This window comes from Kitasatospora sp. NPDC038210 (assembly GCF_055600605.1).
Genome location: NZ_JBVJYK010000005.1, coordinates 55,477 through 168,580, shown reverse-complemented (window position 1 = coordinate 168,580; position 113,104 = coordinate 55,477). Strand labels below are relative to the sequence as shown.

The window sequence follows — 113,104 nt, the reverse complement described above, 5'->3', positions numbered from 1 at the left end:
CGCCCTTGAAGAAGGCGGCGGTCAGCCGGCCCTTGAGGCCCGGGGTGTTGAAGTACTCGGCCTTCGCGATGAAGGTGACCCGGCGCTTGATCAGCGCGGGGAAGAAGAACGAGTCCGAGAAGGACAGGTGGTTGCTCGCGATGATCGCCGCACCCTCGGTGGGGATGTTCTCCTCACCCTCGATCCACGGCCGGAAGAAGATCCGAAGCAGTGGCGCGACGATCATCTTCATCAGTCGGTAGAACAACCCGGGCCTCCTGTTATGCGGACCGGTCGATCCTAATGCCCCGCGACCCCCCGCTGTGCCCGGCCCCGCCGAAGTGGCCTGCGCCCGGCCTCCGGCGGGGGTGTACGACCCGGCGCGGGGCGTGGGACGATGCGGATTCCAGCAGCTTCCCGTCCAGCGTCCCTCCCCCAGCGCCACCCGCCCGCGAAGGAGTCCGCCATGTCGTTGCTGCCCGGTGCCGAACCGTACCGCCACCACGGCGGACCGGTGGGGGTCCTGCTCTGCCACGGCTTCACCGGGTCGCCGCAGTCGCTGCGACCGTGGGCCGAGGAGCTGGCCGCGGCCGGGTTCACCGTCTCGCTGCCGCTGCTGCCCGGCCACGGCACCCGCTGGCAGGACATGCAGCTCACCCGCTGGGAGGACTGGTACGCCGAGGTCGAGCGCGAGCTGCTGACGCTGGCCGACGAGTGCGAGCGGGTCTTCGTCTTCGGGCTGTCGATGGGCGGGGCGCTGTCGCTGCGGCTCGCCGCGCTGCACGGTCCGACCGTGTCCGGCCTGGTGCTGGTCAACCCGTCGGTGCGCTCGGACACCCCCGCGAGTGTGCTGCTTCCGGTACTGCGCCACCTGGTGCCGAGCCTGGCCGGGATCGCCGACGACATCGCCAAGGACGGCGTGACCGAGTTCGGCTACGACCGGACCCCGCTGCACGCCGCCTGGTCGCTGAGCCGGCTGTGGCAGGAGGTCCAGCGCCGGCTGCCGGAGGTGACCCAGCCGGTGCTGCTCTTCCACAGCCCGCAGGACCACGTGGTCTCTCCGGCCAACTCGGAACTGGTGCTGGCCCGGATATCCTCGACCGACGTGACGGAGCGGCTGTGCCAACGCAGCTTCCACGTCGCGACGCTGGACCACGACGCGGCGGAAATATTCGCGGCCAGCCAGGACTTCATCCGACGGCTGGCCCCCGCGCACGCGGCGGGCGCAACCCGGGTCGAATCGGATGATCACCATGGCTGAAGGGCCGGAAGTGCACGAGAGCAGCACGGCGGGCGGCGGGGACGAGGCTCCCCGCGAGGACGGCGCGACGAAGGACGGCGGCACGAGGGACAGCGGCGCGAGGGACGGTGCCACCGACGACGGCGGCACCGACGACGGCGCCCTGGGCGGTGCGTCGGCGGAGCGCACCGGCGCGGACGGGGCCGTGACGCCCGCGTCCACGTCCGCAGCCGCAGCCGCAGCCGGGAAGGACGCCGATGCGGACGCCGCGGGGGCGGAGGCCCCCGCCGAGCCCCGGCCGCGCCGTGCGCCCGAGCGCAGCCAGGCCGAGCAGGACGAGATCTTCGCCGCCCTGATCGCCCAGTTCGACGACCCGGTCGACCTCAACAACCCCGACTGGCCCGAGGTCGAGAACCTCCGCGCGCAGAACGAGCTCAAGGGCGGCTACAAGGATGGCAGCGCCGGCCGGGAGGACCTGTCCGACCTCGCCCCGCAGCCCCGCCCCCGCTCCGGCCGACCGGTGATGCCGGCCTCCGGCGCCGGCCCGCGCGACTTCGAGCTGGACGAGGAGACCGACGAGGACCACTACGTCCCGCCGGAGCCCCCGCCGCTGCCCGCCGCCGACGTGACCGCCAAGTTCGCCTGGCTCGCCGTGCTCGGCGGCCCCGCCCTGCTGCTGGTCGACGCGGTGGTCTGGCGCGAGATCGCCGGCTGGCCCGCCTGGGTCGGGATCACCTCCTTCCTCGGCGGCTTCGTCACCCTGGTGGCCCGGATGCGGGACCGCGACGAGGACGAGCCGGAGGATCCGGACCACGGCGCGGTCGTCTAGCGTCCGTCGGCCGCCCTCTCCCGGCCGGAGGATCAAGGGCGGGGGGGTTCGGCCCGCGGGCCGGGGGTCCGTCGACGGACCCTCAGCCCTCGGGGAGTTCGAGCAGCGCGAGCACCGGCAGGTGGTCGGTCGCGGCCCGCAGGTCGGCTTCGGTGACACCGGGCAGTCCGTGCGGCACCCCGCAGCCCAGGACGGTGATCCCCGGCGTGGCGAAGACGCCGTCGATCCGCTGGTAGGGACGCTCGGGTACCGAGGTGTACTCCCCGCCCCAGGGCGCGGTCGGGTACCCGTCCTGCAGCCGCGAGGCCAGCAGCTGCCAGCCCGGCCCGTCCGGGTGCTCGTTGAAGTCCCCTGCCACGACGCCGTGTTCAGCGATACCGAGCTGGTCGAGCAGCAGCTCGAACTGCCCGTACCGCTCCTCGGCGTCGAGGCTCAGGTGGCAGCTGGTCAGGGTGAACGGCGCCGCGCCGGGCAGCCGCAGCAGCGCGGTGGCGAAGCCCCGGGCGTGCAGGCCGCGGGTCTTGGGCAGCAGCCGGTCGTGCACGCCGAGCACCTCCGCCGCGCCTGGTCGGCCGAGCAGCAGCGGCCCGGCGGCGGTGCGGCCGCCGCCGGCCAGGACGACCGTCCCGGTGCTGCGGGCCAGCCCGGCCGCCTGGCCCCCGGGGCGCCAGTAGCGCGGTGACTCCTGGATGCAGACCAGGTCCGGTGCGCAGGCCCGGACCACCCGGGCCAGCGCCCGCCGGTCGTCCCGCAGCGAGCGGACGTTGTAGCTGAGCAGGCGCAGCCGCCGCGGGCCGCCCGGCGGCAACGGTCCGGCCGTCGCGGCGCTCGCCTCGGTCGTGGTCGCGGCGGTCGTGGTCGCGGCGGTCATGGCCCTCCCTGTACGTCGTCACCGGGTGCGTCGTCACCGGCTCCGACCGTACGCGGCGGGGGCCGGACGTGCGACGGCGGCGGCGCGTCCGGGATCGGTCGGGGCCCGGTCGCACCGCCGCCGGCGGGCTGGGAGGGGCGGGGTGCGCCCCGGGGAGGGTGAAAAGGGGGAAGCGGCTACGCGGGAATGCGGGCGAGGTCCGCCGCGCCGACGATGCCGGCGGCGGAACCCATCGAGGCCAGCACGACCTCGGCACGCGGGCGGTGCACGCCGCCGGTCAGGTAGTGCTCGAAGGCCTTGGCGACCGGGTCGAGCAGCAGGCGGCCGGAGTCGGAGACACCACCGCCGAGCACGAAGACGCCCGGGTCGAACAGCGCGGCGAGGTCGGCCATGCCGCGGCCCAGCCAGTCGGCCAGCTCGGCGTAGCACTCCAGGGCGAGCGGGTCGCCGTCCTCGGCCGCCTCGGTGATGTGGATGCCGCGGATGGTCTCGGCGACGCCGTCGTTGAGCTCCAGCATCCGTCGGCCGCGCGCCGGGTCGGCCGCCGCCTTCTCCCGGCCGTAGCGGCGCAGCGCCCGGCCGGAGCCGTACTGTTCCCAGCAGCCCTTGCCGCCGCAGCCGCACTGCAGGCCGTCCGGGACCATGTTGAGGTGGCCGATCTCGCCGGCCACGCCGAAGCGGCCGCGGTGCAGCCGGCCGTCCAGGACGATGCCGCCGCCGATGCCGGTGCCGACGGTGATCAGCACCATGTCCTGGTGGTCGACGGCCGCACCGAAGCGGAACTCGGCCCAGGCGGCGCAGTTGGCGTCGTTCTCGACCACCGTGTCGAGACCGGTGAGCTCCTCGATGCGGCCGCGCAGCGGCTCGTTCTCCCAGTCGATGTTGGGCGCGAAGATCACCGTGGAGCGGTTGCTGTCGACGAAGCCGGGGGCGCCGACGCCGACCGCGGCGACGTCGGGGTGCTGCTCCTTGAGCTCGCGCACGGCCTGCGCGATGGCATCGACCGCCCACTGCGGGTCGGCCGGGGTGGGCACCCTGGTCCGGGCCAGGATCGCGCCCGCCTCGTCGACCACGCCTGCCGCGATCTTGGTCCCGCCGACATCGACGCCGATGGTCAGAGCCATGTGTCCCTCAGCTATTCACTCGTTCCCGCTGGACGGAACGGTACCGCCCAAGTCCGCTCCCGTACACAGCCTCGCATACATTATTCGAAGACAATTCTGGGGCAACCGGGCCGCGACTCTTCAAAAGTCGTATCTAGGGTCCGCCTTCGTGACGCATGAGAGCAACGCGATCACCCTCCGGAAGTTACGGTTTCACTGCTTGGCGGACGGTGCGTCAGTCCCGTCAGGCCCGCCGGGCCCGTCGAGGTCGATCTTCTCGGCGGCCGCGCCACGGCCGGCGGTCCAGCGGTTCTCGTGCCCGACCACGGCGGCACGGTAGGCGGCCAGCAGCTCGGCGCCCGCGGCGGCGATCCCGGAGCCGGCGGCGGCGAGGTGGCCGTAGACCTCCGGCTGCTGGGTGCGCAGGCGGTCGGCGAGGCCGGAGAGGGTGATCAGGGTGGTGGCGCTGGTCTCCTGGGCCTTCTCCCCGAGCGCGGTGGCGAACCGGCGCACCTCGTCCACCAGCGGGCCGAGCTCCGGCCCGAACGGGTGGGCCTGACCGTCGGCCTGCGGCCCGGACCGCCCGTCGCCCGCCCCGGCGCCTCCGCCCGCGGGCTCGGCGTGCTCGGCGTGCTCACGGGCCGACCCGGCGCGGTCGCCGACGGACCCGGCGCGGTCGCCGACGGACCCGGTGCGGTCGCCGACGGGCTCGGTGCGGTCGTCGGTGCTGGTCATCGCGGGCGCCTCCTCAGCCGTGGCCGCACCCCGCGGCCCTCCGGCCCGACGCTACCCGACCGGCCGTACGCCCCGGAAAGGCCGCACGGCCCGTCAGCCCTGCGGCCAGAGCGCGGGGTCGGGTGCGAACCGCACCGAGAGCACGCCGTCCAGCAGCCCGGCTCCGGCCACCGTGCAGCGGCGCAGCGCGGAGGGCAGGGCGAGCACCCGGCGGTGCGCGCCGAGGCCGACCACCAGGTCGTCGCCCCGGCGGACCAGGTCCAGAGCGGCCCGGTCGGCGCCGGGCAGGTCGAGGTGCCAGACCAGCAGGCCGTCCGCGGCGAGCCGGTCCTCGACGGTCCAGGGCGCCGGGTCGAGCCGCTCGGGTCCGGGGCCGTCCCCGTACAGGCGGTCGGCGACGGCCTCCAGGGTGGCGTCGGCCAGATCGGTGACCAGGACGGGGGCGTCGGTACCGGCGGCGAGCCCGGCCAGCTCCTCCTGCCGGCGGCGGGCCAGCGCGGCGAGCCAGGGGTCGGGTGAGGAGACGGCGGCCTCGGGCAGGGCGCCGTGCACGACCACGGCGTCCGGCCGGTGCCCGTGCAGCGCGAGCCCGGCCCGGATCCGGCGCAGTTCCTCGTACGGGTGTCCGTCGGCCGGGACGACCAGGCGGACGCTGGTACCGGGGTCGGTGATCGCGGCGCGGGACTCGGCGAGCGCCGCGGCGGCCTTGCCGCGCCCCTCGTACAGCCACTCGGCCGGCATCGGGACCCCGGCCAGTCCGGCCAGCAGCGGTCGCAGCGCCCGGGCGGCCTGCCGCTGCTCGGGGACGAGCCGGTCCAGGTAGCGCGCCAGCTGCTCGGGCAGGGCGAGGGTGGCGATCAGCTCGGCGGGCGGCGGGGCGAGCACCACCAGGACGTCCTGGTCGGCGGCGGGCAGGGCACGCAGCAGGGCGAGCCGGGCGATGCCGGGGAGGGCGGTGAGTTCCTCGGGGTCGAGCTGTTCGGCGCCGAGCAGGTCGAGGGCGGGCTTGAGCCGGCCGGTGAGCTCACCGACGGCGTAGCGGAAGGCGGCCTGCTCGTCGATCCGGGAGACGGCCAGGCCCGGCGCGCATTCGAGCGGTTCGGGCTCCAGCCGGGTGCCGAGGACGGAGTCCAGCGCGCGGTGCGGGTCGTCGGCCGCCAGCAGCCAGGTGCGGTGGCCGCGCCGGGCGGCGTGCAGGGCGGTGGCGGCGGCCACCGCGGGCGCGCCCGCGTCGCCGCTGACCAGGATGGTGCGTGTCGCCGTCATGCCGTCGGCCCCCGTTCCGCGGTGTCAGCCCTCGGAGGGCGTCGTGCCGGAGGTGTCCCCGACGCGCTTCTTCAGTCCGGCCAGGGCGCGGTCGATGATGACCTTCTCGGCCTTGCGCTTGATCATGCCCAGCATCGGGATCTTGACGTCCACGGCGAGCTGGTAGGTCACCTCGGTGCGGTTCCCGGCCAGCGGGGCGAGGGTGTAGGAGCCGTCCAGCGAGCGGAGCATCTGGCTGCGGACGAGGGTCCAGCTCACCTCGCGGTCGCCGTCCCAGGTGTAGGCGAGGACGTGCTCGTCGCGGATCGCGCCGGCGTCGAGCAGCAGCCGGACCTGGCTGGCGCGGCCGCCCTCGCCGGTCTCCAGCACCTCGATCTCCTTGACCTCGCCGGTCCAGGCCGGGTAGGCGGCGAAGTCGGCGATCACGGCCATGACCGTGGCCGGGGTCGCGTCGATGGTGATGCTCGACCTGGTGTGCTCCGCCATGGAATGGCCCTCCGCGTCGTCCCTCTGCCTGCCGGTCCGTCCGGGACGCGCTCGGCCCGGTCCGCCCGGAGCAGGCTATCGCGACCGGGGATCCCCTCGGCCGCGCGGGCGGTGCCCTGCGGGCGGCGGCGGGGCATGCTACCGGCCGGTCACCGCAGGGCTACCGTAGGGTGCCATTCGAACGACCCGGTCACGGCCTGGTCGGACCCGGCCGGGTGTGACACTTCGAACACCGGGCCCGACCCCCCTGGTCGAAGCTGCCTACCGGGCAGTAACGTCCTGCCGTCCCGCAGCGTCGCGAACGAGGAGCAGTCTTGCTCGACTTCAGCCTTCCGGCCCTCTACCAGGTACCGAGCGGCGGTAACCTCTCCGACCTCGTGCACCAGAACGCCGAGCGGCACCCGGACGTCGCGGTCCTCAGCCGCAAGGTGGACGGCCAGTGGCAGGAGTTGACCGCCGCCCAGTTCCTGGTCGAGGTGCACGCCGCCGCGAAGGGCCTGATCGCCGCCGGCATCCGCCCGGGTGACCGCGTGGGCATCATGTCCCGGACCCGGTACGAGTGGACGCTGCTGGACTTCGCGATCTGGTCGGCCGGTGCCATCACCGTGCCGGTGTACGAGACCTCCTCCGCCGAGCAGGTGGAGTGGATCCTCGGCGACTCCGGCGCGGTCGCCGTGCTCACCGAGACCGACCATCACCACGCGGTGGTCGAAGAGGTCCGCGACCGCCTCCCGGAGCTGAAGCACACCTGGCAGATCGAGCGGGGCGCGATCGCCGCGCTGGCCGAGGCCGGTCGCGAGGTCTCCGACGGGACCGTCGCCGAGTACCGCTCGACCGCCACCTCCGACTCGATCGCGACCATCGTCTACACCTCGGGCACCACCGGCCGCCCGAAGGGCTGTCAGCTGACGCACGGCAACTTCATGGCCGAGTGCGGCAACGTCGTCGAGCGCCTGGCCCCGCTGTTCACCACCGGCGAGAGCTCCGTCCTGCTCTTCCTGCCGCTGGCCCACGTGCTCGGCCGGATCGCCGAGATCTGCCCGGCGATGGCCCCGATGAAGCTCGGACACGTCTCCGACATCAAGGACGTCACCGCCGAGCTGGCCGCCTTCAGGCCGACCCTGATCCTGGGCGTGCCCAGAGTCTTCGAGAAGGTCTACAACACCGCCCGCGCCAAGGCCCAGGCCGACGGCAAGGGCAAGATCTTCGACAAGGCCGCCGAGACCGCGATCGCCTACAGCCGGGCGCTGGACGCCGGCGGCGCGGGCCTGGTCCTGCGGCTCAAGCACGCGGTCTTCGACAAGCTGGTCTACAGCAAGCTGCGCGCCGCCCTCGGCGGCCGGGCCACCCACGCCATCTCCGGCGGCGCCCCGCTCGGCGAGCGCCTCGGCCACTTCTACCGCGGCATCGGCTTCACCGTCCTGGAGGGCTACGGCCTGACGGAGACCTGCGCGGCCACCACCTTCAACCCGTGGGACAAGCCGAAGATCGGTACGGTCGGCCAGCCGGTGCCCGGCGCCTCGGTCAGGATCGCCGAGGACGGCGAGGTGTTCTTCAAGGGCCCGCACGTCTTCACCGGCTACTGGAACAACCCGCAGGCCACCGCCGACACCCTCAAGGACGGCTGGATCGCCACCGGCGACATCGGCTCGCTGGACTCGGAGGGCTACCTGACCATCACCGGCCGCAAGAAGGAGATCATCGTCACGGCCGGCGGCAAGAACGTCGCCCCCGCCGTGATCGAGGACCGGATCCGGGCCCACGCCCTGGTCGGCGAGGTCATGGTGGTCGGCGACCGGAAGCCCTTCATCGCCTGCCTGATCACCATCGACCAGGACTTCTTCCCGAAGTGGAAGGAGCTCAACGGCAAGCCCGCCGACGCCACCGCCGCCGACCTCGCCCAGGACCCCGAGCTGCTGGCCGCCCTGCAGGCCGCGGTGGACGACGGCAACGCGGCGGTCTCGCACGCCGAGGCGGTCAAGAAGTTCTGCGTGCTGGACACCGAGTTCTCCGAGGAGAGCGGCTACCTGACGCCCTCGCTGAAGCTGAAGCGCAACGTCGTCCTGAAGGACTTCGCGGCCGACATCGAGGCCATCTACCGGAAGTGACCGGGTACCACGACGGGCCCCGCCTCCCTCCGGGAGAGGCGGGGCCCGTCTTCGTGTCAGGCCGCCAGCAGCGAGGTCAGCCGCCCGGCCAGCAGGTCCCAGCGCCAGGAGCGCTCCACCCACCGCCGCCCGGCCTCGCCCATCCGCCGGCGCAGCTCCTCGTCACGCAGCAGCCGCACGATCCGCTCGGCCGACGCCGAGGCCGAGCCGCCCGGGACGACGTACCCGGTCTCGCCCTCCAGCACCGCGTCCGGGGCGCCCCCGGAGTCCCCCGCGACGACCGGCAGGCCGGTCGCCGAGGCCTCCAGGTAGACGATGCCCAGGCCCTCGACGTCCAGCCCCCCGCGCCGGGTCCGGCAGGGCATCGCGAAGACGTCCCCGGCCCCGTAGTGGGCGGGCAGCTCCTCCCACGGCACCGAGCCGGTGAAGCGCACCGAGTCACGGACGCCCGTGGCGTCGGCCAGCTTCTCCAGGTCCGCCCGGTACGGGCCGCCGCCGACGATCAGCAGCACCGCGTCCGGCACGTCGGCCAGGATCTGCGGCATCGCCTCGATCAGGGTGTCCTGGCCCTTGCGCGGCACCAGCCGGGAGACGCAGACCACGACCGGCCGGTCCGCCAGCCCGAGCCGGCGGCGGACCTCGGCACCCCCGGAGCCCGGGTGGAAGGTGGACTCGTCCACGCCCGGCGGCAACTGCACCATCCGGGCCGCGGCCTGCGGCCCGACGGCGGCGGCGATCCGGGAGCGGGTGTACTCGCCCAGGTGGGTCAGCACGTCGGTGCCCGCGCCGATCCGGCGCAGCAGCTGCCGGGAGACCGGCAGCTGGGCCCAGGCGGCCTCGTGGCCGTGCGTCATGCCGAGCAGCCGTCCGGCCCCGGCCCGGCGCAGCGTGGGCGCCATCAGGCCGAGCGGGGCGGCGGCGCCGAACCAGACCGAGTCGCACCGCTCGGCGCGCAGGATCTCGGCGGCCCGCCGGGTGACCCGGGGTGTGGGAACCATCACCTTCGTCCGGTCCCGGATCACCGGGAACGGCTGCTCGGCGTCGAAGCGCCGCACCTCGCTGCCGTCGCGCCAGGTCGAGGCGTAGACCACGATGCTTCCTGCGGGCTGACGGACGGCCATGTTGTGCACGAAGGCCTGGATGCCCCCCGGTCGGGGCGGGAAGTCATTGGTGACGATCAAGGTTCTGTGCATCAGGCCACGGCTCGCTCGGTCGGGGGGTGCTCGGTGTACCGCTGGGTGATCCGTACGATAGGTCAACACCATGACCCGCCGGGAACGGAACCGCGCACGGCAACCGTTTGACCCCCGGGTCAGTCCTAGTACCTAGGCCGCTGTGCGACGCGGCCCGGGCGTCCGTCAGTACGACGCCTCCGGTGAGGACGTCCGAGACGAACGAGGGAGCGCAGTGGAATTGGCCCCGGCCACCGAGCCCGGTTCTTCGCGCGGCCGCCTCGGCCGCCCGCTCGGGGCGCTGGCCGCGCTCGGCGCGACCTGGGTGGCCACCCGCACCCTGCTGGTGCTGCTGATCACCGGCGTGCTGAAGTCGCCCGGCGGCGACGTCACCGCCGACGTGTGGATGATCTACCACGCCTGGTACGGCGTGCTGCAGACCGGCACCTTCCCGTTCGACGACGTGACCTGGCAGTACCCGCCGGGCGCCGCCCTGGTGATCCTGCTGCCGGGTCTGCTGCCCTGGTCGTACCTGGTCTCGTTCTGGGTGATCTGCGGGATCGCCGACGCCGCCGCGGCCGCACTGCTGATCCGCACCGGCCTGCGCCGGGGCCGGGCGCTGACCGGCGCCTGGATGTGGGTGGTGGGGGTCCCGCTGCTCGGCCCGATGATCTACAACCGCTTCGACATGATCGTCACCGCGGTCGCCCTGGCCGGCCTGCTGGCGCTGATCCGTCGTCCGGCGGTCGGCGGGCTGCTGCTGGGCCTGGGCGGCATCGTGAAGGTCTGGCCGCTGCTCGGCCTGATCGGCACCCCCTCCGGCCGCCGGACCCGCCGTTCCTGGACGCTGGCGGGGGCCACCGCCGTCTCGATCGGCTTCCTGCTCGCGGCCGGCATGAACGGTGCCTTCGACTTCCTGGCCTTCCAGAAGGACCGCGGCATCGAGGTCGAGTCGGTCGGCGCGCTGCCGCTGCACTTCGCCCGGATCGCCGGGGGCTGGGACGGCCGGGTCACCATGAACTACGGCTCCCCCGAGATGCTCGGGCCGTGGGTCGGCGTGATCAGCAAGGTCATGATGGCCGGCACCGTGCTGGGCTTCCTCTGGCTGCTGCTGTGGCGCTTCACCTCCAAGCGCCGCAACGCGGCCACCATGTACGACGCGGCGCTGTGCGCGCTGCTGGTCTTCGTGGTGACCAGCCGGGTGATCAGCCCGCAGTACCTGGTCTGGCTGGTCGGCGTCGCGGCGGTCTGCCTGACGGTGCGCGGCACCAGCCAGCGGCCGGTGGCGCTGCTGATCCTGCTCGCCTGCCCGCTGACGCTGGTCGAGTTCCCGACGATGTTCACCCAGATCCTCGCCAGCGACCCGGGCGCCATCACGGTGCTGGCGCTGCGCAACCTGCTGCTGCTGGCCGCCACCGTGCTCTCCTGCGTCCGGCTCTGGCGCTCCACCCGGGGCGAGGCGCCGCTGCCCGCGACCGTGGTGCTGGACCGCGAGCCGGCCGCGCTGCCGGCCGCCGGCTACCCGGTGCGCCCGGGCATCGCGTACGAGCAGGACCTGCTGGACGGCATCGACCACTTGGGCACGCCGGCCGAGCCGCGGCGCTGACGCTGCTGCGGCCCGCCGGCCTCAGTCCTTCAGCGCCGCCACCTCGTCCAGCCAGAGCCGGGTGAACCCGGCCAGGCCCACGCCCAGTTCGGCGCGCATCAGCCGGTCCGTACGGCGCTCGCGGTCCTCGCCCTGCCCGTCGTCCGCGCCGACCGCCCGGTAGAAGGCGACCAGCCGCTGCGGCCCGCTGCGGCGGGCGATCAGCTCGCAGGCGAGCCAGGACTGCTCGTAGGCCTGGGCGATGCCGGCGGCGCCGGCGGCGAAGTCCTGGTCGGCGGGCAGTTCGGCGGGCAGCCTCCCGGCGGCGACGTCCCGGGCCAGTTCGGGGGCGATCTGCTGCGGGCTGCGGCCGCTGTCGCGGTAGGCGGTCCAGTCGGCGACGCCCTCGGAGAGCCACATCGGAGTCCAGGCCCGGGTGTCGGCCCTGGTCGCGACATGCGTGGCCTCGTGCGTGACGACCACCTGGCGGCCGAAGCCGCTGAGCCGGCCGTACGCCTCGGGGTTGACCAGCACCCGGTCCGCCGGGGTGTCCCGGGGTGCGCCGGGGGCGGCCACGGTGACCGCCGCCATGTCCGCCCAGCCGGCCGGGTCGCCCTCCAGCAGCCGGGCGAACTGCTCCTCGGTGGCGGGCAGTTCGAGCAGCAGCCGGCCGGGCCAGGCGTCGCCCCAGACCTCCTCGACGGCGGGCACCGCGCGGTCGCCCACCACGACCAGCCCGGCCGGGTCGGGGCCGTCGGCCGAAGCGAGCACCAGGCTGTGCGTGCCCGGCGCCGGCCGGACGGCGCCGAGGTCCCAGAGCGCCGGCGGCCCGTCGGCGCTCTCCTCGCGCTCGACCCGCCAGCCGTCCGCGGCCGCGGCCAGTTCGATCCGGCGCGGGTACACCACGGGGTGGTCGTCGTACCCGGCGATCCGCACGGCCAGGTCGGCCGCGGCGGTCAGCCGGTCGGGCCCGCCGCCCGCGGCGAGCACCAGGTTGCGGTACGCCGCCTCGGCCACCGGCAGCCCCGACCGGGCCTCCAGCGTGCGCGCCCGTTCCGCCAGCACCGCCGCCACCGCGGCGCGCCGGTCGGCGACCGCCCCGACCGGTGCCGCCGCCGGGGCGAGCGGCGGCAGCGACAGCTGGGCCAGCCCGCCGACCGCGAGCAGCAGCGCACCCCGCCGGGACAGCGCGCGGCGGGGTATGTGCGCCGGACCGGGTCCGGCGGGGTGCGAAGGGGACGCGCTCAGAGCCGGACCACCCCCGAGACAGGCATGGCGTTGACGCTCTCGTAGCGGACCTTGGCGCCCGGGTAGGGGGCGTGCACGATCACGCCGCCGCCGGCGTACATGCCGACGTGGTGCATGTCCCGGTAGAAGATCACCAGGTCTCCCGGTCGCGCCTCGGAAAGGTCGATCCGCCGGCCGGCGTACGCCTGGGCCTGCGAGGTGCGCGGCAGGGTCACTCCGGCCTGCCGCCAGCTGTAGTACATCAGACCGGAGCAGTCGAACGCGCGGGGCCCGGTGGCCCCGTAGACGTACGGCGAGCCGATCATGCGCACCGCGGCGGCCAGCGCGGCCGCCCCGCGCTCGGAGGCGGGCGGGGCGGTGCCGAGGTCCAGCCGGTCGGTGCCGCGGGTGGCGCGCTGCTCGGCGTCCCGGGCGTCCTGGGCGGTCATCCTGGCCCGCTCGGCGGCGTCGAGGCCGTTGAGCAGCTTCTGCGCCCTGGCCAGCCGCTGCTGGATCTGCTGCTTGCCGTCGGCGAGCGAGCGGCGGGCCTGGTCGAGCTCGGCGAGCTTTCCGGTGGCCTCCGTCCGCCGCTGGTCGAGCCGGCGCTGGCGGGTGACCAGCTCGTGCAGCGTCTCCTGCTGCCGCTGCGACGCCTGGCCCATGGTGCGGGCGCGGGCGAGGTAGCCCTCCGGGTCGGGGGACAGCATCAGCTGGGCGGTCTGGGTCATCCCGCCGCCGCGGTACTCGGCCCCGGCGACGGTCGCCAGGTCGCCGCGCAGCTCGTTGAGCTGGTCCTGGGCGACGGCGATCTCGCCCTGCAGGATCGTGGTCTCCCCCTGGAGCCGGCGCTGGGCCTCCTGTGCGGCGTTGTACTGCTCGGACGCCTGCTCGGCCTCGTCGTAGAGCTGCTCGACCTGCGCCTGGACGTCCTTGCGGTCGGCCGGGTCCGGGCTGCCGGGGGCGGCGTGGGCGCCGCCGCCGGTCGCCACGCCCAGCGCGGTGGTGGCGGCCGCCGTCAGCACCAGTGCACGGGCGAGCAGTTGGGAACGGCGGTGCACGGGCACGGCAGCGGCTCCAATCCTGCGGCGCGGCCCCGCGGCCGCCCGTGGCGGGCGGCCGTCGAGCGGGAGTCCGGTGGCAGACGTTAGCGAGTCCGGGCAAGCGAGTCCAAACCCCTACGGACCCGAATATTTGACCCTCAATCGGACATCAGCCCGAGCAGCCGCCAACGCCGCAGGCCCGGCCTTCCGTGGTGGAAGACCGGGCCTGGGAGGAGCCGAACGGGATCAGACCCGCACGATGCCGCTCAGCGGCATGTTGGTGACGGCCTCGTAGCGGACCGAAGCACCCGGCTTGGGGGCGTGCAGCACCTGGCCGTTGCCGGCGTAGATGCCGACGTGGTGGGCGTCCCCGTAGAAGATCAGCAGGTCGCCGGGCTGGGCCTGGGACAGGTCGGTGCCGATCCGGGTGCCGGCGTGGGCCTGCTCCTGCGAGGTGCGCGGCAGCGACACGCCGACCTGGTTGAACGCCCAGACCATCAGGCCGGAGCAGTCGAAGGAGCTCGGGCCGGTGGCGCCCCACACGTACGGGCTGCCGACCTTGGAGGCGGCGGCGGAGAGCGCGGCGGCACCGCGCGAGCTGCCCGGGGCGGGGAGCTTGCCGGCCGGCGTGGAGGACGGCGCGGAGAGGTCGGTGCGGCTGTTGTCGCGCGAGGCGCGGTCGGCGTTCTGCTGCGCCTTCGCGGCGGCGTCGGCCTGGGCCTTGGCGTCGGCGGCGGCCTTCTCCTCGGCCGCGCGCAGCGCCTGGCGCTCCTGCTCGGTCAGGGTGTTGAGCAGGTCCTGGGCGGCCTTCAGCTTGGCCTGGACCTCGTCCTTGGAGGCCTTCAGCTGCTGGGTGGTCGACTCCAGCTCGGCGAGCTTGCCCTGGGCCTCGGTGCGGTCCTGGTCGAGCTTGCGCTGCTGCTCCTGGAGCTGCTTCAGCTGGTTCTTCTGGGTGTCACCGGCCTGGTTCAGCGCACCGGCCTGGTTGAGGAAGTTGTCCGGGCTGGACGAGAACATCAGCTGGACGGTCGGGGATATGCCGCCGTTGCGGTACTGCTCCCCGGCGATCTCGGCGAGTCCGCCCTGCAGCTCGGTCACCTGGGCCTGCTGACGGGCCACCTGGTCCTGCAGGCCGGCGACCTGCTTCTCCAGGGTCTGCTGCTTCTCCTGGGCGGCGTTGTACTGCTCGGTCGCCACCTCGGCCTGCTCGTTGAGCTGGTCGACCTGCTCCTTGACCTGGTCCTTGGTCGGCTGCGGGTCGGCGTGGGCGCCGGACTGCGCGGAGAGGGCGACGGCAGCGGCGGCGACACCGGTCAGGATCGAGACCCGGGCGCGACTTGCTGGCTTGGGACGACGATGGGACGCCACGAAGGCGGGCTCCTTCTTCCTACGTCCGCCTACCGGGTGAGCTGACGGGTTCGGGCCGGAAGCATGCCCTACGACGCCTCACGGCCGTTCCAGCGGCCGACCTGGCGCCGATTCACCCCGGAGGAACGTGGTTCCCCGGCTCCGCTCCGCAGCGCCCCCTACCACTGGGCTCCCCTGTCGGGCAGTCGCTTCGACCTGCCCCGCTGCCTCGCGAACTCGGCGGTAACCACCGCCGCCACCCTGGCTGGGTGATCGACAGTGCGGTGGTTCGAAGCATGACCCTAGTAACTGAACCGTGATCGGTTCAAATCCTTGTCAGAAAAAAGACGGAGGATTACCCAAGTTCTTTTGTGAAAATGACCGATGGTGATCACAGCCGCACGCAAGGCTGATCAGGTCTCACCCGCCGCTCGCGAAACGGTCGAAAACCCGAACGCCACCCCGTCGGAGGTGGCGCGGATCACAGGGGCCCGGACGGGGCCTCCGGAGGGTGTCGGGCCGTCAGACCCGGCGGATGGTGTTGATCGGCATCGCGTCGGCCTTCATCACCTTCACCACGTCACCGGTGTGCGGCGCGTGGACCACCATGCCGTTGCCGATGTACATCCCGACGTGGTGCATGTCGCCGCCGTAGATGACCAGGTCGCCGGGCTGGGCCGCGGCCAGTCCCGGCACCGCGGTGCCGTAGTGGCCCTGCTCCTGCGAGGTGCGCGGCAGCGAGACGCCGGCCTGGCCGTACGCCCAGAGCATCAGGCCGGAGCAGTCGAAGGTGCTCGGACCGGTGGCGCCCCACACGTACGGCGAGCCCTGCTTGCTCATCGCCTTGGCGACGGCCACCGCGGCGTACCCGCTGGCCGGCGGCAGGTTGCTCAGGTCGACCCGGTCGCTGCCGCGCGAGGCCCGGTCGTCCTGCGCCTGCTGGGCCTTCAGCGCGGTGCGCTCGGCGGCGCTGAGCGAGTTCAGCAGGTCCTGGGCGGCCTGCAGCTTGGTGTTGACGTCCGCCTTGGCCTGGTTCAGGTCCTTGGTGGTGCTGTCCAGCGAGGCCAGCACGGCGGCCGCCTCGGCCTTCTCCTGGTCCAGCCGGCGCTGCTCGTCCAGCAGCGCCTTGAGCGCCTCGGCCTGGGTGGTGCTGGCCTGCTGGACCGTCGAGGCCTTCTCCAGGTAGCCCGACGGGTCGGAGGAGAGCATCAGCTGGACGGACGGGTCGATGCCGCCGCTGCGGTACTGGTCGCCGGCCACCTCGGCCAGGCCGCCCTGCAGCTGGGTCATCTGCTCCTGGCCGCGGGCCACCTGGTCCTGCAGCTGGTCCGCCTGCTTGCGCAGCTGGTCGGCCCGCTCCTTGGCGCCGTTGTACTTCTCGGCCGCCTGCTCCTGCTCCTCCTGGAGCTGGTCGATCTGCGCCTTGACGTCCGTTTTGTTCGGCTGCGGCGCGGCGTGCGCGGCCACCTGGGCGGAGAGGGCGACCGCGGTCGCAGCGGCAGCGGTGAGCACGGAGATCCGCGCGCGGCTCGGCTGCTTGGGACGGCGGTGGGAGGCCAAGGGACCGGCTCCTTCTTCCAACGGGCTCACCCGATCGGATGAGGTTCCGGAAAATAGGTTTGACGCCAGACCCTAGTGCGGATCTATTCGCTTTGCCACTCCCCCGAAGGCGTGAACCCCGTTCACCACACCGGCTTCACCGCACCCGCACACGGTCGGGGACGCGGCGCTGACCAGGTGTCATCCTAGCGGGCCGACGCTCAGGGCCGTGCCAGCCGGTTCAGCAGCAGCACCGACGCCACCGGGCGTGCGCCCGCCTTCCGCACGCCCTCCGCGACCTCCCGGTCAGCGGAGACCACCACCACCGGACGGCCCTGCGGCTCGGCCCGCACCAGACGGCGGATCAGCTCGTCCGCGGTCTCCCCGGTCCGGCTGAACCGCACCCGGACCCCGCGCGGCGGCGCCATGATCACCGGAACGTCCAGGTCCTGGCCGTCGAACACACAGGTGACCTCCGCCTGGGTGCGCTGGGCCAGCATCGCCAGCCCGCCCAGCAGCCGGATCCGCTGCTGCTCCAGCGGCAGCGTCGGATAGCCGGTCTTGGTCACGTTGTAGCCGTCCACCACCAGGTGCACCTGCGGGATCGCCAGCAGCTGGTCCAGCAGCGCCGGGTCGTCCTCGGCCAGCCCGCGCCGCGCCACGTCGTGCGGCGAGGCCGCGCCCGGCACCACCGCCTCCACCAGGTCCGCCGGGCGGATCTGGGCGACCGGCAGCGCCAGCTCCCGCTGCAGGCCCTGGGCCGACTGCAGCACGGTGTCCAGCAACAGCCGCAGCCGCATGTCCTCGACGCTTCGCCCCTCGCGGGCCGACCGGCGGCCCTGCTCGGCGGCGTTCTCCAGCTCCGAGAGCCGGTGCTTGAGCCGCCGCGCCTCGGTCTCGGCCGCGCTGCGCTCGGCGGCGCCCTGGGCCCTCGCCGCCTCCAGCTCCCCGGCCACCCGACGCGTCTCGGCCTGCGCCCGGCGGGTGTCGCTCTCCAGCGACCGCACCTTCTTGCGCAGCGACTCGGCCTCCCGCCGGACGCCCTCGAACTCCACGCGCTGCCGGTCCAGGTCCGCCCGCGCGGTGGCCCGCACCTCGGCCAGCTCGGCCTGCAGCTTCTCCACCAGCCGGGTCGCCTCCGCGGCCGCGTCCTCGGCGCCGGCCCGCTCGGCCTCCTCGCCGGCCTCGGCGACCAGCCGGCTCCAGCCCGCCGAGCGCACCAGGTAGGCGGCGGCCGCGACGTCCATCGGATCGGCGGCGCCGGGGACGCTGCCCGACTCCAGCGCCCTCACCAGGTCCGGCTGTCCCAGCCGCAGCCGCTCCGCTATCCGCACCCGGAAGGCCGGCTCCGCCTCCAGCGCGGCCGCCAGCGCGGTGGCCGCGTACTTGGCGCGCCGCGCGGGGGTGAACTTCACGTACTGACGCAGGCTCTGCGGGAGTTCGCCCGGCGGCAGTCCGCCCAGCGCGTCCGAGGCCAGCCCGACCACCCGTCGGCGCACTCCCTCGGGCAGCGGCCGGTCCAGCTTCTCGGCGCCGCGCTCCGACGCGGCCCCGGAGGCGTCGGAGGACTCGGCCGGGTCTGCCGGGCCGGACGAAGCGGTCTGCGCCCCGACGGCACCGGGTCCGCCGGCCGCCGCGTCGACGGTTCCGGACGCAGCGCCCTCCGCCGGTCCCGTCCCGGCGTCCGGCACCTGCGCCTGCGCAGCGGGCCGAAGCCCCTGCGCTTCGCCGGGCTCCTTCGCTGCGTCCACCACGTCCTCGGCTCCGATCCTGTTCTCCGGCGGGGTACGGCCGCGACCCCCCGTCGTCACGCCCCGTGCGTCTTGTTCCGTATTGTCCGGTGCGGCGGGCGGGCGCGCTGCGCGCCGCCCGCCGCACCCGCGGGCATCAGCCCTGCTCGGCCGGGGCCTCCGCGCCCTCGGCACCCGGACGGGCCACCAGCTCGACCTGGTCGACGGCGTTGCACCAGCGGCAGCGCACCGACTCGACGGTCTCGCTCAGCACCTCGGTCTCCTCGACCTTGGAGTCGCCGGCCAGGTCGAAGTGCAGGAACTCGGTCACCCGCGCGGTGCGGGTCACGTCGAACCGGGTGAGGTTGCCGCACAGGGTGCAGCGCCAGCGCGTCTCAGCAGTCAGGGCGGGGACGGTCATCGGGGGTCCTCTCGGGTGGTCCCTGCGTGGGCTAGGCGCTCCCCCCGGAGCCCCGGCGTCGGCGGCGGGAGGCGGGAATGCCCGCCCCAAGCCTATTGCCTGGGGCAACCATCGCGACCACCGGTCAGCGGAATAGCGGGGCTAGTCCACCTGCCGTAAACCGCCGTGTCACCTGCGGCGCCCGGAGGGATGCTTGGCCGCATGGCGCTCGCGGCCCCCGACCACACCGCCGCGCGGGGCGGCCGGCCGGAGGTGGCCGCCCCGGCGGTCACCTACGCGCTGATCGCGGTCAACACCCTGGTCTTCCTCCTCGGCCCGGCCGCCGGGCTCAATCCGCTGTACGGCACCGGCCCGGCCCGGGTCTGCGCGGAGCAGCGGTACGAGCAGCGCTGGGGCGCCGTTCCGGCCGAACTGCTGACCGGGCGGCCGCTCACCGCCGAACAGCTGACCGAGGCACCCGACCCGGTCCCCGGCTGCCCGGCCGCCCCGACCCCGGGCAAGCACCCGGCCCTGTCCGCCCTCACCGGCCTCTTCCTCCACGCCGGCTGGCTGCACCTGCTGGGCAACCTGCTCTTCCTGCACGTCTTCGGCCCCACCGTCGAGCGACGGCTGGGCCGGGCCCGGTACGCCGTCTTCTACCTGGCCGCCGGCAGCCTGGCCACGTACGGCTTCGCGCTCGCCGAGGCGCACTCGCCGGACTGCACGCGGGTGCTCATCGGAGCCTCCGGCGCCATCTCCGCCGTCCTGGGCGCCTACCTGCGCTTCCACCCGCGCGCCCGGGTGACCACCCTCGTCCCGCTGCTGTTCTTCCTGCCGCTGCGCTTCCCGGCCTGGCTGGTACTCGGCCTCTGGTTCGCGCTGCAGTGGTGGTCGGTGCACTCGGCGGGCCCGGGGGTGGCCTACCTGGTCCACGTGATCGGTTTCTCGGCCGGCTTCCTCTACACCTGCACGGTGGTCCGCCACCCCCCGAGACGGCCCGGCTGACGCCCGATACGCTGGCGGCACCCCACAAAGGAGCGCGAACAGTGATCACCGCCATCGTCCTGATCAAGACCAGTGTCGACCGCATCCCGGAGATCGCCGAGGCCATCGCTTCCATCGAGGGCGTCAGCGAGGTGTACTCGGTGACCGGTGGATACGACCTGGTGGCGATGGTCCGGGTGCGCCGTCACGACGACCTGGCCGAGGTCATCCCGGGCCGGCTCAACAAGGTCCCCGGCGTGGCCCACACCGAGACCCAGATCGCCTTCCGCACCTACTCCCAGCACGACCTGGAGGCGGCCTTCGCCCTCGGCCTGGACGAGTAGCGGGGCGCCCGGGCTCAGCCCTCCCGACGCGCCCGGGCTCAGCCCTCCCGGCGGGTGTCCGCGACGCAACGCCCGCCCTCGTTGCGGTAGTTCCACGCCGCGCCGTCCGTGACCAGCTCGCGGACGGCGGTGAGGAAGCGGTCGATGTGCTCGTCCGGGGTCCCGGCGCCGAAGCTGACCCGGATGGCGTTCAGGCTGCGCTCGCCCGGCAGCGAGGGGTCCGGAGCGCCGCAGCTGGACTCGACGGCGGTGGCCTCGTCGTCCAGCAGGGTGCGCACCAGCGGGTGGGCGCAGAAGAGGCCGTCGCGCACCCCGATGCCGTACTCGGCGGACAACGCGGCCGAGAAGTGCGAGCTGTTCCAGCCCCGGACGACGAAGGACAGCACGCCCACCCGGGCCGAGCCGGCACCGAACAGGTTCAGCACCTTGACCTGCGGGACCTCCGCCAGCCCGGCGGTCAGCCGGTCGACCAGCTGCCGCTCACGGGCCTCCAGGGCGTCGAAGCCGGCCTCGCCCAGGGCGCGGCAGGCCGAGGCGATCGCGTAGGCGCCGATGACGTTCGGCGAGCCGGCCTCGTGCCGGGCCGGGCCGGTCTGCCACTGCACGGCCACCGAGCCGTCCGTCTCCCGGGCCACCGTCCGGGTCGCCCCGCCGCCGGCCAGGTACGGCTCGGCCTCGTCCAGCCAGTCCGCCCGGCCGGCCAGCACCCCGGCGCCGAACGGCGCGTAGATCTTGTGGCCGGAGAAGGCGATCCAGTCGACGTCCAGCTCGCGCACCGAGACCCGGTGGTGCGGGGCCAGCTGGGCGGCGTCCAGCACCACCCGGGCGCCGTGCCGGTGCGCCGTCCCGGTCAGCTCGGCGACCGGCCACAGCTCGCCGGTCACGTTGGACGCGCCGGTGACGCAGAGCAGCTTGGGGCCCTCGGGCGCCTCGGCGAGCGCGGCGTCCAGGGCGGCCACCGCCTCGGCCCGGGAGCGCGGCGCGCGCAGGTAGGTCACGTCCAGTCCGGCGTGCGCCCAGGGCAGCAGCGAGGCGTGGTGCTCGGTCTCGAAGGCGAACACCCGGGTGCCGGCCGGCACGGCGGCGGCCAGCAGGTTGAGCGAGTCGGTGGTGGCCCGGGTGAAGACGACCTGGTCGCCCTCGCGCAGGTCGAGGAACTCGGCGACGGTGCGGCGGCTCTGCTCGAAGAGGTCGGTGGACAGCTGCGAGAGGTACCCGGCGCCGCGGTGCACGCTGCCGTAGTACGGCGCGTAGGCGGCGACGTCGTCCCAGACCCGCTGCAGTGCCGGCGCGCTGGCCGCGTAGTCGAGCGCCGCGTAGCCGACCTTCTCACCGCTGGCGAGCGGGACCTGGACGTCGGAGCCGAGCACGGCGAGGGGGGCGGTGGTCTCGGTGGCGAGAGAGGACATGAGGATGCACTCCTTCAGGGGTCTGGGACCCCGGGAGTGCCACTCGTCGGGTGTCCGCGCTTGTCGCACGGACGGCTTGCCGTGGCGACCCGGTCCTCACCCAGGGCACCCCGCCACGGACGGAGGGTTGCCGGACAGCAAGCTGGGGCTTGACGCTGTCACTCATGACCTGGCGCCGACTCTAGGGTCGCGTCCGGCGGGCGGTCAAACGGGCATCCACCATCCGGACAGCCGGGGAGCCCGCGCCGGAGTTTCCGGCCCGGGCTCCCAACCACCGCTTCAGCTACGGCTGGTGGCCTCCGACCAGCGCCGCAGCAGCTCCTGTGCGACGCCGGAGTCGATGGCCTCCGCCGCCCGTGCCATGCCCGCCGCGAGCTGCTCGGCCAGCGGCGCGTCACCCAGGTCGAGCGCGACCAGCGCCGCCGCCGTGTTCAGCAGGACGGCGTCCCGCACCGGCCCGCGCTCCCCCGCCAGCAGACGGCGCGCGACCTCCGCGTTGTACGCCGGGTCCCCGCCGCGCAGCGACTCGATGCCGACCAGCTCGATGCCGACCTCCCGCGGGTCGAAGGAGGTCTCGGTGACCACCCCGTCGCGCACCACCCACACCCGCGAGGTGGTGGTGATGGTCAGTTCGTCCAGCCCGTCGTCGCCGCGGAAGACCAGCGCCGTCGAGCCGCGCCGGGCGAGCACCCCGGCGATCAGCCCGGACAGCCGGGTGTCGAAGCAGCCGATGGCGTGGGAGGTGACCTTGGCCGGGTTGGTCAGCGGGCCGAGGATGTTGAAGGCGGTCGGCACCCCGAGGTCGCGCCGCGCGGTGGCGGCGTGCCGCATCGAGGGGTGGAACTTCGCGGCGAAGCAGAAGGTGAGCCCGACCTCCTCGGCCACCTCGGCGACCCGCCGCGCGGAGAGGTCCAGCGCCACCCCGAGCTTCTCCAGCACGTCCGAGGACCCGGTGGAGGAGGAGGCGGCCCGGTTGCCGTGCTTGACCACCTTGGCGCCGGCCGCCGCCGCGACGATCGCCGACATCGTGGAGATGTTGACGGTCTTCGCCCGGTCGCCGCCGGTGCCGACGATGTCCACCGCCGGGCCGGCGATGTCCAGCGGCTCGGCGTGCGCGTACATCGCGTCCACCAGACCGGTGACCTCGTCGACCGTCTCGCCCTTGGACCGCAGCGCGATCATGAAGCCGGCCACCTGGGCGGGGGAGGCCTCGCCGCTCATGATCCGGTCCATCGCCCACGCGGTGGACGAGCGGTCGAGGTCCTCCCCCTTCAACAGGGCCGTCAGGAGATCCGGCCAGGAGCGGACCACCTGCGCGGGGTCGCTACCGCCGTTCGCAGGGTTCGCGTTCACCATGGCTGACTCCAGCTGTCGTCTGTCCCCCCGCTCCGGGGGGCGTCCGTACGGATGGAGCCAGCCTATCGAGCGGCGGGGCCCCCAGGGCCCCGTCTTCTCTAGTACTGAGACGCCGCCGCTCAGCGGGCGGCCGGCGCCCGCTTGGCCAGTCGGGTCCGCAGCAGGGTGGCGACCGCCTCGGCCAGCGCCACCGGGTCCACCGGGTGGGAGATCGCGGCGTCGGCCCGGCTCCAGGCGGCGAGCCAGGAGTCCTGCGGCCGGCCGATCAGCACCAGCACCGGCGGGCAGCCGTAGATCTCGTCCTTCAGCTGGCGCCCGAGCCCCAGCCCGCCGGCCGGGACCGCCTCGCCGTCCAGCACGCAGAGGTCCACGCCGCCCTTCTCCAGCGCCTTGAGCACCGCCGGGGTGGTCGCGCACTCCAGGTAGGACAGCTCCGGAAGATCCTCGGCGGGCCGACGGCCGAGTGCCGTCAGCACCTGCTCGCGGGTGTTGCGGTCGTCGCTGTAGACGAGGACGGTGAGCGTCTCATCGGTCGTGTACGCCATGGACCCTGCTCCCTCAAGTGTGATCCGGACCACGTTCGCCTGATCCGGATGCTACTCCCGATCACCCTCCGCCGAGTGCCCCTCGCGCACGTTCCTCCTCAAGCCGCCGCGCCCCGGCCTCACCCTCCTGGAGGACTGCCCGTCACCCGGACCCGCCCGGTCCACCCGTACGGCCGACCCCCGGCCCGCTCCCCTACCTCCGGCCGCTGCTCCGACCGTGCATCGACGCGCCGGGCAACGGGGTCGTAGAGTGCGCCGAGGAACCGTCAGAAAAGGGACACGCCGCTGCTCAGCCCCCGTACACCCACCCCGTCGGCCCCCAAGCGGGCATACCGCACGCACCGGACACTCCGAGGGACACCCCCCGGCGTGAAGACGGAATAAGGGACCGACATAATGTCCGTCGTGGCGACAGCAACAGCAGTAGAAACCGGGCACGCGCACGGATCGGTCAACCGGCCGAACATGGTCAGCGTCGGAACGATCGTCTGGCTCAGTTCCGAGTTGATGTTCTTCGCGGCCCTCTTCGCGATGTACTTCACGCTCCGCTCCGTCAAGGGAGCCGAGTTCTGGACCGAGAAGGCCCACGCCCTCAACGTGGCGTTCTCCTCGGTCAACACCACGGTCCTGGTGCTCTCCTCGCTCACCTGCCAGCTCGGCGTGTTCGCCGCCGAGCGCGGTGACGTGAAGAAGCTCCGCATGTGGTTCATCATCACGTTCGTCATGGGCGCGGTCTTCATCGGCGGCCAGGTCTACGAGTACACCGAGCTGGTCAAGAAGGATGGTCTGTCGCTGTCCTCCGACCCGTACGGCACGGTGTTCTACCTGACCACCGGCTTCCACGGCCTGCACGTGACGGGTGGTCTGATCGCCTTCCTGCTGGTCCTGGGACGGACGTACGCAGCCAAGCGCTTCACGCACGAGCAGGCCACCGCCGCGATCGTCGTGTCGTACTACTGGCACTTCGTCGACGTCGTGTGGATCGGCCTGTTCGCGACCATCTACCTGATCAAGTAACCAGCTGATCAGGTCGCTGGCCACCGGCTGCGGCCCCCGCCCTCACCGGCGACGGGCCGCTTCTGCCGGTGCCGACGCTCCCACCGACCGACCGCGCGCGCAGCCCTAGACAGGCAGCCTCGTGCCGGCCAGACCGGCCGCCGGGTGCACCCACCAGTCGACCAGATCCTGACACCGGGGTTATTCCGTGAAAAAGCTCTCCGCACGACGGCGCCACCCATTGGCGGCGCTGGTCGTCCTACTTCTCGCCCTGGCGGCAACCGGGGGGCTGTACGCCGCGTTCGCGCCCGCCGACAAGGCGCAGGCCGACGTCGCCGCGCAGTCGCTCGCGATCGATGAGGGCAAGAAGCTCTTCGCCGTCGGTTGCTCCTCCTGCCACGGCCTGAACGGCCAGGGCAGCAGTGACGGTCCGAGCCTGGTCGGCGTCGGTTCCGCCGCCGTCGACTTCCAGGTCGGCACCGGTCGCATGCCGGCCCAGCAGCCCGGCGCCCAGGTGCCGCGCAAGAAGGCCATCTACACCCAGGCCGAGATCGACCAGCTCGCCGCCTTCGTCGCCTCCCTCGGTCCCGGCCCGGTGACCCCGACGGAGGAGCAGTACACCTCGACCAACCCGGAGGACATCTCCAAGGGTGGCGAGCTGTTCCGCACCAACTGCGCCCAGTGCCACAACTTCGCCGGCCAGGGTGGTGCCCTGACCAAGGGCAAGTACGCCCCGTCGCTGGAGGGCGTGGACTCCAAGCACATCTACGAGGCCATGCAGACCGGCCCGCAGAACATGCCGTCGTTCCCGGACACCACCATGCCCGAGGAGCAGAAGAAGCAGATCGTGGCCTTCGTCCGCCACACCACTAGCGACGAGCCCAACCCCGGGGGTCTCACGCTCGGCAGCCTCGGTCCGGTGACCGAGGGCCTGTTCGGCTGGATCTTCGGTCTTGGCACGCTCATCGCGGTCGCGATCTGGGTCGCCGCCCACACCACCAAGGCCAAGAAGTCATGAGCCACGACATGTCAGAAGAGAAGCTCCCGGAGTCCCACGGCTCCGTCGGCGAGGTGGCCGAGCACGGCAACCCGTTCGCCGACCCGGGCCTGCCGGCCCACGAGCCCCGTCGCACCGACATCGACGAGAAGGCCGCCCGGCGCGCCGAGCGCCAGGTCTCGCTGATGTTCGTGATCTCGATGCTCGCCACCGTCGGCTTCATCGCCTCGTACGTGGCCATCGACCCGGACAAGATCGTCTACATCTTCCCGCTGGGTCACGTCAGCGCGCTGAACTTCGCGCTCGGTCTGACCCTGGGCGTCGCGCTCTTCATGATCGGCGCGGGCGCGGTCCACTGGGCCCGCACCCTGATGTCGGACGTCGAGCTGCCGGCCGAGCGTCACCCGATCGAGGCCGACGACGAGGTCCGCGCGGACGTCATCGAGCAGTTCAAGACCGGCGCCGCCGAGTCCGGCTTCGGCCGCCGCAAGATGATCCGCAACACCCTCATCGGTTCGATGGCGCTGGTCCCGCTCTCCGGCGTGGTCCTGCTCCGCGACCTGGGCCCGCTCCCGGAGAAGAAGCTCCAGGAGACCGGCTGGAAGGAGGCGACTCCGGCCAAGCCGCTGCAGCTGGTCAACATGAACACCATGCTGCCGCTGAAGCCGCAGGACGTCGCCATCGGCTCGCTGACCTTCGCCATGCCCGAGGGCCTGAGCACCCACGACGAGGACTTCCAGCAGCGGATCGCCAAGGACGCCCTGATGCTGGTGCGCATCGCGCCGGAGGACATCAAGGACGACAACTCCAAGGAGCTGGGCTTCGAGGGCATCCTGGCCTACTCGAAGATCTGCACCCACGTCGGCTGCCCGATCAGCCTGTACGAGCAGCAGACCCACCACGCGCTCTGCCCCTGCCACCAGTCGACCTTCGACCTGGCGGACGGCGCGCGCGTCATCTTCGGCCCGGCCGGCCACCCGCTGCCGCAGCTGAAGATCACCACTGACGACAAGGGCAACCTGGTCGCCACCGGCGACTTCGCGGAGCCCGTCGGCCCGAGCTTCTGGGAGCGTGCTCGATGAGTAGCGCGAGCAGCACCACGACCGGTGCCGCCAAGCCGTCCAGCACGCGTGCCAAGCCCGCCAACAAGTGGGAGGCCGCGGCTGACTGGACGGACGGCCGGCTGGGGATCTACTCCCTCGCCAAGGCCAACCTGCGGAAGATCTTCCCGGACCACTGGTCCTTCATGCTCGGCGAGATCTGCCTCTACTCGTTCGTCATCATCATCCTGACCGGTGTCTACCTGACGCTGTTCTTCAAGCCCTCCATGGGCGAGGTGATCTACAACGGGTCGTACGTCCCGCTCAAGGGCATCGGCATGTCCGAGGCCTACGCGTCGACGCTCGACATCAGCTTCGAGGTCCGCGGTGGCCTGCTGATCCGTCAGATCCACCACTGGGCCGCGCTGGTCTTCGTGGCCGCGATGCTCGTGCACATGATGCGCGTGTTCTTCACCGGCGCGTTCCGCAAGCCCCGCGAGATCAACTGGGTCTTCGGCTTCCTGCTGCTGGTCCTGGGCATGTTCGACGGCTTCTTCGGCTACTCGCTGCCGGACGACCTGCTGTCGGGTACCGGTATCCGCTTCATGGAAGGCGCGATCCTCGCCGTCCCGCTGGTCGGCACCTACCTGCAGATGTTCCTGTACGGCGGCGAGTTCCCCGGGCACGACATCATCCCGCGGTTCTTCACCATCCACGTGCTGCTGATCCCGGGCATCATGCTCGGCCTGCTGGTGGCGCACCTGATCCTGGTCTTCTACCACAAGCACACCCAGTGGGCGGGCCCGGGCAAGACCGAGAAGAACGTCGTCGGCATGCCGCTGATGCCGGTCTACATGGCCAAGGCCGGTGGCTTCTTCTTCCTGGTGTTCGGTCTGATCGCCGCCATCTCGGCGATCGCCTCGATCAACCCGATCTGGGCCTACGGCCCGTACCGCCCGGACCAGGTGTCCACGGACGCCCAGCCCGACTGGTACATGGGCTTCTCCGAGGGTCTGATCCGCGTCATGCCGGGCTGGGAGATCAGCCTGTGGGGCCACACCCTGAACCTGGGTGTCTTCGTCCCGCTGATGATCTTCCCGCTGGTCCTGGTCGCGATCGCGGTCTACCCGTTCATCGAGGGCTGGATCACCGGCGACAAGCGCGAGCACCACATCCTGGACCGCCCGCGCAACGCCCCGGTCCGCACCGCCCTGGGTGCCGCCTGGATCAGCCTGTACCTGGTGCTGCTGATCGGTGGTGGCAACGACCTGTTCGCCACCCACCTGCACCTGTCGATCAACTCGATCACCTACTTCGTCCGCGTCGGCTTCTTCGTCGTCCCGGTCATCACCTTCATCGTCACCAAGCGCTGGTGCCTCGGCCTCCAGCGCCGTGACAAGGAGAAGGTGCTGCACGGCCGCGAGACGGGCGTCATCAAGCGCCTGCCGCACGGCGAGTTCGTCGAGGTGCACGCGCAGCTGCCGCAGAAGGACCTGTTCAAGCTCACCGCGCACGAGCAGAACCAGCCGGTCGAGCTGCTGGCCCAGACGGACGAGAACGGCGTGGCCCGCAAGGCCGGCGTCCTCACCCGCACCCGGGCCAAGCTGTCCCGCGGCTACTACGGCGAGGGCGGCCAGATCCCCAAGCCGACCGCCGAGGAGCACCACGAGATCACCAGCGGCCACGGCCACCACTGATCCCGTACCCGCGTCACCCCGAGGGCCGCTGACCAGAGTTCGTCTGGTCGGCGGCCCTCGGCCTTTCCGCATCCGCCGGCCCGTCCCCGACCGCGTCTCCAGGAGCCTCCCGTGCAGCTCTCCGTCGACACCGCCTCCGCCACGCCGCCGTACGAGCAGATCCGCGCCCAGATCGCGGAGCGGGCCCGCACCGGGGAGCTGCCCACCGGGCTGAAGCTGCCCACCGTGCGGGCCCTGGCCGAGGAGCTGGGCCTGGCCGCCGGCACCGTCGCCCGCGCTTACCGGGAGCTGGAGACGGACGGCGTGGTGGAGACCCACGGCCGGCGCGGCACCCTGATCGCCGCCACCGGGGACAGCGCGCACCGGCTGGCCGCCGCGGCCGCCACCGAGTACGCCGAGCGCGCGAGCCGCCTCGGGCTCTCCCACGCGGACGCCGTTGCCGCGGTGGTCACCGCGCTGGGGCTGGCCTACCCGGAGGCCTGACGGCCCGTGCGGGGCCCGGACGACCCCGCACGGGTCCGCACGGGCCCGGCACTCCCCCGGTCAGACCTCCGGGCGGATCATCCCCGCGGCGGGGGCCTGGCCGGCCGGAACCGTGGTGCTGAGGGGCTGTCCGACGGCGCTGTGCTTGACCCAGTCCGTCCAGGCCACGTTCCAGTCCCCGAAGCCGTTGCCGAACGGCTCCATCGCGGCGCCCTGGCTGTTCACCACCGTCACCAGGTCCCCCACCCGGGTGTTCTCGTAGAACCACTTTGCGTTGTCGGTGCTCATGCCGGTACAGCCGTGGCTGACGTTCGCGACGCCCTGCGAGCCGACCGACCAGGGCGCCGCGTGCACGTACTCGCCGCTCCAGGTCACCCGGGTGGCCCACTTCACGTCGAGGTCGTACGACTCCGAGCTGCCGGCGGCTATGCCGATGGTCTCGCCGCTCATCCGGACGGACTGCTCCTGGCCGAGCACCACCTTGATGCCGTTGCGGGTGTCGAAGCCGGGCTTGCCGGTGGTGACCGGGATGGTCCGCACGACCTCGCCGTCACGCTTCAGGGTGAGCTCGTGGGCGGCCGCGTCGACCACCGTCTCGACCCGCGCCCCGATCCGCAGCTTCAGCGCGCTGCGGTCGCCGCCGTAGAGGCCGTCCGAGATCCGGCTGCCGGCGGCGTCGAAGGCCAGCGCGACGGTCGTGCCGGCCGGCCAGTAGTCCTCCGGCCGGAAGTGCAGGTTCTTGTCGTCCACCCAGTACCAGGCGCCCGTGACGGCGGGCTGGGAGGTCACGGTCAGGCTCTGCTCGACCTCCTGGCGGGCCTGCGGGTCCTTCACCGCCTCGGAGAGCTGCACGGTGAGCGGCTGGCCGACCCCGTAGACGCCGCTGCCGGAGGAGTCCGGGCCGAGCTTGGCGGTGAGCAGGCGCTGGGCCGCGACGGTGCTGAAGCCGGCGGTGGTGTCGCCACGGCCGCCCTTGCCGTCGTCGGCGGAGATGCGGACGGAGTACGTGGTGGCGGCCTTCAGCCGGCCGGTGGTCTGCCAGCTGCGCTGGTCGTCGGCGAGCTTGCCGGCGACCACCCGGCCGTCCGGGCCGACCACGGTGACGTCGGTGAGCCGGCTGCCCTGCACGGCCGTCACGGTGATCGGCTGGGAGGGATCGACCTGGCCGTCCGCCGAGAGGTGGACCAGCGGGGCCGCGTCGATCCGGTGCGGCCCGGCGGACTCGTCGTCACCGGACGAGCAGGCGGCCAGCGGGGCCAGTACTGCGAGGGCGAGCGAGATGCTGCCTATGCCTGCGATTCCGTGCCTGTCGGCCATGACCGCCTCCGGGGGTTCGCACGATTGATCAGATCGTAGGAACGCCTGCTGGCAGAGCGACATCCGAGGGACCCCTCGTTCACCCGGCTGAGTGAGGCCGTCACCCCGGAGACGCACCAGGGCCGGTCCTCCCGTGCGGGAGGACCGGCCCTGGTGTCGGATGCGGAACCTACTGGTTCTGGTTCTCGCCCCGGTAGAACTCGAAGACCCATCCGAAGATGCCGATCAGGATGATCGGAGCGGCCCAGAACATCAGCCACCAGCCGAAGATCACGCCCAGGAAGGCGAGCGCGCCACCGAGCGCCAGCGAGAGCGGCTGCCAGCTGTGCGGGGCGAAGAAGCCCAGCTCGCCGGCGTCGTCCGCGACCTCGGCCTCGGGGTTGTCACCCGCGCCGCTGTCCACCCGGCGGGCGGTGAAGGCGAGGTAGTACCCGATGAAGGCGCAGAGCGCGAAGGCCAGGAACAGCGCGGTGGTACCGGCGGCCTCCAGACCCGGGCCCTCGGCGTTGTTGGTCCACAGGCCGTACGTGATGGCCATCGCCAGCACGAAGACCGACAGGCCCAGGAAGATCTTTCCCTGTTCCTTCATCAGGCGTCACCCTCCTGCTTGCCCTTGCCCAGCTTCGGGGCGTCGTACTTCGCCGGGGTCACACCGGCGAGGTGCTTGGCCGGCTCACCGTGGTTCTCCAGGTAGTCCAGCGCGGCGATCTCCGGGTGGTGGAGGTCGAAGGCCGGGGATTCGGAGCGGATCCGCGGCAGGGTGAGGAAGTTGTGCCGCGGCGGCGGGCAGGAGGTCGCCCACTCCAGCGAGCGGCCGAAGCCCCACGGGTCGTCCACGGTGACCTTCTCGCCGTACTTGGCGGTCTTCCAGACGTTGTAGAGGAACGGCAGGATCGACAGGCCGAGCACGAAGGAGCCGATGGTCGAGACGGTGTTCAGCGTGGTGAAGCCGTCCGCGGCCAGGTAGTCGGCGTAGCGGCGGGGCATGCCCTCCGCGCCGAGCCAGTGCTGCACCAGGAAGGTGGCGTGGAAGCCGAAGAACAGCGTCCAGAAGGTCATCTTGCCGAGGCGCTCGTCCAGCATCTTGCCGGTCATCTTCGGCCACCAGAAGTGGAAGCCGGCGAACATCGCGAACACGACGGTGCCGAAGACCACGTAGTGGAAGTGGGCGACGACGAAGTACGAGTCCGAGACGTGGAAGTCGATCGGCGGGGAGGCCAGCAGGACACCGGTCAGACCACCGAAGAGGAAGGTGACCAGGAAGCCGACCGTCCAGAGCATCGGGGTCTCGAAGCTCAGCGAGCCCTTCCACATGGTGCCGACCCAGTTGAAGAACTTCACACCGGTCGGGACCGCGATCAGGAAGGTCATGAACGAGAAGAACGGCAGCAGCACCTGCCCGGTGACGTACATGTGGTGCGCCCACACCGTCACGGACAGACCGGCGATCGCGATGGTGGCCGCGATCAGACCGGAGTAACCGAACATCGGCTTGCGGCTGAAGACCGGGATGATCTCCGACACGATGCCGAAGAACGGCAGCGCGATGATGTACACCTCGGGGTGACCGAAGAACCAGAACAGGTGCTGCCAGAGCAGCGCCCCGCCGTTGGCCGGGTCGAACACGTGGGCGCCGAACTTGCGGTCGGCCTCCAGGGCGAACAGCGCGGCGGCCAGGACCGGGAAGGCCAGCAGGACCAGCACCGAGGTCAGCAGGACGTTCCAGACGAAGATCGACATCCGGAACATCGTCATGCCCGGGGCGCGCATGCAGATGATCGTGGTGATGAAGTTGACCGCACCGAGGATCGTGCCGAAGCCGGAGAAGGCCAGACCCATGATCCACATGTCGCCGCCGACGCCGGGCGAGTGCACCGCGTCCGACAGCGGGGAGTAGGCGAACCAGCCGAAGTCGGCGGCGCCGTTCGGGGTCACGAAGCCCGCCACCGCGATGGTCGAACCGAAGAGGTACAGCCAGTACGCGAACATGTTCAGACGCGGGAAGGCCACGTCCGGGGCGCCGATCTGCAGCGGCATGATCCAGTTCGCGAAGCCCGCGAACAGCGGCGTCGCGAACATCAGCAGCATGATCGTGCCGTGCATCGTGAACGCCTGGTTGAACTGCTCGTTCGACAGGATCTGGGTCCCGGGACGAGCCAGCTCGGCGCGCATGACCAGGGCGAGGATGCCACCGATCAGGAAGAAGGCGAACGACGTGCCCAGGTACAGCGTGCCGATCGTCTTGTGGTCAGTGGTGGTCAGCCACTTGATGATGGTCGAACCCGGCTTCCGGGTCCGCTGCGCCCCGACCGTGACGGCATCGGCGCCCCCGCCTGCTGCGGCGGGCTCGTTGAGGATGGTCACTTCTCTTCACTTCCCATGCCGATGAGGCCGGAGGGCACCGCACCGTTCTGGCCCTTGGCGCGAAGCTCGGCCAGGTGCTTGTCGTAGTCGGCGCGGTCGACGACCTTGACGTTGAACAGCATGCGCGAGTGGTCGGTGCCGCAGAGCTCGGCGCACTTGCCCATGTACTCACCCTTGACGTTCGGGGTGACCTCGAACTTGTTCACCACGCCCGGCACGACGTCCATCTTCATCAGGAAGTTGACGGGCCAGAAGTCGTGGATGACATCACGCGAGGTGAGCCGGAACTGCACCGACTCGTTGACCGGCAGCCAGAGCGTCGGAACGCTCCCGGGAGTACCGACCTCGAACGCGGCGTCCTTGTTGGCCGGGTCGGGGTTCTCGGTGTTCTCGTAGTTGAACGCCCAGCTCCACTGGAAGCCCACCACGTTGACGTAGTGCTGCGGCTTCTCGGAGGTGGACGTCAACTTGGCCTCGTCGCGGGCGACGAAGTAGAAGAGCACCGAGACGATGATGATGGGGACCGCGGTGTAGAGCGCCTCGATGGGCACGTTGTACCGGGTCTGCGGAGGTACCTCCACACCGGTGCGCTTGCGCCGGTGGAAGATCACGCTCCAGATGATCAGACCCCACATCAGTACGCCGACCACCAGCGCCGCGATCCAGGACCCCTGCCACATGCGGAGGACCAGCGGCCCTTCCTCGGTGACGGGGCTCGGGAGGCCAAGCCTGGGGAGGTCGTTGGCCGAGCAGCCGGTGGCGGTCGCGATGACGAGGCCCAGTGCCAGCGCCTGAGGCAGCTTCCGCCGCATCGTGCGCCGCGGCGAGCGGTCGGAGCCGTTGGGACTCACGTAGCGCCTTCCCGAAGTCTCGCCCGCCTTCGCGTCGCCCCGGGGAGGAGTGTGAGCCTCCCCGGCGACCCGTCCACGGGCACGGTTTGAATGCTTATGCGGGCCAAACCCTACTCCAGCCTTATGCGCTCCTGACGGGCAGCCCCCGGTAACGCGCCGCCCGGTCGCCCGATCAGGCCCGGCAAGGGCTGCGCCGCAGGTCATCGTAGGCATTCGAGGTCCGTACGCCCGATCGGGGGATGACCTCGGACAACACCTGTGACGACCCGTCGGACACGGATGAAGCGGACATTCGGGGTGATCGACTGACGGCCGGTGAGCCGTGCGATCGGACCGGAACCCGCGTCGGGTGTGTCGTTAAATGTGACCGTGTACTTCGACGCGGCCTCGACGGCCCCCCTGCACCCCGTCGCGCGGCAGGCACTGACCGCCGCCCTGGACGAGGGCTGGGCCGATCCGGCCCGGCTGTACCGCTCCGGCCGACAGGCCCGGATGCTGCTGGACGCCGCCCGCGAGACCGTCGCCGAGGTCCTGGGCGCGCGGGCCGACGAGATCGCCTTCACCGCGAGCGGGACGCAGGCCGTCCAGCTCGGCCTGCTCGGCGCCCTGGCCGGCAACCGCCGACGCGGCGGCCACCTGGTGCACTCCTCGGTGGAGCACTCCAGCGTGCTGCACGTCGCCGAGCGCCACACGGCGGGCGGGGGCGAGGCCTCGGTCGTACCGGTGGACCGGGGCGGCCGGGTCGACCCGGCGGCCTTCGGCGCGCTGCTGCGCCCGGACACCGCGCTGGCCGCGCTGCAGAGCGCCAACCACGAGGTGGGAACGGTCCAGCCGGTCGGCGAGGTCGCGGAACTGTGCGCCGCGGCCGGCGTCCCGCTGCTGGTGGACGCCGCGCAGAGCGCCGGGCGGGTGGACGTCCCCGCGGGCTGGTCGCTGCTGACCGCGAGCGCGCACAAGTGGGGCGGCCCGCCCGGGGTCGGGGTGCTGGCGGTGCGCAAGGGCGTGCGCTACTCCTCGCCGCTGCCGGCCGACGAGCGCGAGGGCGGCCGGGTGCCCGGTTACGTCAACGTCCCGGCGATCGTGGCCGCGGCCGCCTCGCTGCGCGCCGTCCGGGCCGGAGCCGAGCAGGAGAACGCCCGGCTGCACGCGCTGGTGGAGCGGATCCGGGCCCGGGTGCCGCAGCTGGTGCCCGAGGTCGAGGTGGTCGGCGACCCGGTGCGGCGGCTGCCGCACATCGTCACCTTCTCCTGCCTGTACGTGGACGGCGAGGTGCTGCTCACCGAGCTCGACCGGGCGGGCTTCGCGGTCTCCTCCGGCTCCTCCTGCACCTCCTCCACGCTGACGCCCAGCCACGTGCTGGCGGCGATGGGGGTGCTCACCGAGGGGAACGTCCGGGTCTCGCTGCCGTACGGGACGGCCGAGACGGACGTGGAGCGCTTCCTCGCGGTGCTGCCGGAGCTGGTGGCCGGTGTCCGGGCGCCGCTCGGGCTGGACCTCCCGGCGCCGGCGGCGGCCGCCGCGCAGGAGGGTTCCGCCCTGCTCGTCATCGACGCCCTGGGCAAACGGTGCCCGCTGCCGGTGATCGAGCTGGCGAAGCGGATCGGCGAGGTGCCGCGGGGCGGCACGGTCGCCGTGCTGGCCGACGACGAGGCGGCCCGGCTGGACATCCCGGCCTGGTGCGGGATGCGCGGGCACGAGTACGCGGGCGAGGCCCCGGCCGCCGACTACGGCGGCGACCGGGGCTCGGCCTACCTCGTCGTGCGGCGGACTACTTGACCAGGTTCGCGCGGACCTCTGCGGCCGCCTCGGCGCCGTAGGTGTCCTCGAAGCGCTTCAGGAAGGCGGCCGGGCGCAGCTCGTACTCCTGGGTGCCGACGGTCTCGATGACCAGGGTGGCGAGCATGCAGCCGAGCTGGGCGGAGCGCTCCAGGTCGAGGTCCCAGGACAGACCGGTGAGGAAGCCGGCCCGGAAGGCGTCGCCGACACCGGTCGGGTCGACCTTGGCCTCCTCCTGGGCGCAGCCGACCAGGATCGGGGCCTCGCCCTTGCGCTCGATCCGGACGCCCTTGCTGCCGAGGGTGGTGACCCGGGTGCCGACGCGGGTGAGCAGCTCCTCGGAGTCCCAGCCGGTCTTGGTCTCGATCAGCGCGGCCTCGTACTCGTTGGTGAAGAGGTACGCGGCGCCGTCCACGATCTCGCGGATGTCGTCGCCCTCCAGGCGGGCCAGCTGCTGGGAGGGGTCGGCGGCGAAGGCGTAGCCGCGGGTGCGGCACTCCTGGGTGTGGCGCACCATGCCCTGCGGGTCGTCGGCGCCGATCAGGACGAGGTCCAGGCCGCCGACGCGGTCGGCGATCGGCTTCAGCTCGATGTTGCGGGCCTCGGCCATGGCGCCGGTGTAGAACGACGCGATCTGGTTGTGGTCCTGGTCCGTGGTGCACATGAAGCGGGCCGTGTGCCGGGTCTCGGAGATGTGGACGGACTCGCAGTCCACGTTGTTGCGCTCCAGCCAGCTGCGGTACTCGGCGAAGTCCGCGCCGGCGGCGCCGACCAGGATCGGGCGCAGTCCGAGCACACCCATGCCGAAGGCGATGTTGGGGGCGACCCCGCCGCGGCGGATGTCCAGGGTGTCGACCAGGAAGGACAGCGACACCGTGTGCAGCTGCTCGGCGACGAGCTGGTCGGCGAACCGGCCGGGGAACGTCATCAGGTGGTCGGTGGCGATCGAGCCGGCGACGGCGATACGCACGGAAGGTCTCCTCAGGGTGGCTTCAGGGCCAGCGGGCAGGCGCGGACGAACCCACCCACGGTACCGGGCTCCGGGCGGCGAACCGGCAAGAGTCCCGCAAGTTGCCGCCCCGCACGGCCATGGTGGCACCCCTTGCCGTCGAACGTGTACTACCTCCGGGTAGCACTGGTGGGCGGTGCGAGGCCCGGCCTAGGGTCGGCCTCAGGAGGCCCGCCGTGCGGGTGGGCCCCGACGTCGACCGTGGCAGCGCGGCCACGGCACTCGATCGGAGCGATGCCCGATGATGACCGACCACTCCCCGTTGCCGGGCCTGCGGGCCGAGGACGGCGAGACCCTCGACGCCCTGCTGGACTCCTCCCGGCGGCTGCGCCGGTTCTGGCCGCTGGTGACGCCCGGCCCGGAGACCAGCGCCCCTTCACCCGTCGGCTTCCGGGTCCCGTCCGGGGCGCAGCGGGTGGTCGCCGGGATGGCCGAGTACGGCTTCTGAGCCGTTCCCGGAGGAACGCGGAACCGGATCCGCCCGGGGCACGTCACATCCGCGCGGAGCGGCCGAGGAGGCGGCACCGCTGAGCTCTCGGGAGGATGTGCAGATGGATCTGGAGACGATGCCGCGGCGGGGTCGGCGGACGGCGGCCCTGGCGGCCCTGGCGCTGGCGGCGGTGGTGACGGTGGCCGGGTGCAACGGGGACGGCAAGCCCGCCTCGGACTCGGCGAGTGCCACGGCCGGCGGCTCGGCCTCGGCGAGCGCCTCCCCGCAGGCCCCGACGCCCTCCGGCGGCGCGTCCGCCACCGCGACGGGGAGCCCCGCGGACACCGGCAAGCCGCAGACGCCGCCGACCGACTTCTCCCCCACCCTGGCCTCGCCCGCCCCGGGGCAGCCGACGCCGGGCACTCCCCCGGTGAACGGGATCGCGCCGGGCGAGCCGAACCCGAACGGCTCGGGCTCGCCCGCGCATCCGCCGGTGGCCTACCGGGTGGACGGCACCACCAAGCTGACCGTCTACTTCTTCGGCGGGGTCTGCACGAAGTACGCGCTGAAGGCGGACGAGTCGCAGCCGGGCCGGGTGGACGTCCTGGTCGTGACGGGACCGCCCACCGTGGGCCCGGGGCAGGTCTGCAACGCGCTGGCCAAGCGGCAGTCGGTGTCGGCCGACCTGCGCTCGCCGCTGGCCGGGCGGACGGTGGTCGACAAGACCAGCGGCCAGGAGGTGCCGCTGGACGCCGACCCGCACGCCGGGCCGGACCCGGTGACCCCGGACGTGGCCGGCCAGTAGCAGCCGGTGGGAGTCGGCCGCCGGGGCCCCGCAGGCCCCGGCCGCGCTCGGCGCACACGGGAACGCGGGCAACGCGGGAACGCGGGAACGCGGGAACGCGGGAACGCGGGCAACGAGAAGGCGGCCCCGGGAGCTCCCGGGGCCGCCTTTTCGCAGCAGGCTTAGCTGAACGAGTCGCCGCAGGCGCAGGAGCCCGTGGCGTTCGGGTTGTCGATCGTGAAGCCCTGCTTCTCGATGGTGTCGACGAAGTCGACGGTGGCGCCACCCAGGTACGGGGCGCTCATCCGGTCGGTGACGACCTTGACGCCGTTGAAGTCCTTGATCACGTCGCCGTCGAGCGAGCGCTCGTCGAAGAACAGCTGGTAACGCAGGCCGGAGCAGCCACCGGGCTGGACGGCGACGCGCAGCGCGAGGTCCTCGCGGCCTTCCTGCTCCAGCAGGGCCTTGACCTTGGCCGCGGCGGCATCGGTGAGGAGGATGCCACTCTCGACGGTGGTCTCGTCCTGGACGGTCATCTGCTTTCTCCCGGTCTTGACGACGGTCTACCGCCAGTGCCAACCAACGGCCGTCCGGTTTCATTTCCCGGGCGGCGACGAATTTGCTGGCCTGATGTGCGGCTGGTTTCCGTGGGCCGGGTGTGCCACCCGCGTCCCCTACGCTCCCCATGCTCGCACAACCCGGGACGACCGGGCACCGCCCGAGCCCCGGATCCGGGTGAACCGGCCCCGCTTCGGACCGTCGGACGCCAGGATGGTGCCATGATCCTTCGCCCGGTCAAGGACACCGCCGCGGACGCGGAGGCCGTCCGGGAACTGGCCGCCGCAGCGTTCGACGACCCCGCCGTGGCCGGGCCCGCGCCGTTGGGGGCGGCCGCGGCGAGGCACCTGGCGCGCACCGATCCCGGCGGCTGCTGGCTGGCGTCGATCGGCGGGGAGCCGGTCGGGGCGGTGCTGTCGATGCGCCGGGAGGGCCTGTGGACGCCCTCCCTGTACGCCGTCCGGCCGTCCGCGCAGGGCAAGGGCGTCGGGCGGCTGCTGCTGGAGCGGGCGGCGACGCACGCGCGGGGCTGCCTGCGCGGAATGGTCTGCGCCCCGGACTCCCCCGCGGCGGCGCGCCGCTACCGGCTGGCCGGGTTCACCCTGCACCCGACGATGCGGCTGTCCGGACGGGTGGACCGGAGCGGGCTGATCGACCCCGGGGACATCCCGGTGCACCCCGGCAACGCCACCCACCTGCACCTGCTGGACTCGGTGGACCGACGGCTGCGCGGGTCCGCGCACGGGCCCGACCACGAGCTGATGCTGGGCCACTTCGAGGAGCTGCTGATCGCCGACGCGCTGGCCGGCAGCGGCTACTGCTACCGGGACGGCGGCGCGGTGCGGCTGCTGGCCGCCACCAGCAAGCGGATCGCCGCCCGGCTGCTGCGCGAGGCGCTGGCCCGGGTGCCGGACGGGGTCGAGGCGCGGGTGGAGCACCTGACCGCGGAGCAGGAGTGGGCGCTGGACGTCGGGCTGGAGGTCGGGCTGACCCCGCGGGCCGGCGGGTTCGTCGGGGTGCGCGGGATGCGGCCGCCGATGCCGTACCTGCCGAGCGGCGCGTTCCTGTAGCGGCCGCCCCCGGCGCGACGGCGTACGGCCCCACCGGGAGCCGGTGGGGCCGTACGACGGGAGCCTCGATCAGGCCATGGTGTCCAGGATCTCCCGGACCATCTCCATGGTCGTGCCCGGGTGCAGGAAGGCGAAGCGGGCGACCGTCTCGCCGTCCCAGCCGGTGGGGGTGACGAAGCCGATCTGGTCCGCGAGCAGCTGCTGCGACCAGCGGTAGTAGTCGTCGTTGGTCCAGCCCTTGCGCTTGAAGCAGACCGCCGAGAGCTGCGGGTCGAACAGCAGCTCCAGGTGGTCGGTCTCGCGGATCAGCTGCGCCGTCTCCCGGGCGAGCGTGAGGCCGGCCTCGATGGCGTCGGTGTAGGCCTGGACGCCGTGCACGGCCAGCGAGAACCAGAGCGGCAGGCCGCGGGCGCGCCGGGTCAGGTGGTAGGCGTAGTCGGTGGGGTTCCACTCGTCGCCCTCGGTGTGCAGGACGTCCAGGTACGAGGCGTCCTGGGTGTGCACGGCGCGGGCGAGCTGCGGGTTGCGGTAGATCAGCGCGGCGCAGTCGAAGGGGGCGAACAGCCACTTGTGCGGGTCGACCACGAAGGAGTCGGCGTGCTCGATGCCGTTGTAGCGCTCGCGCACCGACGGGGCGAAGAGGCCCGCGCCGCCGTAGGCGCCGTCCACGTGGAACCACATCTCGCGCTCGCGGGCGACCTCGGCCAGGCCGGCCAGGTCGTCGACGATGCCCTCGTTGGTGGTGCCGCCGGTGCCGACGACCGCGATCACGGTCTCCGGGTTCGGGTCGGCGGCCAGCGCGGCGCGCAGCGCCTCGCCGGTGAACTGCCGGTTCACGGTCGGGACCTTGAAGGCCTCGACGCCGATGATGTTGAAGGTGTTCTTGACCGAGGAGTGCACCTGGTCGGCGACGGCTATCCGCAGCCGCGCCTCCGGGCCGACACCCAGGCGGCGGCGGGCGGTGTCGCGGGCGACCACGAGGGCGGAGAGGTTGCCCGCCGAGCCGCCGGAGACGAAGGTGCCGCCGGCCGTCCCGGGCATGCCCGCGCGGTCGGCGATCAGGCGCAGCACCTGGTTCTCGGCGGCGATCGCACCGGCCGCCTCCAGCCAGGAGATGCCCTGCAGCGAGGCGCAGGAGACCACCATGTCGAACAGCAGCGCGGCCTTGGTCGGGGCGCACGGGATGAAGGACAGGTAGCGCGGGCTGTCGGCGGAGATGACCGCACGGGACAGCTCGTGGTCGTAGAGCTTGAGCACGTCGGCCGGGTTGTTGCCGTCCTGGTTGAGCAGGCCGGCCAGCTGGGCGCGGAGGTGCTCGCCGTCACCGGGGTGGTCGAGCGGGACGGGGTCGTACTGCAGCCGCTCCCGCATGTAGTCGAAAACCAGGTCGACCAGTTCGTTGTCGGGCCGGTGCATGCGGTCGGGGGCTGCGGACACGGCGGGTCCCTCTCGGCTGTGGGGTGTCGGGGGGTGAGGATCCGGCCCGGTCGGCGGGGGGCGTCACCGCGACGACCGGACGTGATCAGCGTAGGCAGCCGGAGTGCTCCGCCGCGCGTCGGAACGCGGCTGGTCAGGCAGGTTTCGAGCGTCTTCGGGCCGGTCCGCGCAGGATTCCTGCGTACCGCCCGGGGGCGTCAGCCGATCAGCTGGGAGAGGACCACCGAGGAGCGGCTGCGCTGGACGCCGGGCTCGCGCCGGATCCGTTCGATGACGGCCTCCAGGTGGCGCATGTCGGCCGCCCGCAGGTGCACCAGGGCGTCCGGGTCGCCGGTGACCGTCCAGGCGGCGACGACTTCGGGGAACTGGCGGAGGCTGGCGAGGATCTCCTCGGGGGCGGTGCGTTCGCGGCAGTAGACCTCGACGAAGGCCTCGGTCTGCCACCCGAGGACGGCGGGGTCGAGCACCACGGTGAAGCCCCGCACCACGCCGCGCGCCCGCAGCCGGTCGATCCGGCGGCGCACGGCGGTGGCGGAGAGGTTCACCTGCAGGCCGATCTCGGCGTACGAGGCGCGACCGTCGCTGCCGAGCCGGGCGAGCAGGAGCCGGTCGGTCTCGTCCAGGTCGGCCCCGACCACCTCGTGCGCTCGGCTGCTGGTCATCGGTGCGGGGCTCCACGGATCGTGCGAGGGTTCGGCGGCCCGTCGCGGCGGCGGCTGGCATTGCCGAAACGGTTCGCCACCCATTCTGGCGGATGACCCGAACGAGTTCACCGCCGAGGAATGACGGGTGCCGCGGACCGTCAGTCCACCAGGAGGACGATCTTCCCCCGGGTCCGGCCCTCCGCACTGAGCGCCTGGGCGGAGGCGGCCTGGGCCAGCGGGAAGGTGGAGGCGACGGTCACGGTGAGCCGGCCGTCGTCGGCGAGCGCGGCCAGCTCGGCGAGGCCGTCGGCGTCCGGGCGGACCCAGACGTACCGGCCGCCGAGGGCCTTGACCCCGAAGTCGGCGATCGAGGCGATCCGGCCCGGGTCGGCGACCAGGTCCGCGGAGACCTCGACGGCGCCGCGGCCGACCAGGTCGAGGGCCGCGTCCACGCCGCCGGGGGCCAGCGCGCGCACCCGGTCGGCCAGCCCCTCGCCGTAGTCGACCGGCTCGGCGCCGAGGCCGCGCAGGTAGTCGTGGTTGCGCTCGGCCGCGGTGCCGATCACCCGGGCGCCGGCGGCCCGGGCCAGCTGCACCGCCAGGTGGCCGACCCCGCCCGCCGCGGCGTGCACCAGGACGGTCTCGCCCTCGGCGAGCCGCAGCGCCCTGAGGCTCTGCAGCGCGGTGAGCCCGGCCAGCGGCAGCCCGCCGGCCTGCGCCCAGTCCAGCGCGGCCGGTTTGCGGGCCAGGGTGCGGACCGGGGCGGAGACCAGCTCGGCGTAGGTGCCGTGCTCGACGGCGTCCTTGCGGACGTAGCCGTACACCTCGTCGCCGGGGGCGAACTCGGTGACGCCGCCGCCGACCGCGCGGACCACGCCGGCCGCGTCCCAGCCCATGACCAGCGGGAAGTGCGCGTCGAGCAGGCCGTCCAGGGCGCCGTCCCGGACCTTCCAGTCCACCGGGTTCACCCCGGCCGCCCGGACCTCCACCAGGACCGAGTCCGGGCCGACCTTGGGATCGGGCAGGTCGGTGTACTCGACCACCTCGGGGCCGCCGTAGCGATGGATCGCGATAGCTTTCATGGCCCAGCCATACCCAGGAGCTTCGAAGTATCGATTCGGACACGCCCGGACTCCCCCAAACCGGGCATCCGGCTGCTCCGGGGGTCCGATCCGGCGAGCGGTTCTCGTCACATCGACAGGATGGCCATCGTCACTCTGACACCAACCGGTTATCATAGATAGCGTCAGTTAGACGAAAAGGCTTCACCGCTTGATCGGCCGCACAGAAGGGCACCCGCCCGTGACCACCACCATCACCGAGACCTCCGGCGTCGACCCCACTCCGACGCCGCTCGCTCTGCTGCTGCTCGGCCGCGAGGCCGACCCGAACAGCGAGCGCGGCGTCGAGTGCCCCGGTGACCTCCCCCCGGCCTCGGACCCGAACCTGGTCGAGCGCGCCCGGGCGGCCAAGGCCGCGCTCGGCGACCGCGTCTTCATCCTCGGCCACCACTACCAGCGCGACGAGGTGATCGAGTTCGCCGACGTCACCGGCGACTCCTTCAAGCTCGCCCGCGACGCGGCGGCCCGCCCCGAGGCCGAGTACATCGTCTTCTGCGGCGTGCACTTCATGGCCGAGTCCGCGGACATCCTCACCACCGAGGCCCAGCAGGTCGTCCTGCCGGACCTCGCGGCCGGCTGTTCGATGGCCGACATGGCCACCGCCGAGCAGGTCGCCGAGTGCTGGGACGTACTGACCGACGCCGGCATAGCCGACGTGACCGTCCCGGTCTCGTACATGAACTCCTCCGCCGACATCAAGGCCTTCACCGGCAAGCACGGCGGCACCATCTGCACCTCCTCCAACGCCAAGCGCGCGCTGGAGTGGGCGTTCGAGCAGGGCCAGAAGGTGCTCTTCCTGCCCGACCAGCACCTCGGCCGCAACACCGCGGTGCGCGAGATGGGCTTCTCGCTGGACGACTGCGTCCTGTACAACCCGCACAAGCCGAACGGCGGGCTGACCGCCGAGCAGCTGCGGGACGCGAAGATGATCCTCTGGCGCGGCCACTGCTCGGTGCACGGCCGCTTCAGCCTGGACTCGGTGAACGACGTCCGCGAGCGGATCCCCGGCGTCACCGTCCTGGTGCACCCGGAGTGCAAGCACGAGGTCGTCGCGGCCGCCGACATGGTGGGCTCGACCGAGTACATCATCAAGGCGCTGGACGCCGCCGAGCCGGGTTCCAAGTGGGCGATCGGCACCGAGCTGAACCTGGTCCGCCGCCTGGCCAAGGCGCACCCGGACAAGGAGATCGTCTTCCTGGACCGCACGGTCTGCTTCTGCTCGACCATGAACCGGATCGACCTGCCGCACCTGGTCTGGGCGCTGGAGTCGCTGGTCGAGGGCCGGGTGCCGAACGTGATCACCGTCGACCCGGAGACCGAGAAGCACGCCAAGGCGGCACTGGACCGGATGCTGGCCCTGCCGTAGCCGGGCCGCCGCCCCGCCCACCCGGGCGGACGGACGACAGAAGGGCGGGCCCCCTCCCACCGGAGGGGGCCCGCCCTTCTGTCTGGCAGCAGCCGCAGGATTACTCGGGGAAGCCCGGGATCACACCTTCGCCGTCGGCCATCAGCAGCTCGCGGACCTCGTTGATCGTCGCGTCGGCACTCGGCAGGATCAGCTCGGACGGCTCCAGCGAATCCAGCGGCACCGGGGTGCCGTACTGCTTCACGGCGTCCAGCAGTTTGCCGTACGCCCGGCGGAAGAGCTCCTCGTCCCCCGAGTCCACTGCGGTGACGAGCTCCGCGTCGAGCTCGTTGAGCAGGTTCAGGTGAGCCTCGCCCACCTCGAACTGCCCTTCACCCATGACCCTCATGATCATGCCGTGCGTCTCCCTGGTTCGTGGGGTCGAGCTCAGATCACTTGTTGTAGTTGATGCGCGGAGTGTCCTGCTGCTGCGGCTGGGCCTCCGGCTTGCCCTGCTCGATCGCGGCCGGGCCCGCGGCGGGACCGCCGGTGAGCTCGGCCTTCATACGGGCCAGCTCCAGCTCGACGTCGGACCCGCCGGCGACGCGCTCCAGCTCGGCCTCGATGTCGTCCTTGCGGCCGAGACCGCTGGCGTCGTCGAGCGCGCCGGAGGCGAGCAGCTCGTCGATGGCGCCGGCCCGGGCCTGCATCTGGGCGGTCTTGTCCTCGGCCCGCTGGATCGCCAGGCCGACGTCGCCCATCTCCTCCGAGATCCCGGAGAAGGACTCGGCGATGCGGGTCTGCGCCTGGGCGGCGGTGTAGGTCGCCTTGATGGTCTCCTTCTTGGTGCGGAAGGCGTCCACCTTGGCCTGCAGCCGCTGGGAGGCGAGGGTGAGCTTCTCCTCCTCGGCCTGGAGCTGCTGGTACTGCGTCTCCAGATCGGTGATCTGCGACTGCATGTTGGCCTTGCGGGTCAGCGCCTCGCGGGCGAGGTCCTCGCGGCCGAGGGACAGCGCCTTGCGACCCTGGTCCTCGTACTTGGCCGACTGCTGCTGGAGCTGGGTCAGCTGGAGTTCGAGGCGCTTGCGCGAGGTCGCGACGTCCGCGACACCACGACGCACCTTCTGCAGCAGTTCGAGCTGCTTCTGGTACGAATAATCGAGCGTCTCACGCGGATCCTCCGCCCGGTCCAAGGCCTTGTTCGCCTTGGAGCGGAAGATCAGCCCCATACGCTTCATGATTCCGTCGCTCATGGGCCTCGGGTGCCCCCTTCTCCGGCCTGCGGTCTCTATCTCGTTACCAGACACGACGAGTGTATGTGCAGCGAGCCCGTCGCCGCAGTGCACCTGCCTGCAACAAGACTGCTACAGCGACCAGTGGCGTTTCCTCCTCCCCCGGGTGGATCCGCCTCTCATCCCCCCCATAGTCCATCCGACTGATCCCCTACGGGAAGTCCCCGGGAAACCCGGTTCGGGCCGCTGCCTCGCGGTATCGATATGCGTTCGGTTCCGAGGGCACCCGTGGAACCGGCTCCGCACCCCGTACGCTGGTGGTGTGTTCCGACGCCGTTCAGATGATGCCGCCGCCTCCGCCACCGTGCTGGAGAAGCAGGACGAGACAGCCCAGGCCCGCCACCCCGAGGCCAAGAAGGGCCGCCCCACCCCCAAGCGCAACGAGGCCGAGGCCAACCGGCGCGGCCGGGTGACGGTGCCCAAGGACCGCAAGGAGGCCAGCCGCCAGGCCCGCGACCGCATGCGGACCGAGCGCGAGAAGCAGCGCCAGGCGCTGATGAACGGCGACGAGCGGCACCTGCCGCAGCGCGACAAGCTCCCCGGGCGCAAGTTCGCCCGCGACTACGTCGACGCCCGCTGGTCGCTCGCCGAGTTCTTCCTCCCGGCGGCCGTGGTCATCCTGGTGCTCAGCATCATCAAGGTCTCGCAGATCCAGCTGCTCTCCACGCTGCTGTTCCTGCTGTTCTTCGTCTTCGTGATCCTGGACTTCGTCCGCCTCGGCCTCGGCCTGCGCAAGCAGCTCGCCGAGCGCTTCCCGAACGAGAACACCCGCGGCGCGGTCACCTACGGCATCATGCGCACCCTGCAGATGCGCCGCCTGCGACTGCCCAAGCCGCAGGTGCGGCGCGGGGAGAAGCCCTGACCGCCGAGCCGGTCGACTCGGGCTGGGCCCCGCCTTCCTGGGAGGGGCCCGGCCTGTACGCGCTCCCGGGGCAGGGCCACGGCGGCCACGACCGGCTGGCCCAGGAGCGGCGGCTGCCCTCGCGCAGCGGGTCCTTCGCCGGCGGCACCGCCGCCTGGCTGGAGCGGCTCGGCGGACTGCGCAACTACGTGCGTCAGGAACTCGTCTCCCGCCAGCTCGCCGAGCAGCTGACCGGCCGCAGCGAACAACGCGTCCTCGACATCGGCTGCGGGCAGGGCACCCAGGCCCTGCGGCTGGCCCGGGCCGGCCACTTCGTCACCGGGATCGACTCGGACCCGGTCGCGCTCGGCGTCGCCCAGGGGGCGCTCGCCGAGGAACCCGCCGAGGTCCGCGGCCGGATGCAGCTGCTCAGCGGCGACGGCCACCAGTGCGGGCGCTGGTTCGGCCCGCGCAGCTTCGACGTCGTGCTCTGCCACGGCGTCCTGATGTACCTGCCCGACCCGGACCCGATGATCGCCTCGCTGGCCCGGCTGCTCGCCCCCGGCGGACTGCTCTCACTGCTGGTCCGCAACCGCGACGCGCTCGCCCTGCGGCCCGCCGCCGCCGGCGACTGGCGGGCCGCACTGCACGCCTTCGAGAGCGACCGGTACTACAACCGGCTCGGGCTGGCCGCCCGCGCCGACCGGCTCGCCGACCTCTCCGTCACCCTCTCCGAGGTGTCGGTACCCGTCCGGCACTGGTACGGCGTGCGGGTCTTCACCGACAACGCCCCCGACGACGCGGCTCCGCCGGTGGACGGCCGGCAACTGGCCCAGCTGCTGGAAGCCGAGGACCGGGCCGGCCGCACCGACCCCTACCGGCAGGTCGCCGCGCTGCTGCACGTGATCGGGGCGAAGTAGCGCCCCGCGGGGCTCACTCCGCGTGCAGGCTCATCGCGTAGACCACCCGGTCGTCCTCCAGGAGCACCGCGGTGTCGACGCCGTCCTCCGCCAGCTGCTTCCAGGACTCCCCGATCCAGGTCTCGGCGTCCCCCTGGCCCGCGAACTCCTCCTGGCCACCGCCGGGCGTCACCGCACTGCCGTCCGCCTTCTCGTACCGCCACGTCCACGCCATGCCAGGCTCCTCCCACTGACGACACTGCCCGTGCCGGCTGCTGTGTTGCTGCGCACCTTAGCCTGCCCGGCCCGATCTTCCGTATGCCTCGTCCGGCAGGATGGGCGGCATGGCGACCCTCCCCCCGCTCCCCCGCACCCTGCTGCTCGGCGGCGCCCGCTCCGGCAAGTCCACCCGCGCCGAGCAGCTGCTCACCGACCGGCCGGACGTCCTGTACGTGGCCACCGGCGGCACCCGGGACGGCGACGCCGAGTGGGCCCAGCGGGTCGCGCTGCACCGCGAGCGCCGGCCCGCGAGCTGGCGCACCGCCGAGACCTGCGACCTGGAGGCCGTGCTCGCCGACACCGCCGACCCGGCGCCGGTGCTGATCGACTGCCTGGCGCTGTGGCTGACCTCCGTGATGGACGAGTGCGACGCCTGGGACGACGAGGCCTGGACGGCCCGGGGCGAGGCCGCGGTGCGGCGGCGCTGCGAGGCCCTGGCGCGGGCCTGGGAGGCCACCGGACGCACGGTCGTCGCGGTGAGCAACGAGGTCGGCATGGGCGTCGTCCCCGCCACCGCCGCCGGACGGCGCTTCCGCGACACCCTGGGCCGCCTCAACATGGCCGTGGCCGACGCCTCGGAGCGGGTCCTGCTGGTCGTGGCCGGGCAGGTGCTGACGGTCAAGCCAGCCGCGGCCTGAACATCTGCGGCGTGTAGCCTTCCGGACGATGGACACGACCGTGGATCTCGATACGTTCTCCTCGCTCGTCGAGCGCCCCGACGAGAGCGCCCGGCGGGCCGCCGACGAGCGTTGGCAGGCGGCCGACCGCCCGCGCGGCGGGCTCGGCAAGCTGGAGGAGCTGGGCAGCTGGCTGGCCTCCGTCCAGGGACACTCCCCCGTACGGCCGGTCTCGGCGCCCAAGGTGCTGCTGTTCGCCGCCGACCACGGAGTGGCCGCGCTCGGCGTCTCCCGGATGCCCGCCGAGGGCGGCACCGCGGCGCGGGTGCGTGCCGTCCTGGACGGCACCGCGCCGGTGGCCAGGCTGGCCGCGCGCTACGGCGCCGGGGTGCGGGTCGTCGACGTCGCGGTGGACACCGACCCGGCCGACTTCCCCGACGACGTGGTCGCCCACCGCATCCGCCGCGGCTCCGGACGGATCGACGTCGAGGACGCGCTCACCCCGGAGGAGACCGCCCGGGCCTTCCGGGCCGGCATGGCCGTCGCCGACGAGGAGGCCGACGCCGGCACCGACCTGGTGCTGCTCGGCGACCTCGGCGTCGGCTCCACCACGGTGGCCGGCGTCCTGGTCGGCGCGCTGTGCGGAACGGACGCGGCGGCGGTGACCGGGCGCGGCTCGGGGATCGACGACCGGGTGTGGATGGTCAAGTGCGCCACCATCCGGGACTCGCTGCGGCGGGCCCGGCCGGTGCTCGGCGACCAGCTGGCGCTGCTCGGCGCCACCGGCGGGGCCGACTTCGCGGCGATCACCGGCTTCCTGCTGCAGGCGGCCGTGCGGCGGCTGCCCGTGGTCCTGGACGGTGTGGTCACGGCGGCCTGCGCGCTGGTCGCACAGCGGATCGCCTTCCGGGCGCCCGAGTGGTGGCGGGCCGGACAGTCCAGCGGCGAGCCCGCGCAGGCCAAGGCGTACGACCGGCTGACCCTCACGCCGCTGCAGGACCAGGGGATCACCCTGGGCGAGGGCGTCGGCGCGCTGCTGGCGCTGCCGCTGCTGCAGGCCGCGGGGGACGCGCTCGCGGACGAGGCGCCGAAGCCGTACGTGCCGGCGGCGCCGAGGGAGCCCCAGGAGCCGCCGAAGCTGCCCTCGGCGGCGGACCTGCTGCGGCGGCTCTAGGAGCGGGGCGGCTCCGGACGCGGAAGCACGTGCGGCGGGCCACCGGCGCTCGGGTGACGGCCCTCCCTCCCGCTTCGCGCCGTCCTCCGCGCCCCGGCCGGGCGCGGAGGCTCTCCCGCGTTGACGCGAGGGGTCTCCCGTGTCGAGGCTGGGGCTCTCCCGCGTCGAGTCGGGCGGTCACCCGTGTTGAGGCGGGGGCTTTCTCACGTTCAAGGAGCGGGGCGATGACGGACCACGCCGGTCGGGTCAGCTGGGGGGACGGACTGCGGTTCGGGTTCGGGACCCTGTCCGTGCTGCGGGTCCGGGTCGAGCGGTGGGACCGGGCCGCGGGCGCGCGGGCGATGGTGACGGCCCCGGTGGTGGGGCTGGTGCTGGGGGCCCTGGCGGCCGCGGCCGGAGCACTGGTGGCCTGGCGGGCGGGCGGGCCGCTCGGCGCGGTCGCGGCGGTGGGGGTGCTCGCCGCCCTGACCCGGGGGCTCCACCTGGACGGTCTCGCGGACGTCGCCGACGGCCTGGGCAGCGGCAAACCGGCCGAGGACGCGCTGCGGATCATGAAGCAGTCCGACATCGGCCCCTTCGGTGTGCTGACCCTCGTCCTGGTGCTGCTGGGCCAGGTCGCCGCGCTGGCCGGAGAGTTCGGGCACTCGCCCCTGCGCGGCGCCCTCGCGGTGCTCGCCTCGGCGACGGCCGCCCGGTGCGCGCTCGCCTGGGGCTGCCTGCGGTCGGTGCCGGCCGCCCGGCCGGGTGGGCTGGGCGCGATGGTGGCGAGCACCGTGACACCCGCCGCAGCCGCCGCCGGGACGGCCGGTGCGGCGCTCGTACTGGCCGCACTCGGACTGTTCGACGGATGGTCAACCCTTCGCCTGCCGCTGGCCCTTGTGCTCGGGGTGGGCTGCGCCCGGCTGCTGCTGGGGCGGTGCGTGCGACGGTTCGGCGGGATCACCGGGGACGTGCTCGGGGCGATGGCGGAGACCGCCGCGACCGGCACGCTGTTCGCCCTGGCGTTGCTCGGCTGACACCGGACGGCGCGTGATCCCACCATGCGGACTACCATGCGTGGAGCACCGCAGCCCTGCACCGTGGCAGGTCCTGCCCGCCCGGCGCGTACCGAGGAGCCGGGGCCTCCGGTGTGCGCGGCCGCTCCGGCGGGTGCGCGCAGCCAGGGGGCCCGGACCCGCAGGCCCCGCCGGCGGACGGCCTGCGACGGCGGGCTGCGCCGGTGCGGCAGTCTCGCCGTGACCGGCCGTGGACCGCGAAAGAACAGGACGCATTACGTGACTGCATTGTCTGTGAGCACCTCCTCCGCCGCCTCGCTGCGCGCGGACGCCCTGGTGGTCGGTGTCGCCAAGGGCCCGAAGGGCATCGTGCCGGCCCCCGGTGCCGAGGCCGTGAACGAGGCGTTCGAGGGCAAGCTGGCCGAGGTCCTCACCACCCTGGGCGCGACCGGCGCCGAGGGCGAGGCCGTGAAGGTCCCCTCCCCCGCCGGCCTGAAGGCCGCGCTCGTGCTCGCGGTCGGCCTCGGCGAGGCCGTCGAGGAGGGCTACGAGCTGGAGGCGCTGCGCCGCGCCGCCGGTGTCGCCGCCCGCACCCTGGCCGGTGCCAAGAAGGTCGCGCTGGCCCTGCCGGCCGAGTCCCCGGCGGAGGTCGAGGCGGTCGCGCTGGGCGGCCTGCTCGGCTCGTACGCCTTCGGCACGTACAAGGGCAACGGCAACGGCAAGGAGCCGGTCGGCGACCTGATCGTGCTGGCCGCCCGCAAGGGCAGCAAGGACGCCAAGGCCGCCGTGGAGCGGGCCGCCGCGATCGGCGAGGAGATGAACCGCGCCCGCGACCTGGTCAACACCGCGCCGAACGACCTGAACCCGAAGAGCTTCGCCGCGATCGCCCAGGCCGCCGGCAAGGAGCACGGCCTCAAGGTCGAGGTGCTGGACGAGAAGGCGCTGACCAAGGGCGGCTTCGGCGGCCTGCTGGGCGTCGGCAACGGCTCGGCGAACCCGCCCCGCCTGGTGAAGGTGGCCTACACCCACCCGAAGGCCAAGGCCACCCTGGCGTTCGTGGGCAAGGGCATCACCTACGACTCGGGCGGCATCTCGCTGAAGCCGGCCGGCCACAACGAGACCATGAAGTGCGACATGGCCGGCGCCGCCGCCGTGTTCGCCGCCGTGGTGGCCGCCAAGCGCCTGGGCCTGGTCGTCAACGTGACCGCCTGGCTGGCGCTGGCCGAGAACATGCCGTCCGGCACCGCGACCCGCCCGGGCGACGTGCTGCGGATGTACGGCGGCAAGACCGTCGAGGTGCTGAACACCGACGCCGAGGGCCGTCTGGTGCTGGCCGACGCCATCGTGCGGGCCGGCGAGGAGAACCCGGACGTCATCGTCGACGTGGCCACCCTGACCGGCGCCATGGTGCTGGCCCTGGGCAACCGCACCTTCGGCGTGATGTCCAACAGCGACGAGCTGCGCGACGACCTGCACGCCCTCGCGGGCGAGGCGGGCGAGCAGTCCTGGCCGATGCCGCTGCCCGCCGACCTGCGCAAGGGCATGACCGAGTCGACCATCGCCGACCTGGCCAACATGGGCGAGCGGATGGGCGGCGGCCTGGTGGCCGGTCTGTTCCTGAAGGAGTTCGTGGCCGAGGGCATCGACTGGGCGCACCTGGACATCGCCGGCCCGGCGTTCCACGAGGGCGCTCCGTTCGGCTACACCCCGAAGGGCGGCACCGCGAGCGCGGTGCGCACCCTGGTCCGCTTCGCCGAGCGGACGGCGAACGGCAAGGCCTGATCAGGCACCCGCTCCGACGGGGCCCGGCGCGTGTGCGCCGGGCCCCGTCGGCGTTCCGGTCGGTCCCCGTCGGGGTTCCGGCACTCCGGTCGGCGTTGCGGTCGGTCCCGGTCGGCGTCGCGGTCGGTCCTGTCGGCGTTCCCGCCGGGTTACCTGCGAGTAGGCCGGAACGGCGCGGCGCACTCCTGTTCGCTGCGGGCGAAACTTTGTTCCACAGTGCGGAAGAGGCCGCGGCGAACACCGCGGAAGGCGCCCTTCCGACGGCTGTCAATACCGCGCTGAGCTGCGATGATGCCCATCAGTGGGGGGTATTCCCGCCCCGGTGACCACTCCGTGGGACACCCCTGGGGCGGACCCGGACATCAGCCACCGCGAACAAGTGCGAAGATGTATTTCCGGCACGACTGGGCGCCCCACAAAGGCTTCCGACCCACCGGACCGTACCGGCCCGGCGACCCACCCATTGCATGGAGGACGTGACGTGGCGAACGACGCCAGCACCGTTTTCGACGTAGTCATTCTCGGAGGCGGAAGCGGCGGTTACGCCGCGGCGCTCCGCGCCGCTCAGCTGGGCCTGAGCGTTGCCCTGGTCGAGAAGGGTGAGCTGGGCGGCACCTGCCTGCACCGCGGCTGCATCCCGACCAAGGCGCTGCTGCACGCCGCAGAGATCGCGGACGAGACGAAGGAGGCCGCCGAGTTCGGCGTTCTGGCCACCTTCCAGGGCATCGACATCAACGGCGTCCACAAGTACAAGGACGACGTCATCGCCGGCCTGTACAAGGGTCTGCAGGGCCTGGTGGCGTCCCGCAAGGTCACCTTCATCCAGGGCGAGGGCAAGCTCTCCTCGCAGACCTCGGTTGACGTCAACGGCCAGCGCATCGAAGGCCGCCACATCGTCCTGGCCACCGGTTCCGTGCCGCGCTCGATCCCGGGCCTGGAGATCGACGGCAACCGCGTGATCTCCTCGGACCACGCCCTCAAGCTCGACCGCATCCCGAAGTCGGCCGTCATCCTCGGCGGCGGCGTGATCGGCGTCGAGTTCGCCTCCGTCTGGAAGTCCTTCGGCGTCGAGGTCACCATCGTCGAGGCGCTGCCGCACCTCGTCCCGCTGGAGGACGAGAACTCCTCCAAGCTGCTGGAGCGCGCCTTCCGCAAGCGCGGCATCAAGTTCGAGCTGAAGGCCCGCTTCTCGGGCGTCGAGTACACCGAGACCGGTGTCCGCGTCTCCACCGAGAACGGCAAGCAGATCGACGCCGACCTGCTGCTCGTCGCCATCGGCCGCGGCCCGGTCTCGGCCGGCCTCGGCTACGAGGAGAACGGCGTCGCGATGGACCGCGGCTACGTCCTGGTCGACGAGTACATGCGCACCAACGTGCCCACCATCTCCGCCGTCGGTGACCTCGCCCCGACCCTGCAGCTGGCCCACGTCGGCTTCGCCGAGGGCATCCTGGTCGCCGAGCGCCTGGCCGGCCTCAAGCCGGTGCCGATCGACTACGACGGCGTCCCGCGCGTGACCTACTCCAACCCCGAGGTGGCCTCCGTCGGCATCTCCGAGGCCAAGGCCGTCGAGCTGTACGGCAAGGAGAAGGTCGTCACCCTCAAGTACAACCTGGCCGGCAACGGCAAGAGCAAGATCCTGAAGACCGCCGGCGAGATCAAGCTCGTCCAGGTCAAGGACGGCGCCGTGGTCGGCGTCCACATGGTCGGCGCCCGCATGGGCGAGCAGGTCGGCGAAGCCCAGCTGATCTACAACTGGGAGGCCCTGCCGGCCGAGGTCGCGCAGCTCATCCACGCGCACCCGACCCAGTCCGAGGCCCTGGGCGAGGCGCACCTGGCGCTGGCCGGCAAGCCGCTGCACGCGCACGACTGATCGCGCCCCACCCCCCTTTTCCGGTACTTGCCCGCAAGTACTTCCCGTACGCAAGACTTGATAGGAGTCGCTGAAACCATGGCGGTCTCAGTAACACTGCCCGCGCTGGGCGAGAGCGTTTCCGAGGGCACCGTCACCCGTTGGCTGAAGGCCGAGGGTGAGCGTGTCGAGGTCGACGAGCCGCTGCTCGAAGTCTCCACCGACAAGGTCGACACCGAGATCCCGGCCCCGGCTTCCGGCATCCTCTCCTCGATCAAGGTCGGCGAGGACGAGACCGTCGAGGTCGGCGCCGAGCTGGCGATCATCGACGACGGTTCCGGCGCCCCGGCTGCCGCTCCGGCCCCGGCCGCCGAGGCCGCGCCCGCCGCCGCCCCCGCTCCGGTCGCCGCCGCTCCGGCCCCGGTCGCCGCTCCGGCTCCGGCCGCCCCGGCCGCCGCTCCGGCCGCTCCGGCCACCGACGCCACCCCGGTGCTGCTGCCCGCGCTGGGCGAGTCCGTCACCGAGGGCACCGTCACCCGCTGGCTGAAGGCCGAGGGTGAGACGGTCGAGGTCGACGAGCCGCTGCTTGAGGTCTCCACCGACAAGGTCGACACCGAGATCCCGTCGCCGGTCGCCGGCACCCTGGTGAAGATCCTGGTCGGCGAGGACGAGACCGCCGAGGTCGGCGCCCAGCTGGCGCTGATCGGTGCCGCGGGTGCCGTTGCCGCTGCTCCGGCCCCGGTCGCCGCTCCGGCCCCGGCTGCCCCGGCTGCCCCGGCCCCGGTCGCCGCTCCGGCTCCGGCTGCCCCGGCCGCTCCGGCTCCGGTCGCCGCTGCGCCGGCCCCGGTCGCCGCTCCGGCCCCGGTCGCCCCGGCCCCGGTCGCCGCTCCGGCTCCGGCCGCTCCGGTCGCCCCGGCCGCTCCGGCCGCTCCGGCTGCCGACAACGGTGACGCCTACGTCACCCCGCTGGTGCGCAAGCTCGCCGCCGAGCACGGCGTCGCGCTCTCCTCCGTCGCCGGCACCGGCGTCGGCGGCCGCATCCGCAAGCAGGACGTCATCGCCGCCGCGGAGGCCGCCAAGGCCGCTCCGGCCCCCGTCGCCGCTGCCGCCCCGGCCGCCGCGCCGAAGGCCGCCGCCGCGCCGTCCGCCCTGCGCGGCCAGACGGTCAAGATGACCCGCATGCGCAAGGTCATCGGCGACAACATGATGAAGGCCCTGCACGAGCAGGCCCAGCTGACCAGCGTGGTCGAGGTGGACGTCACCAAGATCATGTCGCTGCGCGGCAAGGCCAAGGACTCCTTCCTCGCCCGCGAGGGCGTGAAGCTGTCCCCGATGCCGTTCTTCGTCAAGGCCGCTGCCCAGGCGCTGAAGGCCCACGCGGTCGTCAACGCCCGGATCAACGAGGCCGAGGGCACCATCACCTACTTCGACACCGAGAACATCGGTATCGCGGTGGACTCCGAGAAGGGTCTGATGACCCCGGTCATCAAGGGTGCGGGCGACCTCAACATCGCCGGCATCTCGAAGAAGACCGCCGAGCTGGCCGCCAAGGTCCGCGACAGCAAGATCACCCCGGACGAGCTGTCCGGCGCCACCTTCACGATCAGCAACACCGGCTCGCGCGGTGCGCTGTTCGACACCGTGATCGTGCCGCCGAACCAGGCCGCCATCCTGGGCATCGGCGCGACCGTCAAGCGCCCGGTGGTCATCGAGGCCGACGGCGGCACCGCCATCGGCATCCGCGACATGACCTACCTGTCGCTCTCCTACGACCACCGCCTGGTGGACGGCGCCGACGCCGCCCGCTACCTGGTCGCGGTCAAGGAGATCCTGGAGGCCGGCGAGTTCGAGGTCGAGCTCGGCCTCTGACCTTCCACGGTCCCCGCGGAACCCCGCCCCGTCCCCGGACGGCGCGGGGTTCCGCCGTTGCCGGCCCCGATCCGCCGTCCCCGGCCCCGGTCCACCGCTCCTCGCGGCCCCCGATCCGCCGTCCCCGGTTCGGCCCGAGCCGCGCCGGGCCGGGTCGTGGCATGCGCGGACGCGGGCGAACGGGGATGCTTGAGCGGTGATGGACGAGACGGACTTCTGGCAGATCATCGACGAGACCCGGGACGACGCCGACGGCGATCCCGACGAGCAGGCCGACCGGCTGGTGGAGCGGCTCGTCCGCCTGACCCCGGACGACGTGATCGACTTCGCCCGGCTCTTCGAGGCCCGGTTCCAGCGCGCCTACCACTACGACCTGTGGGGCGCGGCCTACCTGCTGCTGGACGGCGCCTCCGAGGACACCTTCGACTACTTCCGCTGCTGGCTGATCGCCCAGGGCCGGGACGTCTTCGAGGGCGGCCTGGCCGAGCCGGACGACCTGGCGGACCTGCTGCCCGAGTTCGACGAGGAGGAGGACGGCGAGGCCGAGGACATCGGCTACGCCGCCGACGAGGCGTACGAGCGGCTGACCGGGCTGCCGCTTCCCGAGGTGGGCGGGCGGCAGCCCGGACGGCCGTCCGGTGCGGCGCTGGACTTCGACGACCCGGACGTCATGGCGAAGCGCTTCCCCAAGTTGTGGGAGCGGTACGGGGATTGATCCGGCCCGTCGGACGGGGCCGGGGGCTGGCCCGGGTGCCCGTCGTGCAGGGCCGGCCCGGCAGCACGCGGTGCGGGGCCGGCCCGGTGCTCAGGTGGAGCTGCCGGAGGAGGTGTCCTGCTTGACGCCGTCGAGGATCCGGTCCAGCACCGAGGGGTCCGGCGCGGACGGGTCGTCGTCCACGCCGCCCTCGAAGACCACGTAGCCGCCGCCCTTGGCCGGGACGGCGGCCAGCAGGACGTAGCCCTGGGTGCCGTCCGAGGTGCGGACGTGCCAGCGCGTGGCGTAGCCGAGCACGCCGGCCACGGTGACGTAGCCGGAGCCGGCGTCGGTGTGCGTGGTGATCCCGGTGAAGATCTGCCCGGCGTAGGTGGGCATCGTGGCGTCGGCGGCGGCCTTGGGGGTCGCGCCCTGGACGGTGTCCTTCTCGACCGAGAACTGACCGCGGATGCAGGAGTTGCCGTCCGGGCAGGTGTAGCGGCCGCTGCCGAGGAAGACCGTCGAGTGGGCGGAGTTCGTCCCCGCGTCCCAGCCGTCGAAGACCGGGACGGTGATCGCGTGCTGCGGGTCGGGCACGGTGGTCTTGAGGACCGGCGCGGGCTTGGGCGCCGGCACCGTGGGGCTGGTGGTGGGCCGCGTCGGCGTCGGGCTCGGCGAAGGGCTGTTGTTCTGGGTGACGGTGACGGTGGGGTTCGGGGTCGGGTCCGCCTTAGGGTCGCCGCCGCCGCTGAGCATGATCCCGGCGATGATTCCGCCGACGACCAGCACGGTGAGCGAGATGCCGATGATCATGCCGGATTTGTTCTTGACCGGCGGCGGGTAGCCCGGCCCGGGGTAGCCGTAGCCCGCGCCCTGGGCGGCGGGGTAGCCGGCCTGGCCCGGATAGCCGCCCTGGCCCCCGTAGGCGTCCTGCCCGTGGGCCGCGGGGTGGCCGCCGTGGTCCGGGTAGCCGTAACCGGGCGTCGGGGCGCCGTCCTGGCCCGGGTAGCCGTAGGCCGGGGCCGGGGCGCCGACGGGATAGCCGTAGCCGGGCTTGCGGTCGGAGGGCGGCCAGGTCTGCGTCGGGGCGTCGGCGAGCTGTCCGGTGCCGCCCTGGAGCGGCCTGACCTCACTGGTCCAGGCGTTGCCGTCCCACCAGCGCTCGTGACCGGGGGTGCCGTCCGCACCCGGAACCGGGTACCACCCGGGAGGCGTCGAGTTGCTCACGGGCGTACGGTACCCGGCGTGGCGGCGGTCCAGACAGGGCGGGAGTGTCACGACTCTGCACCGCGCCCGCACGGCGTGGCCGCCGCCTCCGCGGGCCGCTCGGGCCCCTGGCGATCTGCGGGATTCCGGGCTCAGTCGGCCAGGCGGCGGGCCATCCAGATGTCGTCCACGTAGGAGCCGTCGATCAGGAACTCCTCGGCCAGCGAGCCCTCGACGACGAAGCCGCAGCTCTCGTAGAGGCGGCGGGCCGGGGCGTTCCAGCCGAGCACCCGCAGGGTCATCTTCCGAGCGCCCGCGGCCCGGGCCGCGTCGCAGGCCGCCTCGACCAGTCGGCGGCCGATGCCCCGGCCGCGGACCGTGCCGTCGACGCCGAGGCCCTGGATCTGGCGGACGTGGCGGTTGCCGGCCAGCGGGGTCGGCGGGACCTGGCGGACGTACCCGACGATCCGGCCGTCCAGGACGGCCAGCAGGAACTGCTCGGGGGTGTGGCGCTCGTCGAACACCGTGTCCGCGGCGGGCGGTTCCGGGGAGACGTCGGACAGGGTGGACCAGGCGGCGCGGTTGAGGACGGCGAGTTCGCGCTCGTCCTCGGGCTGCGCCGGACGGATGATCAGATCGTCTTCGGGCATGCGCGTCATGCTAGTGAGCCGCATGCGAACGTGACAGGCCTTCGGGACGGCAGGGGAGGTCGGGGCCGTCGGGGCGGTCGGGGCGGCCCGGGCGGTCGGGAACTGCGAGGATGGGCGCATGCGCATCGCTGTCACAGGCTCCACGGGTTTGATCGGTTCGGCGCTCGTCCGCTCCCTGCTGGCGGACGGCCACGAGGTGGTCCGGCTGGTCCGGCACCGGTCCAGGACGGGCCCGCAGCCCGACGGCAGCACGGCCATCGGCTGGAACCCGCTGCTCGGCGAGGTCCAGCAGGACGGGCTGGACGGGGTCCAGGCGGTGGTGCACCTGGCCGGAGCCGGGGTCGGCGACCACCGCTGGACGGACTCCTACAAGCGGGAGATCCGGGAGAGCCGCGTCTACGGCACCGAGACGCTGGCCACCGCGCTGGCCGGGATGAAGGAGCCGCCCCGGGTCCTCGTGAGTGCCTCCGCGGTCGGCTGGTACGGGCAGACCGGCGACCGGGTTATCGACGAGGACTCCCCCGCCGGCGACGACTTCCTGGCCGAGGTCTGCCTGGAGTGGGAGGCCGCCGCCAGGCCCGCCGAGCGGGCCGGGATCCGGGTCGTCCACCCGCGCACCGGAATGGTGCTCTCCTCGACCGGCGGGGCGGGCGGGCGGCTGTTCCCGCTGTTCAAGCTGGGCCTGGGCGGGCGGCTCGGCGACGGGCAGCAGTACTGGAGCTTCATCTCGCTGCACGACGAGGTGGCCGCGCTGCGCTTCCTGATCGACCACGACGACCTGTCCGGCGCCTTCAACCTGACGGCACCGAACCCGGCGACCAACGCCGAACTGACCGCCGCGATCGGGCGGGCGCTGCGGCGACCGACGCCGTTCCCGGTCCCGGAGGCGGTGCTCAAGGTCGTGCTGGGCGAGCTGGCGGTCGAGGTGGTTGGCAGCCACCGGGTGGTGCCGCGGCGGCTCTCGGACGCGGGCTTCCGCTTCACGCACCCGGACGTCTACTCGGCGGTGCTCGCGGCGCTGTGACGTACGCGCGCCGGGCTCCGTGCGTACCCCCGGCTACGGCATCCACCCTGGCCAGGGGCATATGCCGAGCGGGGGTCGGACGGGGCTCCGGGAGGGGGCGCACGGGAGCACACGGCGGGCGCGTCGCACGCCCCCGGTGACCGTGCGCGCCCGCCGACCCCTGAACCCGGCCACCACGGCGCACTGTCCGTGACCGCGCCCCCGCCCGGCACCGCACAACCCCGACCCGCCCTCGAATCCGGCTCGATGCGCTTGTCTGACGCTCACACTGACTGGGCATCACCCTCCTCGGACCGTGTCCCGGCACCCCGCTGCCTGCGTCGGCCGGAGCCCCGGGACCAGGGAGGGAGCACGCCAGTGCCCACGTACGACTTCACCCGCCGCGCCCGTCGGCCGTCCGACCCGGACGTCGTCGTGGTCGGCGCCGGCCTCGCGGGCCTGGCCGCCGCCCGCGAACTCACCGGCCGCGGCCTCACCGTTCGGCTCCTGGAGAGCAGCGACCGGATCGGCGGCCGGATGGCCACCCGCGAGCTGGACGGATTCCGGCTCGACGACGGCAGTCACCTGCTGAACACGGCCTTCCCCGAGCTGCGCCGCGCGCTCGACCTCGACCGCCTCGACCTGCGCCCGCTCGCGCCCGGCGTACTCGTGCACAGCGGCGGCCGCCGGTACCGCGCCGGGGACCCGCAGCTCACCGCCGCCCGCCAGGCCGCCACCCGGGGCCCGCTCGGCAGCCCGCTGGACAAGGCCCGGCTGGGCAGCTGGCTCGGCCGGCTCGCCACCACCCCGATCAGCCGGCTGCAGGCCCGGCCGGAGACCACCGCAGCCCGCGCGCTGGCCGGCCACGGGCTCGCCCCGCGCACCGTCGACGGCTTCCTGCGCCCGCTGCTCAGCGCCCTGCTCAGCGATCCGGCGCTCGGCACCAGCAGCCGGGTCGCCGACCTGGTGCTGCGCTCGTACGCGCGCGGGCGGCTCTGTCTGCCCGCCGGCGGGATCGCGGCGGTACCCGCCCAACTGGCCGCCGCCCTGCCCGCCGGCACCGTCCGCACCGGGGTGCAGGTCACCTCGATCGCCGCGGACGGCGTGGAGACCGCCGGCCACGGCCGGATCGGCGCCCAGGCCGTCGTCGTCGCCACCGACGCCCGCTGCGCCGCCGAACTGCTGCCCGGTCTGCGGCTGCCGGCCTTCCACCCCGTCACGACCTTCTACCACGCGGCCGACCGCGCCCCGGTGGGCGAGGCCGTGCTGTTGCTCGACGGCGACCGGCCGAACGGACACCCGCCGCTGGTCTCGCACTCACTGGTGCTCAGCGAGCTGCACCCGTCCTGCGCCCCGGCCGGTCAGGCGCTGGTCGCCACCACCGTGCTCGGGCGACGCGCCTTCGACGCGGGCGGCCCGGCCGGACTGGAACCGGCCGTCCGGGCCCGGCTCGCCGAGCTGTACGGCACCGCCACGACGGGCTGGCAGTTCCTCAGCGTGCGGCACGTCCCGGACGCGCTGCCCGCGATGCCGCCGCCGCACAACACCCGGCGCCCGGTGCGCCTGCTGGCCGGGCTGTACGTCGCGGGGGACCACCGGGACACCAGCACCGTGCAGGGCGCGCTGGTCTCCGGGCGGCGGGCGGCGCAGGCGGTGCTGCGCGACCTCGGCGTCCCGGCCGACGTGCGGGAGGCGGAGGCGGCGGCCTGAGGAGCCCGTTCGGTTCCGGGGCCCGGCGTCGTCGGCGGACGGCTGTTGTCGGCGGTCGGCGGCCGGCTGTTGTCCTCCCGGGGTGAACCGGGCACGCCGACGGTCCGCCGGGTGGGGGACGGACCGGCGGCGTGCCGGGAAGCGGAGGGCCCGGGCTTCGGCCCGGGCCCCACGTCGGCCCGGACGGTCAGATCACCCCCGCCTGGCGTGCCGTCTCCTCGAAGGCGCGGGCGACCGGGCTGCCGCGGTACGGGGTGAGGCGGCGGTGGAAGTCCCGGACGTACTCCAGGGAGCGGGCCGAGCGCATCTCCCCCGCCGCCCGCAGCGCGTCGGTCGCCATGGTGCAGGCCTCGTCGAGGTCCCCCATGCCGAGCCGGGCGGTGGCCAGCACCAGTCGGCAGAAGATCCGGCTGCGCGCGTAGGCGGGCGAGCGCAGCCGCAGCGACTTCTCGGCGTGCTGCGCGGCGGTGCGCCACTGCTGCAGGTCGCGGTAGCAGTGGGCGAACTCGTCGGAGAGCTGCGCTTCGTCGAAGTACCTTGCCCAGGCGGGCAGTTCGTCGCCGGTACGGGCCGCCGCGAGGGCCCGCTCGGCGCGCACCAGGGCGGTGGTGCAGGAGCGGACGTCACCCAGCAGGCCGTGCCCGCGGGCCTCGGCGGCGTGCATCAGCGACTGGACCACCGGCGGGACGGAGGTGCCCACGCCCTGCTGCGCGACGCGGGCGAGCTGGACCGCCTCCCGTCCGTGGCCTAGGTGGACGGCCTGCTGGCTCATCGTCACCAGCACGTAGCCGCCGAGCGCGCGGTCCCCCGCGGCCTGGGACAGCCGCAGCGCCTGGACGAAGTAGCGCTGGGCGAGGCCGTGTGCGGCGATGTCGAAGGACGTCCAGCCGGCCAGCCTGGTCAGGTCGGCGACGGCACCGAACAGGGCCCGGCCGATCTGCTCGCCGTAGCGGCCGCGCAGCATCGGCTCGGCCTCGCTCTCCAGGTAGCGGACCAGCGCCTGGCGGGCGTGCCCGCCCCCGTAGGCGTGGTCGAGCGCGCGGAAGAGGTCGCCGACGGCGCGGATGGCGGCGATGTCGCCGCGGCCGACCCGCAGAGCGGGGCGGGACTCGCGGGCCGGGTCGGTGTACGGCGGCTCGACGGCGAGCGGCGGGCGGCGGCTCTGGGTGGGCACCCGGCCGATGGTGGGGGCGGTACCGGTCGTGCCGGCCGTGCTGCGCGCGGTGGGCGCACCGGCGAGCCCGGCGGCGGAGCCGCGTGCCGGGCCCACCGGGGACGAGCCGGGCGCGCTCTGCGGGGCGCCGGTGATGGCGGCGGAGGCGCTGCCGGCGGCCGGTGGTCCGGTGGCGGTGTCCGGGCGGGCCAGCGTGGAGCCGTCCCGGGCGACGCGCTCGTCGGTGCGGCCGATCAGCCAGTCGCGGCTGGGCACGACCAGGCCGGCCGGGGTGAAGGCGATCCGGCGCAGCTCGGACTGCGGGCCGTTGTCCTTGCGCCACATGCTCGCCACGATGTCCACCGCCTCCTGCGGCGTCTCGGCGAACTCCAGGCCGGCGTAGACCGGGGCGCAGGCGTCCAGACCGAGGTCCTGGGCGGTGAGGCGGCGGCCGAGGCGGCGGGTGAAGACCTCGGCGATCAGGGCCGGGGTGGCGCCGCGGGGTTGCTGCCCGCGCAGCCAGCGGGTGACCGAGGTCTTGTCGTAGCGCAGGTCGAGGCCGTGTTCCAGGCCGAGCTGGTCGACCCGGCGGGCCAGGCCGGCGTGCGAGAAGCCGGCCTCCTCGATCAGTGCGGCGAGCTGGCCGTTCTGCGGGGCCGGGCCGGAGTGACCGGAGGCCCGCGCGGGGGTGCCGGGGGTCTCGTGCCGTTCGGGTGTGGCCTGCGCGGGCAGCCGCAGCTCGTCGGCGGTCGAGGCGTCGGCGGTCAGCGTGTCGCCCGTGAGGGCGTTCGGGGCCAGGGCGTCGGGGGCGTCCGGAAGGCTCCGACCGACCGGCCCTCGGTGGTGGCCGAGCGGGTCGAGCGGTCCGTACGCCGGGCTGTCGGTTGCAGGCCGTTGGGGCATGTCTGTCAACACCTCTCGGACGTCGCACCGGGCTCTACCAGCACTTCGGCGGCCTGGGGCGGCGCCCCCTGTCGGGAATCGGCGTGAATGTAGCGAGCATTCGGGCGCTATGGGCGGATCTGACCGAGCAATCCTCCGAACGGGTGAAGCAACCGCGCCCATTGTGGGGAAGCGGGGTCACCATGGGTTTGGCTTTCCGGGGTCGAACCGTCGATCGAGGGTCGTAGTGGTTGCCGCCACAGCCCGACGGGATGCTGTGGCGGCCCGCCACATGGGAGCCGGGGCAACCGATTCCTACCGTTCTCGGCCATGGACACCACTACAGCCCGCCCGCTCGACGGCCGTACGGCCCTGGTCACCGGGGCCGCCTCGGGCATCGGCCGGGCCTGCGCCGAGGCCTTCGCCGGGGCCGGCGCCCGGGTCTACGTCGTCGACCTCTCGGCCGGCCCGGCCGCGGAGCTCGCCGAGCGGATCGGCGGGCGCGCGATCGTCACCGACCTCGCCGACCCCGAGGCCGTGGACGCCCTGCCGGACGACGCCGACATCGTGGTCAACAACGCCGGGCTCCAGCACGTCGCCCCGGTGCACGAGTTCCCGCCCGAGCGCTTCGCGCTCATCCAGCGGGTGATGGTCGAGGCCCCGTTCCGCATCCTGCGCCGGACCCTGCCGCACATGTACGGGCGCGGGTGGGGACGGGTCGTCAACATCTCCTCCGTCCACGGCCTGCGCGCCAGCGCCTTCAAGTCCGCGTACGTCACCGCGAAGCACGCCCTGGAGGGCCTGAGCAAGACGGTCGCCCTGGAGGGCGCCCCGCACGGCGTCACCAGCAACTGCATCAACCCCGGCTACGTCCGGACTCCCCTGGTGGAGAAGCAGATCGCCGCCCAGGCGCTATCGCACGGCATCCGCGAGGACGAGGTCGTCGAGCGGATCATGCTCGACCGCACCGCCGTGAAGCGCCTCATCGAACCCGACGAGGTCGCCCAACTCGCCCTCTGGCTCTGCTCGCCCACCGCCTCCTACATCACCGGCGCCAGCCTCCCCGTCGACGGCGGCTGGACGGCCCACTGAGGCCGGCCCCGCCGAACTCCCCACGAGCACGAGCCCCCGTCGGCCCGTGCCCCGGCCGCGCGCCGGGGCGCGGGCCGACGCCACGAGGCCCACCGGTGGACCGATCGACACGGGAAGCGGGGCGAGGGTCATGGGGGTGGCACTCACATCAACCCCCGGGACTATGTGGGTCAGGCACATAGTCCCCGGAGCGGGGGGTTCCTACCTTGTGGCGACATCGTCTCCCCGGCCTGGAAGTGGTGACCCATGACCGCAGCAGCCCCCAGCCGCTCACTCCCTCGGGTAGTGGCGGCGAGTCTGATCGGGACCACCATCGAGTGGTACGACTACTTCTTGTACGGAACGGCGGCGGCGCTGGTGTTCGGGAAGGTGTTCTTCCCGCACAGCGATCCGCTGACGGGGACGCTGCTGTCGTTCCTCACGTACGCGATCGGGTTCGCGGCGCGGCCGATCGGCGCCCTGGTGTTCGGGCACTTCGGGGACCGGGTGGGGCGCAAGCGGCTGCTGGTGGTGAGCCTGCTGCTGATGGGCGGGTCGACGACGGCGATCGGGCTGCTGCCGACGTACGACTCGATCGGGGTCACGGCGCCGGTGCTGCTGACGACGTTGCGGCTGGTGCAGGGGTTCGCGCTCGGCGGTGAGTGGGGCGGGGCCGTGCTGCTGGTGTCGGAGCACGGGGACCAGCGGCGGCGCGGCTTCTGGGCGTCCTGGCCGCAGGGCGGGGCGCCGGCCGGGAACCTGCTGGCGGCGGGGGTGCTGTCGCTGATGACCTCGCTGCAGTCGGACGCGGCGTTCCTGTCGTGGGGCTGGCGGGTGCCGTTCCTGCTGTCGGCGGTGCTGGTCGCGGTCGGGATGTGGATCCGGCTCGCGGTGGACGAGTCGCCACTGTTCAAGGCCGCGCTGGCGGCGCAGCAGAACCGGCAGACCGCCGAACAGCCGCCGCTGGTCAGCGTGTTGAGGAACCACTGGCGGGAGGTGCTGGTGGCCATGGGGGCGCGGATGGCGGAGAACATCTCGTACTACGTGATGACGACGTTCGTGCTGACCTACGCGGTCACCCACGCGCACTTCGGCAAGCAGAGCGCGCTGAACGCCGTACTGATCGGCTCCGCGGTCCAGTTCGCGCTGATCCCGCTGTTCGGCGCGCTGTCCGACCGGGTCGGGCGCAAGCCGGTGTACCTGGTGGGCGCGGTCGGGGTCGGGATCTGGGCGTTCGTGTTCTTCGGGATGGTGGACACCCGGTCGTTCGGTTCGCTGGTGCTCGCGGTGACCGTCGGGCTGGTCTTCCACAGCGCGATGTACGCGCCCCAGGCGGCCTTCTTCTCCGAAATGTTCGCCACCCGGATGCGCTACTCGGGCGCCTCGATCGGGGCCCAGTTCGCCTCCGTGGCGGCCGGCGCCCCGGCGCCGCTGATCGCCACCGCACTGCTGAAGGACTACGGCAGCTCGACCCCGATCTCGGTGTACGTCGCCGTCGCGGCGGCGGTCACCGTGCTGGCGGTGCTCTGCGGGCGGGAGACCAGGGGACGGGACCTCGCCGCGATCGACGAACAGGCGGGCCAGGAAGCGCAGTCGGCGGACGCCGGTGCGGTCGGGAAGCCCGCCGTGGCCTGAGGACCGAGCCGCTACCATCGCGATTTCCCGGAATCGACGAACCGACGCCGATTGGCGGCACGCACCATGAACCACCCTCACGAAAGCGCCGCCCCCGCACTCCGGCGGCTGCTCGACCTGCTCGCCTCGGGCGCCGCCACCGAGGACTTCGCCGACGTGTTGGCCGACGCCCGCCGCCGCGGGGCGTCGGCCGGCACCCTCGCCGAGATCGACGACGCCACCTGGCAGGCCCTGCGCGTCCACCGCACCCTGCGCCAACACCGGCGTCGCGAAGCAGAGTTGACCGCACTGTTCGACACCGCCGGGGACCTCGCCGCCTCCCGGGAGCTGGACACCGTGCTCCAGGCGATCGTCCGCCGGGCCCGGATGCTGCTCGGCACCGACACCGCGTACCTGACCCTGCCGGACGAGGCCGCCGGTGACACCTACATGAGGGTCACCGACGGCTCCGTCTCCGTCCTGTTCCAGACCCTGCGGCTCAGCCTCGGCGACGGCCTGGGCGGGCTGGTCGCGCAGACCGCCCGCCCGTACGCGACCCCCGACTACCGCACCGACGAGCGCTTCCACCACACCGGCACGATCGACGCGGGCGTCCTGGACGAGGGCCTGGTGGCGATCATCGGGGTGCCGCTGCTGCTCGGCGGCCAGGTCATCGGGGTGCTGTTCGCCGCCGACCGCTCGCCCCGCGCCTTCTCCCCCGACGAGGTCGCGCTGCTCTGCACGCTCGCCGCGCACGCCGCGATCGCCCTGGACACCGCCAAGTCGCTGGCCGACACCCGGGCCGCGCTCGCCGAGCTGAACGCCGCCAACGAGCTGGTCCGGGCCCACTCCGCCGCCGTCCAGCGCGCCGAGCAGGCGCACGACCGGCTCACCGACCTGGTGCTGCACGGCGCCGAGGTGCCGGACGTCGCCGCCGCCGTCGCGGCCCTGCTGGGCGGGGAGATAGCGGTCCTGGACGCCGAGGGCGAGCCGCTGGCCGGACGCACCGCGCCCGCCGCCGAGCTGGCCGCGGCGGCCGCCGCCTCCCGTACCGAGGGACGGTCCGTACGGCACGGCGAGCAGTGGGTCTGCGCGGTGCTGGCCGGACACGACGCGCTCGGCACCATGGTGCTGCGCGGGCGGCCCGACCTCGACGACGCCGACCGGCGCCTCTTCGAACGCGCCAGCGTGGTGACCGCGCTGCTCCTACTGCTGCGCCGCTCGGTGGCCGAGACCGAGAACCGGGTCCGCGGCGAACTGCTCACCGACCTGCTCACCTCCCCCGAACGCGACCCGGCCGGACTCACCGCGCGCGGCCGCCGGCTCGGCGTCGACCTCGCCCGGCCGCACCTGGTGCTGGTGGCTGAACCCGCCGAGCCGACCGGCGCCGACCGCGGACGGCTGGCGGGCGCGGCCCGCCGCTACCTGTTCGGCTCCCGGGGCGTCAGTGCCGAGCACGGCGAGGCGGTGGTGCTGCTGGCCCCGGTCGAGGCCGGCACCGACGGGGATCCCGAGGACACCGCCCGGCAGGCCGCCGACCGGCTGGCCCGACTGGCCGGCTTCCCCGTCACCGTCGGCGCGGGCCGCCCGTCCGCCGGTCCGACCGCGCTGGCGGCCGCGTACGCCGAGGGCCTGCGCTGCGTACGGGCGCTGCGGGTGCTCGGCCGCGCCGGCGAGGGCGCCTCGGCCCGTGCGCTCGGCTTCCTCGGGGTGCTGCTCGGCGACGGCCACGACGTGGACGGCTTCGTCGGCGAGACCCTCGGCCCGCTGCTCGCGTACGACTCCCGGCGCGGCACCGAGCTGGTCCGCACCCTGCGCGCCTACTTCGACTGCGGCGGCAGCCTCACCCGGGCCAAGGACGAGCTGCACGTCCACGTCAACACGGTGGTGCAGCGGCTGGACCGGGTCGAGGCGCTGCTCGGGCGGGACTGGAACCACCCGGAGCGCTCGCTGGAACTCCAGCTCGCGCTGCGCCTGCAGCTGCTCGCGGGGGCCTGAGCGGGCCACCGGGCGGGCGCCGAGCCGATGGCGGGCGGGGCACCGGGCGGACGCGGGGCGGGGCGCCGGGCCGGGACAAGGCGGCTGGTCGACCCCGGTCGGGCTGGGCGTACAGTGGCGAGGTTGGTCTCGAACGCCTGGCAAGGAGCGGCAGCGGTGAGCGAGAACGTGCGTTTTGTTCACATGGGCATAGGTGAGCGCACCGTGCCCTACCAGGAAGCGTGGGAGGAGCAGCAGCGGCTGCACGCCCTGCGGGTCGCGGACGAGATCCCCGACACCGTCCTGCTCCTGGAGCACCAGTCCGTCTACACGATGGGCAAGCGCACCAACCCCGCCGACCTGCCGCTCGACGGCACCCCGGTGGTCGAGGTCAACCGGGGCGGCGAGATCACCTGGCACGGCCCCGGCCAGCTGGTCGGCTACCCGATCGTCAAGCTGCCCGACCCGATCGACGTCATCGCCTACGTCCGCCGGCTGGAGGAGGCGCTGATCCGCGCCGCCGCCGACTTCGGCGTCGGGACCACCCGGGTCGAGGGCCGCAGCGGGGTCTGGGTGCTGGGCGAGTCCCTCCCGGACGCCGTGGTCGACCCGGCCCAGGTGGTGGACCTCGGCAAGCTGACCCTGCGGATGGGCCTGCCGCTGGGCATCGACCCGCGACTGGCCGGCCCCGAGTACGCGCCCTCCAACGCCGGACAGCGCGGTGACGACCGCAAGCTCGCCGCCATCGGCGTGCGGGTCGCCCGCGGGGTGACGATGCACGGCTTCGCGCTCAACTGCGCCCCGGACATGACCTGGTTCGACAAGATCGTGCCGTGCGGCATCCGCGACGCGGGTGTGGCCTCGCTCACCGGCGAGCTGGAGCGGGAGCTCACCGTCGCCGAGGCGGCGCCGGTGGTCGAGCGGCACCTGGCGGAGCTCTTCGCCGAGCTGCCGGAGCCCGCGCTCAGCCGCTGACCCGGCCCGGGCCGGGCGGGCCCGCCCGGCCCGGCGGCCGGAAAACCGCCGGGCACACTGGGAATCTACTCACCGGTAGCCGTGTTGCCCTGCGATTGCAGGGCGGCAGGCCCGGCGAAGGCCGTACAACCACAGGCGTACCCTGGGGGTACCCCGTCTAGTTCTAGGAGTCGCACGTGTCCGCTGTCGCGCCCGACGGCAGGAAGCTTCTCCGCCTGGAGGTCCGCAACAGCGAGACCCCCATCGAGCGGAAGCCCGAGTGGATCAAGACCCGCGCGAAGATGGGCCCGGAGTACAACGCCCTGCAGTCGCTGGTGAAGAAGGAGGGGCTGCACACGGTCTGCCAGGAGGCCGGCTGCCCCAACATCTTCGAGTGCTGGGAGGACCGCGAGGCGACCTTCCTCATCGGCGGTGACCAGTGCACCCGCCGCTGCGACTTCTGCCAGATCGACACCGGCAAGCCCGCCGAGTTCGACCGCGACGAGCCGCGCCGGGTCGCCGAGTCCATCGTCACCATGGACCTCAACTACGCCACCATCACCGGCGTCGCCCGCGACGACCTGGAGGACGGCGGCGCCTGGCTGTACGCCGAGACCGTGCGCCAGGTGCACGCGATGACCGCCGGCCGCGAGGCCGGCCGCACCGGCGTCGAGCTGCTCATCCCCGACTTCAACGCGGTGCCCGAGCAGCTGGCCGAGGTCTTCTCCTCCCGCCCCGAGGTGCTCGCGCACAACGTCGAGACGGTGCCGCGGATCTTCAAGCGGATCCGCCCGGCGTTCCGCTACGAGCGCTCCCTGGACGTCATCACCCAGGCGCGCGCGGCCGGACTGGTGACCAAGTCCAACCTGATCCTGGGCATGGGCGAGACCCGCGAGGAGGTCAGCCAGGCGCTCGCCGACCTGGTCGGCGCCGGCTGCGAGCTCATCACCATCACCCAGTACCTGCGCCCCTCGCTGCGCCACCACCCGGTGGAGCGCTGGGTGAAGCCGCACGAGTTCGTCGAGCTCCAGCAGGAGGCCGAGGAGCTGGGCTTCGCCGGCGTCATGTCGGGCCCGCTGGTGCGGTCGTCGTACCGGGCCGGCCGGCTGTACCGGCAGGCGCTGGAGCGGCGCGAGCAGGCCGCGGTCTGACCGCTTCCCGGCGGGTTTGAGCCATTGGAAGGGCGGAGCTGCGGCTCCGCCCTTCCTGGGTTCACCACGCTTTGACTGCCTGGTCACGGGCTGGTAACACGGGGTGGGGACGATGGACGCTCAGCAAGCGTTCGATTCTTCTCAGCCACGATCAGCCACGAGAGGAGCTGTTCGGCATGGAGATGCGGATCCGGTCGGTGAGGGCGGCGCTGCGGTTCGCCGAGAGCGTCCTGCTGGCGCCCGGCCAGCAACACGCGCGCCAGAACGCCTGGGCGGCGGTCTGCGAGGACCGCCGGTACGCGGCGGACCGCCGCCACGACGCGGTCGCGGTGGACACGGCGGGGGCCCGGGCCGCACGGCGGTGAGCCCGCGGCGGTGACACCCGCGGCGGTGAGCCCGCGGCGGTGAGCCCGCGGCGGTGACGCCCCGGCGACGTTCGGGGCTTCCGGCGTCGCTGTGCGCGACGGCGTACGGGCACTCGGGTCACGGTTCGGACGAACGGGTACCCGGGCTTGGATATCCCGCACAGGTGCCACGTACCATGAGCGTTATGGCGAGGGAAACATCCGAGAACCCCGGGCGGCTGAAGCAGATCCGTCTGGCGTACACCATGACCAAGAAGGTCGACACCAAGATCGGCCTGATCATCGCCGGCGTCGGCCTGCTGACCTTCGGCGTGTTCCTCGCCATCGGCTTCGCGATCGACCACCCCGTCTACCTGGGCATCCTGGGCTTCATCGTGGCCGTGCTGGCCATGGCGATCGTCTTCGGGCGCCGGGCCGAGCGCGCCGCGTTCGGACAGATGGAGGGGCAGCCGGGCGCGGTCGCTGCGGTGCTGAACAACATCCGGCGCGGCTGGAGCTCCAGCACCACCCCGGTCGCGGTCACCCGCAACCAGGACGCGGTCTACCGCGCCGTGGGCCGGGCCGGCATCGCGCTGATCGGTGAGGGCAACCCGAACCGGGTGCGCCAGCTGCTGGCCTCCGAGAAGAAGAAGATGGCCCGTGTGGTCGGCGACGTGCCGGTCCACGACATCGTGGTGGGCAACGGCGAGGGCGAGATCCCGCTGAAGAAGCTGCAGGTGCACCTCATGCGCCTGCCCCGCGCGATCACCGCCGCCCAGGTCACCGAGACCAACGACCGGCTGCGCGCGCTGGGCGACCTGCTCTCCAAGGCACCGATCCCCAAGGGCCCGATGCCCAAGGGCGCCCGGATGCCCAAGGGCGGCCAGGCCCGCTGACCCCCTCCCTCCCTTACGACACGAGAACGGCCCCGCCGCGGAACCTCCGCGGCGGGGCCGTTTCGACGTCTCGCCGTTCCGACGTCCCGCTGTTCCGGCGGGCAGATCGTTCCGGCGGGCAGACGGGCGGACGGGCCGCGCTAGATCCGGACCTCGACGGTGCCGACCGCCTTGTCGTGCAGGCCCCGGGTGTCACGGTCCCAGACCAGCGGGGGCACCACCAGGCAGAGCAGCAGGGTGCGCAGCAGGACCTGCGGGATGGTCGCGCGGCCGCCGTCCAGGCGGACCACCCGGAGGCCGAACAGCCGCTTGCCGACCGTCGTACCGGTGGTGGACAGCAGCAGGGCCACCACGACGAAGTACAGCGGGCTGGTCCACAGGTTGGCCTCGGTGAGGTCGCCGCGGGCGATCAACCCGTACGAGATCAGGGAGATCAGCCAGGCGTCCACGAACAGGGCGCCGATGCGCCGACCGGGGCCGGCGAGCGAGCCCGAGCCCTCCTCCGGCAGCCCGAGGCGCTCGCCGCGGTAGCCGAAGTCGGCGCCCATCTTCTCGGCGGCCGCCTTGGGGCCGTCGATCCACGATCCCAACGCTTCTCTGGTGTCCACGAATCCACACTAACCGGGCTGACGGCGCGCACTGCCACCGGCACCCCTCCGGACGGGGAGCTGCCCCCGACCGGGTGAATCCGACGCATGGGGCGTTTCCGGACGGGCTTCCAAGTGGTCCAGACCACTCCTGGAGGGGCGCCCAGGTCGGCGGGGTGATTTGCCCTGTCCCGTACGCCTTTGCCGCCCGTCCGGGGGGTGTGGTTAACATCGAGGAAACGAGCGGGTCACCGACTGGAAACGACCCATTCCTAGGGTGAGCCCAATTCGCACGCCGAGGAGGATGGATGTTCAACAACGCCGCCGAAGTGAAGCAGTTCATCCAGGACAACGACGTGAAGTTCGTCGATGTCCGGTTCTGCGACCTGCCGGGCGTCTTGCAGCACTTCTCCGTACCTGCGGCGACCTTCGATCCGTCCGAGATCCTGATGTTCGACGGCTCGTCGATCCGCGGCTTCCAGGCCATCCACGAGTCCGACATGGCCTTGGTCCCGGACCTCGCCACAGCCCGGCTCGACCCCTTCCGGGCCGAGAAGCACCTCAACATCAACTTCTTCATCCAGGACCCGGTCACGGGCGAGGCCTACAGCCGCGACCCGCGCAACGTCGCCAAGAAGGCCGAGGCCTACCTCGCCTCCTCCGGCATCGCCGACACCGCGTTCTTCGGGCCCGAGGCCGAGTTCTACGTGTTCGACTCGGTCCGCTTCGAAACCAGTGCCAACGCGTCCTTCTACCACATCGACTCGGAGGCCGGCGCCTGGAACAGCGGCGCCGCCGAGGGCGACGCACGCGGCTACAAGGTCAAGTACAAGGGCGGGTACTTCCCCGTCCCGCCGGTCGACCACTTCGCCGACCTGCGCGCCGAGATGTCGCTGGAACTGGCCCGGGCCGGGCTGGAGGTCGAGCGCCAGCACCACGAGGTCGGCACGGCCGGCCAGGCGGAGATCAACTACAAGTTCAACACCCTGCTGCACGCCGCCGACGACCTGATGCTGTTCAAGTACATCATCAAGAACGTCGCCTGGCGGAACGGCAAGACCGCCACCTTCATGCCGAAGCCGATCTTCGGCGACAACGGCTCGGGCATGCACGTCCACCAGTCGCTGTGGACCGACGGCACGCCGCTGTTCTACGACGAGCAGGGCTACGCCGGGCTCTCCGACACCGCCCGCTACTACATCGGCGGCCTGCTCCGGCACGCCCCCTCGCTGCTGGCGTTCACCAACCCCTCGGTGAACTCCTACCACCGCTTGGTGCCGGGCTTCGAGGCCCCGGTCAACCTGGTCTACTCGCAGCGCAACCGCTCGGCCGCGATCCGCATCCCGATCACCGGCTCCAACGCCAAGGCCAAGCGCATCGAATTCCGCGCGCCGGACCCGTCCTCCAACCCGTACCTGGCCTTCTCGGCCATGCTGATGGCCGGCCTCGACGGCATCCGCAACAAGATCGAGCCGCTGGAGCCGGTCGACAAGGACCTCTACGAGCTGGCCCCCGAGGAGCACGCCAACGTCCCGCAGGTGCCCTCCTCCCTCCCGGCCGTCCTGGAGGCGCTGGAGGCCGACCACGAGTACCTGCTCGCGGGCAACGTCTTCACGCCGGACCTGATCGAGACCTGGATCGACTTCAAGCGCACCAACGAGATCGCCCCGATCGCGCTCCGGCCGCACCCGCACGAGTTCGAGCTGTACTACGACCTGTAAAGGGCTCTCCGGCCTGCGGGAACGCGGGCCGGTCCCGCATGGACGACTGCCCGGCACACTTCCGGTGTGCCGGGCAGTCGTCCGGGTGCGTGTCGGGGCGGTTCAGTCGGCGGCGGTCACCAGCCCCACCCGGTAGGCGAGGACGACCGCCTGGACGCGGTCACGCAGGCCGAGTTTGGTGAGGATCCGCGAGACGTAGGTCTTGACCGTCTCGGGGGAGATGAAGAGCGCGGCGGCGATCTCCGCGTTCGACAGGCCCTCCGCGATCAGTTCGAGCACCTCCAGTTCACGGGCGGTCAGCGCCCTGACCAGGTCCTCCCTGCCCGGCCGGGCGGTGTCGGCCGGGCGCAGCCGTTCGGCGAACCGGCCGATGAGGTGGCGGGTGACGGTGGGGGCGAGGAGGGCCTCGCCGCGGGCGACGGTGCGGATGCCGGCGACGAGTTCGGCGGGCGGCGAGTCCTTGAGGAGGAAGCCGCTGGCGCCGGCGCGGAACGCGTCGTAGACGTAGGCATCCACGTTGAAGGTGGTGACGACCAAGACCTTCGGCGGTTCGACCACGTCGGGGCCGGCCAGCTTCCGGGTGGCCTCGATGCCGTCGAGCAGGGGCATCCGGATGTCCATCACGACGACGTCGGGGTGCAGGCGCTGTGCGGCCGACACCGCCTCGTGCCCGTTCCCGGCCTCGCCGACGACCTCCATGTCGGGCTGCGCGGAGAAGATGGTGACGTACCCGGTACGGACGAGTGCCTGGTCGTCGCAGACCAGCACCCGGATCGGCGCATCGCTCATGGTGTCATTCCTGAACAGGCTTGGACGGGATCACGGCACGGACCGCGAAGGTGCCGTCGGGTCCGGGGCCGGTCACCAGTTCACCATCGAGCATGCGCAGCCGTTCGCGCAGGCCCGCCAGTCCACGTCCGCCCGCCGGAACCGGGGGCGGCGTGGCCGGGGCCGAGGGCTCGGGGGCGACGGTCGTCACCTCGATCTCGACCCCCTGCGCCCCGTGCCTGACCAGGACGACCGTCCGTCGGCCGGACGCGTACTTCAGCGCGTTGGTCAGGGCCTCCTGCACCACGCGGTAACAGGCCAGCTCCACGTCGACGGCCTGCGGTCGCCGCTCGCCGTGCTCGGCGAACTCGACGGGCTGCCCCGCCATCCGGGCCTGTTCGACCAGGTCCGTCACCCGGCCCAACGCGGGCCCCCGGTCCGCGGTCGCGGACTCGCCGGTCGCCTCCAGCACGCCGAGCAACTGCCGCAGCTCCGACAACGCCCGGCGGCCCGTACCGCTGACCGCCGTCAACCCCTCGGCAACCCGCTCGGGCGCGGAGGCGAGGACGAACTGCGCGGCGTCGGCCTGGACCACCATGGCGGTGACGTGGTGGGTCACCACGTCGTGCAGCTCGCGGGCGATCCGGGCCCGCTCGGCGGCCGTTGCCGCCTCGGCCGCCAGTCGCTGCCGCTCCTCCTCCGCCATGCGTCGCCTCCTCATCGAGTTCCCCACCAGCCAGAGGGCCACCAGACTCGCGTAGAACGCCAGGTAGTCCGAGACGCCCTGAGGCGAGCCGCGGCCGTGCAGCACCACCGCCAGCACCACGTAACCCGCACTGGCCGCGCCCGCCACCGCCCGGCGGAAGCGGGTTTGGCGGGCCCCGGCCGAGTACAGGGCGACGTAGAGCCCCAGACTGCCGAACGTCGTCGGGTAGCCCAGAGCCTGGTCCACCGCGAACGCTGCGCCGACAACTGCGAGGCACAGGGCCGGCGACCGGCGGCGCAGCGCGAGCGGCAGGGTCTGCGCCGAGGCCAGCACGACGCCCAGCGCGTCGGCCGGCCGAACGGGCAGGTCACCGATCTGCGCACCGATCTTCGACAGCGTCGGCACGAACGCCAGCCCGGTGAGCACCAGCGCGAGCACCGCGTCCTCGACGACACCGTCGCGCGACTGCCACCAGCCGAGCGGCCCCCGCACCAGCGGCCTCCAGAGGGTCTTCCCCACCGACACCCGTCCCGCTCCTTCGTCCGCCCGCTTCGTTCCGTCGCCGCGCCCGGCACTCAGTGTGCGGCAGCCGCCACCGGCGCGAGGCCCGTGCCCTTGCGGGCCGTGTTCAGCATCCAAACGCTGAGCCCGAAACTGATCAGCACCGGGACCACCGAAGCCTCCAGCCCGAAGACGCCACCCGTCAGCCACGCTGGGCCGTGCGCATGCGTGACCAGCAGCCCCTGCACCACGTGCCCGGACACCGCGATCCCGAACAGCTGCTGGACGAGGTTCCACGCGAAGTGCAGTCCGAACACGAACCAGAGGTTGCGCCGCCACAGGAAGGCCACGCCGAGCAGCACGCCCGCCTCCAGGGCGATCGCCAGGGCGCTCCAGACGGTCGCGCCCGGGTTGAAGAAGTGGGCGAAGCCGAAGAACAGCGAGGTGATCGCGACGGCCGCGCGCCCGCCCCACCTCTGCTCCAGCGCCTGCAGCGCCAGACCGCGGAACGTCAGCTCCTCGGTCAGCGCCCCACCGGCGATGGTGATCACCGCTGACACCACCACGGAGACGCCGTTCCCGGCCCAGGAGAACGAGAAGCCCCCGAACAGCGTGATCAGGAGGATCGAGGAGAGCAGGAAGCCCAGGCCGATCCCCGCGCCCAGCAGCCACTCCCGTACCGCACCACGCCGCGCGACCTCCGGCGCCGCACGGCGGGCCTGGCGACGCATGACCACCCGGTACACGCCCAGCGCGAGGGCGGCGCCCACCGCCGGCAGCGGGCCCGGGGCGGTCGCGGTCACCCCCGCGACCAGGGTGACGCCGACGAAGCCGGTGACCGCCCAGGCGAGCGGAGAACGGGCGAACCGGCCGAACCGGCCCCCGCCGGTCGAACGGCGGTCGGTCCCCGCGGTCTCTGCGGTCCCTGCGTCATGGACCTCGGTGGATGTCGAGCTCATGGCGGCCTCCCCTGGCCAGTCGTCCCGGCCGCACCCGTGGCGGCCACCGACAACGCTAGGAAGACGGCGTGGACCGCGAATCACCCGTCGGCGGACGGCGCCGGTAGCTCGCACGGGGGATGCGGCGAAGCGGTACAGGACGCACGGTGAAGCACGCCGAACGGGGTGTGGGTCGTGTGGTGCACGTTGCTGCCCTGGTGGTCGGGCCTGCGTGGGGTGTCAGCGCCCGGGCCTCGGGATGTCCGGGGCTACGGGATGTCCGGGGCTACGGGCCGTCCGGAGTGAGGGCGAGGACGGCGAGGTCGTCGGCGAGCAGGCCCGCGTACCGGTGGACGTCCTCGGCCAGGAAGGAGACCACCCGGTCGGGCGCGGTGGTGCCGAGCGCGGCGAGGCGGGGGGCCAGCGGGTAGAAGACGCCGTCGGCGTCCCGGGCCTCGCTGACCCCGTCGGTGTACAGCAGCACGGTGTGGCCCGCGGGCAGGGCGACCGCGGTCGGCTTGCCCCGTTCCTCGGAGGGCCCGAGGTGGCCGAGGCCCAGCGGGAGCTCGTCCGTGCAGGTCACCGGGCGGATCGGGCCGCCGGTGAGCAGCAGCGGGACGGTGTGGCCGCGGTTGACGACCTCCACGCAGTCGGAGCCCGGACGGTACTGCAGCAGGACGGCCGTGGCGAAGAGCTCGTCGTCCCCGCGGTCGGCGGCATCACGCAGGACGGCGCGGTCCAGCTGGTCGGCGAGTTCGACCAGCCCCGGGGTGTCGTACGCCGCCGCCCGGAAGGCGCCCAGGACGTCGGCGACCGTCCGGACCGCGCCGAGGCCCTTGCCCCGGACGTCACCGAGCAGCACCCGGACCCCGAAGCGGGTGTCGCACACCTCGTACAGGTCGCCGCCGACCAGCACGTCCGCCTGGGCCGGGCGGTAGAGACCGGCGACCCGCAGCCCGCCGGCCCGCTCGGGCACCGGCCGCAGCACGGTGCGCTGCAGGGTCTCGGCGACCGTACGGGCCTGCAGCAGGTTGCGGTTCTGCCGGGTGCGCTGCCACGACAGGGCGGTGCCCATCACGCCGGAGAGCAGGGTGGCGATGTAGACCCAGACGTGGTGCTGTTCGTTGATGTGGCCGGCGCGCAGGGCCAGGACCAGCTGGAGCGCCAGGGAGCCGACGGTGGCGGTGGCGGTCAGCACCGGGCCGTAGCTGAACGCGGCCACCACGGGCAGCGCGGTCAGCAGGAAGCCGGCCGCGACGGCGTCCGGGACGACCGCCTCGGCGATCAGGTCCAGCACCAGCAGGACGACCGGGAGCCACGGCACCCACCTCGGCACCCGGGGCTCCAGCGCGGCAGGGCGCGACGGGCGGGGTGCTGTGGGCACGGCGGGACCTCCAGGCCGGTGGCCAGTCCCGGAGGATCGGAGATCGGTCCGGAATAGCCGGTTTCGTCCCTCCATGCTCTCCCACGAACGGCCCAGTCACGAACGGCCGAACGTCCCGTCCTCCCGGGCCGGGGGGAAGCGGGGGAGGGATCGCGCGAGACCGGACACAACCGGGCCGGGCGCCGGCCGCCGGATCAGCGCACGGTCACCGGCAGGGCCTCGTAGCCCCGCAGGACCAGGCGGTCCCGCCGGGTGGCGACGCCGCCCGGGGCGAGCCGCGGGAAGCGGTCGAGCAGCGCCGGCACCGCGACCTCCGCCTCCAGCCGGGCCAGCAGGGAGCCCAGGCAGAAGTGCTGACCGCCCCCGAAGCTGAGCGGCTGGCTGTCGGTGCGGGTCGGGTCGAACACCTCGGGGCGCTCGTAGCGGGCCGGGTCCCGGTTGGCGGCGCCGATCAGCAGGGTCACCTCGCTGCCGACCGGGGTGGGCAGTCCCCCGATGCTCAGGCCCTCCTCCAGGGCGACCCGGCCGGTGGCCTGCACCGGGGAGTCGAAGCGCAGCACCTCGTCGGCGAAGCCGGCCGGGGTGACCGCGCCGCTGCGCAGCCCGGCGGCCGCACCGGGGTGGCGGAACAGCAGGGACAGGCCGTTGCCGAGCAGGTTGGTGGTGGTCTCGAAGCCGGCCACCAGCAGCAGGACCAGGTTGGCCGACAGCTCCTCGGCGGAGAGCAGCCCGCGGTCCTCCGCGGCGATCCGGGCCAGGTCGCTGACCAGGTCGTCCTGCGGGCGGGCCAGCCGCTCGGCGGCCAGCTCGGTGAAGTACCCGGACAGCTCGTCCGCGGCCCGGTCGGCCTCGACCAGTTCGCCGAGGTCCCCGCTGAGCTCCAGGACGGCGGTGAGGCCGGAGGCGAGGGCGCGGAAGCGGTGGCGGTCCCGCTCCGGGACGCCGAGCAGCTCGCAGATCACCCCGACCGGCAACCGGAAGGCGAAGGCGTCCATGAAGTCCACCGGCGATCCGTCGGCGCCCCGCTCGGCCATCCCGTCGAGCAGCCGGGCCACCGCGGCCTCCACCGCGGGGCGCAGCGCCGCGACCCGGCGGGCGGTGAACACCGAGGCGACCAGCGAGCGGACCCGGGGCTGGTCGGGGGCGTTGCGCTGGAGGATCGAACGGCCGAAGAGGGCGAGCGAGGAGTGCGCGAGGAAGTCCGGGGCCACCCCCGCCATCATGTCGGCGGTGGCGACGCCGAAGGCGGGTGTGCGCAGCACCTTGTTGACCGCCGCGTAGCCGGTCACCACGAAGCGCCCGTCCCCGGCCGGGACCACCGGTCCCGCCTCCCGCGCCCTCGCGTACAGCGGGTACGGGTCGGACTTGACCCCGGTCTCCGCCAGCAGATCGATGATCGTCGCACCGTCCATGCGGTCGTCCCCTCCCGAGCTCCCGGGATCCCGGGCTCCCGCGATGCCGGGGCTCCGAGATCAACCGTCCTGGTCCGTGAACCACCGGTGGGCACGCGGGAGTTCCCGCCCGGGACGGTCCGCTGCCCGCGGGCGTGCTGCGGCGGGTCCCCGGGCCGGGCGGGGCGGCTCGGTAGGCTGGCCGGCATGGAGATCTGGATCAACCCGCGCTGCGGCAAGTGCCGGACGGCGCTCGGCGAGCTGTCCGACGCCGGCGTCGAGTACACGGTGCGGCGCTACCTGGAGGAACCGCCGACCGTGGCCGAGCTGGAGGAGGTGCTGGAGCGCCTGGGCCTGGAGCCGTGGGACATCACCCGCACCGACGAACAGGCCGCGAAGGACCTGGGCATGAAGGACTGGCCCCGGGAGGCGGGTGACCGGGCCCGCTGGATCGCGGCGATGGCCGAGTACCCGATCCTGATCCAGCGCCCGATCATCACCGCGGACGACGGGCACGCCGTGGTGGCCCGCACCCCCGAGGCCCTCAGGTCCGTCCTGCCCTGAGCCCTCAGGTCCGTCCTGCCCTGAGGCCCGCCGGACGGCCGGCCGGTCAGTGGAGCTGGATCGTCTCCACCGGCCGGCCCGGGTGCCAGTTGCGGACGAACAGGTGCTCGCCCTCGACGGCGGTGTGCACCACCTGGTCGAGCTCCAGCCGGAAGGCGTGGAACGGGGTGGGCGGCGGCTCGGGCAGATCGGCGGCGAACGCGGCGAGTTCCGTCTCGTCGGTGATCTCGACCGCCCGGCCGGAGACCTTGGAGTCCCCGCCGGCCATGGTCTCGTCCCCCGGGTGCGCGTGCAGCGCGAAGCGGGCGTCGCGCTGGAGGTCGCGCGCCTTGACCGCCCCGTACATCGACCCGATCCACAGGTCGTCGCCGACGAAGTCGACCTCCGTCCCGCTGACCCGGGGCGAACCGTCCTTGCGCAGCGTCGCCAGGACGTGGTGCTTGTTGGCCTCGAACCGGGCCCTCACCAGGGGCGCGAGGTCCGGGGCCTGCTCCTCGAAATCCTGCCAGGTAGCCATGCCGCCAGTCTGGCACCCGGCACTGACAACCGCCGTCCGCGCGGGGCGGGGTCCCGGGCCGTCGTCGGCCCCGGACCGCCGCCGGGCCCGGGGCGCCACCGCTCACGGACCGCCGTCGCTCACGGGACGCTGTCACAGGCCGGTGCCACACTGGCGGGGTGACCACCACGACCACGTACATCGCGTTCCTGCGGGCCATCAACGTCGGCGGCCGGACGGTGACGATGGAGCGGCTGCGGGCGCTCTTCGCCGAGCTGGGCCTGGGGAACGTCCGCTCGTACATCCAGAGCGGCAACGTCTTCTTCACCACCGAAGGCCCCGCCGGCCGGTCCGACCGCGCCGCGCTGACCGGGCGGATCGAGGAGCACCTGGAGCAGTCGCTCGGCTACCCGGTGCCGGTGATGCTGCGGACGGTGGAGGAGGTCGCCGAACTGCTCGCCGCCGAGCCGTTCCGGGGCGTCGAGGCGACACCGGACGTCCGGCTGGTCGTCGCCTTCCTCTCCGAGCCGCTGCCCGCCGAGCTCGCCCGTCCGCACCGCTCGCCGAAGGGCGACTTCGAGGTGCTCGGCGCCGACCCGGGGGCCGCGTACGTCGTGATCCACCTGCAGAACGGCAAGTGGGTCACCAAGGAGATGTTCGGCAAGGCGTACCGGGGCTCGGTCACCTCCCGGTTCCTGCACACCACCGAGAAGATCCTGGCGGCCGCCCGCAAGGCCTGACGGCCCGTGCGGCCTGCGCGGAGAGCACGGAACCGCGTGGCCGGGCGGGGCGTCTGGACTCCCGTGACGTACGAACCACGTGCCCGGGCAGGGCTCGATCTGGACAGCCCGAGTCGGCCGCGCCGACAATTCGGCCATGACGCCTCCTGAGCTCCCCACCGGCCGGGTCCGGCCCTCCGACGCCGAGCGGGAGCTGGCGCTCGGGGCCCTGAAGGACGGCGCCGGCAGCGGTCGGCTCTCGCACGACACCTTCCTCGGCCGGATGGACATCGTCCTGCAGGCCACCAGCCGGGGCGAGTTGGACGCGGCGGTGGACGGGCTGCCGACCGGCGGGCCGGTCGAGCGCTTCGTGCTGCGCGCGGTCGGCCGGGTCTCCGGCTTCGGCGACCGGATCAACCGGGCCTGGCGCACCGAACGGCTGCCCGGGCTGAGCCTGCCGCAGGCCGGCGCCGGGCTGCTGACCATCGGCCGGATCCCCGGCTCGGGGCTGCGGCTGCACGACGCCTCGGTCTCCCGGAACCACGCCGAACTCCGGCACGAGGACGGCTGCTGGGTGCTGTACGACCTCGGCTCGACCAACGGCACGCACGTCAACGGGCGCCGGATCGCGGGCGGCGTCCGGGTCCAGCCGGGCGACCAGGTGCGGTTCGGGAACCTGGAGTTCCGGCTCGCCGCGCTCTGAGGACCTTGCCCGCCCGGGCCCCCGCGGGCGGGCGGGCGGTCAGTGCGGGAACTGCCGGGGCGGCCGCTGCCGCGGCAGCTCGTCCTGGAACTCCGCGATGACGGTGGCGATCTGACGCATCACCACCGTGCGCTCCAGCCGGTCCAGGTAGCGGTTCTCCGCGGCGAGCGCCTCGACCGTGACACCGAAGTACATCGCCATCAGCGGATTGACGAACAGCTCGCTGCCCTTGGTCCGCTCGGTGAACCGGACGTCGCCGAACTCGCCGCGCAGGGCCGCCGCCACCGAGCCGTTGACGATGCTGGGGTGCTCGGGGAAGGCGGCCCGGGCGTGCTCGACGGCGTCCAGGTAGAGCACCGCCTCCCGGCTGTCGCGCGGGATGGAGAAGGCGCCGAGGTAGCCGCCGGCCCGGTCCAGCGCGGCGAGGTTCTCCAGCACCAGCGTGTGGTTGACGCCGTGGTGGGCGTCGATGCCGAAGCCCAGGCAGGCGACCAGCCGCTCGGGCACCTCCCGCAGCCCGGCCACCGCCGCCAGGCTGGCCATGTCCTCCTCCGGGGTGCCGAGTCCGACCTCGTCGCCGCGCATCAGGATGTCGGTGCCGCCGTCCACCAGCAGGACGGCGTCGATGCCCAGTCGGGCCACGAGCGCGCGGTAACCGTCGCGCAGCGGCTGCACGCCCACCGACGGGAAGGCCCACACGGTGTCGGGCATGCCGTGGAGGTTCAGCCAGCGGGCCAGCGTGCGCTCCGGGAAGTAGCCCTCGGGTGCCGGGGTGTCCGGCCGGATCATGGCCACGTCGGGCTCCGCCCACACGTCGAGGGGCAGGCCGTAGAGGTGGGTGAAGGAGAGGTTGGCCAGGTGCACCTCCTTGCCCGCGGCGCGCAGCGCGAGGGCGATCGGCAGCCCGGCGTACACGTCGAACCCGCCGCCGGCGCCGGCGACCAGGATGCGTTCGGCGGCCAGCAGCCGGGTGATCAGCGGGGGTTGCAGCAGAGAGGTCACCGGCGGAAGGTAGCACCGGGCGGGCGCGGTGACCCCGGCGGCCCTGGCGGCGGACTCGGCGCCGCGACGGCCTCGGCGGCCCCGACGACGGCAGGGAACCGGGTGGCGGGTGGCGGGTGCGGACGGGTGGGCGCCGGGGAGGGTCAGTCGCGCTCGACGTGGACCTCGGCGAAGTGGTCGCCCTTGTCCGCCTTGCGGATGGTGACCCGGACGGTGCCGACGGCGGTCTCGGCGTCCTTGTCGACGGTCTTCTTGTTGTCGCCGATCGTCACCTCGGCCGAGTCGTCGGTGATGTGGCCGACCGTCATCTTCATCGGGTTGTCGCCGCCGAAGACCTTCACGGTCTTGGAGGCGTCCGCGCCGTCGGTCTTGATGCCGACGGTGCACTTGTGGTCGTCGAGGCAGAGGGCCACTCCGCCCTCACAGGCGGTCAGTCCGGCGCCGAGGGTCAGGACGGCGCCCGCGGCGAGGATCGCCGAACCGAACCGGAAGCGGGTCCGGAGGCTGGTGCGGTGGGCCTTGGCGGTGCTGCTCGCTGTGGTCATGTCCTCGACGATAGCGGGCCGGACACGGTCCGCCATCAGCCGTCGGCGGGAGGCCCGCCCTGGTGCAGCCCGGATCGGCCGGGCGGCTCAACCCCGAGAGCGGTGGGTCGAATCCCCTAGGGGTCAGGGGCAGTTGCGTAATCGGTTGGGTTTTCGACGCGCCGTCAGCATATGCCAACGGCCCATGCCACGCGCGTAGATCGACGGCCCGCAAAAACGGCCGGCGGTCAGTCGGCAATGATCCCCAGGCCGGTCTCCGGCCCTTCGCCCGGCCCCCACAGCGGCGCGGTGCAGCGCTGGTAGGTGGCCTGCCAGTGCGGCCAGTTGCGGGCCACGTCGTCGTCGCACTCGGCCAGCAGCCGCTCCACCGCGGCCGGCTCCACTCCCTCCAGCAGCCAGGCCAGCGCGTCCGCCGTGCCCGGACCGTCCGCCGCGCGCAGCAGGTCCAGCAGTTCGCCCAGCCCGCCGAGCCGGGAGCCGTCGGCCACCACCCGCTCCATCCGGGGCAGCAACTGGCGCTCCTCGATCCGCAGGTGGGTCTCCAGCCGGGCCGCCAGGTCCTCCATCGCGTACGCCACCGGCCAGGCGCTGCCGGTGTCCCGGCTGGCGATCCGGACCAGGGTGGTGACCCGGGTGAACGAGTGGTCCAGGTTGTGGTGGTCGGCCTCCAGCCAGTTGAGCAGCAGCCGCAGCTCCGGCGCGAAGCGACGCACGATCGGCCAGAGCCGGGTGTCCTGCTGCTCGTGGTGGCAGGTCAGCATCGCGGTCATGAAGGTCCAGTGCCGCAGCAGCGCCTCGCCCTTGTCCTCCTCGTCGGGCTGGAGCAGCCGCAGCGCGTTGGGCAGCCGGGCGAGGTCCCGGCGCAGCGCGGCGTGCACCAGGCGCAGTCCGGCGAACCGCACGGTGGCCGGGTCGTCGTCCGCGGTCCGCCCGCGCGCGTCGGCGCCCCGGGGATCGGCGCCGGGCTGACCCTGCGCGGGCACGGCGGGGGCGGGCTGGGGCAGCAGGTGGATCGGCATGGCACTCTCTTCACGGCTTGGGGCAGGACGGGTGGTGGCGGCCGGTGAGGACCACCCCAGCCAAGGTGCCCGCAGTCGATCAGAAGCGAATCAATGTCCGATTGACGCGCAGGTCAGCGCGTTTACGGGGGCGGACGCAACGCGCGGCGGCGCCCCACCCGTGTACCCGGGTGAGGGTGCGCACACCGCGTGCCGGGGGGTCCAGGGGAACAGCGAGGCCGCATGTCACCGGAGCAGGAGCAGTCGTTCGACGAGTTCGTGGCGAGCCGCTACGCCGCGCTGCGCCGCACCGGCTACCTGCTCTGCGGCGACTGGCACCTCGCCGAGGACCTCGCGCAGACCACGCTGGTGAAGCTGTACTCGCGCTGGAACCGGCTGCGCGACCCGGAGGCCGCGGCCGGGTACGCCCGGACGACACTGGTCCGCACCTACATCGACCTCCGGCGGCTGCGCCGCTCGCACGAGGTGCCGGCGTCGGAGCTGCCGGAGCCGGCGTTCGGACCGCGGGCCGGCGCCCCGGCCGACCCGGAGCGGCGGCTGGCCCTGCTGGCCGCGCTCGCGCAGGTCTCCCCCGCCTACCGGGCGACGCTGGTGCTGCGGTTCTGGGAGGACCAGTCGGTCGAGGCGACGGCGGAGGCCCTGCGGCAGAGCACCGGCACCGTGAAGTCCAACACCAGCCGGGGACTGGCCCAACTGCGGGTGATCCTCGGCGACTCGCTGCGGGAGATCGCGGCGAGCTGAGCGCGGCCCGGCCCGCGGGCCGGGCCGGGCGGCCCCGGTCGGACGCGCGGACCGGGCCGCCGGAACCGGTCACCCGGGCGGAACGGGCCGCCCGGGACGAGCGAGAGACGAGAGGAGAGCGGTTTTGAACCGGGACGATCCGGCGTTCGACGCCGACGACATGGGCGCGCTGTTCCGAGAGGTCCTGGACCAGCCGGAGCCGGCGGTTCCCCGGGGCCTGCTGCCGGAGGTCCGCCGCTCGGGCACGCGGATGCGCCGCCGACGCCACCTGCTGGCGACGGTCGCCACCGCGCTCGCGGTGGGGCTGCTGGCCACGGCGGGCTGGGCGGTGCACGGCAGGGCCCCGGTGGAGCGGGCCGGCCGGGGGCTGGCCCCGGCGGCGAGCGGGCCCGTCCTGCCGTCGACGGCGGCGGGCCGGCCCGCCGCGCAGCCCCCGGCGGCCAGCGGGACGGACGGCACGGCCGCACCGGGAACCGTCCAGGACAGCGCGGCCGCGCCGGGCACCGCCTCGGCGGTCACGGCCACCGGCGGCACGGCCTCGCCGGGCGCGTCCGCGGTCGGCAGCGCACGCCTGCTCGCCCTGCTGCGCGACCACCCGCCCGAGGACATCGGCGGGGTCGCCGCGGGCGCCACGGCGGACGCCTTCGTGCTGACCAGGAAGGACGGCGGCACGGTCACGATGAGCCGGAGCCTGGACGGGCCCGCCCAGCAGCGCGGCGGCACCAGCTCGCCGTGCGAGTCCCGCACCACAGCCTGGGGTCCGATGAGCCCGGAGGGCCGGGACTGCCTCGGCACGAAGCTGGCGGACGGCTCGGTGGTCTGGCTGCTGCACCCGCTGACGGTCGTCCCGCGCGGACAGGAGGCCCAGGTCCGGGTCGTGACGACGAGCGGCCTGGTGTACGTCCTGCTGTTCGCCCGGGCCGAGGCGCGGTCGCAGCCCGAGGACGTGACGGTGCCGCTGCTGGAGCTGATGCAACTGGCCGAGGCACCGGGGTTCCTGGAAGCGGTCCGGGACGGCTGGGGGGACCCTTCCCTCGGGTCCAAGCCCCCCGGGCCGTCCACGAGTCCGCGGCCTCCCTCGCCCTCGGCGGCGTCCAAGCCCTCCCGGACGCCGACGGCGCGCTGACCGCCCACGGCCGCCGGACACCGGGGACGCCGGGGCCCGGCAACCGTGGTGGGCGACGGAGCGGCGTCAGTCGGCCGCCGGCCCCGCCAGGTTCTTGGTCAGCCACTCCAGGGTGTCCGGGATCATCTTCTTGAAGTCCGAGGTGAGGTGCTTGCCCCCGGGCTGCTCGTAGTAGTCGATGCCGACCGGCGGAGCGGCCTTGGCGACCCAGGACTTGACCACCTTGGTCTCGTACGGGTTGGCGCCGCCCGCGGTGACCAGCATCTTCACGTCGGCCTTGCCCTGGGCGACCAGCACGTCGGGGTTGTTGGCCGCGCGCTCGGCGTCGTGGCCCTTCCACAGGAGCGAGTCCGGGATGAAGTAGCCGTCGATCGGCACCGCGGCCTTGTAGACGTCCGGGTGCTGCAGGGCGAGCTTGGCGCTGCAGAAGCCGCCGGTGGAGGCGCCCATCACGCCCCAGCCGTCGCGGCCCTGCACGGTGCGGAAGTTGGCGCGGACGAAGTCCGGGATGTCCTGGGCCATCCAGGTGCCCATCTTGGGCTGGCCCGGGATGTCGGAGCAGTCCAGCGCGTTCTTCTCGTCCCCGTTGAAGTTCTGCACCGGCATGATCATGATGAACGGGTGGGACTTGCCCGCCTTGACCAGCCGCTCGTTCTCCTCCTGGATCGGCAGCTGGTTGTCGGTCCAGGTGTTGTAGCCGTTGCTCTGGCCGCCCGCGAAGAGGGTCAGCACCGGGAAGCCGGTCTTGGCGAACTTGGGGTCGTTGTACTCGGGCGGCAGCCAGACCCAGACCTTGCCGGAGACACCGGACTTCGCGCCGGTCACGGTGGTCAGGAAGATCGGTCCGGCGGCGGTGTCCCGGGACTTGGCGAGGGTGGCGTTCGGGCCGGTCGGCATGAGCACCTTGCCGTTGCCGACCGCGGGCGCCGGGGTGCCCGAGCCGGTGCCGCCCGCGGTCGGGGTGCCCGCGGCGCTGCCGGTCGCGGCCGGGGAGCCGTCCGACTTGGCGCTGTCGCCCTTCCCACCACCGGAACTCCCGCAGGCCGCGAGCGAGGCGGCCAGGGCGAGCACGGCGGCGCCGGACAGGACGGCACGGGAACGGGACGACTGCCTAAGCACGGTGAGGACTCTCCGACCGATGTCGCGCCCGGTCCGTCTGACCGGGCGGCGGCCCCCCGGTGGGGCCGGACAGACCCGGGAACACCATGCTGGTACGGCCCCCGGGTGATGGCGCGCCGTCCCTCGCGGGGGCGCGTCTTCCTGCGATCTTATGACGTGGCCCGGGGCGGCCCGGTTGCGCGTCGGCCACCGGAAATCCAATGTTTGTTCGCGATCAGGTAAAACCCTTCACCACCCCCGTCGGACGACGGGGGCCGGACGGCGGGATTCACCGATCGCAAACCGGTCCTGGCGCCGGTTTTTGGGCGCTTTCGACCAGTGACAGCCACCCGGGGCAGCCGCAACGATCGCTCCGGGGGACCGACCGGGACCGGCTGGGACGCCATCGCCACCACCACCATCGCCATCGCCATCGCCACCGAGGAGAGCGCCATGCCCCAGCAGATCGCCGTCGTCACCGGAGCCGGGAGCGGCGTCGGCCGGGCCGTGGCGGTGGAGCTGGCCGCGGCCGGCTGGCTGCCGGTGCTGGCCGGCCGGCGGGCCGAGCCGCTGCACGCAACCGCCCGACTCTGCGGCGCCCCGGCCGACGTGGTGCCGACCGACGTCACCGACCCGGCCGCCGTGGACGCGCTGTTCGCCACGACCGCAGAGCGGCACGGCCGGGTGGACCTGCTGTTCAACAACGCCGGCAGCTTCGGCCCGGCCGTCCCGGTGGAGGAGCTGGAGGTCGAGGCCTGGCGGGCGGTGGTCGACCTCAACCTGACCGGCGCCTTCCTCTGCGCCCGGGCGGCGTTCCGGCAGATGAAGGTCCAGGACCCGCAGGGCGGCCGGATCATCAACAACGGCTCGATCTCGGCGCACGTCCCGCGCCCGCACTCGATCGCCTACACCGCGACCAAGCACGCGGTCACCGGCCTGACCAAGTCGCTGTCCCTGGACGGGCGCCCCCACCGGATCGCCTGCGGGCAGATCGACATCGGCAACGCGGCGACCGACATGACGGCGGCGATGAACGCGGGTGTCCGGCAGGCCGACGGCCGGATCGCCCCCGAGCCGACCATGGACGTGGCCGACGTCGCACGGACCGTACGGCACATGGCCGCGCTGCCGCTGGAGGCCAATGTGCAGTTCGCCACGGTGATGGCGACCGCGATGCCGTACGTCGGGCGCGGCTGAGACCGGCGCACCCGGGCCCCGGCCCCGCTCCCCCGACTGCGGCTCCCCCACACGGCGGGAACCCCGTCGGGCGGCGCCGACGGGGTTCCCGAGGAGGGGCCGGGCTTGGCCTACGGCCGCCAGGTGTCGTTCAGCGTGACGGTCCCGCCGACGGGCACGGTCGCCGTCCGGTTGGCGCCGGACTCCCAGGTCACCGCACCGTTCGCGTCCTTGCGGACGTACTTGTACTGGACGGAGGTGCCGGCCGGCAGCGAGAGCGCGAGCGACCAGACCGGGTAGCCGGCGGACGAGAGCGGCAGCGCCTTCGCCGGGTCCCAGCCGCCGAGCGCCGCGGCGTCGCCGACCACGTAGACGTTCTGCCCGTACGCGGTGGTCGCGTTGACGTTGAACGAGGCGCCGGAAGCGGTCGCGCCCGGCTGGACGTACAGCGCGACCGCGTCGCCCGCGCCGACCGTCGCGGTGAACTGCCCGTTGGCGCCGACCTGGTAGGTCGGGCCGGTGCAGCCGCCGCCCGGCTGCGGGTCGCCGTGCTGGACGTCGCAGTAGGTGCCGGCCGGCAGCCCGGTCTGGAAGGTCTGGGTGATCGCGCCGCTCTCGTGGTTGATCGCGACGTAACCCTTGTTGCCGCGGCCGAAGGCGATCGCGTTGTTGCCGTTGGACCACCAGTCGGTCACCCCGGTGCCCGCCACGGCGTTGCGGAAGCCGACCATGTTGGCGACCTGCCGCCAGGCGTGGGTGCAGTTCCAGCCGTCCTGGTAGCAGGCGTTGACGGTGCCGCCGTTCGGCGGGCCGTCGTCCTTGTTGGTGAAGGCGTAGCCGGAGTAGATGTTGGGCGAGCCGTAGGTCGAGGCCAGCAGGAAGACGTTGGCCAGCGTGTAGGTGTTGCCGTAGGTGTAGTTGAGGGTCGAGCCGTTGCGCTCGGTGTCCCAGTTGTCGAGGAAGCTGCGCGCCTGGTCGCTCGGCAGGTAGCCCCACGAGGCGCCCCAGCCGCTGAGGTTGGCGAGCTTGTCGGTGGTGAAGATGCGCTTGAGGTCGGTGCCGACCCGGAACTCGTCCACGTCGCCGTTGCCGGTGTACTCGGTCGGCTGGATCGGCTCGCCGGCGCCGTAGATGACCTCCTGGACCCAGTAGGCGCCGGGGTTGGCCGTCTTGGCCTTGATCGCGGCGAGGTCGCCGGCGGCGATGTGCTTGGCCGCGTCGATCCGGTAGCCGTCCACGCCGAGCGAGCCGAGGTCGTCCAGGTAGTGCGCGATGGTGGTCTGGACGTAGGAGCTGCCGGTGTCGAGGTCCGCGAGGTTCACCAGCTCGCAGTTCTGGACGTTGGAGCGGTCCTGGTAGTTGCTGATCGCCTGGCGGCAGGAGTGGAAGTCCTGGTCCTGGTAGGTGCCGGGGTAGGTGTACTTGGTGTACGCGGTGCCGCCGGTTCCGGTGCCGGAGCCGGCGGACATGTGGTTGACCACCGCGTCGGCGATCACCTTGACCCCGGCCGCGTGGCAGGTGTCGACCATGTTCTTGAACGAGGTGCGGTCGCCGAGCCGGCCGGCGATCTTGTAGCTGACCGGCTGGTAGGAGGTCCACCACTGCGGACCCTGGATGTGCTCCTGCGGCGGGGAGACCTCGACGAAGCCGTAGCCCTTCGGGCCGAGCGTCGAGGTGCAGGCCTGGGCGACCGAGTCGAAGCGCCACTCGAAGAGGGTGGCGGTGACGTCCTTGCCGTTGTTCGCGGGCGGGGAGGCCTGGGCGGCGGGCGCGCCGAGCGCGGTGCCCAGCGAGAGCGCGAGTGCGGCCGAGGCGGCGAGCGCGACGGCTGCGCGGGCGGGTCTGCGGGTGGGGGCGGTGGTGACCACGTCGTCTCCTGGGGGTGGCTGGGGTGGGGCAGCCGGAGGTGAAGCCTGCAGGAAGTTTCTGTAACTTGCCGGAAACTTGCAGCGCTGAACCTAGGATGACCCGGAGACACCGTCAAGACGTAGGACAGTAACGTTTCTGCAGGCCGCGGACGGTTCGGGCTGGTTCGGGCACGACAAGGGCCCGGCAGCCGTAGCCGCCGGGCCCCTCACCTGTCCTGGTTCACCGGCCCCTCAGGAGCCGGTCCGGGTTCAGCCGGTCTGGACGGAGGTGTCGTCGATCACGAAGCTCGTCTGCAGCGAGGAGTCCTCGACGCCGTTGAACTTCACGGTGACCGTCTGGCCCGCGTAGGCCGAGAGGTCGAAGGTGCGCTGCTGGTAGCCGGCCGCGGCGTCCGCGTTGGAGTAGGTCTTCAGCGCGGTGCCGTTGACCGACACGGTCAGCTTGTCGTACGCGGTGGTGCCCGACTCCGCGGTGTCGATGTGCAGCCAGAAGCTCAGCGTCGCCTTGCAGCCCGCCGGGATGCTCACCGTCTGCGACAGCGTGTCGGTGTGGGAGGAGCCGTAGCCGTCCATCCACGCCTTCCACGAACCGCCGTGCGCGGCCTGGCTGGAGCTGTTGTCGACCACGCCGGAGCTCGCCGTCCACGGCGAGGCCGAACCGGTCTCGAAGCCCGCGTTGCCGAGCAGCTGCGCCGGGGTGCAGCCACCGCCGCCACCGCTGGTGACGGTCCAGGTGAAGCTGGTGGTACCGGACTTGCCGGCCGAGTCCTTCACCGTCACGGTGACGTTGGAGGTGCCCGCCGCGGTCGGGGTGCCGGTGATCGCGCCGGTGGAGGCGTTGATCGCCAGGCCGGCCGGCAGGCCGGTCGCCGAGTACGACAGCGGCGCGGTGCCGCCCGAGGCCTTGATGGCCAGGTTGACCGCCGTGCCGACGGCGGTCGACTGGTTGCCCGGGCTGGTGACGGTGACGCCGCCCGGGTTGGGCAGCGAGCCGACGTTGACGGCGGCCCAGGCGGTGGCGACCGCGTTGTACTCGGCGCTGTTCGCGCCGTACAGGTCGGTGGCCGCGTTCAGGGTCGCGGTACGGGCGGCCGCGTAGTTGGTGGTGGAGGTCATGTACGCGGTCAGTGCCTTGTACCAGACCTGCTGCGCCTTGTCGTGGCCGATGCCGGTGACGGTGATGTTGTTGACGGTCGGGCTGTTGTAGCTGACGCCGTTGATCACCTTGGCGCCGCTGCCCTCGGACAGCAGGTAGAAGAAGTGGTTGGCGACACCGGACGAGTAGTGCACGTCCAGGTTGCCGACGCCCGAGTACCAGGAGTCCGCCGACTGGCCGTCCTTGGAGGGCTTGTCCATGTAGCGCAGCGGCGTGCCGTTGCCGTTGATGTCGATCAGCTCGCCGACCAGGTAGTCCGGCACGTCCTTGGGCAGGTTGGCGTAGAACTCCACCATGTTGCCGAAGATGTCCGAGGTGGCCTCGTTGAGGCCGCCGGACTCGCCCGAGTAGTTCAGGTTGGCGGTGGCCGAGGTGACGCCGTGGCTCATCTCGTGGCCCGCGACGTCCAGCTCGGTCAGCGGGTGGGTGTCGCCGTCACCGTCGCCGTACGTCATGCAGAAGCAGCCGTCGTCCCAGAACGCGTTGACGTAGCCGGTGTCGTAGTGCACGCGGCTCATGGCGCCGACGCCGTCGTTGCGGATGCCGCTGCGGCCGAAGGTGTTCTTGTAGAAGTCCCAGGTCGCCGCCGCGCCGAACTGGGCGTCCACGGCCGCCGACTCGCGGTTGCTGGCCTGGCCGTTGCCCCAGGTGTCGGAGGTCTTGGAGAACAGGGTGCCGTTGCCGGAGGTGCCGTTCTTCATGTCCGTGGTGTTCTGGCCACCGCGGCTGGCGTCCTTGAGCGTGTAGGTCGAGCCGCTCTGGGTGGTGGTCAGCGGCACGGTGCCGACGAAGACGCCGGTGCCGGTGCCGCGCTTGATGCCGTCGGCCTTGCTGAGCACGTCACCGGTCTTGGCGTCGGTCACCACGTGCAGCTTGCTCGGGGTGCCGTCGGACTCCTGGCCGGCGATGACCGTCTCCCAGGCGAGCTTCGGGGTGCCGTCCGCGGCCCACACCACCAGGCGCGGGGCGGTGTCGACGGAGCCCGCCTCGACGGCCAGCGCGGCGGCCTGGGCCTTCGGCGCGGCCAGGGCCGGGGTGGTCTCGACGCCGGCGAGGCTGGCCTCGCTGGCCTTGGTCACGCTCTTGGTGGCACCGTTCGCGTCCTGGTGGACGATCAGGTCGCCGCCGAGGACGGGGAGTCCGGCGTAGGTGCGCTCGTAGCGCAGGTGGCGACCGCCGTTGGCGTCCTGGACGACGTCCTTGGTGACCAGCTTCTCCTGGCCGCTCAGGCCGAGGGCCTGGGCGAGGGAGGCGGTCTGCTGGTTCGCCGAGGCGATCAGCGCGGCCCGGGTGGACTGCTGGGCGGCGACGGCGGCCGGCGCGTCCGGGGTGGCCGCCTGGGCGATGACCGGTATGCCGGTGACCAGCAGCGCGGTGGACGCGGCCAGGACGACCGCCGCCTTCCGGGCGTGAGCGTAACGGGACATGCGGACTCCTTTTCCGACCGGGGCTGGGTCGCGCCGGTGGAGAGAAACCTGGGCCGCGGGGTTGCGGCGCAGTGGGGGCCCCCGCCGGGTGCGACGGAGGTGCGGTAGCGGGTTGCGGTGCACACAACCCGTTGCAGGGTCGGGACGCGCTGCACCATGGCTGGAACGGCTGCACCGGGGGGTGGGGCCCCCTCGTCTGCAGCCGGAGGAATCGTGGCAGCAAACCGGCCGTCAATGACAGATGCATGCCACTGATTGGCCGGTTCATTACCGAAACCGTATGCATGGCGGTTCGTCAGTTGTGGTACGCCGTCGCGAACTCGTGAACACGGTTTTCATGCCCCGGACAAAGTTCGATCACTACCGGCGGTCACTGACCAGCAGTCGGAAGCGGCGGCCGTGCCGCCGGGCGCCGCGCAGCGCCGAACGGGCGCGGCACGTCACAGTTCCGGCCGTGCCAGTGGAGCTTTCCGGCCATTCTGTGGCCGGAACGGAACCGGGCCCCGCTCCGCCTCGACGGCGGTGCGGGGCCCGGCAATCGGCGGGTGCACGGATCAGTGTTGGACGAACACCGCCACGGTACGGCCCGGCACGGTGAAGGTGCCGGTCGCCGCGTCGAAGCCGGACTGCTTGACCACCTGGTCCGCTCCGCCCGCCTGGACGGGGTGCAGCGCCTGGCCCGTCCCCTGCAGGGCCGCCACGGTCTGCGCCTGCGCGGTGGGCGTGGCGTTGAAGACCACCGTGATGCCCTTCTCGGCCCCCGTCAGCCCGGTGCCGTCCAGGTGCAGGGTGATCACGCCGGGCGTCTCGCCGGCGGTGCCGGAGAGCGGGTACGAGAGCCGCTGCTGGACGGCGGCCAGGGTGGGCAGGGAGAACAGCGGCGAGGACTGCTTGATCCGCAGGAACTCCTGGTACTGCGCCGAGGTCGCCCGGATGTCGGCCGCGCCGACGGTCAGCTTCGGGTTCGCCAGCAGGGACTGCGCGGTCGGCCACATGCCCTTGTTGTCGGCCGCCGGCGGCAGGCCGCGGCCCCAGCCGTTGCCGTCCGCGGCGTCCCAGTGGATCGCGTTGAACCAGTCGCCCGAGTCGTAGGCGTTGGAGTCGAGCGACTTGGAGCGCAGCAGGTCGCTGCCGGCCTGGGCGAAGCCCGCGCCCTGGGTGAGCGCAGTGAGCGACAGGCCGAGCGCCTGCATCCGGGCCCGGTCGGCGGGCGCGGTGCCGGTCGGCAGCTTGTACGCGAGCGCGTCGAAGAGGTCGGTGTTGTCGTGGGCGTCCACGTACTCCACCGCCTCGCCCGGCTTGGCCGCGTACCCGGTCGGAGCGCCGTTGTAGTCGATCTGGGCGCCGGTCACGGACTTGCCGGAGCTGTCGGTGAAGGAGTACCCGGCCAGGCTGCCGGTCAGCCCCACCTTCAACTGGTCCATCTGGTGCAGCAGTCGGGCCTTCTGCTGGTCCGGGCTGCCGTTCGCGGGCGAGCCGTTGGGGTCGGTGAACAGGCCCGAGGCGAAGCCCTGCTGGGGCGCCGAGTCGAGCATGAAGTTGCCGCCCCGCGCGGCGTCGCGGATCCGGTCGTCGAAGGTGGCGATGCCGGTGCCGGCCATGTTGGCCTGGGTGGCCTGCTCGAACCGGGCGTTGTTCGCGACGGCGCCGAAGTTCCAGCCCTCGCCGTACAGGAAGACGTTCTTCCCGTCCACGCCGTCCGAGTCCGGCGTCATCTTCCGCAGCGCGGCCTGCACGTCCAGCATGGTGGACTTCGGATCCAGGCCCATCAGGTCGAAGCGGAAGCCGTCGACCTTGTACTCGCGGGCCCACAGGGTCACCGAGTCGACCACCAGCCGGTTCATCATGGCGTGCTCGGGCGCGGTGTCGGCGCAGCAACTGTCCGTCGTCACCTTGCCGTCGGCGTCCAGCCGCTGGTAGTAGCCGGGGACGACCCGGTCCAGCACCGAGTGCTCGGCCTGTCCGGCGGCGGCGGTGTGGTTGTAGACCACGTCGAGCACCACCCGCAGCCCGGCCGCGTGCATCGCCTGCACCATCTGCCGGAACTGCACGGTACGGGCCGTGCCCGCCGGGTCCGTCGCGTACGAGCCCTCCGGCACGTTGTAGTGCAGCGGGTCGTAGCCCCAGTTGTAGGCGTCGTCGGCGGCGACCGCCGCCACGCACTCCTGCTGCTTCGGGCCGTCCGCCGGGAGGGACTTGAGGTCGCAGGCGGGCAGCTTCTGGTCGGCCCGGTTCTCCCGGATGGTGGCGATGTCGAAGGTCGGCAGCAGGTGGATCGTGGTCACCCCGGCCTTGGCCAGGTCCCGCAGGTGCTGCATGCCGGCCGACTGCGACTCGGTGAACGCCAGGTAGGTGCCGCGCTCGGCGGCCGGGACGGTGGGGTCGTCCACCGAGAAGTCCCGGACGTGCAGTTCCTGGATCTGCTGCTGCGCGGGCGGCACGGCCTGCGGCCGGGCGTGGTCGTCCCAGCCCGCGGGCTTGAGCTCCTTGGCGTCGAGATCGGCGACCAGGCTCCGCTCGGAGTCGGTCGACAGCGCCACCGAGTACGGGTCGGTGACGGTGTTGGTGACCACCTGCTGCACCGAGGGCGCCCAGACCTTCACCTGGTACAGGTAGTACTTGCCGTCCAGCTCACCCTTGTCGCGGACGACCTCCCAGACCCCGGTCTCGTCGTCGAGCTTCAGCGGCAGCGTCTTCGGGGTGCCCCCGGTGGCGCCGTCGAAGACCTGGACGGAGACCTCCTGCGCGGTCGGCGCCCACAGGGACAGCGCCACCTTGCCGTCGTAGTACGCCGGGCCGAAGTCGACCTTGCCGGTCCGCCCGGCGTAGAGGTCGTCCAGCACGCCCGGGGTCTGCACCCCGGTTCCGCCCAGCACGGCGCCGCTGGGCAGGTGTTCGGTGAACAGCAGCTGGCTGCGCAGCGCGGCCGGGACGCGGGCGGTGTCCCGGGCGTCCACGGTGAAGGCCCGGTAGCCGGCCAGGTGGGGGTACTTCGCCTTCTGCGCGTCGGTCAGCCCGCCCTTGACCGGGGTGAGCCGCAGCCACTGGCCGCGCTTGGTCAGCACGCCCTTGTCGGCCTTGATGCCGCCCGCCGGGTCGTAGACCAGCTGGGCGCTGGTGCCGCCGGCCAGGGCGTCGTCGCCCGCGCCGTAGTTCGCCGGGACGACGACGGTCCTCGCGTCGATCCACTGCGCCTTGGCGCCGGTGAGGTCGACCTGTGAGGAGGCGGCCGGGTTCTGCGGCAGCAGGTGGCCCTCGCGGCCGCCGAGGATCCAGACCTCCCTGCCGTCGACCGCGAAGTCCAGCGACTGGTCGGCGGGCAGGTCCTTGTCGTTGCCCCGGTGCAGGATGTAGCTGAGGCTGGTCGCGCCGGGGGCCAGCGGCACCTCGAAGACGGCGCCGAAGGCGTCGCGGCGCACCGGCGTCAGCGGCTTGCCCCAGTCGGTGGGGGTGGCGGCGCCGGTCCAGTCGTGCAGGCCCCAGCCGTCGTAGTCGCCGTCGGCCCGGTTGTAGTGGATGACGGCGGTGTTCGCCGGCGGCGTGCTCGTCGGGCCCGGGTTCGCGGTGCGCACCGCCGGGTCGCCCTGCTCCAGCCACACCTCGCCGGTGCTGCCGACGTCGATGTGGCGGTCGGCGTCCACGTCCTTGACGCCGTTCTTCTCCACGATGAACCCGACGTCCGAGGCGCCCGGCTTCAGCCGCACGTACGCGAAGGCGCCGTACGCGTCCCGCCCGGTGAAGGCGTGCCCGGCGGGCCACTGGGTGCCCTCGCCGTCGGCGAGGTCGCCCCAGGCGTAGAGGTTCCAGCCGTCGTAGTCGCCGTCCGGCCGGTTGTAGTGGACGACGGCGTACGGGCGGGCGCCCGCGGTGGGCACCGGCTGGGGTGCGGGGGCGCCGGTGGTGAAGCTCGCGGTGGCGGAGCGCAGGTGGCCGCCGGAGTCCTGCACGACGGCCTTGTAGCGCACGACCGTGCCGGGGGCGACGGCGCCCAGGTCCTGGGTGACGGCGTACTTCCCGGTGTCGGCGGTGCCGAGGGTCTGCCAGGGTCCGTCGCCGATCTGGGCGGCGAAGCTCACCCGGTCGAAGCCGCCGCCGTCGACCTTCGCGCCGACCGTGACGAGGCCGGTGGCACCGTCCGCGGGCGGCTGCAGCGAGATCTGCGGCGCGGCGGTCACGGCGGCGAGCCTGGCACCCGCCTTGAACACCACGGAGGACAGCGCCGGAACGGTCACCGTCACCTTGCGGTCGGCGCCGGAGGTCGCCCTCTCCTTCTCCCCCGCGGCCGGGTAGATCCGGTCGAAGCCCATTCCCGCCGAGAAGGTGTCCAGCGTGACGGTCTTCGCCTCGGCGGCGTTGTTGACCGCCACCAGGTACTCGACCTGCTGCCCGGCGTCGATCCGGGAGAAGGCGTAGACGCCCGCGCCGTCGGCGGCGTACCGCTCGATCTGGGCGCCGTCGGCCAGCGCCGGGTTGTCGCGGCGCAGCTTCGCCAGGCCCGCGATGCCCTGGTAGAGCGCGCCGTCCTGCCCGTACCGGTCGGCCGGGCCCGAGGCTCCGCCGAGCACGCGGTCGCTGTTGTAGGAGGGCGTCTTCGAGGCGAACAGGTCCTGCCGGGCGTCCTTGTCGCCGCCCGCGCCGGTGAAGCCCTGCTCGTCGCCGTAGTAGACGACGGGCTGGCCGCGGGTGAGGAACTGCAGCTCGGTGCCGAGCCGGTCCTTCTTCAGCAGGGTCGCCTCGTCGGCGCCCGGGTTGTCGGCGAGCAGGAAGGAGCCGAAGCGGCCCATGTCGTGGTTGCCGAGGAAGGTCGGCAGCTCGTAGGCGTCGGTGTCGGCGCCGGTGTACCGGTAGTCCTGGCCGTAGACGTCGGCGAGGGCCTTCGCCGAGCCGCCCTGGGAGACGTACGAGCGGGCTGCGCCCTGGAACGGGAAGTCCAGGGTGGCCTGCAGCTTGCCCTTGGTGACGTACGGCGAGGTGATCGCCGGGTCGCCCGAGTAGACCTCGCCGAACATGAAGAACTTCTTGTTGCCCTGCTTGGCGGCGAAGTCCTTGAGCGCGGGCGCCCACTGCCGCCAGAACGCCATGTCGACGTGCTTGACGGTGTCGATCCGGAAGCCGTCCACGCCGGCGTCCTTGACCCACTGCTGGTAGACCTTCTCGAAGCCCTTCACCACCCGGGGGTTCTGGGTGTCGAGGTCGTCCAGGCCGCTGAAGTCGCCCTCGGTGGCGGACTCGCCGACGAAGGTCGAGTCGCCGCGGTTGTGGTAGAGCGAGGGGTCGTTGAGCCAGGACGGGGTCTTGGCGTTCGCGTCGCCGGGGTTGCGGAAGACCGGGGTGTAGGGGAACGAGTCCTTGGTGATCCGCGGCCAGGGGGCGCCGGCGTCGGCGACGGCGGTCTCGTCCACCGGGTTCCCGTCCGCGTCGAGCGTCGGGTAGGCGCCCGCCGAGCGGTAGCCGTGCTGCTGCTCGGCGTCGTCGATGACGTCGGCGGTGTGGTTGGTGATGACGTCGAAGAAGACCTTGATGCCGCGGGCGTGCGCCTTGGCTATCAGCTCCTTGAGCTGGTCGTTGGTGCCGAAGTGCGGGTCGACCTGGGTGAAGTCGGTGATCCAGTAGCCGTGGTAGCCGGCCGAGGCGTCGGCCCCGCTGCCCTGCACCGGCTTGTTCTTGAAGATCGGCGCCATCCAGATCGCGGTGGTGCCGAGGTCCTGGATGTAGTCGAGCTTCCGGATCAGGCCGGCCAGGTCGCCGCCGTGGTAGAAGCCCTTGTCGGCGGGGTCGAAGCCGTTGTCCAGCCGCCCGCCGGTGATGCCGCCGGTGTCGTTCGCCGGGTCGCCGTCGGCGAAGCGGTCGGGCAGGACGAAGTAGAACTGCTCGCGGGTGAGGTCGTGCCGCCCGGCGGTCGCGGCGAGCGCGGCGTCCGAGGGCGGGGCGGGCGGGGCGGCTCCGAGGGCCGCGGGGGCGCTGCCGAGGGTGGCGGCGGTCAGCGCGACGGCCAGCAGGACGGCCGTGCGGCCCGTCCTGCGGGGGGATCTGCTCCGTCGGGGGCGGAGCGGGGAATCGGCCACTGAGGGCTCCCTTAGGGGAAGGGGCGATCGAGTTCCCAGGAAGCTAGCGGCCTGCAATATGTTTCAGCAAGATGCAGAAACCGTTTCGTTCCGGGAAAATCCAGCTCCACGACCGCCTCCGGCCACCCCGATTACTCCCCCGGAGCGACGGGCGTGACAATGGGACGTATGTCCGTCCCACCGGTTAGCACCAGAACCCCGCGCACCCCCGACCCCGGTGGGAGCCGGCCCCTAGCCCTCAAGGGGGACAGCCGGTGAAGAATCCACTTCCAGAGGATGAGCAGACGGCTACGAGCGGTCTGGCAGACTTCTCGTCCATGGGGGAACCGACCGAGATCCAGCGAGGCGACGCCGGGCGCGCCGACACGGCCGACGGTGGCGGTTCCGAAGCGGCGACGACCGTCCCCGGTCACGCGCCCGACGGAGCCACCCGTACCGTCCAGTCCCGTTCCGCGGCCCTGCGCAATCGTTTCCGCGAGCAGCGCCGTTCGCCGGCCCGGCCGCGGATCTGGTTCGAGCTGGCCCTGATCGGGATCAGCTACTGGATCTACTCGATCGTCCGCAACGCGGTCCCGGAACAGGAAGCGATAGCCCAGAAGCACGCGCGCTGGATCTGGGAGCTGGAGCAGCACCTCGGCATCGCCGTCGAGCGCTCGGTCAACCACGCGATGGACGGCGTCGGGTGGCTCATCACCGGGATGAACTACTACTACGCGACGCTGCACTTCATCATCACGATCGGCGTCCTGGTCTGGCTCTACCGCAGCCACCCCGGCCGGTACGTCGCCGCCCGCACGGTGCTGTTCGTCACCACCCTGATCGCCCTGGTCGGCTTCTACTCCTTCCCGCTGGCCCCGCCCCGGCTGATGACCGACGGCGGCTTCATCGACACCGTGAAGACCCACGGCACCTGGGGCTCCTTCGCCTCCGGGCCCGCCGCGCACGTCTCCAACATGTACGCCGCGATGCCCTCGATGCACATCGGCTGGTCGATGTGGTGCGGCCTGGCGATCTTCTTCCTGGCCCGCCGGAAGTGGGTCAGGGCACTCGGCCTGATGTACCCGGCCGCCACCCTGGTGGTCATCGTCTCGACCGCCAACCACTTCTGGATGGACGCCGTCGGCGGCGAGATCTGCCTGGCCGTCGGCTTCCTCGCGGCCCGCTGGCTCTACCACGAGTGGGTCTACAAGCTGCCGCAGGTGCCCGCCCGGGAGTCGGCGCAGGACCAGCCGGTCACCGTTCCCGAGCAGTGGAGCGAGCCCGCGGTCAGCACCGCCCGCCGGTAGCGACGACGAACGGCGAAGGGGCCCCGCACGGGGCCCCTTTCGCGTGCCCCGGGGCGCTCAGAGCCCGTAGAACAGCCGGTCCACCACCGCCCGGGCCCGCCGGGTGGTCCGCCGGTAGTCGTCCAGCAGCTCCCCGCTGTGCCCGGCGCCGTACCCGAGGTAGCGGGCCACCCCGGCCAGCTCCCTGGCCTCCCCCGGGAAGCTGTCCCCGGGACGGCCCCGCACCAGCATCACCGCCGCCCGCACCCGGGACGCCAGCACCCAGGCCGCTTCCAGCACCTCGGCGTCCGCCGGCTCCACCAGCCCGCCCGCGACCGCGGCCGCCAGGGCCGCCCTGGTCCGGGTGGTGCGCAGGGCCGGCAGCTCGTGCCCGTGCTGCAGCTGGAGCAGCTGCACCGTCCACTCCACGTCCGCCAGCCCGCCCCGCCCGATCTTGGTGTGGGTGGTCGGGTCGGCCCCGCGCGGCAGCCGCTCGGCCTCGATCCGGGCCTTGATCCGGCGGATCTCCATCAGGTCCCGCTCCGGCACCCCGTTGCCCGGGTAGCGCAGCGGGTCGATCAGCTGCCGGAACCGCGTGCCCAGCTCCTCGTCCCCGGCCACCGGGTCGGCCCGCAGCAGCGCCTGGCTCTCCCATGCGTGCGACCAGCGCCGGTAGTACGCCGCGTACGAGGCGAGGGAGCGCACCAGCGGACCGCTGCGCCCCTCCGGCCGCAGGTCGGCGTCGACCAGCAGCGGCGGCTCGGTGGAGGGCGCGCCCAGCTGGGTGCGCAGCTCGTGGCAGACCGCCTGGGCGGCCCGGGCGGCCTCCTCCTCCAGCGAGCCGAGCAGCGGCTCGTGGACGAAGAGCACGTCCGCGTCCGAGCCGTAGCCCAGCTCGTGGCCGCCGAAGCGGCCCATCGCGACCACCGAGATCCGGGTCGGCAGGTCCCCGTGCTCGGCCTCCCAGCCGGCGACGCAGGCCCGCAGCGCACCCTGCAGGGTGGCGGCGTTGAGTGCGGTGAGCGCCTCCCCCGCGACGTCCAGCGCCTCGGCGGGGTCCTCCCCGAGCCGGCCGAGGACGTCCGCGGCGGCCGTGCGGAACAGCTCCCGGCGGCGCACCGAGCGGGCGGAGGCCACGGCGGCCGTGGTGGACCCGGCCCGGCCGACGGCGGCGAGTATCTCCGACTGCAGCGCCGCCCGCCCGCGCGGTTCCAGGCCCTGCGGATCGCCCAGCATCGCCACCGCCTCGGGGGCGCGCAGCAGCAGGTCGGGGGCGAGCCGGCCGGCCGACAGCACCCGGGCCAGCTGTTCGGCGGCGGCGCTCTCGTCCCGCAGCAGCCGCAGGTACCAGGGGGTGCGGCCGAGCGCGTCGGAGACCTGGCGGAAGTTGAGCAGCCCGGCGTCCGGGTCGGCCGAGTCGGCGAACCAGCCGAGCAGCACCGGCAGCAGGGTGCGCTGGATCGCCGCCTTGCGGCTCACCCCGGAGGCCAGCGCACTGATGTGCCGCAGCGCGGCCGCCGGGTCCGCGTAGCCGAGCGCCTCCAGCCGGGCCCGCGCGGCGTCCGGGGTCAGCCCGGCGGCGCCCGGCGGCAGCTCGGCCACGGCGTCGAGCAGCGGCCGGTAGAACAGCTTCTCGTGCAGCCGCCGGACCTCCACCGCGTGCCGCTTCCACTCCCGGTGCAGCGCGGCCACCGGGTCGGCGCGGGTGTCGTCGTTGATCAGCGGGGCCAGCGAGCGGGCCAGTCGGCGCAGGTCCTCGGCCCCGGTGGGCATCAGGTGGGTGCGGCGCAGCCGGTACAGCTGGATCCGGTGCTCCAGCGAGCGCAGGAAGCGGTACGCGGTGTCCAGCGAGGCGGCGTCCGCCCGGCCGACGTACCCGCCCCGGGAGAGCGCGGCCAGCGCCTCCAGGGTGTTGCCGCTGCGCAGCGCCGGGTCGGTGCGGCCGTGCACCAGCTGGAGCAGCTGGACGGAGAACTCGACGTCGCGCAGCCCGCCCGGGCCCAGCTTGAGCTGGCGGTCCAGCTCGGTGACCGGGATGGAGTCGATCACCCGGCGGCGCATCTGCTGCACGTCGGTGACGAAGTTCTCCCGGGCGGCGGCCTGCCAGACCAGCGGGGCGAGCGCCTCGACGTACGCGGCGCCGAGGTCGGCGTCCCCGGCGACCGGCCGGGCCTTGAGCAGCGCCTGGAACTCCCAGGTCTTGGCCCAGCGCTGGTAGTAGGCGAGGTGGCTGGCCAGGGTGCGGACCAGCGGTCCGTTGCGGCCCTCGGGGCGCAGGTTGGCGTCCACCGGCCAGATGGTGCCCTCGCCGGTGGTGTCCGCGCAGAGCCGGGTGAGGGCGGCGGCGAGCCGGGTGGCGGCCCTGACCGCCTCGGGCTCCGCCACGCCCTCGCGCGGCTCGGCGACGAAGATGACGTCCACGTCCGAGACGTAGTTGAGCTCCCGGCCGCCGCACTTGCCCATGCCGATCACCGCGAGCCGGCAGGCCGCGGCGGCCTCCGGGTCCTGCTCGGCGGCGAGGTCCAGGGCGGTCTGCAGGGTGGCGCCGGCCAGGTCGGCGAGTTCGGCGGCGGTCCGGGCGAGGTCGGTGGTTCCGGTCAGGTCGCGGGCCGCGATGGCGAGCAGGCAGCGGCGGTAGGCGATCCGCAGCGCGTCGGCCGGGCTGCGGTCGCCGCCGCGGACGTCCGCGTCCCGGACGCCGTCGGTCAGCGCGCGGCGGAAGTCCTCCGGGCCGGGGTGCATGTCGCGCAGTTCGAAGGTGACCAGCACGTGCCAGTCGTGCGGGTGCCGGGCCAGGTGGTCGCCGAGCGCGGTCGAGACGCCGAGCACGCCGAGCAGCCGGTCGCGCAGCGGCTTGGAGGTGGTGAGCGTGTCGCGCAGGGTGTGCCGGTCGGCCTCGTCGGCGGCCTCCATCAGCCGGGCCAGGCCGAGCAGCGCGAGGTCGGGGTCGGCGGTCGCGCCGAGCGCGTCCAGCAGCACCGGGTCGTCGGCCAGGCCCTCCAGGCCGGGGCCCTCCAGCAGCCGCACCGCCCGCGCCGGGTCGCCGAACCCGCGCCGGACCAGCCGGTTCTCCGGCCTGCTGACCCGGCTCCCGGCCCGCTGCTCCTCCACCGCCATCGGCCCCTCCATCCGTCCGCCCCAGCAGGTTACGCGCCCGGGCGGCCCGCCGCCGGACGGCCCACGGGCCGGGCCCGCCCGGTCACCGACCGGCCCGGCGCACGGACCCGGGCGGCAGCGTGGCGTGTCGGCTTGCCCGCCGGCTCGCGGGCGCGGTGGAGTACGCGCATGACCAGCCCGGACGCCCCCGGCGGCGGCCGGCGCGGCGGCCGAAGGGACGAACCATGGCAATCGAGCACCCGGCCGAGGGACGAGCACCTTGCCGGCACCCCCTGCGGGTCGCGCTCGGCGCGCTCGGCGACGCGCTGTTCACCATCGGCGTCCTGCTCGCCCTCTTGCTCGCCTACTCGCTGTGGTGGACGAACCTCACGGCCGACCGGCACTCCGGTGTCGCGGCCGAACAGCTCCGCCGGTCCTGGTCCACGGCGGCCCCGTCCGTCCCGACGCCCCCGGCCTCCGGGGCCGCGGCCGCCGCGCCGCCCCTGTTCGACGCGGGCGGGGGCATCGGGTTCCTCCACGTGCCGGCCCTGGGCGCCGGCTACGAGGTGCTGCTCAGGATCGGCACCGACGAGGACACCCTCGCGGACGGGGTCGCCGGCGTCTACACGGCGCCGTACCGCTCGGCCATGCCCTGGGACGCGCAGGGCAACTTCGCCCTCGCCGCCCACCGCGACGGGCACGGTGCGAAGTTCCACGACCTGGACCGGCTGAAGCCGGGCGACCCGCTGGTCGTGGAGACCCGCGACCGCTGGTACGTCTACCGGGTCGACGCCACGCTGCCGGAGACCTCCCCGGACGACACCGGTGTCATCGCCCCGGTGCCCGCCGGCTCCCCGTACACCGGGCCGGGCCGCTACATCACCCTGACGACCTGCACCCCCGTCTACACCTCGCTCTACCGGATGGCCGTCTGGGGCAGCCTGGTCGACGAACGGCCGATGGATCCGGGCCGTACGCCGCCCCCCGAACTGCGCTGACGGGCCCGGGCCCGGGAGGGAGCGCGGACGGAAACGGGGACGCACGACCGACGGGCGGTGCGCTCTCCGCGCACCGCCCGTCGGTCACCCCGCTGCCGCGTCATGCACGCCGTCGGCTGATCCGCATGGCTGCCGCGCCGGCCACGAGGAACGCCGCCGAGAGAGCCGCCAGCAGCGGCGTCTGGCTCCCGGTGTGGGCCAGCTCGCCGTGGTGGTGGTGCCCGGCCGCGTGCTGCTCGCCCCCGCCGTGGTGCCCGCCCTGCGGGGCCGGCTTGTGCGACCCCTCCTGCGCGGCGAACTTGGCCTTGTTCACGTTCTGCGCGGCCTGGTGATTGCTCTGGCTCTGGTGGTTGGACAGGTTGTTGCTCTGCGCGGCCGACTGGTGCGCGGAGTTGTTGGAGTTGCTGGTGGAGCTGTTGTTCGACGTGCTCGCGGCGCTGTTGTTGGCGCTGTTGTCGAGGTTGTTGGTGACGACGTTCTGGACGACGACGGTGAGGTCGACCTTCTGGTCCTGCCGACCGTCCTGCTTCTGCTCGGCGTTCTGGGCCTGACCCTGTGCCTGCTCCTGACCCTGCTCCTGACCCTGGGCCTGGTTCTGCTCGCCGTTCTGGCCCTGCCCCTGGTCCTGACCGCCGTGCTCGCCGTGCCCCTCGTGGCCGCCGTGCTCACCGTGCTCGCCGTGGCCCTCGTGGCCGCCGTGCCCGCCATGGCCCTCGTGCCCGCCGTGGCCTTCCTGACCCTCGTGGCCGCCGTGCTCGCCGTGGTCCTCGTGGCCGCCGTGCTCACCGGGCGGGCAGACGCACCCGGGGAGCTCGTGGTGGCCGGGGCTGCCCTCCTCCTCGCAGGACGCGCCGCCGGCCGCGGCTCCTTCGGGGAGCCCGGGCGCCAACGGCTCGCCCATCGGCCGGCCGCGCTCGGCGCCGTCCTCGCCCACCTGGACCGAGTCGCCCGGCTCGGCGGCGTCACCCGGCTCGGTGGCGTCACCCGGCTCGGTGGCCTCGTTCGACTCCGGGTCGGCCGGCTCCGGCGTGTCCGACCGCATGATGCTCCGGCTGGTGACGGTCCAGGTGTTGCCGGAGAAGCCGGCGCCGTCCCCGGCCAGGCGCAGAAGGCTGTCGACCCATTCGCCCTGGGCCCCTGCCGACTCGGAGGCGGTGCCGTGGTCGACGGAGGACGAGGCGTAGGCCGTGTGACCGGCACCCAGCACGAGCGTGGCCGAGGCCAGTCCGGACAGGACCAGGGTGGTGATTCGAGTACGCATGGACACTCCAGGATGATCCGTAAAACGGATCTTCTGAATACGCCCCTGTGTCACTCGCCCGCGGTTCGCACCGCTGCAGAGTCGTCGGATTGGCCCAACGGATTAGCGTGCGCGGAGGATGCCGCACGAAACAGGCGGGCCCGCTCCGACCGGAGCGGGCCCGCCTGGTGATTGACTGATCGTCAGAGAACCTGGAGGTTCTTCCGCAGCTCGAACGGCGTGACCTCGGAGCGGTACTCCTCCCACTCCTGGCGCTTGTTGCGCAGGAAGAAGTCGAAGACGTGCTCGCCCAGCGTCTCGGCGACGAGTTCGCTGCGCTGCATCAGGTCGATGGCCTCGCCGAGGTTCTGCGGCATCGGCTGGATGCCGAGGGCGCGGCGCTCGGAGTCGGACAGCGCCCACACGTCGTCGTCGGCGCCGGGCGGGAGCTCGTAGCCCTCCTCGATGCCCTTCAGGCCGGCCGCGAGGGTGACGGCGTAGGCGAGGTAGGGGTTGCAGCCGGTGTCGAGGGAGCGGACCTCGATCCGGGTGGAGCCCTGCTTGCCCGGCTTGTACATCGGCACCCGGATCAGCGCCGAGCGGTTGTTGTGGCCCCAGCAGATGTAGGACGGTGCCTCGCCGCCGGCGCCGGCGGTGCGCTGGGAGCCGCCCCAGATCCGCTTGTAGGAGTTCACCCACTGGTTGGTCACGGCGGCGGTCTCGGCGGCGTGCTTCAGCAGGCCGGCGATGAAGGATCTGCCGACCTTGGAGAGCTGGTACTCGGCGCCGGACTCGTGGAAGGCGTTGCGGTCGCCCTCGAACAGCGAGACGTGGGTGTGCATGCCGCTGCCGGGGTGCTCGGAGAAGGGCTTGGGCATGAAGCTCGCGTGCACGCCCTGCTCCAGCGCGACCTCCTTCATGACCAGGCGGAAGGTCATGATGTTGTCGGCGGTGGAGAGCGCGTCGGCGTAGCGCAGGTCGATCTCCTGCTGGCCGGGGGCGCCCTCGTGGTGCGAGAACTCGACCGAGATGCCCATCGACTCCAGCATGGTGATCGCCTGGCGGCGGAAGTCGTGGCCGACACCGCGCGGGGTGTGGTCGAAGTAGCCGGACTGGTCGGCCGGGATGGGCGCGGTGCCGTCGCCGGGCAGGTTCTTCAGCAGGAAGAACTCGATCTCCGGGTGGGTGTAGAAGGTGAAGCCCAGGTCGGAGGCCTTCTCCAGGGTGCGCTTGAGCACGAACCGGGGGTCGGCGTAGGACGGCGAGCCGTCCGGCATCAGGATGTCGCAGAACATCCGGGCGGTGCCCGGGGTCTCCGAGCGCCACGGCAGGATCTGGAAGGTGGTCGGATCCGGCTTGGCGATCATGTCGGACTCGTACACCCGGGCGAAGCCCTCGATCGCGGAGCCGTCGAACCCGATGCCCTCCTCGAAGGCCTGCTCCAGCTCGGCCGGGGCCACCGCGACCGACTTGAGGAACCCGAGCACGTCGGTGAACCACAGCCGGACGAACCGGATGTCACGCTCTTCGAGCGTCCGAAGCACGAACTGCTGCTGCTTGCCCATGGGGACAGTCTCACCTCTGCTCTTTACGCTCGTGTTACGCCCGGGAGGCCTCCGGAAGACCCTGTGAGCGAATGTCCCCATCATGGCCGATCACCGGGCGGCACGGCAGTGCCGACCCCCGGGAACACCCTCGGAACACCACCGGAACACCCCGGGAACCGGCCCGGGAGGGCCTCGGGCCGACCCTGGACCGACCCCCTCGCGGGACATTGCGTCAGATAGACGATTACACTCGGGGACATGCCCAATCTCCGTCTCGCCCTGAGCCAGATCGACCCCTGGGTCGGTGACCTCGCCCGCAACAGCGATGAGGTGGTGCGCTGGACCAAGCAGGCCGTCGAGGCCGGCGCCCAGCTGGTCGCCTTCCCCGAGATGGCCCTCACCGGGTACCCGGTCGAGGACCTCGCCCTGCGGCACTCCTTCGTCGAGGCCTCCCGCGGTGCGCTGGTCGAGCTGGCCGGCCGGCTGGCGGCCGACGGGCTGGGCGAGGTGCCGGTGGTGGTCGGCTACCTCGGGCGCTCCGACCACGCGTCGCCGCGCTTCAACCGCCCGGCCGGGTCCCCGCAGAACTGCGCCGCCGTGCTGCACCGGGGTGAGGTGGTGACCCGCTTCGCCAAGCACCACCTGCCGAACTACGGCGTGTTCGACGAGTTCCGCTGGTTCGTCCCGGGCGACCAACTGCCGGTGGTCCGGGTGCACGGGGTCGACGTCGCGCTGGCGATCTGCGAGGACATCTGGCAGGACGGCGGCCGGGTCACCGCGGCCCGCGAGGCCGAGGCCGGGCTGCTGCTGGTGATCAACGGTTCGCCGTACGAGCGGAACAAGGACGACCAGCGGCTGGAGCTGGTCCGGCGCCGGGCGGCCGAGGCGGGCTGCACCCTGGCGTACGTCAACATGGTCGGCGGCCAGGACGAGCTGGTCTTCGACGGCGACTCGATCGTGGTCGGCGCGGACGGCGAAGTCCTGGCCCGCTCCCCGCAGTTCGAGGAGCACCTGCTGCTGCTCGACCTCGACCTGCCGGCCGCCAGCAGCGACCACACGGACGGCCTGCTGCTGAGCGACGGGCTGCACCTGGTCCGTACCGAGCTGGGCGGCGAGCCGGTGCCCGCGCCCGCCGACCGGGCGGACGCCGGGGTCGCGCCGCGGCTGTCCGACGAGGCCGAGATCTGGGCCGCGCTGGTCGCCGGCACCCGGGCGTACGTCGCCAAGAACGGCTTCGGGTCGGTGCTGATCGGCCTCTCCGGCGGCATCGACTCCGCACTGGTGGCCTCGATCGCGGTGGACGCGATCGGCGCCGAGAACGTGTACTGCGTGTCGATGCCCAGCCGCTACTCCTCCGAGCACTCCAAGGGCGACGCGGCCGAGCTGGCCCGCCGCACCGGGCTGCACTTCCGGACCGTCTCCATCGCCCCGATGTTCGACGCCTACCTCGCCGCCACCGAGCTGACCGGCCTGGCCGAGGAGAACCTGCAGTCCCGGCTGCGCGGCACCCTGCTGATGGCGATCTCCAACCAGGAGGGGCACATCGTGCTCGCGCCCGGCAACAAGAGCGAGCTGGCGGTCGGCTACTCGACCCTGTACGGCGACTCGGTGGGCGCGTTCGGGCCGATCAAGGACGTCTACAAGTCGCTGATCTTCCGGCTGGCCCGGTGGCGCAACGAGGAGGCCGAGCGGCGCGGCGAGGTGGCTCCGATCCCGGAGAACACCATCGTCAAGCCGCCGTCCGCCGAGCTGCGGCCGGACCAGAAGGACACCGACTCGCTCCCGGACTACGACCTGCTGGACAGCGTGCTGGCGCGCTACATCGAGGGCGACGAGGGCCGGGACGCGATCGTGGCTGCGGGCTTCGACCCGGCCGTGGTGGACCGGGTGGTGCGGCTGGTCGACACCGCCGAGTACAAGCGGCGCCAGTACCCGCCGGGCCCCAAGATCTCGGTGAAGAACTTCGGCCGGGACCGCCGGCTGCCGATCACCAACCGCTGGCGGCGCGGCTAGAACCTCCTCAGTACCGGTAGGTGGCGACCACCGCGAGGTGGTCGCTGCCGTCCCGGGGCAGGGTGCGGGAGTCGACCGGTTCGAGCCCGCCCTTGCTCATGATCTGGTCGATCCGGGCCATCGGGAAGGACGCCGGCCAGCTGAAGCCGAAGCCGTCCCCGGCGGCGCCCTGGGCCGAGCGCATCTGCGAGGTGACGGGCGCCAGACTGCGGTCGTTCATGGTGCCGTTGAGGTCGCCGAGGAGCAGCACCTTCTTGATCGGCTCGGCCTCGATCGCGTCGCCGAGCGCCTGCGCGCTGGCGTCCCGCTGGTTGACGGTGAAGCCGCCCTCGGCCTTCAGCCGCACCGAGGGCAGGTGCGCGACGTACACCGCGACCGGGCCCTGCGGGGTGCCGACCTGGGCGCGGAACGCCCTGGTCCAGCCCATCTTGAGGTCCACCGGCGCGACCCCGCTGATCGGGTACTTCGACCAGAGCCCGACCGTGCCCTCCACGGTGTGGTACGGGTAGGCCTCGGCGAGCCCGGTCTCGTACGAGTGCAGCGCCCGGCCCGCCAGCTCCTGCAGGGCGACGATCTGGGCACCGGAGGCGACCAGCCCCCGGATGGTGCCCGGCACGTCGGTGTTGGCGGCGGCGACGTTGTGGCTGACCACCTTCCACTCGCCCTTGCCGCCGCTCCGGTCGATGAGCAGGCCGCCGAACAGGTTGGCCCAGAGCACCACGGGCAGCAGCAGGGCGAGCAGCGCGGTGGCGGAGCGGCGCAGCAGCGCGGGCACCAGCAGCACCGGGACGGCCAGGCCCACCCAGGGCAGGAAGGTCTCCAGCAGGCTGCCGAGGTTGCCGGCGCCGTTGGGCACCTCGGCGTGGAAGGCGAGCAGAGCGGCGGTGAGCCCGGCCAGGGCGGCGATCACCAGGCCGCGCCGCCAGGTGGTGGCGCCGCGGGCGTCCCGGCCCCAGTTCCGCAGGCCGAGGAAGCCGCCGGACCGCGCCGCCGGGGCCGGCTCGTCGGCACCTCCGGGGGCCGCGATCCGCTCGGTCCTGTCCGCCTGCGTCATGCCGTGGCTCCCGTTCGCTCGTGCCGGCCGCCGGTCCGGGGTCCGGCCCGCGGGACGGGCACGGCACCGGACCGGTGCCGGTTCGATCGGATACCCGGCTCAGCCTATGCCGGGACAGACGTCGGGCCCCCGGAGCGGGTTCCGGCGTGGCCCGGATTGGTGAGTTAGGCCACGTCCGGCCGGTGCGGCGCCCGGACAGCAGGTCCGTACGGCGCCCGGGCGGTCCCGGACGGCGGGCCGATGCCAGGGTCGGCGCGGACCCGGACGGCGGGCCGATGCCGGGGTCGGCGCGGACCCGGACGGCGGGCCGGTGCCGGGGTCAGCGCGGCCCGAGGCCCCCGATCAGCGAATCGACCATCTTGCGGGCGAGGTCCGGGTCCTCCAGGTCGGAGTCGTCCCACAGGATGCTGCGGTAGAGGATCGGGCCCATCAGCAGGTCGCCGAGCAGGTCCAGGTCGAGGTCGGAGCGGAGCACGCCCTCGTCCACGGCGCGGCGGATCAGCTTCAGCCCGGCTTCTCGGCGCGGCTTGACCACCCGTTCGCGGTAGGCGTTGTGCAGCTCGGGAAGGCTGTGCATCTGGCCCAGGGCGGCCTTCAGCACCCAGCGGGTGCGCTTGGCGAGGCCGCGTCGGCGCATGTAGTCGATCATCTCGATCAGGTCGGCCCGCGCGCCGCGGCCGGTCGGCTCCGGCATCGGGACCTCCAGCTTGCCGACCACGTCGACCAGCAGGGCCTCCTTGTTGGGCCAGCGCCGGTAGATGGTGGCCTTGCCGACGCCCGCCGCGGTGGCGATGCCCTCGATGGTGAGTTCGGACATCGTGGTGCCGCCCGACATCAGGTCCACCACCGCGCCGAAGATGGCCTGCTCGGCGGCCTCGCTGCGGGGCCGGCCGCGGCGTGCCGCGGCACAGGCCTGGCCGCTGTCGGCGGCGCAGTCCTGATCGGTGTCGGCGGTCGGGGTGTCCGTCTTCATCCCCGCTGTACTCCCTCGCTGTCCGCGGGCGCGCGGGCGCCGTCCGTGTCGTTGACGGTCCGTGCGGCGGGCGGGAGCCCGCCGTCGGACCGAGGCCCTGTCCCCTCGGGCGCACCCGGGGGGACAGGGCCATTGTCACCCAGTCGTGTTCGAGGCCTCACCGTCGTCCGGCCGGACCGCAGGTCAGGCGTCCGCGGCCGCGGCCTCGACGAGGGGCTCGTCCCGCTGCTCGGGGGCCGGACCGGCCGGCGCACCGGGGGCGGCCGAGCGGCGCGGCAGCAGGAACCAGGCGACCAGCGCGCCGAGCACCGAGATGCCCACCGAGAGGGAGGCCACGACGTGCATGGCGTGGATGAAGGAGTCGTTCGCCGGGCCGATCAGGGCCTTGCCGCCCGGGATCCGGTCGGCGATGGCCAGGGTGGCCTCCAGCGACTCGCCGGCCTTGTCCCGCAGGTTCTCGGGCAGCTGGTTCAGCGTGTCGGACATCCCGTCGCGGTAGACGGTGGAGAGCACCGCGCCGAGCACGGCGACGCCCAGCGAGCCGCCGACCTGGCGGAAGGTGTTGTTGACAGCCGAGCCCGCGCCGGCCTTCTCGCGGGGCAGCGAGCCCATGATCGCGACGGTGACCGGCGGCATGACGTGCGCCATGCCGGCGCCCATCACCAGGCCGAGCACGATCAACACCCAGATCGGGCTGGTGGCGGTCAGCACGGTGTAGCCGACGAAGCCGAGCGCGACCAGCAGCATGCCGCCGGAGGCGGTGGCGGCGACGCCGATGCGGTCGACCACCAGCCGGGCCCGCGGCGCGAACAGCAGCTGGGCGACGGCCAGCGGCAGCATCAGCAGGCCGGCCTGCAGCGCGCTGTAGCCGCGCACGCTCTGGATGTAGAAGACGCCGAAGAAGGAGACGCCCATCAGCGCGAAGAAGATCACGCCGACGACGACCACGGAGGCGCTGAACACCTTGTTGCGGAACCAGCTGACGTCCAGCGCGGGGAACGCGGTGCGGCGCTCGAACCAGACGAAGGCGACCAGCGCGACCACGCCGATCAGGGTCGGCGCCCAGGCCTCGACAGCCGTGAAGTCGGCCAGCTCGCCACCCTTGATGATGCCGTAGATCAGCGCGACCAGGCCGATGATCGACAGCAGCACGCCGACCGGGTCGAGCTTGCCCGGGTTGGGGTCCTTGGACTCGGGCACCAGGACCGCCATCGCGATCACCGCGACGATCACGATCGGGACGTTGATCAGGAAGACCGAGCCCCACCAGAAGTGCTCGATCAGCACGCCGCCGGTGATCGGGCCGATGGCGATGGCCAGACCGACCGCGCCCGCCCAGATGCCGATGGCCTTGGGCTGCTCGGAGCGCTCGAAGACGTTCATGATGATCGCCAGCGTGGCGGGCATCGCGAGCGCGGCGCCGACGCCCATCAGGGCGCGGAAGCCGACGAGTTCACCGGGCGAGCCGGCCATCGAGGACAGCAGCGAGGCGATGCCGAAGACCACCATGCCGGCCAGCAGCGCGAGCTTGCGGCCGAAGCGGTCGCCGAGCAGGCCCGAGGTGAAGAGCAGCCCGGCGAACACCAGGGTGTAGGAGTTGATCGACCACTCCAGGTCGCTCTGGGTGGCGCCGAGGCCGACCGGAGCGGGGGTCGCGATGGTCTTCATCGCGACGTTGAGGATCGAGTTGTCGAGCACGACGACGAGCAGGGCGAGCACCAGGGTGCAGAGGATCGCCCAGCGCCGACGGTGGATGGCTTCCGGCACGCGGGGTGGCGCGGCTGCGGTGGTCATTGGTCTTCCCGTCCGTGTTGGTGTGGCACTGGCGGGCAATTCCGAGCCGGATACGTCTCGTAACCCCCCGCACCAGAGTAGCCGGGAATACGATACGAGACGACCCCGTTTCGCAAAAACGAGGCAAAGCCCGCCGCCTCCGCCCACCACGACCGGGCCCGGTGTGCCACCACGACCGGACCCGGTGTGTCACGGATCGCACCGGGACGAACGCACCCCTCTTTGCGCGCACGCCGGGGCGTGCAAGCATGGAGGGGATCCGGGGACGCCGCACGGCGCCACGAGACGACAACCCTTCAGGAGTCCGTTCGATGAACGCTTCTTCGCCTTCGCCTGCCCAGAACCAGGCGTCGACCGCCACCCTCTACGGTGGGGTCACCAACCGCCGCATCACCGTCCGCGACCTGGCCTCCGCCAAGCAGCGCGGCGAGAAGTGGTCGATGCTCACCGCCTACGACGCCCTGACCGCGGGCGTGTTCGACGAGGCCGGCATCCCGGTGCTGCTGGTCGGCGACTCGGCGGGCAACTGCCACCTCGGCTACGAGACCACCGTCCCGGTGACCATGGATCAGATGGTGATGCTCTCCGCCGCCGTCGTCCGCGGCACCAAGCGGTCGATGATCGTCGCCGACCTGCCGTTCGGCTCCTACCAGGAGTCCCCCGCGCAGGCCATGCACAACGCGGCCCGGCTGATGAAGGAGGCCGGCGTCGGCGCGGTGAAGCTGGAGGGCGGGGAACGCAGCGCCCGCTCGATCGAGCTGCTGGTCGAGGCCGGCATCCCGGTGATGGCGCACATCGGCCTCACCCCGCAGTCCGTGCACGCCCTCGGCGGTTACCCGGTCCAGGGCCGTGGCGACGAGGCGGCGCACCAGCTGCTGCGCGACGCCAAGGCCGTCCAGCAGGCGGGCGCCTTCGCGGTGGTGCTGGAGGCGGTGCCGGCCGAGCTGGCCGCCCAGGTCACCGAGCAGCTCGCGATCCCGACCGTCGGCATCGGCGGCGGCCCCGACACCGACGCCCAGGTCCTGGTCTGGACCGACATGGCCGGCATGACGGCCGGCCGGGTGCCGAAGTTCGTCAAGCAGTACGCCAACCTGCGGGCCGTCCTGGGCGACGCCGCCCGGGCCTTCGCCGAGGACGTCCGCGGCGGTGCCTTCCCGGCGGAGGAGCACACCTTCCACTGACGGGCCGTACGACCCTGCGCCCCCGCTCCGCCCGTCGGAGCGGGGGCGCTGCCGTGCCCGGCCGGCGGATGACAGCGGCGTGACAGCCGCCTGGCAGCGGGGTGCCACGGCCGCCGCCCGGCTGAC

Annotated in this window: 95 protein-coding genes, 1 pseudogene and 2 riboswitches (1 of these 98 cut by a window edge); of the genes and pseudogenes, 45 read left to right on the top strand and 51 right to left on the bottom strand. The window is 72.9% G+C overall.

Going from position 1 to position 113,104, the window contains the following annotated elements; translation table 11 throughout:
- Nucleotides 1-247, bottom strand: partial view of a lysophospholipid acyltransferase family protein gene (locus ACZ7KX_RS12420; RefSeq protein WP_470326408.1) — the 5' portion only. 575 nt of this gene lie to the left of the window's left edge; only the first 247 of its 822 coding nucleotides appear in the window; the start codon lies at nt 245-247; its stop codon lies off the left edge, out of view.
- Nucleotides 248-445: 198 nt separating this feature from the next.
- Here ACZ7KX_RS12420 and ACZ7KX_RS12415 point away from each other — a divergent pair, with 198 nt between their 5' ends.
- A complete protein-coding gene (locus ACZ7KX_RS12415) occupies nt 446-1,240 on the top strand; it encodes an alpha/beta hydrolase (protein ID WP_470326407.1) in 795 nt (264 codons plus the stop codon).
- Complete coding sequence (locus tag ACZ7KX_RS12410; protein ID WP_470326406.1) at nt 1,233-2,048, top strand: hypothetical protein; 816 nt, start codon at nt 1,233-1,235, stop codon at nt 2,046-2,048. The genes ACZ7KX_RS12415 and ACZ7KX_RS12410 overlap by 8 nt, the downstream gene beginning before the upstream one ends.
- 82 nt (nt 2,049-2,130) lie before the next feature.
- Here the strand turns inward: ACZ7KX_RS12410 and ACZ7KX_RS12405 are convergent, their stop codons facing one another.
- The 5 genes from ACZ7KX_RS12405 to ACZ7KX_RS12385 all read right to left on the bottom strand — a co-directional run bounded on the left by ACZ7KX_RS12405 (nt 2,131) and on the right by ACZ7KX_RS12385 (nt 6,509).
- Entirely contained in the window at nt 2,131-2,919 is a 789-nt protein-coding gene (locus ACZ7KX_RS12405; protein ID WP_470326405.1) for an endonuclease/exonuclease/phosphatase family protein, read from the bottom strand.
- A 176-nt stretch (nt 2,920-3,095) separates the two neighbouring features.
- A complete protein-coding gene (locus tag ACZ7KX_RS12400; RefSeq protein ID WP_470326404.1) occupies nt 3,096-4,043 on the bottom strand; it encodes an ROK family glucokinase in 948 nt (315 codons plus the stop codon).
- Nucleotides 4,044-4,235: 192 nt separating this feature from the next.
- Nucleotides 4,236-4,757 carry a DUF5304 family protein gene (locus tag ACZ7KX_RS12395; RefSeq protein WP_470326403.1) on the bottom strand — a complete coding sequence of 174 codons (522 nt, stop codon included), beginning with the start codon at nt 4,755-4,757 and terminating at the stop codon, nt 4,236-4,238.
- Nucleotides 4,758-4,850: 93 nt separating this feature from the next.
- On the bottom strand, nt 4,851-6,023 hold the full coding sequence (locus tag ACZ7KX_RS12390) for an ArsA family ATPase (RefSeq protein ID WP_470326402.1): 1,173 nt from the start codon (nt 6,021-6,023) through the stop codon (nt 4,851-4,853).
- 24 nt (nt 6,024-6,047) lie between these two features.
- Nucleotides 6,048-6,509: an SRPBCC family protein gene (locus ACZ7KX_RS12385; RefSeq protein ID WP_350522531.1), complete on the bottom strand. Its 462-nt coding sequence runs from the start codon at nt 6,507-6,509 to the stop codon at nt 6,048-6,050.
- Between the two features lie 314 nt (nt 6,510-6,823).
- Between ACZ7KX_RS12385 and ACZ7KX_RS12380 the strand changes: the two genes are divergently transcribed.
- Nucleotides 6,824-8,617, top strand: coding sequence for an AMP-dependent synthetase/ligase (locus ACZ7KX_RS12380; protein ID WP_470326401.1), 1,794 nt, complete (start codon nt 6,824-6,826; stop codon nt 8,615-8,617).
- A 56-nt stretch (nt 8,618-8,673) separates the two neighbouring features.
- Here the strand turns inward: ACZ7KX_RS12380 and ACZ7KX_RS12375 are convergent, their stop codons facing one another.
- Nucleotides 8,674-9,810, bottom strand: coding sequence for a glycosyltransferase family 4 protein (locus ACZ7KX_RS12375; protein ID WP_470326400.1), 1,137 nt, complete (start codon nt 9,808-9,810; stop codon nt 8,674-8,676).
- A 214-nt stretch (nt 9,811-10,024) separates the two neighbouring features.
- Between ACZ7KX_RS12375 and ACZ7KX_RS12370 the strand changes: the two genes are divergently transcribed.
- The gene (locus tag ACZ7KX_RS12370; protein ID WP_350522534.1) at nt 10,025-11,395 is read left to right on the top strand and encodes a glycosyltransferase 87 family protein; all 1,371 of its coding nucleotides are present in this window, start codon (nt 10,025-10,027) and stop codon (nt 11,393-11,395) included.
- A gap of 21 nt (nt 11,396-11,416) precedes the next feature.
- Here ACZ7KX_RS12370 and ACZ7KX_RS12365 read toward each other — a convergent pair whose 3' ends face one another.
- The 6 genes from ACZ7KX_RS12365 to ACZ7KX_RS12340 all read right to left on the bottom strand — a co-directional run bounded on the left by ACZ7KX_RS12365 (nt 11,417) and on the right by ACZ7KX_RS12340 (nt 18,678).
- The gene (locus ACZ7KX_RS12365) at nt 11,417-12,439 is read right to left on the bottom strand and encodes a hypothetical protein (protein WP_470326399.1); all 1,023 of its coding nucleotides are present in this window, start codon (nt 12,437-12,439) and stop codon (nt 11,417-11,419) included.
- Nucleotides 12,440-12,618: 179 nt separating this feature from the next.
- Complete coding sequence (locus ACZ7KX_RS12360) at nt 12,619-13,665, bottom strand: C40 family peptidase (protein WP_470326398.1); 1,047 nt, start codon at nt 13,663-13,665, stop codon at nt 12,619-12,621.
- 222 nt (nt 13,666-13,887) lie between these two features.
- Entirely contained in the window at nt 13,888-15,009 is a 1,122-nt protein-coding gene (locus ACZ7KX_RS12355) for an NlpC/P60 family protein (RefSeq protein ID WP_470326397.1), read from the bottom strand.
- Between the two features lie 10 nt (nt 15,010-15,019).
- Nucleotides 15,020-15,173, bottom strand: a riboswitch (cyclic di-AMP (ydaO/yuaA leader).
- A 337-nt stretch (nt 15,174-15,510) separates the two neighbouring features.
- Entirely contained in the window at nt 15,511-16,548 is a 1,038-nt protein-coding gene (locus ACZ7KX_RS12350; protein WP_470326396.1) for a C40 family peptidase, read from the bottom strand.
- A 200-nt stretch (nt 16,549-16,748) separates the two neighbouring features.
- Nucleotides 16,749-18,050: an NYN domain-containing protein gene (locus ACZ7KX_RS12345; protein WP_470326677.1), complete on the bottom strand. Its 1,302-nt coding sequence runs from the start codon at nt 18,048-18,050 to the stop codon at nt 16,749-16,751.
- A gap of 364 nt (nt 18,051-18,414) precedes the next feature.
- Nucleotides 18,415-18,678, bottom strand: a complete 264-nt coding sequence (locus ACZ7KX_RS12340) for a hypothetical protein (RefSeq protein ID WP_350522539.1) — start codon at nt 18,676-18,678, stop codon at nt 18,415-18,417.
- A gap of 201 nt (nt 18,679-18,879) precedes the next feature.
- Here ACZ7KX_RS12340 and ACZ7KX_RS12335 point away from each other — a divergent pair, with 201 nt between their 5' ends.
- A complete protein-coding gene (locus ACZ7KX_RS12335; protein ID WP_396547667.1) occupies nt 18,880-19,662 on the top strand; it encodes a rhomboid family intramembrane serine protease in 783 nt (260 codons plus the stop codon).
- A 41-nt stretch (nt 19,663-19,703) separates the two neighbouring features.
- Entirely contained in the window at nt 19,704-19,985 is a 282-nt protein-coding gene (locus ACZ7KX_RS12330) for an Lrp/AsnC family transcriptional regulator (protein WP_189915153.1), read from the top strand.
- 38 nt (nt 19,986-20,023) lie between these two features.
- On the opposite strand, the gene ACZ7KX_RS12325 is transcribed toward ACZ7KX_RS12330, so the two are convergent.
- From ACZ7KX_RS12325 to ACZ7KX_RS12315, 3 genes are all read right to left on the bottom strand, one after another.
- On the bottom strand, nt 20,024-21,394 hold the full coding sequence (locus ACZ7KX_RS12325) for an aminotransferase class V-fold PLP-dependent enzyme (protein ID WP_470326395.1): 1,371 nt from the start codon (nt 21,392-21,394) through the stop codon (nt 20,024-20,026).
- Between the two features lie 51 nt (nt 21,395-21,445).
- Nucleotides 21,446-21,564, bottom strand: a riboswitch (SAM riboswitch).
- A gap of 109 nt (nt 21,565-21,673) precedes the next feature.
- Nucleotides 21,674-22,750, bottom strand: coding sequence for an anthranilate phosphoribosyltransferase (trpD, locus tag ACZ7KX_RS12320; RefSeq protein ID WP_470326394.1), 1,077 nt, complete (start codon nt 22,748-22,750; stop codon nt 21,674-21,676).
- Nucleotides 22,751-22,869: 119 nt separating this feature from the next.
- Nucleotides 22,870-23,295 (bottom strand): response regulator, encoded by a 426-nt coding sequence (locus tag ACZ7KX_RS12315; protein ID WP_470326393.1) that lies wholly within the window; start codon nt 23,293-23,295, stop codon nt 22,870-22,872.
- Between the two features lie 396 nt (nt 23,296-23,691).
- On the opposite strand from ACZ7KX_RS12315, the gene ctaE reads away from it, so the two are divergent.
- From ctaE to ACZ7KX_RS12290, 5 genes are all read left to right on the top strand, one after another.
- Nucleotides 23,692-24,312: an aa3-type cytochrome oxidase subunit III gene (gene ctaE / locus ACZ7KX_RS12310; RefSeq protein ID WP_350522544.1), complete on the top strand. Its 621-nt coding sequence runs from the start codon at nt 23,692-23,694 to the stop codon at nt 24,310-24,312.
- Between the two features lie 187 nt (nt 24,313-24,499).
- Entirely contained in the window at nt 24,500-25,309 is an 810-nt protein-coding gene (gene qcrC / locus ACZ7KX_RS12305) for a cytochrome bc1 complex diheme cytochrome c subunit (RefSeq protein ID WP_396547673.1), read from the top strand.
- Between the two features lie 8 nt (nt 25,310-25,317).
- A complete protein-coding gene (gene qcrA / locus ACZ7KX_RS12300; RefSeq protein ID WP_470326392.1) occupies nt 25,318-26,370 on the top strand; it encodes a cytochrome bc1 complex Rieske iron-sulfur subunit in 1,053 nt (350 codons plus the stop codon).
- Nucleotides 26,367-28,025 (top strand): cytochrome bc1 complex cytochrome b subunit, encoded by a 1,659-nt coding sequence (qcrB, locus tag ACZ7KX_RS12295; RefSeq protein ID WP_470326391.1) that lies wholly within the window; start codon nt 26,367-26,369, stop codon nt 28,023-28,025. Before qcrA ends, qcrB begins: the two co-directional genes overlap by 4 nt.
- A gap of 111 nt (nt 28,026-28,136) precedes the next feature.
- Nucleotides 28,137-28,508, top strand: a complete 372-nt coding sequence (locus tag ACZ7KX_RS12290) for a GntR family transcriptional regulator (protein WP_470326390.1) — start codon at nt 28,137-28,139, stop codon at nt 28,506-28,508.
- Nucleotides 28,509-28,568: 60 nt separating this feature from the next.
- Here ACZ7KX_RS12290 and ACZ7KX_RS12285 read toward each other — a convergent pair whose 3' ends face one another.
- The 4 genes from ACZ7KX_RS12285 to ctaC form a co-directional block, all read right to left on the bottom strand.
- Nucleotides 28,569-29,825 (bottom strand): L,D-transpeptidase, encoded by a 1,257-nt coding sequence (locus tag ACZ7KX_RS12285; RefSeq protein WP_470326389.1) that lies wholly within the window; start codon nt 29,823-29,825, stop codon nt 28,569-28,571.
- 169 nt (nt 29,826-29,994) lie between these two features.
- Nucleotides 29,995-30,414: a cytochrome c oxidase subunit 4 gene (locus ACZ7KX_RS12280; RefSeq protein ID WP_350522550.1), complete on the bottom strand. Its 420-nt coding sequence runs from the start codon at nt 30,412-30,414 to the stop codon at nt 29,995-29,997.
- Entirely contained in the window at nt 30,414-32,189 is a 1,776-nt protein-coding gene (ctaD, locus tag ACZ7KX_RS12275) for an aa3-type cytochrome oxidase subunit I (RefSeq protein ID WP_350522551.1), read from the bottom strand. The genes ACZ7KX_RS12280 and ctaD overlap by 1 nt, the downstream gene beginning before the upstream one ends.
- Nucleotides 32,186-33,040, bottom strand: a complete 855-nt coding sequence (gene ctaC, locus ACZ7KX_RS12270) for an aa3-type cytochrome oxidase subunit II (protein ID WP_470326388.1) — start codon at nt 33,038-33,040, stop codon at nt 32,186-32,188. The genes ctaD and ctaC overlap by 4 nt, the downstream gene beginning before the upstream one ends.
- Before the next feature lie 369 nt (nt 33,041-33,409).
- Here ctaC and ACZ7KX_RS12265 point away from each other — a divergent pair, with 369 nt between their 5' ends.
- Entirely contained in the window at nt 33,410-34,816 is a 1,407-nt protein-coding gene (locus ACZ7KX_RS12265) for an aminotransferase class V-fold PLP-dependent enzyme (protein WP_470326387.1), read from the top strand.
- Here ACZ7KX_RS12265 and ACZ7KX_RS12260 read toward each other — a convergent pair.
- On the bottom strand, nt 34,809-35,786 hold the full coding sequence (locus ACZ7KX_RS12260) for a carbohydrate kinase family protein (RefSeq protein WP_470326386.1): 978 nt from the start codon (nt 35,784-35,786) through the stop codon (nt 34,809-34,811). The genes ACZ7KX_RS12265 and ACZ7KX_RS12260 overlap by 8 nt on opposite strands.
- A gap of 280 nt (nt 35,787-36,066) precedes the next feature.
- On the opposite strand from ACZ7KX_RS12260, the gene ACZ7KX_RS12255 reads away from it, so the two are divergent.
- Together ACZ7KX_RS12255 and ACZ7KX_RS12250 are read left to right on the top strand one after the other, a co-directional pair.
- Nucleotides 36,067-36,273: a hypothetical protein gene (locus ACZ7KX_RS12255; protein WP_470326385.1), complete on the top strand. Its 207-nt coding sequence runs from the start codon at nt 36,067-36,069 to the stop codon at nt 36,271-36,273.
- A 103-nt stretch (nt 36,274-36,376) separates the two neighbouring features.
- A complete protein-coding gene (locus ACZ7KX_RS12250) occupies nt 36,377-37,060 on the top strand; it encodes a hypothetical protein (protein WP_350522556.1) in 684 nt (227 codons plus the stop codon).
- A gap of 161 nt (nt 37,061-37,221) precedes the next feature.
- On the opposite strand, the gene erpA is transcribed toward ACZ7KX_RS12250, so the two are convergent.
- Nucleotides 37,222-37,575 carry an iron-sulfur cluster insertion protein ErpA gene (gene erpA, locus ACZ7KX_RS12245; protein ID WP_316520866.1) on the bottom strand — a complete coding sequence of 118 codons (354 nt, stop codon included), beginning with the start codon at nt 37,573-37,575 and terminating at the stop codon, nt 37,222-37,224.
- 243 nt (nt 37,576-37,818) lie between these two features.
- Between erpA and ACZ7KX_RS12240 the strand changes: the two genes are divergently transcribed.
- Nucleotides 37,819-38,667, top strand: a complete 849-nt coding sequence (locus tag ACZ7KX_RS12240) for a GNAT family N-acetyltransferase (RefSeq protein ID WP_470326384.1) — start codon at nt 37,819-37,821, stop codon at nt 38,665-38,667.
- A gap of 69 nt (nt 38,668-38,736) precedes the next feature.
- On the opposite strand, the gene ACZ7KX_RS12235 is transcribed toward ACZ7KX_RS12240, so the two are convergent.
- From ACZ7KX_RS12235 to ACZ7KX_RS12225, 3 genes are all read right to left on the bottom strand, one after another.
- Nucleotides 38,737-40,104 (bottom strand): pyridoxal phosphate-dependent decarboxylase family protein, encoded by a 1,368-nt coding sequence (locus ACZ7KX_RS12235; RefSeq protein WP_470326383.1) that lies wholly within the window; start codon nt 40,102-40,104, stop codon nt 38,737-38,739.
- Between the two features lie 197 nt (nt 40,105-40,301).
- Nucleotides 40,302-40,766 carry an Lrp/AsnC family transcriptional regulator gene (locus ACZ7KX_RS12230; RefSeq protein ID WP_045692189.1) on the bottom strand — a complete coding sequence of 155 codons (465 nt, stop codon included), beginning with the start codon at nt 40,764-40,766 and terminating at the stop codon, nt 40,302-40,304.
- Between the two features lie 140 nt (nt 40,767-40,906).
- Nucleotides 40,907-41,830 carry an NADP-dependent oxidoreductase gene (locus ACZ7KX_RS12225; protein ID WP_470326382.1) on the bottom strand — a complete coding sequence of 308 codons (924 nt, stop codon included), beginning with the start codon at nt 41,828-41,830 and terminating at the stop codon, nt 40,907-40,909.
- A 220-nt stretch (nt 41,831-42,050) separates the two neighbouring features.
- Between ACZ7KX_RS12225 and nadA the strand changes: the two genes are divergently transcribed.
- Nucleotides 42,051-43,235: a quinolinate synthase NadA gene (gene nadA, locus ACZ7KX_RS12220; protein WP_350522561.1), complete on the top strand. Its 1,185-nt coding sequence runs from the start codon at nt 42,051-42,053 to the stop codon at nt 43,233-43,235.
- A gap of 100 nt (nt 43,236-43,335) precedes the next feature.
- Here nadA and pspAA read toward each other — a convergent pair whose 3' ends face one another.
- Both pspAA and ACZ7KX_RS12210 read right to left on the bottom strand, forming a co-directional pair.
- Entirely contained in the window at nt 43,336-43,629 is a 294-nt protein-coding gene (gene pspAA, locus ACZ7KX_RS12215) for a PspA-associated protein PspAA (protein WP_350522562.1), read from the bottom strand.
- A 37-nt stretch (nt 43,630-43,666) separates the two neighbouring features.
- Nucleotides 43,667-44,467 (bottom strand): PspA/IM30 family protein, encoded by an 801-nt coding sequence (locus ACZ7KX_RS12210; protein WP_350628928.1) that lies wholly within the window; start codon nt 44,465-44,467, stop codon nt 43,667-43,669.
- Nucleotides 44,468-44,768: 301 nt separating this feature from the next.
- Here ACZ7KX_RS12210 and ACZ7KX_RS12205 point away from each other — a divergent pair, with 301 nt between their 5' ends.
- A complete protein-coding gene (locus ACZ7KX_RS12205; protein WP_470326381.1) occupies nt 44,769-45,368 on the top strand; it encodes a DUF3043 domain-containing protein in 600 nt (199 codons plus the stop codon).
- 188 nt (nt 45,369-45,556) lie between these two features.
- Complete coding sequence (locus ACZ7KX_RS12200) at nt 45,557-46,267, top strand: methyltransferase domain-containing protein (RefSeq protein WP_470326380.1); 711 nt, start codon at nt 45,557-45,559, stop codon at nt 46,265-46,267.
- Nucleotides 46,268-46,280: 13 nt separating this feature from the next.
- On the opposite strand, the gene ACZ7KX_RS12195 is transcribed toward ACZ7KX_RS12200, so the two are convergent.
- Entirely contained in the window at nt 46,281-46,481 is a 201-nt protein-coding gene (locus ACZ7KX_RS12195; RefSeq protein WP_350522566.1) for a hypothetical protein, read from the bottom strand.
- 100 nt (nt 46,482-46,581) lie between these two features.
- On the opposite strand from ACZ7KX_RS12195, the pseudogene cobU reads away from it, so the two are divergent.
- The 7 genes and pseudogenes from cobU to ACZ7KX_RS12160 all read left to right on the top strand — a co-directional run.
- Nucleotides 46,582-47,163: pseudogene (cobU, locus tag ACZ7KX_RS12190) on the top strand (bifunctional adenosylcobinamide kinase/adenosylcobinamide-phosphate guanylyltransferase); the annotation flags it as partial.
- A gap of 28 nt (nt 47,164-47,191) precedes the next feature.
- Nucleotides 47,192-48,316, top strand: a complete 1,125-nt coding sequence (locus ACZ7KX_RS12185) for a nicotinate-nucleotide--dimethylbenzimidazole phosphoribosyltransferase (protein WP_350522567.1) — start codon at nt 47,192-47,194, stop codon at nt 48,314-48,316.
- 224 nt (nt 48,317-48,540) lie between these two features.
- Complete coding sequence (locus tag ACZ7KX_RS12180; RefSeq protein WP_470326379.1) at nt 48,541-49,332, top strand: adenosylcobinamide-GDP ribazoletransferase; 792 nt, start codon at nt 48,541-48,543, stop codon at nt 49,330-49,332.
- 258 nt (nt 49,333-49,590) lie between these two features.
- Entirely contained in the window at nt 49,591-51,093 is a 1,503-nt protein-coding gene (locus tag ACZ7KX_RS12175; RefSeq protein ID WP_470326378.1) for a leucyl aminopeptidase, read from the top strand.
- Nucleotides 51,094-51,556: 463 nt separating this feature from the next.
- Entirely contained in the window at nt 51,557-52,963 is a 1,407-nt protein-coding gene (gene lpdA, locus ACZ7KX_RS12170) for a dihydrolipoyl dehydrogenase (protein ID WP_097238208.1), read from the top strand.
- A 78-nt stretch (nt 52,964-53,041) separates the two neighbouring features.
- Complete coding sequence (gene sucB, locus ACZ7KX_RS12165; protein ID WP_470326377.1) at nt 53,042-54,811, top strand: 2-oxoglutarate dehydrogenase, E2 component, dihydrolipoamide succinyltransferase; 1,770 nt, start codon at nt 53,042-53,044, stop codon at nt 54,809-54,811.
- A gap of 199 nt (nt 54,812-55,010) precedes the next feature.
- Nucleotides 55,011-55,526 (top strand): DUF4240 domain-containing protein, encoded by a 516-nt coding sequence (locus tag ACZ7KX_RS12160; RefSeq protein WP_470326676.1) that lies wholly within the window; start codon nt 55,011-55,013, stop codon nt 55,524-55,526.
- Nucleotides 55,527-55,616: 90 nt separating this feature from the next.
- Here ACZ7KX_RS12160 and ACZ7KX_RS12155 read toward each other — a convergent pair whose 3' ends face one another.
- Together ACZ7KX_RS12155 and ACZ7KX_RS12150 are read right to left on the bottom strand one after the other, a co-directional pair.
- Nucleotides 55,617-56,732: a DUF2510 domain-containing protein gene (locus ACZ7KX_RS12155; protein ID WP_470326376.1), complete on the bottom strand. Its 1,116-nt coding sequence runs from the start codon at nt 56,730-56,732 to the stop codon at nt 55,617-55,619.
- A 131-nt stretch (nt 56,733-56,863) separates the two neighbouring features.
- Nucleotides 56,864-57,361, bottom strand: coding sequence for a GNAT family N-acetyltransferase (locus ACZ7KX_RS12150; RefSeq protein WP_350522572.1), 498 nt, complete (start codon nt 57,359-57,361; stop codon nt 56,864-56,866).
- Between the two features lie 118 nt (nt 57,362-57,479).
- Between ACZ7KX_RS12150 and ACZ7KX_RS12145 the strand changes: the two genes are divergently transcribed.
- Both ACZ7KX_RS12145 and ACZ7KX_RS12140 read left to right on the top strand, forming a co-directional pair.
- Entirely contained in the window at nt 57,480-58,385 is a 906-nt protein-coding gene (locus tag ACZ7KX_RS12145; RefSeq protein WP_470326375.1) for a TIGR01777 family oxidoreductase, read from the top strand.
- A gap of 357 nt (nt 58,386-58,742) precedes the next feature.
- Entirely contained in the window at nt 58,743-60,074 is a 1,332-nt protein-coding gene (locus ACZ7KX_RS12140; protein ID WP_470326374.1) for an NAD(P)/FAD-dependent oxidoreductase, read from the top strand.
- A 187-nt stretch (nt 60,075-60,261) separates the two neighbouring features.
- On the opposite strand, the gene ACZ7KX_RS12135 is transcribed toward ACZ7KX_RS12140, so the two are convergent.
- Nucleotides 60,262-62,130: a regulator gene (locus ACZ7KX_RS12135; protein ID WP_470326373.1), complete on the bottom strand. Its 1,869-nt coding sequence runs from the start codon at nt 62,128-62,130 to the stop codon at nt 60,262-60,264.
- A gap of 309 nt (nt 62,131-62,439) precedes the next feature.
- On the opposite strand from ACZ7KX_RS12135, the gene ACZ7KX_RS12130 reads away from it, so the two are divergent.
- The 7 genes from ACZ7KX_RS12130 to ACZ7KX_RS12100 all read left to right on the top strand — a co-directional run bounded on the left by ACZ7KX_RS12130 (nt 62,440) and on the right by ACZ7KX_RS12100 (nt 70,116).
- A complete protein-coding gene (locus tag ACZ7KX_RS12130; protein WP_470326372.1) occupies nt 62,440-63,201 on the top strand; it encodes a 3-hydroxybutyrate dehydrogenase in 762 nt (253 codons plus the stop codon).
- A 246-nt stretch (nt 63,202-63,447) separates the two neighbouring features.
- A complete protein-coding gene (locus tag ACZ7KX_RS12125; RefSeq protein ID WP_470326371.1) occupies nt 63,448-64,815 on the top strand; it encodes an MFS transporter in 1,368 nt (455 codons plus the stop codon).
- Nucleotides 64,816-64,881: 66 nt separating this feature from the next.
- The gene (locus tag ACZ7KX_RS12120) at nt 64,882-66,792 is read left to right on the top strand and encodes a helix-turn-helix domain-containing protein (protein WP_470326370.1); all 1,911 of its coding nucleotides are present in this window, start codon (nt 64,882-64,884) and stop codon (nt 66,790-66,792) included.
- A gap of 183 nt (nt 66,793-66,975) precedes the next feature.
- A complete protein-coding gene (gene lipB / locus ACZ7KX_RS12115) occupies nt 66,976-67,746 on the top strand; it encodes a lipoyl(octanoyl) transferase LipB (protein ID WP_470326675.1) in 771 nt (256 codons plus the stop codon).
- A gap of 176 nt (nt 67,747-67,922) precedes the next feature.
- Nucleotides 67,923-68,876: a lipoyl synthase gene (lipA, locus tag ACZ7KX_RS12110; protein ID WP_350522580.1), complete on the top strand. Its 954-nt coding sequence runs from the start codon at nt 67,923-67,925 to the stop codon at nt 68,874-68,876.
- A 176-nt stretch (nt 68,877-69,052) separates the two neighbouring features.
- On the top strand, nt 69,053-69,241 hold the full coding sequence (locus tag ACZ7KX_RS12105) for an SCO2195 family GlnR-regulated protein (protein ID WP_470326369.1): 189 nt from the start codon (nt 69,053-69,055) through the stop codon (nt 69,239-69,241).
- A 176-nt stretch (nt 69,242-69,417) separates the two neighbouring features.
- Nucleotides 69,418-70,116, top strand: a complete 699-nt coding sequence (locus ACZ7KX_RS12100; RefSeq protein ID WP_396547717.1) for a DUF4191 domain-containing protein — start codon at nt 69,418-69,420, stop codon at nt 70,114-70,116.
- Between the two features lie 140 nt (nt 70,117-70,256).
- Here ACZ7KX_RS12100 and ACZ7KX_RS12095 read toward each other — a convergent pair whose 3' ends face one another.
- Nucleotides 70,257-70,724: an RDD family protein gene (locus tag ACZ7KX_RS12095; RefSeq protein WP_350522583.1), complete on the bottom strand. Its 468-nt coding sequence runs from the start codon at nt 70,722-70,724 to the stop codon at nt 70,257-70,259.
- A gap of 287 nt (nt 70,725-71,011) precedes the next feature.
- Between ACZ7KX_RS12095 and glnA (ACZ7KX_RS12090) the strand changes: the two genes are divergently transcribed.
- A complete protein-coding gene (gene glnA, locus ACZ7KX_RS12090; protein WP_350522584.1) occupies nt 71,012-72,424 on the top strand; it encodes a type I glutamate--ammonia ligase in 1,413 nt (470 codons plus the stop codon).
- Between the two features lie 102 nt (nt 72,425-72,526).
- Here glnA (ACZ7KX_RS12090) and ACZ7KX_RS12085 read toward each other — a convergent pair whose 3' ends face one another.
- The 5 genes from ACZ7KX_RS12085 to ACZ7KX_RS12065 form a co-directional block, all read right to left on the bottom strand.
- Complete coding sequence (locus tag ACZ7KX_RS12085; RefSeq protein WP_396547718.1) at nt 72,527-73,213, bottom strand: response regulator; 687 nt, start codon at nt 73,211-73,213, stop codon at nt 72,527-72,529.
- Between the two features lie 4 nt (nt 73,214-73,217).
- The gene (locus ACZ7KX_RS12080) at nt 73,218-74,423 is read right to left on the bottom strand and encodes a sensor histidine kinase (protein WP_470326368.1); all 1,206 of its coding nucleotides are present in this window, start codon (nt 74,421-74,423) and stop codon (nt 73,218-73,220) included.
- A gap of 50 nt (nt 74,424-74,473) precedes the next feature.
- Nucleotides 74,474-75,358, bottom strand: coding sequence for a lysostaphin resistance A-like protein (locus ACZ7KX_RS12075; protein ID WP_470326367.1), 885 nt, complete (start codon nt 75,356-75,358; stop codon nt 74,474-74,476).
- A 265-nt stretch (nt 75,359-75,623) separates the two neighbouring features.
- Nucleotides 75,624-76,721 carry a PP2C family protein-serine/threonine phosphatase gene (locus ACZ7KX_RS12070; RefSeq protein WP_470326366.1) on the bottom strand — a complete coding sequence of 366 codons (1,098 nt, stop codon included), beginning with the start codon at nt 76,719-76,721 and terminating at the stop codon, nt 75,624-75,626.
- A gap of 194 nt (nt 76,722-76,915) precedes the next feature.
- On the bottom strand, nt 76,916-78,133 hold the full coding sequence (locus tag ACZ7KX_RS12065) for a cytochrome P450 (RefSeq protein WP_470326365.1): 1,218 nt from the start codon (nt 78,131-78,133) through the stop codon (nt 76,916-76,918).
- A 186-nt stretch (nt 78,134-78,319) separates the two neighbouring features.
- Here ACZ7KX_RS12065 and ACZ7KX_RS12060 point away from each other — a divergent pair, with 186 nt between their 5' ends.
- Complete coding sequence (locus tag ACZ7KX_RS12060) at nt 78,320-78,676, top strand: arsenate reductase family protein (RefSeq protein ID WP_470326364.1); 357 nt, start codon at nt 78,320-78,322, stop codon at nt 78,674-78,676.
- A 46-nt stretch (nt 78,677-78,722) separates the two neighbouring features.
- Here the strand turns inward: ACZ7KX_RS12060 and ACZ7KX_RS12055 are convergent, their stop codons facing one another.
- Complete coding sequence (locus ACZ7KX_RS12055; protein WP_396547732.1) at nt 78,723-79,193, bottom strand: pyridoxamine 5'-phosphate oxidase family protein; 471 nt, start codon at nt 79,191-79,193, stop codon at nt 78,723-78,725.
- A gap of 158 nt (nt 79,194-79,351) precedes the next feature.
- Here ACZ7KX_RS12055 and ACZ7KX_RS12050 point away from each other — a divergent pair, with 158 nt between their 5' ends.
- Nucleotides 79,352-79,912 carry a DUF1697 domain-containing protein gene (locus ACZ7KX_RS12050; RefSeq protein ID WP_470326363.1) on the top strand — a complete coding sequence of 187 codons (561 nt, stop codon included), beginning with the start codon at nt 79,352-79,354 and terminating at the stop codon, nt 79,910-79,912.
- A gap of 136 nt (nt 79,913-80,048) precedes the next feature.
- A complete protein-coding gene (locus tag ACZ7KX_RS12045) occupies nt 80,049-80,594 on the top strand; it encodes an FHA domain-containing protein (protein ID WP_470326362.1) in 546 nt (181 codons plus the stop codon).
- A 39-nt stretch (nt 80,595-80,633) separates the two neighbouring features.
- Here ACZ7KX_RS12045 and ACZ7KX_RS12040 read toward each other — a convergent pair whose 3' ends face one another.
- From ACZ7KX_RS12040 to ACZ7KX_RS12030, 3 genes are all read right to left on the bottom strand, one after another.
- Nucleotides 80,634-81,596 (bottom strand): DUF1152 domain-containing protein, encoded by a 963-nt coding sequence (locus tag ACZ7KX_RS12040; protein ID WP_402802332.1) that lies wholly within the window; start codon nt 81,594-81,596, stop codon nt 80,634-80,636.
- 143 nt (nt 81,597-81,739) lie between these two features.
- Nucleotides 81,740-82,141: a hypothetical protein gene (locus tag ACZ7KX_RS12035; RefSeq protein WP_470326361.1), complete on the bottom strand. Its 402-nt coding sequence runs from the start codon at nt 82,139-82,141 to the stop codon at nt 81,740-81,742.
- Between the two features lie 227 nt (nt 82,142-82,368).
- Nucleotides 82,369-83,160 (bottom strand): hemerythrin domain-containing protein, encoded by a 792-nt coding sequence (locus ACZ7KX_RS12030; RefSeq protein WP_350522597.1) that lies wholly within the window; start codon nt 83,158-83,160, stop codon nt 82,369-82,371.
- A 222-nt stretch (nt 83,161-83,382) separates the two neighbouring features.
- Between ACZ7KX_RS12030 and ACZ7KX_RS12025 the strand changes: the two genes are divergently transcribed.
- Nucleotides 83,383-83,901: a SigE family RNA polymerase sigma factor gene (locus tag ACZ7KX_RS12025; protein ID WP_470326360.1), complete on the top strand. Its 519-nt coding sequence runs from the start codon at nt 83,383-83,385 to the stop codon at nt 83,899-83,901.
- Between the two features lie 124 nt (nt 83,902-84,025).
- Nucleotides 84,026-85,027, top strand: a complete 1,002-nt coding sequence (locus ACZ7KX_RS12020) for a hypothetical protein (RefSeq protein WP_470326359.1) — start codon at nt 84,026-84,028, stop codon at nt 85,025-85,027.
- Between the two features lie 66 nt (nt 85,028-85,093).
- Here the strand turns inward: ACZ7KX_RS12020 and ACZ7KX_RS12015 are convergent, their stop codons facing one another.
- Nucleotides 85,094-86,146: an alpha/beta hydrolase gene (locus ACZ7KX_RS12015; protein WP_470326358.1), complete on the bottom strand. Its 1,053-nt coding sequence runs from the start codon at nt 86,144-86,146 to the stop codon at nt 85,094-85,096.
- Nucleotides 86,147-86,578: 432 nt separating this feature from the next.
- On the opposite strand from ACZ7KX_RS12015, the gene ACZ7KX_RS12010 reads away from it, so the two are divergent.
- Entirely contained in the window at nt 86,579-87,322 is a 744-nt protein-coding gene (locus tag ACZ7KX_RS12010; protein ID WP_470326674.1) for an SDR family oxidoreductase, read from the top strand.
- A gap of 110 nt (nt 87,323-87,432) precedes the next feature.
- Here ACZ7KX_RS12010 and ACZ7KX_RS12005 read toward each other — a convergent pair whose 3' ends face one another.
- The 3 genes from ACZ7KX_RS12005 to pulA all read right to left on the bottom strand — a co-directional run bounded on the left by ACZ7KX_RS12005 (nt 87,433) and on the right by pulA (nt 97,817).
- The gene (locus tag ACZ7KX_RS12005) at nt 87,433-89,169 is read right to left on the bottom strand and encodes a carbohydrate-binding module family 20 domain-containing protein (protein ID WP_470326357.1); all 1,737 of its coding nucleotides are present in this window, start codon (nt 89,167-89,169) and stop codon (nt 87,433-87,435) included.
- Between the two features lie 249 nt (nt 89,170-89,418).
- On the bottom strand, nt 89,419-91,752 hold the full coding sequence (locus ACZ7KX_RS12000) for a M4 family metallopeptidase (RefSeq protein ID WP_470326356.1): 2,334 nt from the start codon (nt 91,750-91,752) through the stop codon (nt 89,419-89,421).
- A 554-nt stretch (nt 91,753-92,306) separates the two neighbouring features.
- The gene (pulA, locus tag ACZ7KX_RS11995) at nt 92,307-97,817 is read right to left on the bottom strand and encodes a pullulanase-type alpha-1,6-glucosidase (RefSeq protein ID WP_470326355.1); all 5,511 of its coding nucleotides are present in this window, start codon (nt 97,815-97,817) and stop codon (nt 92,307-92,309) included.
- A gap of 317 nt (nt 97,818-98,134) precedes the next feature.
- On the opposite strand from pulA, the gene ACZ7KX_RS11990 reads away from it, so the two are divergent.
- Entirely contained in the window at nt 98,135-99,103 is a 969-nt protein-coding gene (locus tag ACZ7KX_RS11990) for a phosphatase PAP2 family protein (protein WP_470326354.1), read from the top strand.
- A 57-nt stretch (nt 99,104-99,160) separates the two neighbouring features.
- Here ACZ7KX_RS11990 and ACZ7KX_RS11985 read toward each other — a convergent pair whose 3' ends face one another.
- Nucleotides 99,161-102,199 carry a bifunctional [glutamine synthetase] adenylyltransferase/[glutamine synthetase]-adenylyl-L-tyrosine phosphorylase gene (locus tag ACZ7KX_RS11985; RefSeq protein ID WP_470326353.1) on the bottom strand — a complete coding sequence of 1,013 codons (3,039 nt, stop codon included), beginning with the start codon at nt 102,197-102,199 and terminating at the stop codon, nt 99,161-99,163.
- A 224-nt stretch (nt 102,200-102,423) separates the two neighbouring features.
- On the opposite strand from ACZ7KX_RS11985, the gene ACZ7KX_RS11980 reads away from it, so the two are divergent.
- Nucleotides 102,424-103,176, top strand: a complete 753-nt coding sequence (locus ACZ7KX_RS11980; RefSeq protein WP_470326352.1) for a class E sortase — start codon at nt 102,424-102,426, stop codon at nt 103,174-103,176.
- 100 nt (nt 103,177-103,276) lie between these two features.
- Here the strand turns inward: ACZ7KX_RS11980 and ACZ7KX_RS11975 are convergent, their stop codons facing one another.
- Nucleotides 103,277-104,437: a hypothetical protein gene (locus tag ACZ7KX_RS11975; protein ID WP_470326351.1), complete on the bottom strand. Its 1,161-nt coding sequence runs from the start codon at nt 104,435-104,437 to the stop codon at nt 103,277-103,279.
- 182 nt (nt 104,438-104,619) lie between these two features.
- Entirely contained in the window at nt 104,620-105,981 is a 1,362-nt protein-coding gene (gene glnA, locus ACZ7KX_RS11970) for a type I glutamate--ammonia ligase (protein WP_097238167.1), read from the bottom strand.
- Nucleotides 105,982-106,221: 240 nt separating this feature from the next.
- Between glnA (ACZ7KX_RS11970) and ACZ7KX_RS11965 the strand changes: the two genes are divergently transcribed.
- A complete protein-coding gene (locus ACZ7KX_RS11965; protein ID WP_470326350.1) occupies nt 106,222-107,976 on the top strand; it encodes an NAD+ synthase in 1,755 nt (584 codons plus the stop codon).
- A gap of 7 nt (nt 107,977-107,983) precedes the next feature.
- On the opposite strand, the gene ACZ7KX_RS11960 is transcribed toward ACZ7KX_RS11965, so the two are convergent.
- The 3 genes from ACZ7KX_RS11960 to ACZ7KX_RS11950 all read right to left on the bottom strand — a co-directional run bounded on the left by ACZ7KX_RS11960 (nt 107,984) and on the right by ACZ7KX_RS11950 (nt 111,797).
- Nucleotides 107,984-109,030 carry an endonuclease/exonuclease/phosphatase family protein gene (locus ACZ7KX_RS11960; protein ID WP_470326349.1) on the bottom strand — a complete coding sequence of 349 codons (1,047 nt, stop codon included), beginning with the start codon at nt 109,028-109,030 and terminating at the stop codon, nt 107,984-107,986.
- A gap of 319 nt (nt 109,031-109,349) precedes the next feature.
- Complete coding sequence (locus ACZ7KX_RS11955; RefSeq protein ID WP_350523297.1) at nt 109,350-110,003, bottom strand: TetR/AcrR family transcriptional regulator; 654 nt, start codon at nt 110,001-110,003, stop codon at nt 109,350-109,352.
- Between the two features lie 183 nt (nt 110,004-110,186).
- Nucleotides 110,187-111,797, bottom strand: coding sequence for a DHA2 family efflux MFS transporter permease subunit (locus ACZ7KX_RS11950; RefSeq protein WP_470326348.1), 1,611 nt, complete (start codon nt 111,795-111,797; stop codon nt 110,187-110,189).
- A gap of 311 nt (nt 111,798-112,108) precedes the next feature.
- Here ACZ7KX_RS11950 and panB point away from each other — a divergent pair, with 311 nt between their 5' ends.
- Nucleotides 112,109-112,978, top strand: coding sequence for a 3-methyl-2-oxobutanoate hydroxymethyltransferase (panB, locus tag ACZ7KX_RS11945; RefSeq protein ID WP_350523295.1), 870 nt, complete (start codon nt 112,109-112,111; stop codon nt 112,976-112,978).
- Nucleotides 112,979-113,104 lie beyond the last annotated feature (126 nt).

Excerpts from the sequence above, each read along its gene's own strand:
- ACZ7KX_RS12415 (WP_470326407.1), top strand. The coding sequence starts at position 446 with ATGTCGTTGCTGCCCGGTGCCGAACCGTACCGCCACCACGGCGGACCG.
- ACZ7KX_RS12410 (WP_470326406.1), top strand. The coding sequence starts at position 1,233 with ATGGCTGAAGGGCCGGAAGTGCACGAGAGCAGCACGGCGGGCGGCGGG.
- ACZ7KX_RS12405 (WP_470326405.1), bottom strand. The coding sequence starts at position 2,919 with ATGACCGCCGCGACCACGACCGCCGCGACCACGACCGAGGCGAGCGCC.
- ACZ7KX_RS12400 (WP_470326404.1), bottom strand. The coding sequence starts at position 4,043 with ATGGCTCTGACCATCGGCGTCGATGTCGGCGGGACCAAGATCGCGGCA.
- ACZ7KX_RS12395 (WP_470326403.1), bottom strand. The coding sequence starts at position 4,757 with ATGACCAGCACCGACGACCGCACCGAGCCCGTCGGCGACCGCACCGGG.
- ACZ7KX_RS12390 (WP_470326402.1), bottom strand. The coding sequence starts at position 6,023 with ATGACGGCGACACGCACCATCCTGGTCAGCGGCGACGCGGGCGCGCCC.
- ACZ7KX_RS12385 (WP_350522531.1), bottom strand. The coding sequence starts at position 6,509 with ATGGCGGAGCACACCAGGTCGAGCATCACCATCGACGCGACCCCGGCC.
- ACZ7KX_RS12375 (WP_470326400.1), bottom strand. The coding sequence starts at position 9,810 with ATGCACAGAACCTTGATCGTCACCAATGACTTCCCGCCCCGACCGGGG.
- ACZ7KX_RS12340 (WP_350522539.1), bottom strand. The coding sequence starts at position 18,678 with ATGACCGTCCCCGCCCTGACTGCTGAGACGCGCTGGCGCTGCACCCTG.
- ACZ7KX_RS12335 (WP_396547667.1), top strand. The coding sequence starts at position 18,880 with ATGGCGCTCGCGGCCCCCGACCACACCGCCGCGCGGGGCGGCCGGCCG.
- ACZ7KX_RS12325 (WP_470326395.1), bottom strand. The coding sequence starts at position 21,394 with ATGTCCTCTCTCGCCACCGAGACCACCGCCCCCCTCGCCGTGCTCGGC.
- trpD (WP_470326394.1), bottom strand. The coding sequence starts at position 22,750 with ATGGTGAACGCGAACCCTGCGAACGGCGGTAGCGACCCCGCGCAGGTG.
- ACZ7KX_RS12315 (WP_470326393.1), bottom strand. The coding sequence starts at position 23,295 with ATGGCGTACACGACCGATGAGACGCTCACCGTCCTCGTCTACAGCGAC.
- ctaE (WP_350522544.1), top strand. The coding sequence starts at position 23,692 with ATGTCCGTCGTGGCGACAGCAACAGCAGTAGAAACCGGGCACGCGCAC.
- qcrA (WP_470326392.1), top strand. The coding sequence starts at position 25,318 with ATGTCAGAAGAGAAGCTCCCGGAGTCCCACGGCTCCGTCGGCGAGGTG.
- qcrB (WP_470326391.1), top strand. The coding sequence starts at position 26,367 with ATGAGTAGCGCGAGCAGCACCACGACCGGTGCCGCCAAGCCGTCCAGC.
- ACZ7KX_RS12285 (WP_470326389.1), bottom strand. The coding sequence starts at position 29,825 with ATGGCCGACAGGCACGGAATCGCAGGCATAGGCAGCATCTCGCTCGCC.
- ACZ7KX_RS12280 (WP_350522550.1), bottom strand. The coding sequence starts at position 30,414 with ATGAAGGAACAGGGAAAGATCTTCCTGGGCCTGTCGGTCTTCGTGCTG.
- ACZ7KX_RS12255 (WP_470326385.1), top strand. The coding sequence starts at position 36,067 with ATGATGACCGACCACTCCCCGTTGCCGGGCCTGCGGGCCGAGGACGGC.
- ACZ7KX_RS12250 (WP_350522556.1), top strand. The coding sequence starts at position 36,377 with ATGGATCTGGAGACGATGCCGCGGCGGGGTCGGCGGACGGCGGCCCTG.
- erpA (WP_316520866.1), bottom strand. The coding sequence starts at position 37,575 with ATGACCGTCCAGGACGAGACCACCGTCGAGAGTGGCATCCTCCTCACC.
- ACZ7KX_RS12240 (WP_470326384.1), top strand. The coding sequence starts at position 37,819 with ATGATCCTTCGCCCGGTCAAGGACACCGCCGCGGACGCGGAGGCCGTC.
- ACZ7KX_RS12230 (WP_045692189.1), bottom strand. The coding sequence starts at position 40,766 with ATGACCAGCAGCCGAGCGCACGAGGTGGTCGGGGCCGACCTGGACGAG.
- ACZ7KX_RS12225 (WP_470326382.1), bottom strand. The coding sequence starts at position 41,830 with ATGAAAGCTATCGCGATCCATCGCTACGGCGGCCCCGAGGTGGTCGAG.
- pspAA (WP_350522562.1), bottom strand. The coding sequence starts at position 43,629 with ATGATCATGAGGGTCATGGGTGAAGGGCAGTTCGAGGTGGGCGAGGCT.
- ACZ7KX_RS12210 (WP_350628928.1), bottom strand. The coding sequence starts at position 44,467 with ATGAGCGACGGAATCATGAAGCGTATGGGGCTGATCTTCCGCTCCAAG.
- ACZ7KX_RS12195 (WP_350522566.1), bottom strand. The coding sequence starts at position 46,481 with ATGGCGTGGACGTGGCGGTACGAGAAGGCGGACGGCAGTGCGGTGACG.
- ACZ7KX_RS12185 (WP_350522567.1), top strand. The coding sequence starts at position 47,192 with ATGGACACGACCGTGGATCTCGATACGTTCTCCTCGCTCGTCGAGCGC.
- ACZ7KX_RS12180 (WP_470326379.1), top strand. The coding sequence starts at position 48,541 with ATGACGGACCACGCCGGTCGGGTCAGCTGGGGGGACGGACTGCGGTTC.
- sucB (WP_470326377.1), top strand. The coding sequence starts at position 53,042 with ATGGCGGTCTCAGTAACACTGCCCGCGCTGGGCGAGAGCGTTTCCGAG.
- ACZ7KX_RS12160 (WP_470326676.1), top strand. The coding sequence starts at position 55,011 with ATGGACGAGACGGACTTCTGGCAGATCATCGACGAGACCCGGGACGAC.
- ACZ7KX_RS12150 (WP_350522572.1), bottom strand. The coding sequence starts at position 57,361 with ATGCCCGAAGACGATCTGATCATCCGTCCGGCGCAGCCCGAGGACGAG.
- ACZ7KX_RS12145 (WP_470326375.1), top strand. The coding sequence starts at position 57,480 with ATGCGCATCGCTGTCACAGGCTCCACGGGTTTGATCGGTTCGGCGCTC.
- ACZ7KX_RS12135 (WP_470326373.1), bottom strand. The coding sequence starts at position 62,130 with ATGCCCCAACGGCCTGCAACCGACAGCCCGGCGTACGGACCGCTCGAC.
- ACZ7KX_RS12130 (WP_470326372.1), top strand. The coding sequence starts at position 62,440 with ATGGACACCACTACAGCCCGCCCGCTCGACGGCCGTACGGCCCTGGTC.
- ACZ7KX_RS12125 (WP_470326371.1), top strand. The coding sequence starts at position 63,448 with ATGACCGCAGCAGCCCCCAGCCGCTCACTCCCTCGGGTAGTGGCGGCG.
- ACZ7KX_RS12120 (WP_470326370.1), top strand. The coding sequence starts at position 64,882 with ATGAACCACCCTCACGAAAGCGCCGCCCCCGCACTCCGGCGGCTGCTC.
- lipB (WP_470326675.1), top strand. The coding sequence starts at position 66,976 with ATGGGCATAGGTGAGCGCACCGTGCCCTACCAGGAAGCGTGGGAGGAG.
- ACZ7KX_RS12105 (WP_470326369.1), top strand. The coding sequence starts at position 69,053 with ATGGAGATGCGGATCCGGTCGGTGAGGGCGGCGCTGCGGTTCGCCGAG.
- ACZ7KX_RS12100 (WP_396547717.1), top strand. The coding sequence starts at position 69,418 with ATGAGCGTTATGGCGAGGGAAACATCCGAGAACCCCGGGCGGCTGAAG.
- glnA (WP_350522584.1), top strand. The coding sequence starts at position 71,012 with ATGTTCAACAACGCCGCCGAAGTGAAGCAGTTCATCCAGGACAACGAC.
- ACZ7KX_RS12085 (WP_396547718.1), bottom strand. The coding sequence starts at position 73,213 with ATGAGCGATGCGCCGATCCGGGTGCTGGTCTGCGACGACCAGGCACTC.
- ACZ7KX_RS12075 (WP_470326367.1), bottom strand. The coding sequence starts at position 75,358 with ATGAGCTCGACATCCACCGAGGTCCATGACGCAGGGACCGCAGAGACC.
- ACZ7KX_RS12065 (WP_470326365.1), bottom strand. The coding sequence starts at position 78,133 with ATGGACGGTGCGACGATCATCGATCTGCTGGCGGAGACCGGGGTCAAG.
- ACZ7KX_RS12060 (WP_470326364.1), top strand. The coding sequence starts at position 78,320 with ATGGAGATCTGGATCAACCCGCGCTGCGGCAAGTGCCGGACGGCGCTC.
- ACZ7KX_RS12055 (WP_396547732.1), bottom strand. The coding sequence starts at position 79,193 with ATGGCTACCTGGCAGGATTTCGAGGAGCAGGCCCCGGACCTCGCGCCC.
- ACZ7KX_RS12045 (WP_470326362.1), top strand. The coding sequence starts at position 80,049 with ATGACGCCTCCTGAGCTCCCCACCGGCCGGGTCCGGCCCTCCGACGCC.
- ACZ7KX_RS12035 (WP_470326361.1), bottom strand. The coding sequence starts at position 82,141 with ATGACCACAGCGAGCAGCACCGCCAAGGCCCACCGCACCAGCCTCCGG.
- ACZ7KX_RS12030 (WP_350522597.1), bottom strand. The coding sequence starts at position 83,160 with ATGCCGATCCACCTGCTGCCCCAGCCCGCCCCCGCCGTGCCCGCGCAG.
- ACZ7KX_RS12025 (WP_470326360.1), top strand. The coding sequence starts at position 83,383 with ATGTCACCGGAGCAGGAGCAGTCGTTCGACGAGTTCGTGGCGAGCCGC.
- ACZ7KX_RS12010 (WP_470326674.1), top strand. The coding sequence starts at position 86,579 with ATGCCCCAGCAGATCGCCGTCGTCACCGGAGCCGGGAGCGGCGTCGGC.
- ACZ7KX_RS12000 (WP_470326356.1), bottom strand. The coding sequence starts at position 91,752 with ATGTCCCGTTACGCTCACGCCCGGAAGGCGGCGGTCGTCCTGGCCGCG.
- ACZ7KX_RS11990 (WP_470326354.1), top strand. The coding sequence starts at position 98,135 with ATGGGGGAACCGACCGAGATCCAGCGAGGCGACGCCGGGCGCGCCGAC.
- ACZ7KX_RS11985 (WP_470326353.1), bottom strand. The coding sequence starts at position 102,199 with ATGGCGGTGGAGGAGCAGCGGGCCGGGAGCCGGGTCAGCAGGCCGGAG.
- ACZ7KX_RS11980 (WP_470326352.1), top strand. The coding sequence starts at position 102,424 with ATGGCAATCGAGCACCCGGCCGAGGGACGAGCACCTTGCCGGCACCCC.
- ACZ7KX_RS11975 (WP_470326351.1), bottom strand. The coding sequence starts at position 104,437 with ATGCGTACTCGAATCACCACCCTGGTCCTGTCCGGACTGGCCTCGGCC.
- glnA (WP_097238167.1), bottom strand. The coding sequence starts at position 105,981 with ATGGGCAAGCAGCAGCAGTTCGTGCTTCGGACGCTCGAAGAGCGTGAC.
- ACZ7KX_RS11965 (WP_470326350.1), top strand. The coding sequence starts at position 106,222 with ATGCCCAATCTCCGTCTCGCCCTGAGCCAGATCGACCCCTGGGTCGGT.
- ACZ7KX_RS11960 (WP_470326349.1), bottom strand. The coding sequence starts at position 109,030 with ATGACGCAGGCGGACAGGACCGAGCGGATCGCGGCCCCCGGAGGTGCC.
- ACZ7KX_RS11955 (WP_350523297.1), bottom strand. The coding sequence starts at position 110,003 with ATGAAGACGGACACCCCGACCGCCGACACCGATCAGGACTGCGCCGCC.
- ACZ7KX_RS11950 (WP_470326348.1), bottom strand. The coding sequence starts at position 111,797 with ATGACCACCGCAGCCGCGCCACCCCGCGTGCCGGAAGCCATCCACCGT.
- panB (WP_350523295.1), top strand. The coding sequence starts at position 112,109 with ATGAACGCTTCTTCGCCTTCGCCTGCCCAGAACCAGGCGTCGACCGCC.